Origin of the sequence: Rhodoferax sp. BLA1, from assembly GCF_013416775.1 — a bacterium.
Classification (GTDB): domain Bacteria; phylum Pseudomonadota; class Gammaproteobacteria; order Burkholderiales; family Burkholderiaceae_C; genus Rhodoferax.
The window spans coordinates 963876-1077474 of sequence record NZ_SZVI01000013.1 but is presented as its reverse complement, the minus strand read 5'-3'; the positions used below and the strand labels follow the sequence as shown (position 1 = coordinate 1077474).

The following is a 113599-nucleotide window of genomic DNA, read 5'->3' as shown; positions in this document are numbered from 1 at the left end:
GCTAGGTGGCTGCGGCTGTCTTCGAGCTTGGCCTCCAGCGCCTGGTTGCGCTGCTGAATGATCTTTTGCACCTGCACCGCCACGGCCGCATTAACACCAGCCAGCTCTCGAAAGCTTTGCGCCAACTCGCGCTCCCGGTCCAGCGCGGTCTCGGGCGGGCCGGTCAGCAGCTCGTTGACAGTCTGCACATGCGCGCGCCATTGCTGCGCGCGTTCGTTCGACAGGCCTGCGGTGCTCAGACTGTCCAACAGCGTGGTTGCTTCGCGCGCCTGCTCGGCTACACGGGTGCGCAGCACGCGGTCATCCAGCACCACCGACTGGCGCGAGGTGCGCTCCATCGACACACTCAGCTCACTGAGTGACTGGGCCAGCTGGCCCAGTTCCAGCGAACGCGCCGCACCGTCACGGCTTTGCAGCGTGAGCTCTTCCAGCGTGAACAGGGCGCGCAGTGAGGCGGCACCCAGCAACGCGGCAATCAGCAAAAACGCGATCACCAGGAGTTGCCGGAACGAGAATTTCTGAAGCATGAGGTTGATGGGCTGAAGGCGGGTGGAAAACTACTGTTTGTATAGCGATTAGCCCTTTATGAATAAGGGCTGGAGGCTATTTCCTTATATGAATCAGGGTGGCTGTGATCATGGCTGCTGCTCCGCAAATTCCTGGGTCTTGCCGCCATCGGTGGGTGGGCTGGCTGGTGTTCGTTGCGAAGGGGACATGGAACAAAAGGCAGGGCACACAACCGGATGGGTCGAAGTATGGCATGGCTTGAAAAAGCCCCAACGGGAACGGTTGTGGTTGGCAGGAGATGGGTTGGGGCGGCGGCCTCATACTGTCAAAGGCCCAGAAATCGGCCGCCACCCCAACCCATCCCCTGCTGGCGAGCGTCGTTGGAAATCGAAAGAGATAGCCTGAAGTCAAGGAGTGACAGATGTCAGGCGGCAGCGCGAGCTGTCGGTCAGATGGAAAATATGCGCGCCTGGCTTGGGCAAGACGTGGACACCTGAAGATCTCGTTCAAGATTGCCGGATTCCGGCTACCGCGTTTGTTTACTACCAAGGACTTGCCAAAGAAAGTACGCAGGGCTTTCTTTCGCGGAAATTCGGTACTCCTCAAAGGTTTTGTAACCAGCGAATGCCGCATACATTGTGGCAATGAGGCTGACGCCGGAGGTTGCTGTTGCTGCTGCAAGGCTGGCGACAGCGCCCACCCCTGTCAACACGCCCTTGCGCTTGAGTCGGCGGATGGCACTGTTAACTTCGGTTAGCTGAATCTCCACCAACTCGTGCATGGCGTTCTCGGTCTTTAGGTGCCGTTTTACCGGGTCGGTCTCCAACCTTAGTTCTCGAAAATGTTTCTCAATCTGCAAGCGAAACCGGCGGAAGGCCTCTTCGTCCGCCCGAGCACCCATCAACCGCTCCATTGAAACACTGTCAAAGATAGGCAAATTGAGATTCAGCAAGCCGCTTGACGTTGCCGACGAGATGCTGCTGGACGATATGTTCTCAGCACTGTCAAGTATTGAAGCTGCGAACCGAGACCGAGTCATGTACTGCGATCCGAAACGTGCTGACCAACGGATGTCGCGTTGGAGCATCTCGAAGTGCATTCGTGCTGAGCTATTGACTGACTGGGACACCCACGCGTCAAAGATTTCCTTTGACGGCATCGTCTTGGGCATATGCATTGCAACTTGCATTCGCCCAGAAACTCGATCAGATGAAACAACCTCTTGCTGAAAGAGGTTGTAGCCGAAGGCTCTTCCGCTCTCCCTACCATCGAAGTCGATGCTGATCATGCGGCCGAGCTTCAGATCTCGCAAAACCAGCAAGCCTTGAGGGCTTGAGATGACCGACCTGATGTCTGCGGTCTCCTTGTATAGCCTTAGCAGGTGCGGCGGCAGGACGCTTTCGAAGCCATCGCTGGGGGCGTAGAGTGGGAGTTCAGCTGGCGCCTCGTTTTCAAGCGTGGTAGGAAAGAAACGAACGTAACCATTCGCGACCAGAGATCGGCAGGAAAGTAACGTTTTTACTGCTTTGACGACCTTTTTTCGATCGAGATCTTTCGACGGTGGCATGTCGAGCGCCCTGGACATTGCCAAGGTCATCTCATGGTCCGGCTGGGCCAACTCAAATAGCGGGTCAGCCATGATCACCGTGTCTAGATATAAAGCGCCTTGTTTTAAGACTTTCTCGTCGGCGTTTTCGCCAACAAAGAGACGGAGTTTCCCTGCCTCAGGAGAGACTTCCTCAAGCAGTTCGTCGAAATTGGCGATACAGAATTCGCGGTATTGCTTCAGTGCGTTTTTTAGCTCAGCGTCCGAAACCCCCTGAAATTGAGCGGCGATCAGACTCTTGTCCAGCAACAGACTCTCGTTCAAGTGGCTATAGAGGATTGAGCCCATGAACGCGATTATCAGTTGGGCGGTTCAGTTCGCAGCAAGTCCTATTCAGTTGATGGCGTTAAAGAAAACCTCTTGGCTAGAGTCTCTGCACGGTGGCAACGGGACGGTTGTGTTCTTGAGCGTGGCTCCGACACTCTCCAATATCCGTTTCCAGAACATCCTGCGCTGCCGTGACCCGCTAGAGTTTTGGGTTCACGCCGGGCAATTGTTGGGACTCGGCCAAATCACGGTCCAACAAACAATCGATGAAAGCACTCAAAGGCGGTGAGGGGTGGCGTCGGTTTGAGTAATACAAAAACAGCCCTGGCCGTGTGATGGACCAGTCGGCAAGCACCTGCACCAACTGTCCTTGGGCGAGAAGCTCATCGACTCTCGTGCGCTCGAAGGCATAGGCAATGCCCAGCCGTTGCAGCGCTGCGGCAACACCGATGTCCGAGTTGTTGGTGACCAGTGGCCCTTCTGCGGCGATGTCGAGCCGCGTGCCTTTTTTCTCGAACTCCCAGCGAGAGGCTCGGCCATCCATCTGAAGGCGCCAGTTGATGCAGGCGTGGTTATGCAGGTCAGCGGGGGACTGCGGTGTGCCACGGCGCGCCAGGTAGTCCGGTGACGCCACGGCGATCATCTTCACGTCGGGGGTCAGGCGCACGGCGATCATGTCCTTCTCAAGCCGTCGGCCCACGCGGATGCCCGCGTCGAAGCGGCCAGCAACGATATCGCTGAGCCCATCGTCCACCACGATGTCCAGCAGCACCTCAGGGTGTGCCTGGTGAAAGCGACCCAGGCGCGGCGCAATGATCTGGCGGGCAGCCATTCCCAGCGTGTTGATGCGCAGTGTGCCGTTCATGCTGCCCGCCGACGCGCTGGCCTCGGCCACCGCGTCGGCCATGTCCTGAAACAGCGGGGCGATGCGTTCGTATAGCTGCTGCCCGGTAACCGTTGGCGCCACGCTGCGTGTGGTGCGGTTCAGCAGCCGCGCGCCAAGCCGCTCTTCGAGCTGGCGGATCGTCTGGCTCAGCGCTGAGGGCGACAGCCCCAAATGCTCCGCTGCGCGGGCAAAGCTCGCGCGCTCGACCACGGCGGCAAAAGCCCTCAGTTCCGCAAAGTCCGATCCACGCATTCTGTATAACTTTCTACATAACTCATTCAAATTCTAGGCTATTCACTTATTTGTGTGGCAGGCGCATCCTCACCACTTCACCAACCCAGGAGTTCGTCACCATGACCACTTTGAGCCTTCCCGACCCAATAACCGCCTACTTTGCGGCAGACCAACAAACCCCTGAAGTGCTGGCCCGATGCTTCACAACACACGCTGTGGTGAAGGATGAGGGCCATACCTATTGCGGTCTCGACGCCATAAAGGCGTGGAAGGCGGCGGCATCGGCCAAGTACACCTACACCAACGAACCCACCGCGTTGGAGCAGGGTGAGGGCTGCCACACCGTCACCAGCCGGGTTGTGGGCAACTTCCCTGGCAGCCCGGTTGATCTGCGCTACCACTTTCGCTTGGAGCGCGGCCTGATCTCTGCGCTGGAGATCAGCGTATGAGCTTCGATCTTTATTTGCAGGGCAAGCGGGCGCTGGTCACCGGTGGTACCAAAGGTGTGGGCGCTGCGGTGGTGCAAGCTTTGTGGGATGCGGGTGTGCAGGTGATGGCCACGGCGCGCTCTGCGCCAATACATCCGGTTGACGGCGTGTTGTATGTGGCGGCTGACGTATCGACCGCCGAGGGCGCAGCCGAAGTCGCGCAAGCCGTGCTCAGCCAATGGGGCGGGGTGGACATCCTGGTCAACGTGGTGGGTGGCTCCAGCGCGCCGGGCGGCGGCTTTGCGGCTTTGGACGACGCGCAATGGTTCAAAGAGCTCAATCAGAACCTGATGCCTGCCGTGCGTCTGGACCGCGCGTTGCTGCCCGCCATGCTGGCCCAGGGCTCGGGCGTGATCGTGCACGTCAGCTCCATCCAGCGGCTGCTGCCGCTGCCAGAGTCCACCACTGCCTACGCAGCGGCCAAGGCGGCCTTGTCCACCTACAGCAAGGCGCTGTCGAAAGAGGTGACACCGAAGGGCGTTCGTGTGCTGAGCGTCGCGCCCGGCTGGATCGAGACCGATGCCGCCATCGCACTGGTCGAGCGCGTGGCTGCCCAAGCCGGTACGGATGCCGATGGGGGCAAGCGGATCATCATGCAGTCGCTGGGGGGTATCCCGCTGGGTCGGCCAGCCAAACCCCAGGAAGTGGCGGACCTGATCAGCTTTTTGGTGTCACCCTGCGCGGGTTCGATGTCTGGCGCGGAGGTCGTGATTGACGGGGGCACGGTGCCGACGATCTAGCGGCACCCGCTGCCCGCCTGGTGTTTACCCAGTTCACAAGCCTTTTGGCCTTCTAGCCCTTATTCAATAAGGGCTGGTAGCTATTGTTTTAAAACAAACAGCTTGTCGACAAACTATCGCCCGTGGGCGGCTTTGAACTTGTCCCAGCGCTCGGTCTCGCTAGGGCGCAGCGTCAGGATCTCGAATCCCGTGTTGGTGACCAGCACCGTGTGTTCCCACTGGGCCGACAGGCTGTGGTCCTTGGTGACCACCGTCCAATCGTCCGACAGCACATGCACATCGGGCCGACCGGCGTTGAGCATGGGCTCAATGGTGAAGGTCATGCCCGGCAACATCATGTCACCGGTGCCACGTTTGCCGAAGTGCCGCACCTCGGGTTCTTCATGCATGGCCGCGCCAATGCCGTGGCCACAAAAGTCGCGCACCACGCTGTAGCCGTTTTTGCCCGCGTGGGCCTGGATCGTTGCGCCAATGTTGCCCAAGGGCGCGCCGGGTTTCACTTCCAAAATGCCAAGGTAGAGGCTGTCCTGGGTGATGGTGGCGAGCCGTTTGGCAGCGATGCTGGGTTTGCCTGCGAAGTACATAGCGCTGCTGTCGGCGTGCCAGCCGTCGCGCGCGGCCACCACGTCAATGTTGAGCAGGTCGCCGTCTTTCAAGGTTTTGTCGCCCGGAATGCCGTGGCACACCACATGGTTCACCGAGATGCAGGTGGCATGTTGATACCCTTCGTAACCCACACAGGACGGGACGCAGCCGTGGTCAACGATGTAGTCGTGGCAGAGTTTGTCGAGAAAAGCGGTGCTGACGCCGGGCTTCACATAGGCGCCAACCATCTCCAGCGCACCGACCAAAACGTTGGCCGCGTCGCGCATCTTTGCCAGATTCTCCAGACTCTTTGTGTGGCTCATCATCAGCATCTCAACCGTCCTATCCATCCAAAATACAGGGGGTGATAGCTTACCGTGCGTGCTGCACCGCAGGTGCCCGACGCTTTTTTGGCCATCTTTTTGGCCGGGCTATGATTTGAAACAGCCCCACACCAAGATTGTTGGCGTTTCACTCAGCCCACCACCAACCACATGGCACCCCGCTCGAAAATTTTTGTTCGTTCTCTGGCGGTCGTGCGTGCGCGCCAGACGCTGCAGGCCAAGTCCTACCCCCGGCTGCAGATGACCCTGATCACCGGCTTGACGGGGGCGTTTGGCCTGGTCTCGTCGTATGTGCTGTTGCACCTGGGTCGTGTTGAGAGCATGACGCTGCGGTACCCGCTGGCGCTGGTTTGCGCTTATGGCATGTTTTTGTTCCTGATCTGGCTGTGGCTCAGGACCCAGGCGCAGGACTACCTGGATCTGCCGAAAATGTCGGGGTCCTCATCCAACAGTGGCTCAGGCTGCAGCAGCGAACCCCTGCACAGCGGCGGCGGTGGGGATTTTGGTGGCGGTGGTGCCAGCGCCTCGTTCGACGGGCCCGGTGTGGCCCCGGTTGATCCCATAGAGGCTGACTTCGACGTGGGCGAGTCGGTCAGTTCGGTGGCAGATGCCGATGAGCTGGCCCTGCCGCTGATGGCGCTGGTGTTGGCGCTTGGGCTGGCCTTGGCCTCTTTGTATGTGATCTACATCGCGCCAGCACTGTTGGCCGAGGTGCTGGTGGATGGTGCGTTTTCGTATGCGCTGTACCGCTATGTGCGTGGGGACGATCCTGCCCACTGGCTGGCCACGGCGGTGCGCCGCACGGTGCTGCCCTTTGTTGCCACCGGTGTTTTCCTGATGGTGCTGGGGGCGGCCCTGTCGGCCTATGCACCGGGCGCCCATTCAATGGGGGACCTGCTCATGCCCTCGCGTGGCTGCGGTGGCTTGGAAAGGTGTTTATGATGGCAAGCGGCATCTGACTTGCCCCTCTCCGGTTGAGCCGGAAGCAGGAGACACCCGGGCCCATCGGGCCAAAACAACCGTTTGGCAAGCAAGCCAACAAGGGAGCACCAGAACATGGCGTCAGCTTCAACGTATTCCTTGGCAAGATGAAGGCGCAGCTTTGGGCGGAAGCCATATTGCGTTCCCATCCTGATGGCATTGCCCTCATGGACGCGTGTTATGAGCTGCTGTTTGCCAATACGCAGTACCTGCGGATCTGGGGGTTTTCAGAGCAAAGTGCGTTTTGCATGACCAGCAGCGAGCGTTTTGAACACCAGGTCAAGCTGCTGGCCTACCCTGAAAAAGATGCTTTTGCGCTGCGTCTGATCGAGCAAGATGCACTGTCGCATCAGCCGAGTTATTTCCATTTGAAAGATGGCCGCTGGCTCGAACGCATCGCCTACCGGCACATCGTGGGAGCGGAAGAGCTGGGCATCGTGTCGCAATGGCGCGATGTCACCGGCAGCCACTTGGAGAACCTGTCGGCCCAGCATGAGCGTGACCTGATGCACTCGATGATGGACAGTGTGCCCGACCAGATTTTTTTCAAAGACCGCCACAGCCGTTTTATCCGCATCAACACCAGCCTGGCCAAACGCTATGGCCTGGACGACCCAGCCCAGGCGGTTGGCAAGTCGGATGCCGACTTTTACACCGCCGAACATGCGGCCCAGACGCTGCGCGAGGAGCTGGAGATCATGCGCACCGGTGCCCCGGTGTTCAACCAGCTGCACCACGAGGTCTGGCACGATGGCCGCGAAGCCTGGAACGTCTCGATGAAAATGCCCTTGCGTGACGCCAACGGGGACATCATTGGCACCTATGGCATCGCGCACGACATCACCGAGCACAAAAAAGCCGAGGCGCTGATCTGGCGACAAGCCAACTTTGACGCGCTCACCGGTCTGCCCAACCGCCGCATGTTGCGTGACCGCTGGGAGCAGGTGCTCAATACCCACAAACGCCATGGCCACGGGCTGGGGCTGCTGATCATCGATCTGGACCAGTTCAAGGAGGTCAACGACAGCCTGGGCCATGCTTTTGGCGACCAGTTGCTGGTGCAGGTGTCACGGCGTGTGGAAGCCTGTCTGCGCAACACCGACACACTGGCGCGCATGGGTGGCGACGAGTTCGCGGTGATTCTGACGGACTTGCTGCCCAGCGCCGACGTGGGCGACATTGCGCAAAAAATTGTCACCAGTTTTGACGACGCCTTTGATCTGGACGGCCACCGGGTGTTTGTGTCTGCCAGCATTGGTGTGGCGCTCTACCCGCAAAATGGGGAGAGCTTCGACGAGTTGCTGAAACTGGCCGACCAGGCCATGTACGAAGCCAAAGCCCATGGCCGCAACGGCTTTTGCTTCTTCACCAGCGCGCTGCAGGAACGCGCCCACAAACGGCTGCGCATGGCCAGTGATTTGCATGTGGCCCTGGAGCAGCAGCAGTTTCACCTGGTGTACCAGCCGGTGGTAAACCTCAGAGATGGCAGCATCCACAAGGCCGAGGCGCTGATCCGCTGGCAACACCCGCAGCGCGGGCTGATTCCGCCGTGTGAGTTCATCCCGCTGGCGGAGTCGATGGGCCTGATCAACGAGATCGGAGACTGGGTCTTTCAAACCGCAGCGCAGCAGGTGCGCCTGTGGCGCAGCGAGTTACACCCCGACATGCAGATTGCCGTCAACAAGTCGCCGCTGCAGTTTCAGAGCAAAAACGGGCCAACCTCCACCTGGGCCGACCACCTGAAGGCCGACAACATCGCGCCCGAAGCCATCGTGGTCGAGATCACCGAAGGCCTGCTGCTGGATGCGTCCGAGTCAGTCCAACGCCAGTTGGTAAGCCTGCGCCAGGAAGGCATGCGGGTTTCGCTGGACGACTTTGGCACCGGTTACTCCTCACTGGCCTACCTGCACCGCTTTGACATTGACTTTCTCAAGATCGACCAGTCCTTCATGCGGGATTTGGCGCCAGGCAGCAAAAACCTGACGCTGTGCAAAGCCATCATCCAGATGGCGCACGAGCTGGGCATACAGGTGGTGGCCGAGGGCATCGAAACCCAGCTGCAAAAAGACTTGCTGCAGGAAGCAGGTTGTGACTTTGGCCAGGGCTACTTCTTTGCCAAACCGCTGTTGCCCGAGGATTTTTTGGTGTTTGCCCGCAGCGGGCAGACACCTGCGCCCTGAGCTGCCAGTCGGCTTTACCCGGGGTTTGGATGAGTTTTGGGCCTCTAGCCCTTTTTTAATAAGGGCTGATAGCTATTTTTTTTTGAGTCAACCAGCCAGCCACAGGCCAGCTGGTTAACCGCCACCCATCAGCCCGTGTTGCGCAGGCCCGCCGCGATCCCGTTGATCGAGATGTGGATGCCGCGTTTGACACGTTCATCACTCAGGCCAGCACGGTGGCGGCGCACCAGCTCCACTTGCAAATGGTGCAGCGGGTCGATGTACGGGAAGCGGTGGCGGATCGAGCGTTGTAACGCCGCGTTGTGCGCCAGACGCTGTTTGTCGCCGGTGATCAGCTCCAGCGCATGGGTGGTGCGCTGCCATTCCTGCTCGATCGCGGTGAAGATTTTCTTGCGCAGTTTCTTGTCGGTCACCAGTTCGGCGTAACGACCGGCCAGGGCCAGGTCACTCTTGGCCAGCACCATGTCCATGTTGGACAGCAGGGTTTTGAAAAACGGCCACTGGTGTTCCATGGTTTGCAGCAGCGCCAGCTGTTTCTTTTGCTGCTTGGCCGGTGTTTTGTCGCCCAGGGGTTTGAGGAACTGTTCCACCGCCGAACCAAAGCCGTACCAACCCGGCAGGGTCAGACGGCATTGGCCCCAGCTGAAACCCCAGGGAATCGCGCGCAGGTCTTCGATCTTTTGCGTGGCTTTGCGTGAGGCCGGGCGCGAGCCGATGTTGAGTTCGGCAATTTCGCGGATCGGTGTCGCGCCAAAAAAGTAGTCGGTGAAGCCCGGGGTCTCGTACACCAGCGCGCGGTAGGCGGCCATGCTGGCCAGCGACAACTCGGCTGCGGCTTCCAGAAACGCTGGCTCAGCCGCCTGGGTCGGGTGCAACAGGGTGGCTTCCAGCGTGGCAGCGACCAGGGTTTCCAGGTTGCGACGGCCGATTTCGGGGTTGGCGTATTTGGAACCAATCACCTCGCCTTGTTCGGTCAGGCGGATCTGGCCACGCACGGTGCCCGGGGGCTGTGCCAGGATCGCCTCGAAGCTGGGGCCGCCGCCGCGCCCGACCGTGCCGCCCCGGCCGTGGAACATGCGCAGCTGGATGAATTCCTTGTCATCAGGCGTTGGGTGGGTGCGGTTGATCTCGTCAAACACTTCCACCAGCGCCAGTTCACCACGGTACAGCTCCCAGTTGCTGGTGAAGATGCCACCGTCCTTGTTGCTGTCGGAGTAACCCAGCATGATGTCCTGCTCGCCATACTGGTCACCATGGCCGCGCTGCACCATGGCCAGGATGCCGGGCAGGGCGTAGAAGGTTTTCATGATCGGCGCGGCGTGGCGCAGGTCGTCGATGGTCTCGAACAGCGGCACCACAATCAGGTCGCAGCTGGCGTTGTCACAGTCGAGCGTGCCGCGCATCAGGCCCACTTCTTTTTGCAGCAGCATCACTTCCAGCAAGTCACTCACGGTTTCGGTGTGGCTGATGATGTAGTGGCGAATGGCCTGGGCGCCGTAGCGCTCGCGCATGGTTTTGGCGGCCTCGAAAATCGCGATTTCGCTCAGCGTGTGTTCGCTATAGGGCGCACCCACCACGCGCAAGGGTCGAGTTTCGTTGAGTAGTTTCAGCAGCAGCTGGCATTTGGGTTCTTCGTCCAGCTCGGCGTAGTTGGGGCAAACGCGGGCCTGGGCCAGCAGCTCGGTCAGTACCGCTTCATGCTGGTCGGAACTTTGGCGCAGGTCGACCGTGGCCAGGTGGAAACCAAACACCTGGATGGCGCGCATCAGTGGCTGCAGGTGCTGGGTCACCAGCGCCTGGGCGTGCTGCGCCAGCAGCGAGGCTTCGATCACTTTCAGGTCGGCCAGCAGCTCTTGTGCGCTGGCGTAGGGGTTTTGGGGTGGCACCGCGTAGTGCGGCGCCTCGGTGCCGGTCAGCGCCTTGAGCGTGGCCGCCAGCCGGGCGTACACACCAATCAACGCGCGGCGGTAGGGTTCGTCCTTGCGGTGTTCGCTGGTGTCGGCGGAGCACTCGGCCAGAGCCTGCATCTCGGGCGAAAACGCCATCAGCATGGCCGACTGCGACAGGTCACCGCCCAGCAGGTGGATCTCGGTCAGGTAGTGGCGGATCGCCACATCGGCCTGGCGGCTCAGGGCGTGCTCCAGGGTGTGGGCGTTGACATTCGGGTTGCCGTCGCGGTCACCCCCAATCCACTGGCCCATGCGCAGGAAGTTGGCAATCGGCTGCTGGCCCAGGGCCTGCTCCAGGTGGGCGTAGATACGCGGGATTTCGCGCAGAAAGGTCGATTCGTAATAACTCAGCGCGTTGTCCACCTCGTTGGCCACGGTGAGTTTGGAAAAACGCAGCAGCCGGGTTTGCCACAGCTGCAGCACCCGGGCGTGCAATTGGGCCTCGTTGTCGGCCAGTTGTTGGGGCGTCAGTGCATCGTCGGGCACCTGGTAGGCCAGGGCCTGGGCCAGGATGTCGTCACGCTGGGCCAGCAGTTTGGCGATGTCGCGCTCGGCATCCAGAATACTTTTGCGCTGCACTTCGGTCGGGTGGGCGGTCAGCACCGGCGAGACATAACTGTGCGCCAGCATCGCGCTGATGGCCTGGGGTGTGATGCCGCCGTCGGCCAGGCGCTGCAGTGTTTTGCCGATGCTGCCTTCACGCACCGCGCCCATGCGCTGGTGGATGGCGCGGCGGCGGATGTGGTGGCGGTCCTCGGCCAGGTTGGCCAGGTGGCTGAAATAGGTGAAGGCACGCACCACACTCACGGTTTTGTCCCCGCTGAGCGACTTGAGCAGCTTGCTCAACGCCTTGTCGGCCTCGTGGTCGGCATCACGGCGAAACGCCACGGACAACTGGCGGATTTTCTCGACCAGTTCAAAGGCGGCCTCGCCCTCTTGCTCGCGAATCACGTCACCCAGAATGCGACCCAGCAGGCGGATGTCGTCGATCAAGGGTTGCTCGGTGCTGATGGGGCTGGTTTTGGGGCGTGGGGAGCTGGTTTTTGTCATGGCAGTTCTGTGGTTGAGCATGCTATTTTCAAGCAAGACTCATGCTAGCATTCTCGACTGCTTCGCTATTACAAAAAGGTTACGGCTACGCGCCACACACTTATGAGCACATTCACGATTGCCACCAGAGAAAGTCGCTTGGCCATGTGGCAGGCTGAGCATGTACAGGCCATTTTGGCGGGTATGGGTCATACGGTCAGCATTCTGGGTATGACCACCCTGGGTGACCAGATTCTGGACCGCGCCTTGAGCCAGGTCGGTGGCAAGGGCCTGTTTGTGAAAGAGCTGGAAGTGGCGCTGGAGGCTGGCAGCGCCGACCTGGCGGTGCATTCACTCAAGGATGTGCCGATGGAACTGCCCACCGGTTTTGCCCTGGCCTGTGTGATGGAGCGCGAAGACCCGCGCGACGCCTTTGTTTCACCCCGCTACGCCAATCTGGCCGCGCTGCCGCAAGGTGCGGTGGTTGGTACTTCCAGCCTGCGCCGTGTCGCACTGCTGCGCGCGCTGCGCCCGGACCTCAAGATCGAACCACTGCGTGGCAATCTCGACACCCGCCTGCGCAAGCTCGACGAAGGCCAGTACGACGCGATTGTGCTGGCCGCCGCCGGCCTCAAGCGCTTGAAGCTTCAAGACCGCATCCGCGACATTTTTGAGCCCGAAGTGATGCTGCCCGCCGCTGGCCAAGGCGCGCTGGGCATCGAGGTACGTACCGACGGTGCTGAGATTACCGTCGCACTCACCCCGCTGATCCACCAGCCGACCTGGCTCGCAGTGGCGGCTGAGCGTGCGGTGAGCCGCGCGATGGGGGGCAGCTGCTCGATGCCGCTGGCCGCCTTTGCCACGCTGCAAGGCGATGTGCTGACCATCAACGCCGCCTGGGGTGACACCGAGAACAAGCTGCCGCTGGTGCGCGCAAATGCCACCGGCCCGGTGACGGACCAGGCCAGCGCTGCGGCCTTGGGCCAGCGTGTGGCTGACGCGTTGAAGGCCGGTGTGTTGGCCCAGGGTGGCCGCCTCGACCATCTGGACAAGGCCCTGATCGGGCAATAAGCCATGCGTGTGATCGTGACCCGGGTGCAGCCACAGGCTGCGCGGTGGGTCAAGTTGCTCTCTCCGCACTGTGAGGCGTTGGCCCTGCCGCTGTTGGAAACCGCTGCGCTGGCCGATACATCGGCGCTGCAGGCCGTCGGACGGCATTGGCCTGACTACAACGCCGTGATGTTTGTCAGCAGCCACGCGGTCAATCATTTTTTTTCGTCCAATCAGGATGCAGCCCTTTTATACAAAGGGCATATAGCTCCTGAAACAAGAGCGTGGTGCACCGGCCCCGGCACCCACACCGCCTTGCTCGCGCAGGGCCTGCCCGCGCAGAAGGTCGATGCGCCGCCCGTCGACGGCGGCCAGTTTGACTCCGAGGCGCTGTGGCAACAGGTGCAGGGCCAGGTGGGTCCTGGCGCCCGGGTGTTGATCGTGCGTGGTGACACCCGTGACGACGACAGCGACAAGCCTGACAGCGCCGATCAGCCCGCCGCCACACCGGGGGTGGGCCGTGACTGGCTGGCGCAAACCCTGCGCCAGGCCGGTGCCGAGGTGGATTTTGTCGTGGCTTACCAACGCGGCGCACCAGTGTGGGGACCGGCTGAACGTGCCCTGGCAACACAAGCCGCCAGCGATGGTTCCCTCTGGTTGTTCAGCAGCGCCGAGGCGGTGGGCCATTTGTCCAGCCTGCTGCCCGGGCAGAGCTGGGCGCAGGCGCGTGCCCTGGCCACCCATGCCCGGATTGCACAAGCGGCGCGTGATCTGGGCTTTGCCACCGTGTGTGAGTCACGCCCGACCTTGGCCCATGTTCTTGCCTCGATAGAATCATTGGCATGACCCATGTCAATCCAACAGATGCCAACAGCGTGACCATGCCCCCGGAACCGGCAGCGGCCGAGGCTGCGCCGCAGCCCGCCAGCCCCGCCCAAGCCGCTGCGGCGCCAAGCCGCAACCCTCTGCTGTGGCTGGGTGCCTTGCTGGTGATTTGTGTGCTGGCGACGGTGCTGCTGTGGCAGAAGGTCAGCAACATCCAAGAGCAACTGGCGATGCAAAGCGCCGATGCTCAGGACAAGTCGCAAGAGGCGCAGGCCCTGTCCAAACAGGCTTTGGCCATGGCACAGGAGACCGTGACCCGGGTCGCGGTGCTCGATGCGCGCCTGAGTGAGGTGGCCCTGCAGCGCAGCCAGCTCGATGAACTGATGCAGAGCCTGTCGCGCTCGCGTGACGAAAACCTGGTGGTGGATATCGAGGCGGCCCTGCGTCTGGCGCAGCAGCAGGCGGAGTTGACCGGCACGGTCGAGCCGCTGCTGGCGGCGCTCAAAAGTGCCGATCAGCGGGTGGCACGTGCCGCCCAGCCGCGCCTGGCACTGCTGCAGCGTGCGCTGGCGCGTGACATCGAACGTGTGAAGTCGGCGGCGGTGAGTGACACCCCGAGCATGCTGGTCAAGCTCGACGATCTGGTGCGTCTGGCCGACGAGCTGCCGCTGGCCAATGCGGTGATGCCTTTGCACAAGATGGCCGACAAGCCGCAGGCGGCGGCCTCCAAACCACTGGACCAGTGGCAACAGGTCTTGCAGCAGGTGCTGGGCGAGGCACGCAACCTGGTGCGGGTGAGCCGCATCGAAGCCCCCGAAGCCGCCCTGTTGTCGCCGGAACAGTCGTTTTTTGTGCGCGAGAACCTCAAGCTCAAGCTGCTCAACGCCCGCCTGGGCCTGTTGTCGCGCCAGGTCGATGCTGCCCGCGCCGATCTGGAGGTGGCGCAGGACAGCCTGAGCAAGTATTTTGATGAACGTGCGCGCAGCACCCGCGTGGCGGTCACCCTGTTGCAGCAGGTGCAGTTGCAGATGCGCCAGCTCAAGATTCCCCGCGTGGACGACACCCTGGCGGTGTTGGCCACAGCGGCAGCGGGGCGCTAAGCCATGCGGCTCACCTTGTGGTTCCTGGGGCTGTTTGGGGTGGCGGTGGCGCTGGCGCTGTTTGCCAGCACCAACCCCGGCACCATCACCGTGTTCTGGCCACCGCACCGGGTGGATGTGTCGCTGAATCTGGCGATTCTGACCCTGCTGCTGGTGTTTGGTCTGCTGCATGTGGCGCTCAAGGCGCTGTCGGCGCTCTTTGCCATGCCGGGGCAAGCCCGTTCCTGGCGGCTGCGTTATCAGGAGCGCATCATGCATTCGGCCTTGCTCGATGCCTTGTCGCATCTGGTGGCCGGGCGTTTTATCCGCGCCCGCAAGGCTGCCGAGCTGGTGCTGGCGCGCGAAGCGGTCATGACACGCAGTGGTGAACTGTGGCCCGATGCACCCCGGCTGCGGGTCATGGCGCATTTGCTGGCGGCCGAAAGCTCCCAGGCACTGCAAGACAAAGCGGCGCGCGAGATGCATTTTCAGCAGGCGCTGGCCCAGTCGGCCAGTGCCGAAGCGAGTGGCACCCGCGATGGCCTGCAGCTGCGCGCACTGCGCTGGTCGCTGGAAGAGCGAGACCCCGCCGCCGCGTTGGACTGGCTGGCACAGCTGCCCGCTGGTGTGGCGCGCCGCACGGTGGCGTTGCGTTTGCGGCTGAAGGTGGCGCGCCTGGCCGGGCAGAACGACCTGGCGTTGGAAACCGCGCGTCTGCTGGTGAAACACAAGGCGTTTTCTGGCAATGCGGCGCTGAGCCTGCAGCGGGCGCTGGCGCTGGAGTACATCCAGACCACCCAGGAGCCCGAGCAGCTTGCGGCGGTCTGGGCGCAGCTGGACCCGCTGGAGCAGAACGTGCCCGAGGTGGCCTTGTCGGCAGCCGGACGCCTGCTTCGGATGGGTGGTGCGGTGGACCAGGCATTTGCCTGGTTGCTACCGGTTTGGGATCGTATGACCCAATCACAACAAGGGCTGGAGCCTGATCAGAAGGTTTTCCTGATCCGGGTGATGGAAAACGGCTTTTCTGCCGCTGGGGAAGACATCGACAAACAGTGGTTGTCACGCATCGAACAAGCCCAGCTGGCCGCACCCGGGGATGCCGACCTGCAGTACTTGGCCGGTGTAGCCTGCCTGCACCTGCAGCTCTGGGGCAAAGCGCAGCAGCTGATCCGTCAGGCCCTGCCTCGGCTCAACGATGCCGGTTTGTTGACCCGCGCCTGGCAGGTTCAGGCCGAACTGGCGCAACGCCAGGGTGACGAGGCGCAGGCGTTGCTGGCTTGGCGTAATGCGGCCCAGGTCACCTTGCGCCGCAAGATCTGAGCCCCTGAGGGTCCGTCAGGCCCGTTAAACGTGTGCGGCAACGCATTTGCGTGACTTGAACGGCGTTCGAGTCTATGATTTGTTCATGAGTACATTCATCGAACACATTGTCAAGCTGACCAGTCACCGTGACCGTGATCTCCTGGAGCTCACGCTGTCCAAAGCGCTGATTGATCTGTTGCCCCTGGAACGCATCGTCATCGCCCGTGTGGTGCGCGAGGAGGGTGTCAGCCGCTGGCTCGACGTGGCCCGACTCGACGCCAAGGGTGGCGGCCGTGTGATTGACCCACAACGGGTCGATTTCCAGACCCTGATCAAGCTCGAAGACGCCTCTGACCGGTTACGTTGCCTGGAAACCCGTGAGCGGGTCGAGGTGGCTTGGGCCGGGCCGGAAGGTCCGCGCATCACGCTGCTGCCTTTGTTCTCGGATTCACGGCAAGAAGATGCCGGTGTGCTGGAGTTGCATTCGGACGCGGCCCTGGACGCAGACAGTCTGGCCCTGGTGGATGCCCTGCGCCAGATTTACCGCAACATGTACAGCCTGCTGGAATACAGTGACCGCGACCCGCTGACCGGGCTGCTCAACCGCAAATCGCTGGACGACGCGTTTTACAGCGCGGTTCTCGAAGATCTGGACGGCATCACACCGGGCATGGACAACGCGGGTGAGCAGGAGCGCCGTCACCGTGTGCCCGCCAACTACTGGCTCGGTTCGGTGTCAATCGACAACTATGGCCTGATCAGCGACAAACACGGTTATGCAGCGATGCAAGACGTGTTGCAACAGGTCGCGCGTGTGATGAGCAGCACCTTCAGAACCTATGACCGGCTCTACCACTTTGGTGGTGACAGTTATGGGGTGTTGTTGCATTGCCCCGACGAGGCCCTGGTGCTGGCGGCGTTTGAGCGGCTGCGTGCCAGTGTGGAAAAAACCCGTTTTCCGCTGGTGGGCCGTGTCACCGTGAGCAGTGGCTTCACCACCGTGCGGGCCGACGATTCACCCGCGAGTGCGCTTGAGAACACCGCGCGTGCGGTGGACTTTGCACGCCGTGGTGGTGGCAACAAAGCCTGCAGCCATCTGGGTCTGGTGCGGCGTGGGTTTTTTGGGCCTGTGCCGGTTCTGACAGAGGATGCGACGGCCGCTTGAGCGCCAACACGCAACAAAAAAGGGCACCTCAGGTGCCCTTTTTTTATAGCAAACATCCCTTTCGGGATGTGGGTTTAGAGCGTTTCTGACTGCTCAAATGGCAGGGTCGTGTTGCGCAGGTCACGCCGGGTTTCCACCAGCACCAGCGGGCGCTCGTCCATCACCACGGGGGCCGGACGTTCACGCACCACCCGCACGGGTTCGGGCTGGGCAGCAATGGCGGCCTGGGCGGCAGCCACTTTCTCGGCGTCGGAAGCGACCCAGCTCAAACCACTGTTCTGCGCCAACTGTGCCAGTTCTTCGAGCGGCAAGCTGTAAGGCACCACCTTGGGCATGCCAGTACTCGCAGCAGCGCTGGTCGCTGGCACGGGTGCGGCAGCAACCGGCTTCGGCAACACCGGCGCTGGGGTCGCCACTGGCTGAGGTGCCACGGCTACTGTGGGTGCCAACACTTCGGCGACAGCGGCTACGGCGACTGGCTCGGTTGCCACGGGGGCTGCTGCGGCCACAGCGGGTGCACTGGTCACGGCTGGTGTGTTGAAGTACGACTTGCGAGGTGCATCTTGCACCTCGGTTTCAGACTCCGTGGTTACGGGCTGTACGTTTGGCGCGTCGTTGCCCTCAGCGTTGTCAGCTGCTGGGCGCTCAGCGCGTTCACCACGTGGTTTGCGTTCACGGCCATAACGGTCACGTGAGCGTTTTTCCCGGGGTGCAGACTCGCCCCGGTCGGCCTGGTCCACCATCGGCTGGTTGTCATCCGTGTTGTTGGGCTCGTTGTCCACATTCACCGGGCTGCTGGATTCGGCCTGGTCGGTCATTGGCCGACCGTCCGCTTCAGTGCGTGGGCCACGCGGTGGACGACGGTCACTGCGCTGGTTGCGGCCATTGCGCTCCTGGCGTGGTTCGTTGCGGTTGGCTTCACCGCCCTCGGTGTTCATCTGGGCGGTGACGTCCAAACGGCCTGCCTCGGGGGCGAGGGCATTGACCTGGCTGTCCGGGCGCTCGTTGCGTGGGCCGCGCTCGTTGCGCTCACCCCGTTCCCGTTCCGGGCGTTCACCGCGCTCGGGGCGGTTACCACGTTCATTGCGGTTGCCACGGTTGTCCTGGCGGCCATCGGCACGGCCTTCCGGGCGAGCTTCGGTTCGGCCTTCTGCGCTGGGGCGGCCATTGCGTCCCTCTCCACGCGGACCCCGTCCACCTTCAGGGCGGTCACCGCGGGCTTCGTTGCGACGGTTACCGTCGCGGCCCGAGCGGCCACCGGCTTGTGGACCCCGACCGTCTGTTTTGTCGTTGGCAGGGGCTGCAGCTGCCTTGGGCGCAGGGGTGGTCACTGGTGCCGGGGCAAACAGGTTTTTGATCCAGCCAAAGAAGCCTTTTTCCACCACGACCGGTGCGGCGACCGGGGTTTTAGGGGGCTGTTGTGCCGCAGCGGGTGCCGGGCTGACCGGTGCCGGTTTGGGCGGTGCCACCGGTGCGGGCGCATCGGGCAACACACCTTTGATGATCGGGGTTTGCCGGTTGGTGGGCTCTTGGGCGCGGCGTGTCACAGCGGTGGCGTCTTCGACTTCTTCGGCCATCGAGTAGCTGGCGGTGATGTTGTCCAGGCGTGGGTCGTCGTGCTTCAGGCGTTCCAACTTGTAGTTGGGCGTTTCCATTGACTTGTTGGGCACCATCAGCACGTTGATGCGCTGTTTGAGCTCGATCTTGGCGATTTCGCCGCGTTTTTCGTTCAAGAGGAAAGATGCCACTTCGACGGGCACTTGGCACAGCACCGAGGCGGTGTTGTCCTTCAAGGACTCTTCCTGGATGATGCGCAGAATCTGCAGCGCCGAGCTTTCGGTGTCGCGGATGTGGCCGGAGCCGCCGCAGCGCGGGCAGGGGATGGAGGCGCCTTCACTGAGGGCCGGGCGCAGGCGCTGGCGGCTCATTTCCATCAGACCAAACTTGCTGATGGAGGCAAACTGCACCCGTGCACGGTCTTGGCGCAGCGCGTCGCGCAGGCGGTTTTCGACCTCGCGGCGGTTGCGGCTTTCTTCCATGTCGATGAAGTCGATCACGATCAGGCCACCCAAGTCACGCAGCCGTGCCTGGCGTGCCACTTCGTCAGCGGCTTCGAGGTTGGTGCGGGTCGCGGTTTCTTCGATGTCGCCACCCTTGATGGCGCGTGCCGAGTTCACGTCCACCGACACCAGCGCTTCGGTATGGTCGATCACGATGGCGCCGCCAGACGGCAGGGTCACGGTGCGGGCGTAGGCGGTTTCGATCTGGTGTTCGATCTGGAAGCGGCTGAACAGCGGCGCGTCGTCGCGGTAACGTTTGACGCGGGCAGCGTGTTCCGGCATCACATGCGCCATGAACTGCTGGGCCTGTTCATACACGTCGTCGGTGTCGATCAGGATGTCGCCGATGTCGTTGTTGAAGTAGTCGCGGATGGCGCGGATCACCAAAGACGATTCCTGATAGATCAGGAACGCGCCCTTACCACCCTTGGCGGCGCCGTCAATGGCGGTCCAGAGTTTGAGCAGGTAGTTCAAGTCCCACTGCAGCTCAGGCGCACTGCGGCCGATGCCAGCGGTGCGGGCAATGATGCTCATGCCGTTGGGGTATTCGAGCTGGTCCAGTGCTTCTTTGAGTTCGGCGCGGTCTTCACCCTCGATGCGGCGGCTGACACCACCCCCACGTGGGTTGTTGGGCATCAGTACCACATAACGGCCAGCGAGTGACACGAAGGTGGTCAGCGCCGCGCCTTTGTTGCCGCGTTCTTCTTTTTCGACCTGGATCAGCAGTTCCTGGCCTTCGCGGATCACATCCTGGATGCGCGCTTGGCTGACCGAGACGTTTTGCTGGAAGTAGGTTTTGGAGATTTCCTTGAACGGCAAGAAGCCGTGGCGTTCTTCACCGTAGTCGACAAAGCAGGCTTCCAGAGAAGGCTCGACGCGGGTGACCACCGCTTTGTAAATGTTGCCCTTGCGCTGTTCGCGCCCTTCAATTTCGATTTCGTAGTCGAGCAGTTTTTGCCCGTCCACCACGGCCAGGCGGCGTTCTTCCGCTTGGGTGGCGTTGATCAGCATCCGTTTCATGGGTAGCGTTCCTTCAATTCAAATATCAATACACAAGCTCATGCCGAGCTTTTGATACACAAACTGACGCTTTGAAATGCGGAGGAAACTGCCGTAGACCCTCAACTCACTGGGTGAGCGGGGGCGGGGGCGCGTGGAGAGGAGTCATTGGGTTTGTGGGGATTTTTGCTATCTGTTTGATAGCTTTGTGCGCCGATTTGACGGGCGCTGGTGCCAGACGTGCGCCAACAAACAGCACGTTCACGCGCCGCAGGCAAAAACACATCAAGGACATCAACACAAACATATCACTTCATTCCGCTCACAGTCAAAGACTGTGAGTTTTTGGTTATTCCGTATCAGGATTTCAAGGCGTCGTTTTAACCCTTCAGCACGGCTGCCACACGGGACATGGGGTCACCTGTTTGCAGCCTGGATGTCAGGCGGTACCGACTTTTCTGGCGAGGCAGGAGGTGTGTGAACTAAACTTCACCATCCAACGAATTAACTTTCTGTTAAATCAACCACTTACAGCACATCGCCAGTGAAAGTCATTATAGGGGGCAAACCTGCTCCGCCCGCCCCCAAAGTAGAAACCCTTTGTATCGACGAAGATGCATCGGGCCAACGGGTCGACAACTTCCTGATCCGCCATCTCAAGGGCGTGCCCAAGACCCACATCTACCGCCTGATCCGCAGTGGTGAGGTGCGGGTCAACAAAGGCCGGGTCGGTGCCGATACCCGGCTACAGACCGGCGATCTGCTGCGGGTGCCGCCTGTACGGATCTCCGAACGGGTGGCTGAAAAAGAACAGGCCATGGCTGAGCATGTGGCGCATGGTGCACCGGCGCGCGATTTTCCAGTGCTGCTTGAAGACGATCACCTGATCGCCATCAACAAACCCGCCGGTGTGGCGGTACATGGCGGCTCCGGGGTGAGTTTTGGGGTGATCGAGCAGTTGCGCATGGCTCGCCCGCAGGCCAAATTCCTGGAGCTGGTGCACCGGCTAGACCGCGAAACCAGCGGCATCTTGCTGGTGGCCAAAAAACGCAGCGCCCTCAAACAGCTGCAAGACCAGTTCCGCACGCGCCAGACCGGCAAGACCTACCTGGCTATGGTGCGTGGTCAGTGGCCCGCCAAGTTGAAGGTGCTGGACAAACCCTTGCACAAATACCTGCTCGACGGCAACGAGGCGCAAGCGGGTGAGCGACGTGTCAAAGTGGTGTCGCGCGATGACCCGGACGGTATGCCCTCTGTCACGCTGGTGAAAATACGTGCGAGCAGCGCCGACTATTCACTGCTCGAAGTGACGATCAAGACCGGACGCACCCACCAGATCCGGGTGCATCTGGCCAGCGAAGGTTTCCCGATCCTGGGTGATGACAAATACGGCGACTTTGACCACAACAAGCTGTTGGCCCGCGCCAGTGCACAACACCAGCTCAAACGCATGTTTTTACACGCCTGGCGTTTGCAGTTACATCATCCCGCCAGCGGTGAACCGATCGAATTGCTGGCAGACTTGCCCCCCGAACTCGCCCATTTTTCCGCCGCTGTACTGGCGCCGCGCCCTGATTGACCCCTCATGACCCCACGCAACTTTGATCTGATCGCCTTCGACTGGGATGGCACCCTGTTTGACTCCACCGCCATCATTGCCCGCTGCATCCAGGCGGCGGTGCGTGATGTGGGGGGCAAGGAGCCGACGTATGAAGAAGCTTCGTACGTGATTGGCATGGGCCTGATGCAGGCGCTGGCGCACGCTGCGCCCGATGTGCCCGAGGCGCTTTACCCCAAGCTGGGAGACCGCTACCGCCACCATTACTTTGCCATCCAGCATGAAATCAGTCTGTTTGAAGGGGTGTTGCCGCTGCTGGCCGAGCTCAAGGCGCGCGGCCACCTGCTGGTGGTGGCTACAGGCAAAAGCCGCCGAGGTCTGGACGAGGCCCTGGGCAGCGCTGACCTGGCGGGGGTGTTTGATGCCTCACGCACCGCCGACCAGACGGCAGGTAAGCCCGACCCCCTGATGCTCAACGAACTGATGGCGGAATTTGATGTGCCCCCCGAGCGCACCCTGATGGTGGGCGACACCACACACGACTTACAAATGGCGCTCAACGCCGGTTGCCCGAGTCTGGCGGTGAGTTATGGTGCGCATGACCATGCGGTGTTTGGCGCACTCAAGCCTTTACATGTTGCCCACAGCGTGCCCCAGATGCGTGACTGGCTGTTGGCCCATGGCTGAGATGGCGCGTGCCTTGATTGCATGAGCCCGATGTCTGAGTCGGTGTTTTTGTGCCCATCGTCCGATCTTGTGGACAGCGGTGAGGCGGTGCCGTTTGAGGTGCGTTATTACTCGGAAAGCGTCGCGGCATTTGCCGTGCGTTACGCTGGCACGGTTTACGCTTACATAAACCGTTGTACCCATGTGCCGATGGAGATGGATTACCAGCCCAACCAGTTTTTTGACAGCACCGGCCACTGGCTGATGTGTGCCACCCACGGGGCCATGTATTCGCCCCAGACCGGCCAGTGCCTGATGGGCCGTTGCCGTGGTGGCCTGGTCAAAATTGCGGTCAGCGAAGAAGCGGGCATGGTGCACTGGCATACTTCCGACAAACTACAACGCAAGCAAGCTTTATGACAGAACCCCTTGATACGGACAAGCCAGGTGCCTCGCCCGTGCCGGAATATACGCCAAATGCGGCCCAAGCCCATATAGATAAAGGGCTAGGTGCTACACAAAACAAAGTGTCTGGCGAGCCCGCTGCCCTTGGCTGGGAGCGGGCCACGCTGGAGAAGCTGGCGTTTGCGTCGCTGCACGAGCAACGCTTGGCACGGCGTTGGCGCAATTTTGTGCGTCTGGCCTGGCTGGTGTTTCTGATCGCTGTGGCCTGGTTCGGGTTTGACCAAAGCAACACCACCAAAAATGTGACCACCCCCCACACCGCCGTGGTGGACATCAAGGGTGAAATTGCCTCAGGCAATGAGGCCAGCGCTGAGCTGATCCTGTCGTCGGTGCGCGCCGCTTTTGAGGATGCCGGGGCGCAGGCGGTGGTGCTTTTGATCAACTCCCCGGGTGGTAGCCCGGTGCAGGCAGGCATCGTGAACGATGAAATCCGCCGTCTCAAGGTCTTGCACAACAAGCCCGTGTACGCGGTGGTGGAGGAGTCTTGTGCCTCGGCGGCGTATTACATCGCGGTGGCGGCGGACAAGATCTACGTGGACAAGGCCAGCATCGTTGGCAGCATTGGTGTGCTGATGGACGGTTTTGGTTTCACCGGCCTGATGGAGAAGCTCGGTGTGGAGCGGCGCCTGATGACGGCGGGGGAGAACAAAGGTTTTCTGGACCCGTTCAGCCCGCAGACCGAGCGCCAGCGCGAATACGCCCAGGCCATGCTCAACCAGATCCACCAGCAGTTCATCACCGCCGTCAAAACCGGGCGCGGCACCCGGCTCAAGGAAGACGCCGACACCTTCAGCGGCCTGTTCTGGAGCGGCCAGCAAGCCATCGAGCTGGGTCTGGCTGACCAGCTGGGCAGCATTGACTATGTGGCGCGTGAGGTGGTGAAGGCTGAGGAGATCATCGACTACACCCGCCGTGACAACGTCGCCGAGCGCCTGGTCAAGCGCTTTGGCGCGGCGCTGGGTGCTGCGGTGGTGCAGGCCACCCAGTCCTCGGCTGTGCTGCGTTAATCCTCGTTGTCGCTGAGCTGGCGGCAGCGGGACTTGCCCGCTTGCGCTGGTTGGCGCTGGTTAACGACCAATCGCAAACACTGCCGGTGTGCTGTTGTTGAGCGGGCTGCTTTTCTTCTTCCAGCCTTTGATGCTGTCACTCACCAGTTGGGCACGTGGCAAAGTCAGCCCAGACCCAATTGCCAGGCGGGTGTTGTGCTGCAAAGTTTGCAGCAAGGACTGCAGCATGGCTTGGTTGCGGTAGGGGGTCTCGATGAACAGCTGGGTCTGCCCGCTGCGCAAGGCCAGGGCTTCAAGTTCACGGATGCGTGTGGCGCGCTGGGACGGATCCTGCGGCAAATAACCCACAAATGCAAAACTCTGGCCGTTGAGCCCGCTGGCTGCCAGGGCCAGCAGCAGCGACACCGGCCCGACCAGTGGCACCACCGCGATGCCGAGGTCGTGCGCGGCACGTACCACAGACGAGCCCGGATCTGCCACGGCGGGCATACCGGCCTCACTGATCAGACCCACAGCGTGGCCATCCAGCGCGGGCTGTAACAGGCCGCGTGCGTCGAAATTGCCGTGGTGGTCACCTTTTTTGTGCACCTCACGCGGCAGCTCCACCAGTTGCATGTCCTGGATGCTGCAGCACAGCGGCGTGATCTCGTGGATGCGTTTGAGGTAGGCGCGCGCCGATTTGGCGTTTTCACACACCCAGTGGCGCAGGCTGGCCGCTGTTTGCAGGGTGCCCAGCGGCAGGCTGGCTTGTAAATCGGTGCTGTCGTCACAGCCAAAGTCGAGCGGTGCGGGCACCAGATACAAGGAGCCAGGGGTGTTGCTTGTGCTCATGCTCACACCACCTGGATGCCGGCAGCTTCGATCAGCTGGCAGGTGCGAATCAGCGGTAGGCCAATCAGTGCGGTCGGGTCGTCGTTGTCGATGCGTTCCAGCAAGGCAATGCCCAAGCCCTCGCTTTTGGCGCTGCCAGCACAGTCGTAGGGGGTTTCCGCCAGCAAATAGGCTTCAATCTGTGCGTCCGTCAGCGCGCGAAAGCGCACCTTGACCTGTGCCAGTTCGGTTTGGGCAAAGCCTGTTTCCAGGCAGACCACCGCCACGGCAGTCTGAAACACCACGGTCTTGCCGCGCATGGTCTGCAGTTGGGCGACAGCGCGCACGTGGTTGCCGGGTTTGCCCAGCGCTTGACCAGCCAGGTCGGCCACCTGGTCGGAGCCGATCACCACCGCCGTTGGGTGGTCTTGTGCAACAGATTGCGCCTTGGTCAGCGCCAGGCGGCAGGCGATGTCAGGCGGGGTCTCGCCGGGCAGCGGGGTTTCATCGACCTGAGAGGCAATCACGCTGAACGGCAGGCGCAAACGTTCGAGCAACTGGCGGCGGTAGACCGAGGTGGAGGCAAGGATGAGGGGGCGTGGGGGTAAAGAACTCATGCGGCGATTCTCTTACACTGCCTCCCATGATGGAACACAAGCACCCCCCCAAATTTGACGTCCGGCACGCCGCAGCCTCCCAACTGCTCATGGAAGGCCATGACGTGTTATCAAGTTATGAGCGCCTGATGCAGGAAACACAAGGGCTAGCAGGCGAAAATGCCCTGCATTGGACGGCGCAGGTCGAGGTGCGCCCCGATCCTGCCGGGCAGCCGACCAACTGTCTGCACCTGACGGTGGCCACCGCGATGCCCCAGATTTGTCAGCGTTGCCTGGGCCCGGTGGATGTGGCGTTGCAGGTGAATCGTGAGTTCCGTTTTGTCGAGAGCGAGGCCGTGGCCGAGCAGCAGGACGACGAGAGTGAAGAAGACCTGCTCGTGATCAGCCGTGAGTTTGACCTGGCAACGCTGGTGGAAGACGAGGTGCTGATGGCTTTGCCCTTGGTGCCGCGCCACGAGACCTGCCCGGTCAACGTCAAGATGCTCGCGGTGGATGACGACTTTGAGGTACCCGTTGAGAAGCCCAACCCGTTTGCGGTGCTGGCACAGCTCAAAGGCAAGGCATAAACACTGGGCTAGCCGAACGGTTTGTGATCGGTTATACTCTACAGCTTTTGCGCAGATGAACTGCGTGTATCTCAATAACCCGAAGTTGCCTTTTTTGAGGGCGGCTTACAGTCTTTAGGAGCGGAACATGGCCGTCCAACAAAACAAGAAGTCACCTTCCAAGCGCGGTATGCACCGTTCACACAACGCCCTCGTGGTGCCCGGCATTGCTGTCGAGTCCACCACTGGCGAAATTCACCTGCGTCACCACATCAGCCCCACCGGTTTTTACCGTGGTCGCAAGGTGCTCAAGACCAAGTCTGAAGCCTAAACCCGATTCAAACGCATCCAGGCCCGAGGCTACCTTTGTGTGTAGCCTCGGGCCTTTGCATTTGTGATTTGGTTTTGCGACTTATTTTTCGCTGTTTTTTGAAGTTTGCTGGTGTTAGCTATCCATGATCACTATTGCTGTTGACTGCATGGGGGGTGACCACGGCCCCCGTGTCACTTTGCCCGCCTGTAGCCGTTTTCTGGATACGCATCCTGATGCGGCCTTGATCATGGTGGGTTTGTCTGAGAGTATGCGTGGCTACAGCCATCCGCGTGCCACCGTGGTGCTGGCCAGCGAGGTGGTCACCATGGACGACCCGTTGGAAGTGGCGCTGCGCCGCAAAAAAGACTCGTCCATGCGGGTGGCGATCACTCAGGTGAAAGACGGCGCTGCACAGGCGGTGGTATCGGCGGGCAATACCGGCGCCTTGATGGCGATCTCGCGTTATGTTCTGAAAACCCTGGATGGCATTGATCGACCGGCCATTGCCGGTCAGATTCCCAATGCCAAGGGCTTGGGTACCACGGTGCTGGACATGGGGGCCAATGTGGATTGCACCGCTGAGCACTTGGTGCAGTTTGCGGTGATGGGTTCGGCCCTGGTGTCGGTGCTCAGTGGCAACGAAAACCCGACTGTGGGTTTGCTCAATATTGGTGAGGAAGCCATCAAGGGCAACGAAGTCATCAAAAAAACCGGGGAATTGCTGCGCACCGCCTCCCAGACCGGTGACCTCAATTTCTATGGCAATGTCGAAGGCAATGATATTTTCAAGGGCACGGCCGACATTGTGGTGTGTGACGGTTTTGTGGGCAATGTGGCCCTCAAGGCCAGCGAAGGCCTGGCTGGGATGATTGTGGACTTTTTGCGCAAAGAGTTTTCTCGCAATATCTTCACAAAAGCAGCGGCGTTGATTGCTTATCCGGTGATATCGGCGCTTAAAAAGCGCATGGACCATCGTCGTTACAACGGCGGCGCCTTGTTGGGTTTGCGTGGCCTGGTGTTCAAGAGCCATGGTTCAGCCGACGATCTGGCGTTTGGTTATGCCCTGACGCGGGCGTATGATGCGGCCCGCAACGATTTGTTGGAACGGGTCCGGGTGCGCATTGCGCACGCTGCACCTCTGTTGGCGCCAGTTGAAACACGTTTACCGACTGAAGCCGCTGTCTTGGTTTGATTTATGAACACTTACGCACGTATTACCGGCACCGGCAGTTATCTGCCACCGAATCGCCTGACCAATGCCGACCTGGTCGCGCAATTGGCCACACAGGGAATCGAATCCAGTGATGAGTGGATTGTCGAGCGCACCGGCATCCGTGCCCGACACTTTGTTGACCCTGAGATGAGCTGCAGCGACATGGCCTTGTTGGCCTGTCAGCGAGCGCTTGAGGCGGCAGGCCGTCAGGCGCAAGACATCGACCTGATCATCGTGGCGACCTCAACGCCGGACATGGTGTTTCCGTCGACCGCGACCATCCTGCAGGGCAAACTGGGTGCCCACGGTGGCGCCGCGTTTGATGTGCAGGCGGTGTGCAGTGGTTTTATTTATGCGATGACGGTGGCGGACGCTTTGATCAAGTCGGGCACGGCGACCAAGGCGTTGGTGGTGGGTTCCGAAATATTTTCTCGGATTCTGGATTTCAAGGACCGCACCACCTGTGTCTTGTTTGGCGACGGCGCCGGTGCGGTGGTGTTGGAGGCCTCCAACGAGGAGGGCATTCTGGCCACCGATATCCATGCTGACGGCAAATACACCGACATTTTGTGTGTGCCAGGGCATGTCTCGGGTGGGCAAATACAGGGCTTGCCCTTGTTGCGCATGGATGGCCAGGCGGTTTTTAAACTGGCTGTGAGTGTGTTGGATCAGACCGCCCGCGCGGTGCTGGCCAAGGCTGGCAAGACCGAGGTCGACATTGACTGGTTGGTGCCACACCAGGCCAATATCCGCATCATGCAGAGCACTGCACGCAAGCTCAAATTGTCGCTGGACAAGGTGGTGGTCACGGTGGACCAGCATGGCAACACCTCGGCCGCATCGATCCCGCTGGCACTCGATACCGCCGTGCGCGCGGGGCAGATCAAGCCCGGTCAGACGGTACTGCTCGAAGGGGTGGGCGGTGGCTTCACCTGGGGTTCGGTGCTTTTAAAGTTGTAGCTATCGGTCCTTATTCAATAAGGGCTTAAGGCAGATTTGTCATATATCTCTGAAACTTTTCCGTGACATTTATGAAACCATTTGCTTTTGTATTTCCGGGTCAGGGTTCGCAGTCGGTCGGCATGCTGGACGGCTGGGCTGATCATCCGCAGGTGCGGGTTGCCGTGGCCGAGGCCTCGGACGCCCTGCATGAAGATGTTGGCCAGTTGATCAAGGAAGGCCCCAAGGAGGCGCTGGCGCTCACCACCAACACCCAGCCGGTGATGCTGGTGGCGGGTGTGGCTGCCTACCGCGTCTGGATGGCGGAAGTGGGCGTGGCGCCTGCTGCAGTGGCTGGGCATTCACTCGGCGAGTATTCGGCGTTGGTGGCTTCGGGGGTGCTGACGCTGTCCCAGGCTGCACCGCTGGTACGTTTTCGGGCCCAGGCGATGCAGGAAGCGGTGCCGGTAGGGGTGGGCGCCATGGCTGCCATTCTGGGTATGGATGCTTCCAAAGTGATCGCTATCTGTGCAGAGGTGACGGGGTCTTTTGGCCAGAATGCCACAGAAGTTGTGGAGGCTGTCAATTTCAACGACCCGGGCCAGACCGTGATTGCTGGTTCCAAGGCCGCGGTGGACCAGGCCTGTGTGGTGCTCAAGGCCCAGGGTGCCAAGCGTGCCTTGCCCCTGCCGGTGTCGGCGCCTTTCCACTCCAGCCTGATGCAGCCAGCGGCGTTGAAACTCAAGGACCAACTCGACACCGTTGCATTTGCGGCGCCGCAAATCCCGGTCATCAACAACATCGACGTGGCAGTGGAGTCCGACCCACAACGTATCCGCGATGCACTGGTGCGTCAGGCGTTTGGCCCGGTGCGCTGGGTCGAAGTGGTGCAGGCCCTGCAAGCCCGTGGTTTGTCCACCTTGGTCGAATGTGGTCCCGGCAAGGTTTTGGCTGGTATGGCCAAACGTATTGCGCCCGACCTGTCGGGTCTGGCGTTGTTCGATGTCGCCTCGCTGGCGGACGTCAAAACAAGTCTTTTGGAAGCCTGAATTCATGAGTGAACCCACATTTCAAGGCCAGGTGGCCCTGGTCACCGGCGCTTCGCGCGGCATTGGCGCGGCGATTGCGTTGCAACTGGCACACCAAGGCCTCAAGGTGATTGGCACCGCCACCACCGACGACGGCGCCGCCAAAATCAGCCAGGCCCTGGCTGCGTTTGACGGCTGTAGCGGCAAAACCCTCAATGTCAATGATGCGGCTGGTGTCGACGCCCTGATTGACGAAATCGTCAAGACCCACGGCGGCCTGCAGATTCTGGTCAACAACGCCGGCATCACCCGCGACAACCTGACCATGCGCATGAAAGACGAGGAATGGGATGCGGTGCTGGACACCAATCTCAAAGCGGTGTTCAGGATGAGCCGTGCTGTCATGCGCACCATGATGAAGCAGCGTTATGGCCGCATCATCAGCATCACCTCGGTGGTGGGGGCGTCCGGCAACCCGGGTCAGGCCAATTACGCGGCTGCCAAGGCGGGTGTGGCGGGCATGACGCGTGCACTGGCGCGTGAGTTGGGTTCGCGCAACATCACCGTCAACTGCATTGCCCCGGGGTTCATTGAAACCGACATGACCGCCGGTCTGCCCGAGGAGCAGCACAAAGCCTTGATGGGCCAGATCCCCTTGGGCCACCTGGGCAAACCAGCCGACATCGCCCATGCGGTGGCTTATCTGGCGTCTCCCCAGGCAGCGTATGTCACCGGCCAGGAATTGCATGTCAATGGTGGCATGTTCATGGCGTGATCGGTGTATAAACAGAAGCCATCCAGCCGACATATCCGTCCGGTTAAAATGACGGATCTTTTTACAACCCTTTGAGGGAACTCATGAGCGATATTGAAGCACGCGTTAAAAAAATCATTGCCGAACAACTCGGTGTGGAAGAGTCACAAGTGACCAATGAAAAAGCCTTTGTGGCTGATCTGGGTGCCGACTCGCTCGACACCGTGGAGTTGGTGATGGCGCTCGAAGACGAGTTCGGCATTGAAATCCCTGACGAAGATGCTGAAAAGATCACCACGGTGCAAAACGCTGTGGATTACGCCACAACGCACAAAAAAGCGTAATGAATCCAAGCGCGGCGCCCAAGGGTGCCGCTTCGCTGCAGGGGTGTTTGACACCACCGGGCAGCGTCACCATTTCACAGCCTGATGCCTGCGCAAGGCATCAGGCTTTTTACAGACGAACCACTGACTGCTTATTCTTATGTCCCGTCGTCGCGTAGTTGTCACCGGTCTCGGTTGTGTCAGTCCCGTTGGAAACACGGTCGACACCACTTGGGCGAATCTGCTGGCTGGTCAATCGGGCGTGGGCCTGATCACCAAGTTTGACGCTTCCACTTTCAGCTGCAAGATCGCAGCCGAAGTCAAAGGGTTTGACATTGAAGCCTACATGAGCGCCAAGGAAGCGCGCACCATGGACACCTTCATCCACTTTGGTATTGCCGCCGCCGAGCAAGCCGTCGCTGACGCGGGCCTGCCCCGGGGTGATGCCTTGAGTGAAGAACTCGCCACGCGCATTGGCTGCGTCATTGGTTCGGGCATTGGTGGTCTGCCGATGATCGAGAGCATGCACGCCGAGTACATGCAGCGCGGTGCGCGTCGTATCTCGCCGTTTTTTGTGCCTTCCACCATCGTCAACATGATCGCCGGTCATGTGTCGATCCGCTGCGGCTTCAAAGGCCCGAATCTGGCCATCGTGACAGCTTGCACCACCGGTTTGCACTGCATTGGTCAGGCCGGGCGCATGATCGAATACGGTGACGCCGATGTGGTGGTCGCCGGTGGTGCTGAGGCCACCATTTCCCCGTTGGGTGTGGGTGGTTTTGCCGCGATGCGTGCCCTGAGCACCCGCAACGATGACCCGGCCACCGCCTCGCGCCCCTGGGATCGTGACCGTGACGGTTTTGTGCTGGGCGAGGGTGCCGGTGTGATGGTGCTCGAAGAGTACGAACACGCCAAGGCCCGTGGCGCCAAGATTTACGCCGAACTCGCCGGTTTTGGTATGAGTGGGGATGCCGGTCACATGACCGCGCCCAACATGGACGGCCCACGTCGCGCCATGCTGATGGCCATGCAGAATGCCGGTGTCAACGCCGACCAGGTGAATTACGTCAATGCTCACGGCACCTCGACCCCGCTGGGTGACACCAACGAGTCCAACGCCATCAAGGCCGCCCTGGGTGATCACGCCAAGAAGGTGGTGGTCAATTCCACCAAGTCGATGACTGGCCATTTGTTGGGAGGCGCGGGTGGTCTGGAGTCGGTGGTGACCGTGCTGGCGCTGCACCACCAGAAGAGCCCGCCGACCATGAACATCTTCAACCAGGACCCAGACTGCGACCTGGACTACTGCGCCAACACGGCGCGTGACATGAAGATCGACGTGGCCATCAAGAACAATTTTGGTTTTGGTGGCACCAACGGCTCGTTGGTGTTCAAGCGCTCTGCTTGATCCCACTGACTGCGGGATTCGCCTCTTTCAGCCATTTTTTCTGATGCACAGCGCCCCAGCGGTCAGCTACCCGGTGGGGCGTTCGTCTTTCTACGGCGCTGTGCTGGCTGGGCTTTATGGCTTGGGTGCCTGCGTGCTGCTGGCCTGGGCGGTGAATACCGACACACCCAGGCTGGGGCATCTGCTGGGCGGCTTGCTCTGGTTGATCAGCGCGGTGCTGGCCCTGTGGTCCTGGCGGCACACGCCAAACGGCACACTCACCTGGGACGGCCAGCACTGGATCTGGGCGCTTGGGGATCTGTCGCGCCCCGTGACCCTGCGGGTGACACTGGACCTGCAGCATCTGATGCTGATGCAATTGCGCGCCCAGGACGCGCCCACGCAGTGGGTCTGTCTGGCGCGCTCGGCCGCACCTGCGCGCTGGCGAGCCTGTCGGCGTGCCGTGTTTGCGCGCCAGCCAGCACAGCCGACTGCTGATGCCGACTGGGTGGCACCATGACCGTCAACACACCGACGCCAGACACTGCCATGCCACGCGAGCCCGACAGCGATGCGGTGCTGGTTGAGCGCGCGCAGGCTGGTGACCAGCGGGCGTTTGAGTTGCTGGTCATCAAATACCAACGCCGAGTGGAGCGGCTGATTGGCCGCATGGTGCGTGATGTGGACCTGGTCGAAGACATTGCCCAGGAAACCTTCATCCGTGCTTACCGGGCCTTGCACCAGTTTCGTGGTGACGCCCAGTTCTACACCTGGCTCTATCGCATTGCGGTCAACACGGCCAAGAAATTTCTGCTCGAATTGAAGCGGGACCCCACCGTCTCGGACAGCGCGCTGGCGCCCAAAGACGATGAGGATGAAACTTTCCGGCCCAAAAACGAACCAAGCACAGACGAGACACCGGAGTCGGTGTTGGCGGCCAAGGAAATTGGCCAGGCGGTGAGCCAGGCGCTGGCCGAGTTGCCGGACGATTTGCGTCAGGCCATCAGTTTGCGAGAGATGGATGGTTTGACTTACGAAGACATTGCCCAACTGATGGCGTGTCCGATTGGCACCGTGCGTTCGCGGATTTTCCGGGCGCGTGAGGCCATTTCTGCCAAGGTGCGTCCGCTGCTTGAGCGGCAGACCGGTAAACGTTGGTAAGGGGTGTGAACATGAAGCAGTTGGAACGGTTTGAACAAAACAGGGGCGAGGTACCTCATGTCTGATCACACGCAACACAACAGCGAAAGGCTGTCCGCCCTGATGGATGGGGCGCTGGAGGGTGAAGATGTGGCGCGCGCGCTGGATGCATTCGCCAACGATGTCTCGGTGGATGACACCTGGGATACCTACCATCTCGTGGGTCAGGCGATGCGCGCCTCTGGCGAGCCTTTGCAAGCGCACGACCCGGCTTTTCTGGCGCGCTTGCGCTCGCGGCTGGTCGAAGAAACTCCTGAATCAGTAGCTGTCAGCCCTTTACCCATAAGGGCTGAAGGCCAAAAAGTCTTTAAAGAAGCGGCCAACGATCCCTGGTGGCGGCGTGTTGCCGGTTTGGCATCAGTGGCCGTCGTGGGGCTGCTGGCCTGGCAGGGACTGGTTTGGATGGGGCCGGGTCAACCAACCGAGGCGACGCTGGCGCAGCAATCTGCTGCACCAGCGACCCGGGGTATACCGCAGGCGCTGGTCAGTGCCGATGGTGGCTCGCCGCTCATGATCCGCGATCCGCAGCTCGACGCCTTGTTGGCTGCACATCGCCAGGTCGGCGGTGCCACCGCCTTGCAGATGCCTGCTGGTTTTCTGCGCAATGCCACCTTCAGCGAGGACAAACGTTGAGACCTTGGCGCGAGGCTGCTGTTGGCTTGCTGGTGGCGCTGACCCAGTTCGGGCTGGCCGCACAACCCGCAACGCCTGCACCACCGGCCGAGGCCCCTGGCGCGGACATCGAGCGCTGGCTGGTACGCCTGCATGAGGCGCCGCGCAACCGCACCTATGTCGGCACCTTTGTGGTCACCGCTGGCAGCGACATGTCGAGCGCACGCATCTGGCACGTTGGGGAGGGTGGGCGCCAGATGGAGCGTGTGGAGTCGCTCACCGGCACCGCGCGCACCACCTTTCGGCGCAACGATGAGGTAGTCACCTTTTTGCCCGCAAACCGCACCGTGGTGCATGAAACGCGCGAGGCGTTGGGCCTGTTTCCCAACCTGCTGAAAAAAGCCGATGCCTCGGTGTCCCGTTATTACCGGCTGCGCAGCGTCGGCCAGGGCCGGGTGGCCGGACTGGAGGCGGACATTGTGCAGCTGCTGCCGGTGGATGTGCTGCGTTTTGGTTACCAGATCTGGACCGAGCAAAAAACTGGCCTGATGCTCAAGTTGCAAACCCTGGACCCCAGTGGCAAGGTGCTGGAACAGGCGGCTTTTTCAGAGCTGCAGCTCGAGGCGCCGGTCAGCATGGCCAAGCTCAAGGCCTTGATGGACAACACCCAGGGTTACCAGGTGGTCAGCCCGCATCTGCGCAAAACCACGGCGCAAGAGGAGGGCTGGGAGCTTGGCTCTGCCGTTCCCGGTTTTGCGCCGATGCGTTGTTACCGGCGTGGTGAGGGGGCTGCTGCGCCTGGGCGCAGTGCCTTGCAATGTGTTTATTCCGACGGTCTGGCCTCGGTGTCCCTGTTTGTGGAGCCGTTTGAGTCCAACCGCCATGCGCGCATGTTGTTGGCCCATCCGCTGTCGCTGGGGGCCACCAGCCTGCGTGTGCGCCAGGTCGGGCCGTGGTGTATGACGGCGGTGGGCGAGGTGCCGACGCAGACCTTGGACCTCTTGATGCAAGCCTTTGAAAAAAAACGCTGAACCCCCAGATATGTTGTTTTGTTCTCAGAAAAGGTCAGACATGATGCACTTGAATTGGAAACGCTTGTATGCCTGTGTCCTCAGCGGCGCGTTGATGGCCACGGCCCTCACCGCCCTGGTGCCAACCACGTCAGCCTGGGCGCAGGCCGCCAGCCTGCCGGATTTTGCCGATCTGGTGGAGCGCACCAGTCCCTCGGTGGTGAACATCCGCACGCTGGAGAAAGTCAGCGCCGCCACAGACCAGGCGCCGCAGATGGACGAAGACATGCTTGAGTTTTTCCGTCGTTTTGGCATCCCGATTCCCAACATGCCGCGCCAGGCGCCCCCGCGCAACCAGCAGCAGCAACCGCGTGACGAAGAGCAGCCGCGTGGTGTGGGTTCGGGCTTTATCCTGACTGCCGACGGCATGATCATGACCAACGCCCATGTGGTCGAAGGCGCCGACGAGGTGGTCGTGACCCTGACCGACAAGCGTGAGTTCAAGGCCAAGATCATTGGTTCCGACAAACGCAGCGATGTGGCGGTGGTCAAGATCGAAGCCACCGGTCTGCCGGCCGTCAAGGTCGGTGACGTGGGGCGCTTGCGCGTGGGGGAATGGGTGGTGGCGATTGGCTCCCCCTTTGGTCTGGAAAACACCGTGACCGCGGGCATTGTGAGTGCCAAGCAGCGCGATACCGGTGACTACCTGCCCTTCATCCAGACCGATGTGGCCATCAACCCGGGCAACTCAGGCGGGCCACTGATCAACATGCGGGGCGAGGTGGTGGGCATCAACAGCCAGATTTATTCGCGCTCGGGTGGCTCGATGGGCATCTCGTTCTCGATCCCGATCGACGAGGCGGTGCGTGTCAGTGAACAGTTGCGCGCCACCGGCAAGGTGACACGGGGCCGCATTGGGGTGCAGATTGACCAGGTGTCCAAAGAGGTGGCCGAATCGATTGGTCTGGGCAAACCCCAGGGCGCCCTGGTGCGTGCGGTGGAAGCCGGTGCGCCAGCGGACAAGGCGGGTATCGAGGCCGGTGACATCATCATCAAGTTTGATGGCAAAGCGGTCGAGAAGTCCTCCGACTTGCCACGCATGGTGGGCAACACCAAGCCGGGCACCAAAAGCACACTCACGGTGTTCCGCCGGGGTGCCACCAAGGACATTGCGGTGACGATTGCCGAGATCGAGGCGGACAAACCCGCTGTCAAGGCCTCTTCCAAATCGGCCAAGCCGCCCAAAACCTCTGCGGCACAAAGCTTGGGGCTGGTGGTGTCCGATCTGAGCGACGCAGCCCGCAAGGAGCTCGGTGGCAAAGGGGGGGTGCGTGTTGAAAGTGCCACCGACGCTGCGGCACGTGCCGGTTTGCGTGAGGGCGACATCATTGTGGCGCTGGCCAATGTGACGGTGAGCAACATGCAGGAGTTTGAGTCGGTGTTGGCTAAGCTCGACAAAACCAAGCCGCTCAGTGTGTTGTTCCGCCGTGGTGAATGGTCGCAGTACACCGTGATCCGGCCACAGAAATGATGTGCACAGCCGGTGCACAAGCTTGGGATAAGCTGTGACCAAGCCCTGGCACCGGTCGCGCATCTGGCGCCGCCAGGCCACTTGCGGGTGGTGACGCGCTTTTTCCTTACAATACAGCCCCGGCTCTCTTTGAGGCCGTCAGAAGCTTGGACCAGGGCGCGTCGTTTATGACCGCGCCCTTTTTTCTGTTCCCACGGTTTTCACACACTTTGTCGGTTTGCCCGAATGAATCACATCAGAAACTTTTCGATCATTGCCCATATTGACCACGGCAAGTCAACGCTGGCTGATCGCCTGATCCAGCGCTGCGGTGGCCTGCAGGAGCGCGAGATGGAAGCCCAGGTGCTGGACTCGATGGACATCGAGAAAGAGCGCGGCATCACCATCAAGGCGCAGACCGCTGCCCTGCAGTACAAGGCCAAAGACGGCAAGACCTACAACCTGAACCTGATCGACACCCCCGGCCACGTGGACTTTTCCTACGAGGTGAGCCGTTCGCTGTCGGCCTGTGAAGGCGCCCTGCTGGTGGTCGATGCCAGCCAGGGGGTGGAGGCGCAAACCGTGGCCAACTGCTACACCGCGCTCGACCTCGGTGTGGAAGTGGTGCCGGTGCTCAACAAGATCGACTTACCCAATGCCGATCCGGACAACGCCCGCTCGGAAATTGAAGATGTGATTGGCATTGACGCTGCAGATGCAATCGTCTGCTCGGCCAAAACCGGTCTGGGCATCGACGACATCCTGGAGGCGGTGGTGGCGCGTGTGCCCGCACCCAAAGGTAATCCTGACGCCGCTTTGCGTGCCATGATCATCGACAGCTGGTTTGACAGTTATGTCGGTGTGGTGATGCTGGTGCGAGTGGTTGATGGCCGTCTGGCCAAGGGCGAGCGCATCAAGATGATGGCCACCGGCACCACCTACAACGCCGATAGCCTGGGTGTGTTCACCCCAGCCAACCAGCCCCGTGAGGCGCTCGAAGCCGGTGAGGTGGGTTACATCATTGCTGGTATTCGCGAGTTGCAAGCGGCTAAGGTGGGTGACACCATCACCCTGATCCGCCCTGGTACCGGTGGTGCGGCGGCGACTGCTGCCGAGCCTTTGCCCGGTTTCAAGGAAATCCAGCCCCAGGTGTTTGCTGGTCTGTACCCGACCGAAGCGAACCAGTACGAAGGCCTGCGCGATAGCCTGGAGAAACTCAAACTCAACGACGCGTCACTGCATTACGAACCCGAGGTGTCACAAGCACTCGGTTTTGGCTTCCGCTGCGGCTTTTTGGGTCTGTTGCACATGGAAATTGTGCAAGAGCGCCTGGAGCGTGAGTTTGACCAGGACCTGATCACCACCGCGCCCAGCGTGGTCTACCAGGTGGTGCAGGCCGATGGCACCGTCAAGATGGTGGAGAACCCGTCCAAGATGCCCGATCAGGGCCGCCTGGAGGAAATCCGCGAACCCATCGTCACCGTGCACCTGTACATGCCGCAGGAGTACGTGGGCCCGGTCATGACCCTGGCCAACCAGAAGCGTGGTGTGCAGATGAACATGGCCTACAAAGGCCGCCAGGTGGTCTTGACTTACGAAATGCCGCTCGGTGAGATCGTGATGGACTTCTTTGACAAGCTCAAGAGTGTCTCGCGCGGTTACGCGTCGATGGACTATGAGTTCAAGGAGTACCGCACTGCCGACGTGGTCAAGGTTGATATCTTGCTCAACGGTGAAAAGGTCGATGCACTGTCGATCATCGTGCACCGTTCACAGTCGGTCTACCGGGGCCGTGCGGTGGTGGGCAAGATGCGTGAGGTGATCTCGCGCCAGATGTACGACGTGGCGATCCAGGCCGCCATCGGGGCCAACGTGATTGCCCGTGAGACAATCAAAGCGCTGCGCAAGAACGTGATCGCCAAGTGTTATGGCGGAGATATTTCGCGCAAACGCAAGCTGCTTGAGAAACAAAAAGAAGGCAAAAAACGCATGAAGCAAATTGGCTCGGTCGAGGTGCCCCAAGAGGCATTCCTGGCCATTTTGAAGGTGGATGCGTGATGCAAGCCCTGACTTCCCTGGTTCTGGCGACCTTTGTCGCCTACATTGGCGCCTGGTATGTGGGTTTGGTCGAAGGCAACTTTGCCCTGTTGCTGTTTTTGGCCACGCTGGTTACCGGTGTCTACTGGCTGGCCGAGCGTTTTTACTTTTTGCCACAGCGCCAACACGCCGCCGCCGAGCTGGAGGTGCAAACCCTCAAGCGCAACGAAGAGCTCAGCAAACTGGGCATCAGCCAGGTCGATGGCAATGTGACCGAAGCCAAGGCCAAGTTGCTGGCCCAGCCCTGGTGGCTGGATTGGACCGCGGGGCTGTTCCCAGTGATCATTGCGGTGTTTGTGCTGCGCTCGTTCCTGTTTGAGCCCTTCAAGATTCCGTCGGGTTCGATGATTCCGACCTTGCTGGTGGGTGATCTGATCCTGGTCAACAAGTTTGAATACGGTTTGCGCCTGCCGGTGCTCAACACCAAAATCACCGAGGGCACTGCCCCCAAACGCGGTGATGTGATGGTGTTTCGTTACCCGCCCAAACCGAGCCTGGACTACATCAAACGTGTGGTGGGTGTGCCGGGTGACGAAGTGGCTTACCTGAACAAACGCCTGACCATCAATGGCAAAGTTCTAGAAACCAACGCGGTGCCCGAGTTTTTTGACGAAGACAGCATGCGTTACTTCAAGCAGTTTGAGGAAAACCTGGGCAGCGTCAAACACCGTGTGCTCAACGACGACAGTCGCCCGGCCTTTGTGCCCGGCGCTGATGAATTCCAGTTCAAGCAGAACTGCCAATACAGCGTCGAAGGTGTGGTGTGCAAGGTGCCTGAGGGCCACTACTTCATGATGGGTGACAACCGCGACAACTCGCTCGATTCGCGTTATTGGGGGTTCGTTCCTGACAAGAACATTGTTGGCAAGGCATTTTTTGTCTGGATGAACTTTGGTAACCTCAAACGTATTGGTTCCTTCAATTGATCAGGAGACATCCATGACGCGTTTCGTCACATCAGGTCAACGGGGTTTCTCGTTCATCGGCTTTCTGTTTGTGGCTGCGGTGCTGGCTGTGACCGGTGTGGTGGTGGCGCAGATCATTCCCACGGCGATTGAATACCAGGCGGTGCTCAAGGCTGCACAAAAGGCGGCTGAAGGTAACACGGTGGTCGAAGTGCGCAGCATTTTTGACAAGGCCGCAGCCATTGACAACATCAGTTCGGTCAGCGGCAAGGACATCGATGTCACCAAAGAAAACGACAAGGTGGTGGTGAGTTTTGCCTACCAGCGTGAAATCCACCTGGCTGGCCCGGCCTATCTGACGATGAAGTATGCGGGTCGATCCAAGTAGTCTAGGCAACGGGGATCGAGTTTGAGCGCCGCCGATCTGGCAGCGTTGCAACAGCGCCTGCAGTACACCTTCTCTGACCTCAGCCTGCTCAAACTGGCCACGACACACCGCAGTTATTCTGCAGACCACAACGAGCGCCTGGAGTTTTTGGGGGACTCGGTGTTAGGCATGTGTGTGGCGGACCTCTTGTACCAGCGCCTGAGTGCGCTGCCCGAAGGCGATTTGTCACGCGTACGGGCCGGTTTGGTGCGCCAGGAAGCCCTGCACCCGCTGGCGGTGAAGCTGGGTTTGCCTGAGGTGTTGTTGTTGGGTGAGGGCGAATTGCGCTCCGGCGGGCAAAAGCGCCCATCCATTCTGGCGGATGCGCTGGAAGCGGTGATTGGTGCGGTGTATCTGGATGGTGGTTTTGCGGCAGCACAAGCCTTGGTCAAGCGGCTCTATGCATCGCATGAGATCAGCCCGGCCATGGCCGCTATGGGCAAAGACCCCAAAACCGAATTGCAGGAATGGCTGCAAGCCCGGCGGATGAAGGTGCCCGGCTACAAGGTGCTGAGCACCCTGGGCGCGGCCCACAAGCAGACCTTTGAAGTCGAATGCGAAATTGCTGAAATGCATCTGAGCGCGCGGGGTTCTGGCGGTACCCGTCGCGCGGGTGAACAAGCCGCCGCCACCGCCATGTTGCACACACTCAAAACCAAAGGCGCCCAATGAGTACTACAAAAAACAAAGCTACTGAGCCAGACGACACGGGGGCTACAACCTCAAATGATGTGGAAGCGATGCTGGCTGGCCTGCACCGCGACATGCGCCCGGCCGGACCGCAACAAGCGCCGGTTGAGGGCCAGCGCTGTGGCCTGATCGCCATCGTCGGCAAGCCCAATGTGGGCAAGTCGACCCTGCTCAACGCGCTGGTGGGGCAGAAGATCAGCATCACCTCGCGCAAGGCACAAACCACACGCCACCGCATCACCGGCATGCACACCGTGGGGCCAACGCAGTTTGTGTTTGTCGACACCCCCGGTTTTCAGACCATCCACGGCAATGCACTCAACAAATCACTCAACAAAACGGTGGTGGGTGCGGTGGCCGATGTGGACCTGATTTTGTTTGTGGTGGAGGCGGGCAGCTTCACCCCGGCCGATGCACGGGTGCTGGCGCTGTTGGGCAAGAACATTCCCACACTCTTGATCGCCAACAAACTCGATAACGTGCACCGCCGTGGTGACATCGCGCCCTGGCTGCAGGAGATGCAGGCCAAACACGCCTTCACCGAGTTTGTGCCGATGTCGGCCAAAAACAGCAAGGACATCGAGCGCCTGCTCGACATCTGTGCCAAGTATCTGCCCGAGCAAGCTTGGTGGTACGCCGCTGACGAGCTGACCGACCGCAGCGAACGTTTCATGGCCAGTGAAATGGTGCGCGAGAAGTTGTTCCGCCTGACCGGTGACGAGTTGCCCTACACCTCGACTGTGATCATCGACAAATTTGACGAAGAACCACCGGCCAAGAAAGGTCAGAAACGCCTGTTACGTATCGCCGCCACCATCGTGGTGGAGCGTGATGGCCACAAGGCCATGGTGATTGGTGACAAGGGGGAACGTATCAAACGCATTGGCATGGAAACCCGGGTCGAGCTGGAGAAACTGCTGGATTGCAAGGTGTTCATCGAGATGTGGGTCAAGGTGCGCTCTGGCTGGGCCGACGACGAAGCGCGGGTGCGCTCGTTTGGTTACGAATAAGCCAGGGATCTGGCATGTGTGGGCTCCAAAAGCAACAAGGCGGCTTGCGCCGCCTTGTCCTGCTCTCAAGCACTTTGCGGTTCAGCCGATCAAACCGCTCAAGGCGTAAGGCACAAGTGGGACCAGGCTGATGGCCGCAACGGCCCACAAAGCAGCACGATCCAGATTACGAAGTGTGGCTTCATTCATGATGTACTCTCCTGGTTAAAAATTGAACTACACAGTCACAAATGTACCTAGTGTTTATTTTAATAATCACTGGGATGCATTTATACCCATGATTCTGTTGGGGGTTTGCGCCGGTGGCCACCAAACGCATCTCTGACGAACCCGCCTTTGTGCTGCACCGCTACGACTGGAGCGAAACCAGTCTGATCCTGGAGGTGTTCACGCGCCACCATGGGCGTCTGGCGCTGGTGGCCAAAGGAGTGAAACGGCCGAGTTCGAGCTTTCGCCCGATCCTGTTGCCGCTGCAACCGCTGCACCTGGCCTTTGGGGGGGATGCCGAGATCAAGACCCTCAAAGCCGCCGAGTGGCAGGGCGGCCACGTCATGCCCACCGGTGACGCGCTGATGTCGGGTTATTACCTCAACGAGCTGCTGCTGAACCTGCTGGCGCGCGAAGACCCACATCCGGCGCTGTTTGACCTGTATGCCAGCGTGGTGGCGGTGATTGCCAGCGAACACGGCGAGGTGCTGGAATCGGCCCTGCGTGCGTTCGAATTGCTGTTGCTGCGCGAGGTAGGCTTGTTGCCGCTGCTCGATGCCCAAACCATGACACTGCTGGCGCTGCACCCCGACGAGTCCTACAGCCTGGTCCCCGAAGGTGGCCTGCGCCAGGCCGGGGAGGGTGACCGCACCAGTTTGACCGGCGCGCAGTGGGCCACGTTGCAGCAGGTGTTGGGTGCGCGCGTGGCCTTTACCACCGTGTTGCGCGCCTGTGCCGAGGTCGCCTCAGCGCTCAAGCCGCAGCTGCGCACCCTGCTCAATTACCATTGCGGGGTCAGTGCCCTGCGCACCCGCCAAGTGATGATCGATCTGCAAAACCTATGAAAACCACGGTCCTGTCTGTCAACCTCAACAAAGTCGCCACCGTGCGCAACACCCGTCACCTGGGGATTCCCAGCCTGACCCGCGCTGCCACCCTGTGTTTACAAGCCGGTGCCCACGGCATCACCGTGCACCCGCGCCCGGATGAGCGCCACATCCGCGGTACCGATGTGACCGAGTTGGGCACCTTGTTGCAAGCCTGGCCCGACCGCGAATACAACATCGAAGGCAACCCTTTGCACAACCTGATGGACGTGGTGGGAAATCTGGTGGCGCTCAAGCTGCCGGTGCACCAGGTGACCTTTGTGCCCGATGGCGAGGGCCAGTTCACCAGCGACCACGGCTGGAGTTTCCCGCAGGATGCGGCGCGCCTCAAGCCATTGATCGACCAGGCCCATGCCTGGGGTGTGCGCGTGAGCCTGTTCATGGACGCTGAGCCTGCGGCCATGGCCGCCGCCAAAGCGGTGGGCGCGGACCGGGTGGAGCTCTACACCGAGCCTTATGCCGCCGCCTGGGGCACAGCGCAGCAAGCCACACAGCTGGCGCGTTTTGCCCGCGCCGCCCAAGCCGCGCTGGACGCTGGCCTGGGTGTCAACGCCGGCCATGACCTCAGCCGCGACAACCTCAGCGCCTTTGTGAGCCAGGTGCCTGGCATCAGCGAGGTGTCGATTGGCCATGCGTTGATTGCCGATGCGCTGGAGCTGGGTTATGACGCCACCATCAAGGACTACTTGCGCTGCATTGCGCAGGCGGATCCGCTGCATCGCGTGGGCTGAGCCTCACCCCACCCAAGACGCGCCCCATGATCTACGGCATTGGCACCGACATCTGCGACGTGCGGCGCATCCAGGCCAGTCTGGCGCGCCATGGCGAGCGTTTTGCCAAGCGGGTGCTCTCAGAGGCTGAATATGCCACCTGGCAGGCGCGCAGCCAGCGCTGGCCCGAGCGCGGTGTGCGTTACCTGGCCACCCGCTTCAGCGCCAAGGAATCGTTTTCCAAAGCCATTGGGCTGGGCATGGTGATGCCGATGACCTGGCGCAGCTGTGAAGTTGCCAATCTGCCCAGTGGCCAGCCGATGATTGTGTTGCACGGTGCGTTGAGAGACTGGTTTGACAGCCGGGGTTTAAGTGCGCACATTACCGTGACCGACGAGACCGAATACGCCGCCAGCTTCTGCGTTGTGGAAGTGAAGGGTTAAATTGGCCTCTAGCCCCTATTCCATAAGGGCTAGTAGCTATCAAAAATAAGGAGAATTCCATGAGCTTTCACGCCCCCCTGATCATCGACATCGCCGGAACCGAACTCTCCAAAGTCGACAAAAAACGTCTGAAACACCCGCTGGTGGGTGGGCTGATTTTGTTCACCCGCAACTGGGAGAGCCGTGCGCAGCTCACCGAGTTGTGCAGCAGCATCAAAAAAATCCGCAAAGACCTGCTGATTTGTGTTGACCACGAAGGGGGTCGGGTGCAGCGCTTCAAGACCGACGGCTTCACCCATTTGCCGCCGATGTCGACGTTGGGGGCCTTGTGGCGTCACCCCAGCAAGGCACAAGAGGGCGCTGCGGCGATGTACGCCACCGCCGCCGCCACCGCCTGTGGGTATGTGCTGGGCGCCGAATTGCGCGCATGTGGCATCGACCTGAGCTTCACCCCGGTGTTGGATCTGGACCACGGGACCAGCGGTGTCATTGGTGACCGCGCCTTTGATGCCGATGCACGGGTGGTCAGCCTGCTGGCCAAGAGCCTGATGTATGGCCTGCTGCAAGCGGGCATGGCCAACTGTGGCAAACATTTCCCCGGCCATGGTTATGTCCAAGCCGATTCCCACACCGACATCCCGGTCGACACCCGCAGCCTGCAGGCCATCCTCAAGGACGACGCCGCGCCCTACCGCTGGCTGGGCAACAGCCTGTCCAGCGTCATGCCCGCGCATGTGGTCTACCCCAAGGTGGACAACCTGCCGGCCGGGTTCTCTGGCAAATGGCTCAACGACATCTTGCGCGGCCAGATTGGCTTCACCGGTGCAGTGTTCAGTGACGACCTCTCCATGGCCGGCGCCCGCGTGATCAACGGCCTGCCAGTCAACACCACCCAGGCGGCGCTGGCTGCGTTGAATGCAGGCTGTGACCTGGTGCTGCTGTGCAACCAGTCATTGGGTGATGGCGCTGAGGTGGACGCCCTGATCGACGGCATGACCAAGGCCCACTACCGAGGCCACTGGCAGCCTCTGGACGCCAGCGAAGAGCGCCGTCTGGCGCTGCTGCCGCGCGGCCCGACCGTCGCTTGGGACGAGCTGATGGTGCAGCCTGCCTACATGCAGGCGCTGGATCTGCTGCCCTGAAGCTCAGGGCGAGCGGTGCAGCCGTGGCGCCGACAACAAGGCGATCATGTCGGTGGTGGCGGCATCCACATTCGGGTGGGCTTTGAGCAGCCCGCCGCTGGCCAGCAGCTTGCGCAAGTCCTGCAGGTCTTTCACGGTGGGGGCGACCTTGATCTGGGCAATCGCCGCAGTGCTGTTGCCGCCCTTGATCAGAGCCAGAACCTTGGGTGCCCAGATGCTTTGACGTGACATGCAGAATCTTTCTATTGGTTTGAAAAAATAAGCGTGATTTTGGCATCCAGCCCTTATTCTGATTGGGTCAGTCACTACACTTAACGAAGCATCTGACACGCCAGAGCGGTGCCACGCTGGCACCTGTGTTGGACAATCACGGCTTCCCATTTTCACTCACCCGCTTTCATGATCTCCAAATCCTCCAGCGGTGGCCTGGTGTACAGCACCGACAGTGGCCGCATGTGCCCGGCCTGCCGTCACCCAGTGGCCTCTTGTGTGTGTACCAGCGCCAAAGCCCGGCCAGCGGGCGACGGCATCGTGCGTGTCTCGCGTGAGACCAAAGGCCGCGCCGGCAAAGGCGTCACCCTGGTCAAAGGGCTGGCGCTGGACGATGCGGCACTGGTGGCTTTGGGCAAACAGCTCAAAACCGCCTGTGGCTCGGGCGGCACCGTCAAAGACGGTGTGATCGAAGTGCAGGGTGACCACTGTGAACGTGTGATGGCGTTGCTGCAGGCGCAGGGCCACAAGGTCAAACGCGCGGGCGGCTGAACAACCAGCATCAACCCGATGAACCCCGAAGACCTGCAACTGCTGGTGACCCGCACCATGCCTTTTGGCAAACACAAGGGCCGCTTGATCGCCGACCTGCCGGGCGATTACCTGCGCTGGTTTGTCAACCAGGGCACGCCCAAGGGCGAGATTGGCCGCCTGCTGGCCCTCATGCACGAGATCGACCACAACGGTTTGTCTGATCTGCTCAAGCCGCTGCGCCAGGTTTGACCGCTGGCTTGGCCGGTGCGGGCGTCGAAATTGCTTGAACAGGGGGGCGGCGCTCTGCTACTCTTGGTCTGTGCCTGCGGTCCAAGGCTTTGGGCCACGGCGGGCACGGCAAGAGAGCGCAAAAATGAACACAGGTTCAACGTTGGTTTGGCAGTTTGGTGGTGATGGCTTCATCACGCCAGTGTCGCCCGTTTTTGAGTGGGGTGAACTGTGATATCCCTGCGCAAAACCTCGGCTTGGTGGTGGGCTGCTGGTATTTTGCTGGCTGGGCTGGCGCTCACCGGTGTCTTCTGGCACCAGGCCCAAACCACGGCCACCGCCGACATTCGCTCTGGCTTGCAGGCCGAGGCCAGTGATCTGAGCAACCGCATCGAGCGTAACCTGCGCGCCAATGCCTTGATGCTGATGGGTTTTGTTGGCTTGTTTGATGCCTCGGACCAGGTGACCCGCAGTGATTTTCAGCACTACTTTCAGGTGCTGCGCTCCGTCTCCAGCACCCAGAGTTTTGCCGGTGTGGCCTATGTGGAACGGGTCAATGCCAAAGACCTGAACGCACATCTGAACCGTTTGCGCCAGGACGGCCTGCCCGACTACCGCATCCAACCGCCAGGAGTGCGTGCGGTTTACACCCCCATCGTTTACATCCAGCCGCTCAACGAGGGCAACCGCCGAGCCCTGGGTTTTGACATCAGCACCGTGCCAGCGGCCCAGGTGGCGCTGATGCTGGCGCGCGACACCGGTCAGTTGGTGATGTCGGGCAAGCTCATCCTCAAGCAAGACGAGGGTCAGCCGCAGCCTGGTTTTGTGTTGTATGCGCCGGTTTACCGCGGCGCCACGGACCCCGGCACGGTGGCGGCCCGCCAGGCCAGTGTGGTGGGCTGGGTAGAGTCGCCGTTTCGCATGGTGGATCTGATGACCGCCGTGTTGCCGCAGGGGCTGACCGAGCTGAGGTTACAAATTCACGATGGCCTGGACCTCTCGCCCGAGAGTGTGTTGTTTGACAGCGAAACCACGCCGGGCAAACCCTGGAAGGTGACCGAACCTTTGGTACAGCCTTTGTCGTTTGGCGGGCGGCAATGGACGCTGGTTTTTCAAGCCCAGCCTGGTTATGGGCCACTGGCCGTTCGGCAACGCCCGGCGTTTGTGGCCATGACGGGGACGCTGCTGAGCCTGTTGGCCAGCCTGCTGACCGTGGTGTTGGTGCGGGCGCTGTTTCGGCGCGAACAAGCTGTCTTGAGCCAGGTCCATGAGAGCGAGCGGCAGGCGCGTGAAGCGCTGCGGGCCGAGAACGAGCGCAAGCTGCAGGACAGTGTCTGGGCCATGAGTGAAGCCCAGCGTATTGGACAGGTCGGCACCTATGTGCTTGACCTGCAGCGTGGCACCTGGCAGGGCTCCAGCGTGCTCGATGCCATTTTGGGCATTGATGACGGTTTCGAGAAAACCATGCCCAACTGGACTCGTCTGATTGCACCGCCGTATCGGCAAGAGCTGGTGGACTACTACGAGCGCGTGACCCGAGGCAGTGGCAGCTTTGACAAAGAGTACGAGGTGATTCGCCCGGTGGACCAGCAGCTGCGCTGGGTGGCGGCGCGGGGTGAGTTGTCTCTGGATGCGCAGGGCCAGCCGCGTTGGTTGCGCGGCACCATCCACGACATCACCGAACGCAAACGTATTGAACTGGAGCTGCAAAACCACCGCGATCTGCTGGAAGAGCGGGTGCAGCAAAAAACGCAGCATCTGCAACAGGCCTTGCTGGCGCTCAAGCAGCAAAAGTTCATTCTGGACGAACACGCCATCGTCACCATCACCGATATCGACGGCAACATCACCTACGGCAACACCAAGTTCTCCGGTATCAGCGGCTACACCCCGCAAGAGTTTCTGGGCAAGAACCACAGCCTGCTCTCCTCGGGGGTGCACCCACCTGGCTTTTTCAAGAGCATGTTTGACGCCATCAACCGTGGCCAACCCTGGCATGTGGAGGTGTGTGACCGCGCCAAGGATGGCCATCTGTATTGGACCGACACGACTTTTTTTGCCTTTTGCGACGAAAAAGGGCAGCCAGAAAGCTACATCGCGGTGTCCACCGAGATCACCCAGCGCAAAGTGGCTGAACAGGCGCAGAAGTTGGCGATGTCGATGCTCACGGCCACGCTGGAGTCCACCGGCGACGGCATTCTGGTGGTTGATCTCCAGCGCCGGGTTGCCTTGTTCAACCAGCGTTTTCTCGAGCTTTGGCGGGTCCCCCCGGAGCTGCAGGTGATGCAGGACAAAGACCCCTTTCTTCCCTATGTGGTCACCCAGACGAAACACCCTGACATATTTCTGGACAAGGTTCTTGCCTTGTACGACTCGCCAGAGGCTTCCAGCGACGACATCATCGACCTCGCTGATGGGCGCGTTTTCAGACGGGTGTCTCACCCGCAACGCATCGGTCAGGAGGTGGTGGGCCGGGTCTGGTCGTTCACAGACATTTCGGAGTTCAAACGCGCCGAGATGGCTGCCAACGCTGCCAACCAGGCCAAGTCGAAGTTCCTGGCCAACATGAGCCACGAAATTCGCACCCCCATGAACGGGGTCATTGGCATGGTCGACATCCTGCAGCAGACGCCCTTGTTGCCGGACCAAAAGCGCATGCTCGATACCGTGGCCCATTCCTCCCAGACTCTGCTACACATCCTCAACGACATCCTGGACTACTCCAAGATCGAGGCCGGGCAACTGGCGCTGGAGCACATCGCCACCCCGCTGCGCGAGGTGGCCGACAGTGTGCTGCAGCTGATGCACAGTGCGGCCAGCGCACAGGGTGTGGTGCTGACGATGGCCGTCGCGCCAGAGCTGCCGCCAGCCATCTACGCCGACCCGAACCGCTTGCGCCAGGTCTTGCTCAACCTGATTGGCAACGCCATCAAGTTTTCACCCAAAACGACCAACTGCCCGGCCAGCGTGGTGCTGCAGCTGATGTCTGGCACCCTGGACGACGGTCAGCCTGCCGTCCTGCTCCGGGTGGTGGATCACGGCATCGGCATCCGGCCGGAGGTGCTGGCCAAGTTGTTCACCCCGTTCACCCAGGCCGATGCCAGCACCGCGCGCCAGTTTGGTGGCACGGGTTTGGGGCTGTCGATTTGCCAGCGCCTGGTGGCGCTGATGGGCGGCCAGATCACGGTACACAGCGCGCCAGACATCGGCTCGGAATTCACCGTGGCCTTGCCCTTGTTAGAGGCACCGTATGACCCCCCGTTGGCTCCGGTCCCGCAGCAGCCCATGCCGTCCGCGCCCTTTGCCTCCAACGCGGACGAAGCGGCCGCCAGCGGGCGCCTGATCCTGCTGGCCGAAGACAACGAAACCAACCGCGAGGTGTTGCGCGAGCAATTGCGTCTGCTGGGTTACGCCGCCGACGTGGCGGTGGACGGCCTGGCGGCGCTGGCGCTCTGGCGCAGCGGCCGTTATGCCTTGCTGCTGACCGATTGCCACATGCCGCAGATGGACGGTTTTGCCCTGACCGCTGCCATCCGCGCGGAGGAACCCGCTGGCCAGCACCGTCCCATCATCGCGGTAACCGCCAATGCCATGGAAGGGGAAGCGCAGCATTGCCTGGCCAGTGGCATGGACGACTACCTGAGCAAACCCCTGCGTCTGCAGGAGCTGGGTGCCATGCTGGCCAAATGGCTGCCGCAGGCGCTGACACCGGTTGCCGCCGATGGGTTTACCGTTGTGCCACCGCACGGCGGCCCCCAATCCGAGGCCTCGCAGCTACACCAGCTGCCGATCTGGGACGCCACCATGTTGAGTCAGCTGGTGGGCAACGCACCGGAGCTGCACCAGCGCCTGCTCGACAAGTTTTTGCACCATGCGAACGAACATGCCCGGGTGATTGACCAGGCCACGCAGGCAGGAGATACCCAACAAGCCGCTTTTGCGGCCCACACCTTCAAATCCTCGGCCCGCACGGTGGGAGCGATGCAGCTGGGGGAGGTGTGTGAACAGATCGAGGTGGCAGGGCAGGCCAACAATGTAGCCGTCTGCCGGGCGCTGGTGCCGGTGCTGCAGGACTGCCTGGCACAAGCCCGATCACGCATTCTGGCGCGTGATCAGGGGCTGTAGGCGGGTGAGCCTGGCGCCACCCAATGGTCGGGAGGCCGTTGACGCCTCAGGTGCCGCGGCTTTCCTTGGTCACCAAAAAGATGCCGGAACACACCAGCACCAGGGCCAGCATGTTTTTCCACTCCAGAATGCTCTCGCCCAGAAAAGCGGCCGACAGCAGGGCGCCAAACACCGGGATCAGGAAGTTGAAGATGGTCACCAAACCGACCCGGTTGTACTTGAGCAAAATGGTCCACAGACCAAACGCGACCGAAGACATCAGCGCCAGGTAAAACAGCAGCGCCGAGGCTTTCCAGGTGAAGCCACTCAAGACCCCGCCAAACAGATAACCCCCCAGCACCAGCACCACACCGCCAATGGCCAGCTGGTAACCGGTCAGCACAATCGAATCCATGTCTTGCGAGACTTTTTTACCGTAAATCGAAGCCGCCGACAGGATGAAGGCAGCAATCACCACAAAACCTTCACCCAGCAGCGTGAACTGGAAGTCCAGCAGGCTCTTGTCGAAATTGACCACCATCACGCCCACAAAACCCACCAGGCAGCCAATCACCTTGTTCCAGCTCAGGCGGTCGTTTTTGTAGATGAAATGGGCCAGCAGCACGCTGAAAAAGGTGCCGGTGGCATTCATGATCGAGCCCTTGACGCCGGTGGTGTAGGCCAGGCCAATGTAGAAAAACACGTACTGCACCGCCGTCTGGGTCAGGCCCAGCGTGGTGATCTGGCGCAGCTTGTGCCAGCTCAGGTCAAAGATCGGGCGGCGGGTGGCCAGCGCCATGAGCAGCAGCAACACACCAGCAATCACAAACCGGTAGCCGGCAAACACCATCTTGGTGGGAATGTCGTCGGCGGCAATGGCAAACAGCGCGTAGCCATTTTTGATGGCCGGGTAGGCACTGCCCCACAACATGCAACAAAAACACGCCAGCGCAATCACCACGTTGCGCCGGGAAAAATACGGATGCGTTTCCAAAAGGCTACCTAACTGGTTCGAGATGAACAACCGACGAGTGTAATTGCTGACACGAAGCTTTCATTTGTCGGCACGGGGTATCCCCCGTCCCTTTGCGGCAGGTCAAGCCCGGGGCCGGTTTCTGGCACCGGGTCAGTGGCGCTGTCCAAACCATCCCTCTCTAAAATCAGGGGCCATGACGCTGCCCTTTGAGTACCAAAACCCCACACTGCAGTTCGAACGGTTCATGGCTGATGCCCGTGACTGTGCAGGCCTGCCCACCACCAACATGGCCTGGAACATGGTGGTCGGGGTGTTGCACACTTTTCGGTGGCGACTGGCGGTGCCTCAAGCGCTGTCTTTTTCGGCTGTCCTGCCGCCCATGGTTCGTGCGCTGTTCATTGAGGACTGGGACCTGGAACAAGCTGTGCGACCTTTTGGTGACGCGGCTGACTGGCTGGCCGATGTGCGCTCCGTGCGTCACCGGCACAATTTTTCGCCGCCAGATGCGGTGGCCTCGGTGGCCACCGCCCTACGCAGGCATGTGGATGCGCTGGCTTTTGAACGTGTTCTGGCCAATTTGCCACCGCAGGCCAGCCGTTATTGGCAACCCAAGGCGGTGTCAGCCGAGCCGCTTGGCCTGCAGTTGCTGTGACGCCAGCGTCTGCTTTTTAGGTGTGTGATTTACTATATTTATAGTAGCTTCTAGCCCTTTATCTATAAGGTCTGGAAGCTATTTTCATTAAAATTTCAGGTGCAGTGCCGGGTGGCAGATCTCTGCCCTGACCCGGCTGTGGCTCAGCCGCCCGACTCAGAAACTCTCCCAGTCCTGTGAACCACCTGCCTTGGCGCCGCTGTCATGCGTCAAGGATGCCGCTTGCGGTGCTGCCTTGGCGACGGGTTGGCGGCTGCTGGCCAACTGCTTGGGGGCGTTGTGGCTGACCGGGGTGGCCAGACTGGGTGTTGGTGTTAGTGTTGGCGTTGCGGTTGCGTACCCGCTGTCCTGCCCCGCCGCCAGTTTGAACACCGCCACGGTACCCACCAGCTCTTGTGCCTGGCTCTTGAGGCTGCTGGCAGCGGCGGCCATTTCTTCGACCAGAGCAGCGTTTTGCTGGGTGGCCTGGTCCATCTGCTGGATGGCTTCACCCACCTGGCCCACACCCTGGCTTTGTTCGACGCTGGCGGCGCTGATTTCACCCATGATGTCGTTGACGCGTTTGATTGAGCTCACCACTTCGGTCATGGTGGCACCAGCCTGGTCGACCAGGCTGGTGCCTTGTTCAACACGTTCCACACTGGCGCTGATCAAAGATTTGATTTCTTTGGCTGCTTCAGCTGAACGTCCGGCCAAGCTGCGCACTTCGCTGGCCACCACCGCAAAACCACGCCCCTGTTCACCGGCACGGGCGGCTTCCACCGCAGCATTCAGGGCCAGGATGTTGGTCTGGAAGGCGATGCCGTCAATCACACTGATGATGTCGCTGATCTTGCGGCTCGATTCATTGATGCCTTTCATGGTGTTAACCACCTGAGCAACCACTTCACCCCCTTTGATCGCCACACTGCTGGCGTTTTGAGCCAGTTGGTTGGCTTGGCGGGCGTTGTCGGCGTTTTGTTTGACGGTGGAGCCGAGTTCTTCCATGGAGGCGGCGGTTTGTTCCAGGGCGCTGGCCTGGGACTCGGTGCGTGAGGACAGGTCATGGTTGCCCTGGGCGATTTCGGCGCTGGCGGTGGAGACCGATTCGGAGCCCTGGCGCACGGTGCTGACAACCTTGACCAAAGCCGCTTGCATACGTGCCAGATCGGCCATGACGCTGCTGCTGTCGCCGCTGCGCAAGGGCAGACGCACGCTGAGGTCGCCATCAGCCACACGGGTCGCCACCTCGGACAGAGCGCGGGGCTCGGCACCCAAGGCGCGTGACAGGTCGCGGGTGATCAACCAGGCCACCGCGCTGCCAATCAGCAGCATCAGCGTGGCGCAGACCACCATCAGGAGGGCGTCGGCGGCGGCAGAGGCCATGGCCTCTTTGGCCAGATTGCCAGCCAGTTCGTCTTGCAGTACGCGTGAATCGTCCAGGGCTTTGAAGATCAGGTTTTGCAGCGGCAGCACATCACCCGTGAGCACGACCCCCGCCCCGGTTTTTTGATCCAGTCCAGCCATGTCAACCACCATGTCGATGCCGGCGTTGTAGGCGTCCCGGTTGTTTTTGACAATGTTCATGAGTTCAACCGCTTGCGGAAGAACCATGCTTTTTTCGAGTTTGCCGAAAATCTCGGCATTGACCACACGCAAGTCGGCGATTTTTTTCTTTTCACCTTGCTGGAAGTCAGGGTCGCTGATGATGACGGTGTTGCGGGCGTACAGCGCTGCAGCGTTGTAGTTGTCTTTTAAGGTGCTGAATTGCGACACCTTGACCATGCGGTCATTGGCCACGAGGTCCAACTGCGAGGCCAAGTAGCGCATCTCCCACGCTGAAAAAGCGGCGATCACGATACCGATCAGAAGCACCAAACCAAAGCCCAAGGTCAGTCGGGTGGCGATTTTTATATTGCGTAAACTTGACAAGAAACTACTCCAAAAAAGCGAAATATCAGACGTTGGCTTCAGCCACCAGCCCCATGTCGGCACTGGACATGAGTTTTTCGATGTCCAGCAGCACCAGCATGCGTTGCTGTTCGGCCTGCTCCACGGTGGCGATGCCAATGATGTGTTGGGTGTTGACCGCGCCGTTGAAATCCGGCGCTGGTTTGACCTCAGCCGCCTGGATCGCCACCACGTCTTGCACCGCGTCCACCACCATGCCCACCACCCGGTTGGCCACGTTGAGCACAATCGTCACGGTCTGGCTGTTGTAGGCCACTTCCGCCATCTCGAACTTCAGGCGCATGTCCAGAATCGGCACGATGACACCGCGCATATTGAGCACCCCCAGGACATAGGGTGGTGCGTTGAACATGCGGGTCGAGGTCTCGAAACCGCGGATCTCCTGCACCTTGAGGATGTCAATGCCGTATTCCACTGAGCCGAGCTGAAAGCTCAGGTACTCACGCGGGGGTGTGGCGAGGTGTGTTGGGCTGGCTGAGCCCATGTTGTTGATCGCGGTGTTTTCCATGTTGACTTAGTCCTTGTTGTTGACACCATCCACACGCCAAGGCGTCTTTTGACAGGCCCCGACGCTGTGACAGCGCTGGCAAACAAAAAGGAAAAGCGTGGGGAAGACAAACAGCCACCTGAACAGTGACCGTGCGAAGAGGTGTTGTGCCAGCGTGGCTGGTGTGCAACCTGTTCGGCAGCCCCGCTGTCTTTTCTGCCAGTGGCAGGTGTCAGACCGGAGGCTTTGCGACCTTGGCTTTCGCTCAAGTGTGCCAAAAAAGCCACATTTTACGAGGGTTTTCCCTAGTTGGTCAGTTGTTGGCGCCTCAGCGGAGCCCGGTCGCCTGCTGGTTCAACCGAGACGAGCCAGTCGACACTCTTTGTTCGGTCAATCGGGCCCGGCGGCGCCTTGGTAGCTGGTCTGCTGATGGATATGCTGCCCAAGCAACTGAGTGTGCCATTGGGTGTCTGGCTCATTCCATCCCGCCGCGCCATCACGGTGTTTTTAGCAATAGTCAGAACAGGCAAGACACGTTAGTGTCAAGCCATGAGCCAATTTCCACCAGAAGAACCCCCGCCACCTTATGTGCCGCCGCCTTCAGAGGCACCACCAAAGGAAGTGGTAACCCTTGCGTGGGGGGCACCGTTTTATTGGCTGAGGCTGGGCTGGCGCGACCTGATGGCTTACCCCGCTATCAGTCTGTTTTATGGCGTGGCGTTCTGGGGCATGGCCTTATCACTGGGCGCGGTGTTTCGCGCCAAACCGGAATACACCATGACGATGGCCTCGGGCTGCCTGCTGGTGGGGCCGTTTTTGGCCTTGGGGCTGTATGACGTGAGCCGCCGCCGGGAGCAGGGTTTACATCCCAGTTTTGCGGCCTCCATGACCTGCTGGCGCAACCACCTGCGCAGCATGGGCATGCTGGTCGGGGTGTTGATCGTGCTGGAGTTGTTGTGGGGCCGCGCATCACTCGTGGTGATTGCGGTGTTCTTCAACACGGGTATGCCGTCATCCGTGGGGGTGATGCAAGCGGTGTTCAACCCAAACAACCTGGACTTTGTGCTGGCCTATACGGTTGTTGGTGGGGCCTTTGCCACATTGGTGTTTGGCGTGTCGGTGGTGTCGATCCCGATGATTCTGGACCGTGATACCGATGCCATCACGGCTGCCATCACCAGCCTGGAGGTGGTGGTCAACAACACCGCCGTCATGCTGCTGTGGGGCGCACTGATTGTGCTGCTGAGCGCGTTGTCGCTGCTGATGCCTTGGGCACTGGGGTTGCTGGTGGCTGGGCCGCTGATGGGGCATGCCAGCTGGCATGCCTACCGGGGGGCGGTGCGCTGGCTTTAACGTGCTGAGGCCACTACAGCCTTCCCCCTCAACCCAGGCCCAGCGCCTTGTGCGCCAGCGCCAAGAAAACGTCACGTTCAGCGGGTGACAGAGGCGCCAGAATGTCGGCCTGCAAGGCCTTCACCACAGGACGACAAGCCGCCAGCAATTGCACACCCTCGGGTGTGATGTGAAGTTGGCGCGCCCGGCGGTCTTGCGCGCTGACCACACGCTGCACCAGACCCTTGCGCTCCAGCCGGTCGATCACGCCGCCAATCGTGGCACGGTCAAAGCTGATGGCCGTGGCCAGGCTGGCCTGGTCAATGCCGGGTTGCAGGGCAATGGCATTGAGCGCGGCAAACTGCACTGAAGTGAGGTCGAAACCTGCCGCCTGCGTCTGTGTCTGGAAGACCAACATCGACTGCTGATGCAGCCGCCGTATCAAGTGCCCAGCCATCTTGGTTCCGTCCATGTGTGCCTCCGTTTATCGCCAACCACGCTCCCAACCAAACCCCATTCGTACGGATTTTATGGTCCGCTTGACGATTTTAGTATGTATGCATATTATATGTTTGCATTCTTTTATCAAAGCAACAAACGACCAGAAGGAGACAGCATGCAATTTCACCTCAACGGCTTCCAACCCGGCGATCCCGATGTTCTCGCGGCAGCTCCTGACCATCGGCGCGCGGGCGACCCATTGCCAGACACGGTGGACGTGTTAATCGCCGGTGCCGGCCCTGCTGGCCTGTGCCTGGCCGCCCAGCTGGCTCGGGTACCGCAGATCCGCACCCTGTTGGTTGAACCCAAGCTTGGGCCGATGGAAAAAGGCCAGGCCGATGGCATCAGCGTTCGCTCTATGGAAATGTTCCAGGCCTTTGGTTTTGGTGAGAAGGTTTTGCGCGAATCGGTCTGGATCAACGAGACCACCTTCTGGGCACCCGGCGCGGAAATACCCCTGCAGCGTGTTGCCCGTGTGCAAGATGTGCCCGACGGCACCTCCGAGATGCCTCACGTGTTGATCAACCAGGCGCGGGTGCACGACATGTTCCTTGACGTCATGCGCCGCGCGCCGACCCGACTGGAACCCGACTACGGCCTCAAAGTGGTTGACTTGGTGATTGACCCCAACGCAGCCGAATACCCCGTCACCGTTACGCTGGCGCACACTGTCCCAGGCCGCGAGGGCCAAACCACCCAGATACGCGCCAACTACGTCATTGGTTGTGATGGCGCCCGCTCCAGCGTACGCACCGCCATTGGCGGGGCCTTGCACGGTGACGCGGCGCACCACGCCTGGGGTGTGATGGATGTGCTGGCCGTCACCGATTTCCCCGACTGGCGCATGAAGTCTTTTGTGCGTTCACACGACGAGGGCATCCTGATGGTGCTGCCGCGTGAGGGCGGGTACCTGGTGCGCCTGTATGTCGAGCTCGACCGCCTGGGCGAAGACGAGCGTGTTGCCGACCGCGGCATGGGTGCCCAAGACATCATCGCCAAGGCGCAGCGCATTTTGCGGCCGTTCGAGCTGGACGTGAAGGAGGTGGTCTGGTGGTCGATCTACGAGATTGGACACCGCCTGACCGACAAATTCGACGACGTACCTGGTGACCAGATCGCCACACGCGCGCCACGCGTGATGCTGGCCGGTGACGCCTGCCACACCCACAGTCCCAAAGCCGGGCAGGGCATGAACGTGTCGATGGGCGACACCTTCAACCTGGGCTGGAAACTGATCTCTGTGCTGACTGGCCGTGCCGAGCCCTCCCTGCTGCATAGCTATTCTGATGAACGCCGCGCCGCCGCCAAGGGTCTGGTGGAGTTCGATCACAAGTGGGCGCGTGTTGTGGGTGCCCGAGGCGAGGACGACAGCACGGACGGTTTGCCCCGTGTGGCGCGTGAGTTTGTTACCAACCTGCCTTTCACCTGCGGCCTGACCATTCAGTACGAACCCAGCGCCTTGACCGGCGCACCCACCTACCAGCACCTTGCGACGGGTTCCGACATCGGCAAACGTTTCCATTCCGCCCCCGTCATTCGTTTGGCAGATGCCAAACCCATGCATCTGGGCCATTGCGTGGAGGCCGACGCCCGCTTTCGCCTGTTCATTTTTGCCCCCGCAGGTGACGCGGGCGAACCGGGCGGCAGCGTTGCACTGTTGTGCGACTGGCTCGAACACGACCCAGCATCACCCGTGCGCCGCCACATCGCGCCGGGTGAAGACGTGGATGCCGTGATCGACACCCGGGCCGTCTTCCAGCAGGGCTTTCGTGCGCTTGACTACGCAGTCATGCCCACGCTGCTGCGACCCCACGTGGGCCGCTACGGCTTGTGTGACTATGAAAAGGTTTTCTGTGCCGACCTGAAGCGCGGCGAGGACATCTTTGCGATGCGTGGTATCGACCGGGCCGCAGGCTGCATGGTCGTTGTGCGCCCTGACCAGTACGTGGGCCAGATCCTGCCTCTACATGCGCGTGATGCGCTGGCAGCCTATTTCGCTGCTTTCCTGCGTCTGCGCGGATAAGAGGCCAACACAAACTGGGGGTGGCGCGGCGCTTTGTTGTGACACAAGCGGCAAAACACCGTGTTGTGTTCGACTTTGGTTTGCTATGGTAGGCATAGTGGCTAGTCCTTTAGGAATAAGGGTTAGAGGCCAATTCTATTGAATGTCTGTCAGTGATGATGTCTGCACCAGCTTCAGGCCCTTGCCGGTCGTAGCAATATGCGATCTGCCTCCTCCAAACCGGCTGTAGGCTTCCATGACTGGGCGGTCGACTATGTCGCAGACGATTCGTCAAAGTGGGCACCTCCCATCGACCAGATGCTGATACTGGGACCCGTTGCCCGCTTGCAGTCACGGTCCGCAGAGAACCTTTGTGACGTGAGCAATCGTTGATTCTTCCGGGGTGGCGCTGAGATATCGCCCCCAACTGCGCCCCGAATGGGCAAAGCATTCGATAACCCAGACACAGCCGATGATCTTGGAGAGGCGAAACACCTTGTTGCTGCCGACCTTTGTCTGTGCCTTCTTTCACCTGACCACTTCGACCATGCGAACGTCTGATTCGTTCAGATCCAAGCTGGCGCGGGTGATCAGATCGCCTTGTTTATCCATCTTCTGAGCACGGGGATTGATGAAATTGTTGGCGTTTTTTGCCTTGTATGATCCAATAGATTCATCTAATATGAATCTATTAAATGTGCATCAATGTCAAACGATAGTTCGTCGTTGATGTCGTGCACTTCGATAGCCCCATCTCATGAACATCGACAAATTTAAACGTCAACACGACGACATCATCGACTGTATTGCCGCACTCAGACAAGCCAGCCAGACTGGCGTCAGCGAGAACGCCGACGAAATCGCCCGACTCATCATTGCCATGAGTTCCATCATCAAGCTGCACCTTGCAGTGGAGGACCAGGTGCTGTATCCGGCTTTGCGCAACAGCAACAACGCCGTCCTGGCGCGCATGGGAACAAAATTTCAAGACGATATGGGCGCCATTGCGGCCGCTTACATGGGGTTTGCCGAACGATGGAACCAGGCTAGCAACGTCTCCCGTGACCCGGAGGGGTTTCGCAAGGATGCCAACTCGGTCCTCAAGACCGTGCATGCCCGGATGCACAAGGAAGACACCGTGTTTTATCCGGCCATTGAAGCCCTTTGACGCGTCAGACCGTTGGCATGACCCATGCCGGGGTGATGTCGCTGCGTCTGGCACAGTGTGCAAGTGTTGACGTTGCGGCCACTGGCTTGCATCAGGGTGTGGGTCTAAAGCGGCCTGTCCAGATGCCTGGCCATGCCAGATGTACGTCAGGCAGCCGAAGGCCGGGTCAAATGCAGGGACTCCAGCGCTTCCCGGGGCAGCGGTTTGCTGAACAGATAACCTTGCATCTCGTCGCAGCTGAGCAACTGCAGCAGGCGCGCCTGCTCTTCGGTTTCGACACCCTCGGCCACCACCTTGAGCTTGAGTGCATGCGCCAGGCTGATGATGGTGGACACCAAGGCGAGCCCCTGGGGTCCGGCGGTCATATCGATCACAAACGAGCGGTCGATCTTCAGGGTGTCCACGGGCAGTTTGGCCAGGTAACCGAGCGAAGAGAAGCCGGTGCCGAAGTCATCAATGGCAATGGTGATGCCCATGGCGCGGATTTCACGCAGACAGGCAATGCTGTGATTGACGTCCTCCATGATCACGCTCTCCGTGATTTCCAGCTCCAGCTCCACCGAGGCAAGCGGGTCCGTTCCCATCACTTTGCGCACCTCGTCAACGAAGCCGCCGTGGCGCAATTGCAGCGGCGACACATTGACTGCCACACGCACCGGGGCCAGTCCGGCCAAGCGCCAACGCAGACTGTCTTCTTGCACCTGGCGCAGCGCCCATCGCCCTACGTCGTAAATCAGACCGGTTTCTTCCAGAATCGAAATGAACTGCGCCGGTGCGACCAAGCCAGACTCGGGATCATTCCAACGGATCAGAGCCTCGACACCGGTTAACTTTCTGCTCGAAAGGTCTACTTTGGGTTGGTAATGCAGCACAAACTGGTCCAGCTCCAGTGCGGTGCGCAAGCGGCTCTCCAGGTTAAGCGTCTCGGTGACGCGGGTGTTCATTGCCGGGGCATAAAACATCAGTGATTCAGCCGACCCTTTGGCCCGTTTGAGCGCGGCTTCGGCGTTGCGAAACAACGTCTCGGCCTCGTCGCCGTCTGCGGGGCACAAGGCGATGCCGACCTTGCCAGCAATGCGCAGATCGGAACCCCGCAACTGAAACGGCTTGGCAAAGCAGTCGCGCAATAGCTGTTCCACGCTGCGTGCCACGCTGCCAGCATCGCGCGGATCGTGCAGGGCAACGCCGAAGCAGTTGATCCCCACGCGCGCCACCGTGTCAAACCCGACCTGGCTCTGCTGCATGCGCTGCGCGACCAGTTTCAACAACTCATCACCCGCCCGGCGGTCCAGCGTGTCATTGATGATGCGAAAGCGGGCGATATCGACCAGGGCCAGTGCCGTGCTGCTTTTTTCACCATTGCGCACACGCAGCAACTGGCCGACCCGCTCCAGAAACAGGGTGCGATTGGGCAAGCCGGTGATCTCGTCGTAGTAGGCGAGATAGTTCAACCGCTCTTCCTTGTCCAGATGGTCCAGCGCGAAACCGATGTCGCCGGCCAACTCGGTCAACAGCCTCATGCCTTCGTCATCAAAAAAAACCGCCTCATCGGCATAAAGCGCCAACACACCCACAGCGGTGTCTTGCACCAATAGCGGCAGAAAGGCCATCGACAAGATGCCGCGTTCAAGACGGTCTTTTGCCAAGACCATGGTGGGCTCGGTGCGCAAGTCGTTGAAGAGAATGGCCTGCTTTTCCCGCACTGCGCGCACGCTCATATTGCTTTCGGCTGAGGCATCGTCGTGTAACGAGAACCGGTCTTTGAGGACGTCCATGAAGGCGGTATCCGCCCCAGCGGACGCCATCGGCTCAATCTTCATGGCATCCGGATCCACGACGCCGATCCACGCTGTCCTGAACAAGCCGTGTTTGACCGCTATCTGGCAAGCTTCGCGAAACAACTCGTCGCGACTGCGCACGCGCACGATCAGCGTGTTGATGCCACTGAGCACGGCATAAACGCGGTTCAGCCGCCTGATCTTTTTTTCGGCTTCCTTGTAGTCGGTGATGTCCTCGCCAATGCTGGCTGTTCCCGTAACCTCCCCCGCCGCCGAATACAGGACGGTATTGCTCCAGCGAATGAGCCGGCGCTGTCCGGTGCGGGTCACGATCTCGTTCTCGAAATGCCCCGTCGACTTTCCCTTGGCGAGCAACTCGAGAAACGGCACTTTGACGCGGTCGGGCTCAGACACAACAAACAGCGTAAACCAGTCCCGCCCCAATAACTCATCGCGCTCCCATCCGGTCAGCCGCAACAGGTAGTCGTTGCAATAGGTGATGTGCCCATCCTGGTCCAACATCAGAGAAACCAGTTCCACGTTGTCCAGCATGTCGCTGAACCTGCGCTCGCTTTCACGCAGCGCGTCGGTGGCGCGAATGCGCACCTCCATTTCCAACTGCAAAAGCTCGGCATGCTGTCGTACCTCGTCATACAGACTGCCGTTCTCATAAATACGCCCCGCTTGGGCGGCAAGAATGGACAAGATCTGTTCGTCCTCCAAACTGAATTCCGCCTCACCCAACTTGTTGACCAGCAAAATCCAGCCATAGGCGTGCGACAGGGACACCACGGGTGCGATCAATCCGGAATACATGGCTGGATAACCAGACGGCAATCCAGCCACCGTGGCATCGCCCTGGGTGCTGGTGATGCGGCAGGCACGGCGATCAGCACGAGCCTGACCGAGCGGACCTCGGTCAAGATCCGGGGTCTGCAGATGCGTGGCGCGCTCGACATCAATGCCGCTGGTGGCGAAGAACCTTGCTCCAGCGCCTTTGCTTTTGCCATTGGCGCAGACCACGGCGTATTGCGCACCGATCAGGTCGCGCGCACCACGGCAGACCTTTTCCAGCAGCAAGGTTGAACTCTGCTCGGAAGCCAGTTGCAGGTTGAGATCGCTCAGGGCCGCCATGCGCCGACTGGCGGCTTCCAGCTCCGCCACTTTTTCTGACAGGGTGTCAGTCATCAGGCGCAGGTGCTGGCTGCCAAATATCTGTGCGTCTGGTGACGTCGTTGGCTGCGCAACATGTGTCAGGGCCTGATTGATCGCGAGCAGGATGTCTTGCGGCTCGCAGGGTTTGACCAGCACACGCGATACGCCGCAGGCTTTGGCCAGATTGCGGGCTTCGCGTTCACGGTAATGCGCACTGTAAAAAATCACTTCAGTAGCGGCCAGGGTTGGATCTTCGCGCAACTGGCGGACAAATTCGTAACCGTCCATGGTCGGCATCAAAATGTCCGAAATCACCAGATCGGGGTGCTCGGCGCGCACCAGTGCCAGGGCCTCAACACCGTCAGAGGCCTCCAGAGCCTGGTACCCCAGGCTATCAATCAGGGTGACGACCAAGAGTCGGTTCTCGATCTGATCGTCAACGACGAGTATCTTGGCCATGATGTGATCCTGTCAGTGCCTCGCTCGCAGTGTGTTCGGTAAAAAGGCTTCGATCTGCCCGACGAAGGTCTCTGGCGTGATGGGTTTGGTAATGTGTTCATCGAAACCGGCGGCCAGCGCGGTTTCGCGGTCGCCCGCCATCGAAAACGCAGTCACGGCAATCAATGGAACTCGGTGCCAGTCAGATTGCTCCCGCAATGCGCGCACCAGTTCATAGCCATTCATCTGCGGCATTTGCAAATCACAAATGATGAGGTCCGGCTGTGCCTGCAGCGCCATGCGTAGGCCAATGCTGCCGTCTTCGGCCTCCAGCGTGGCGTAACCAGAAGCCTCCAGCAGGTAGCCCACCAATGCGCGGCTGGCGCTGTCGTCCTCGATGATCAGAATGCGTGCGTGCATGGTCTAGTCTTCCCACAACGCCAGCGTGAATGTGCTGCCTTGACCTATCGCCCCGTGATAGGTGATCTTGCCACCCAGCTGTTCGGCCAGCTTGCTGCTCAGATGTAAGCCCAGCCCGCTGCCTTCGAGTTTGCGCCGGCTCGCCGCCTCAATTCTGGAGAACGCCTCGAACAGGCGGCTCTGGTCCTGCTCTGCAATGCCTGGCCCGGTATCTTCCACACTGAAGGACAGCAGATGTCGACCAGCAACCGTCAGCCGTTGCAGGCGCAAATGCACGCTTCCCCGTTCGGTGAATTTGATGGCATTGCCGGTCAGGTTGATGATGATCTGGCTCAGGGCTCGGCGATCTGTTTGCAGTGTGACTGCGGGATCAGGAAGGTCCACCGTAAACAGCAGGTCTTTTCTTTCCGCCTCGGGGCGCAGCGATGCCGCCACGTCCTCCACAACGCTATTGCAATCGGTGGTTTCAATATCGAAATCAAGCTTGTTGGCGTCCAGCTTGGCCAGATCCAGCATGTCGTTGATCAGCGACAACAGGTGCCTGGCGCCCTTCTGAACGATTTGCAACTGTTTGTCCTGTTCCGCAGTGAGCGGGCCAGGGAGTTTCATCAGCAGGGTGCCGGTGAAGCCGATGATGGCGTTCAGTGGTGTGCGCAATTCGTGTGACATGCTGGCAAAAAAGCGGTCCTTGGCTAAGGCGGCGTTTTCAAGCTCAAGGTTCTTGTCGCGCAAGGTCTGCTCGAAACGTTTGCGCTCGGTAACGTCCCTGATGGCACTGGAAACGAACAGGCCTTCCTCTGTCTCCAGTGGGCTCAGGCTGATTTCGACCGGAAATTCGCTCCCGTCTTTGCGCAGTCCAAACAGTTCCAGACCGGCCCCCATGGCGCGCGCCCGGGGTTGTGAGAAAAACCCCGCTCGGTGTCCCGGGTGTTTGCTGCGCAAGCGTTCCGGGACGATGATTTCGATCATCTGTCCCAGCAGTTCCTCCCTGGTCCAGCCAAACAGCCGCACCGCTTGGGAGTTGACCAGCACCATCCTGCCATCGCGGTTGACAATGACCATGGCGTCAGGCGCCGACTCCAGAAGATCCTTGAATTTTTGATCGGCCTTCTTGCGATCCGTGATGTCGCGAATGGCGCTCATGACCATGGTGCCTTCTTCGGTTTTGAGCGGGCTCAGGCTGATTTCCACGGGAAACTCGGCGCCGTCTTTGCGCAGTCCGTAAAGCTCCAAACCTGCACCCATGGTGCGTGTGCGCGGTTGCTCAAAGTAGCCGCCACGGTGTGCGAGGTGGGCGGAGCGAAAGCGGATTGGCAGCAGTATTTCTACCGGCTGCCCCAGCAGGTCCGCGCGCTGATGGCCAAACATTTTTTCTGCCTGCGAGTTGATGAGCACGATGCGGCCGGTGACGTTGACCATCACGATGGCATCTGGCGTGGACTCCAGCAGGTCGTGAAAACGCGCATTCACGAGCTTGGCGTCGCGCAGGACCCTCAGGTGCGTGATGTCCTTTTTGTTCGACAGAAAGTATTTCAGTTGACCGTTCGCATGCAACACGGCCTTGGTTGACACGCTGACATGCACCAAAGTGCCGTTCTTGCACCGGCGTACCGACTCATAGACGGTGAGCCCCCGGTGCAAGGCCTCGGCCTGGATGTGCAATTCCTCGTCGAAGCAGTCCTTCGGCACGATCAGTTCCAGAATAGGCTGGCCGATGGCCTCGTCAACGCCATAACCAAAAATCGCTGCTGCCGCCAAGTTCCAGTGCAGGATGGTTCCATCAGGCGCGATGGCGATCAAGGCGTCAGGGTTTTGTTCCCACAACTGTTCGGTCAAATCCGGACTCATGGCTTCCTCGCATTCGTTGATCCTTTGTCCGCCGTGCGAACCGGGGAATTCACTCAACTGATACGTAAGCGTGCCAGCAGATGCCAAGCTGGTACAACGGGTTTCAGCACCTGATCCTGAAATTTGAGCATAAAGTGCAGGCCCGAACCGGGGCTTGGCACAAGCCATTACCGTGCGTATGGCCTTGGTTGACGACGCATAAATCCGTTCAACATGGCGATGAAGCAGCGCAAGTCGATGTCTGTTTTGTCACCTGCACCTTCGATGCAGGCGTGACTTTTATACGTTTTGGGTGGTTTCTGCCGTAGCCGATTGGGCTACGCCGAAACTTCGCTATCGGGGGCTTTTGCAGGTTGAGGAGGCCGCCTCAAGCTTCCCACTGCCCTCCGCTGCAAAGTTATTTCACTCAGCTACCGAGCCCCACAACCTCGCCCCCGACACCTCCAGGTGGGTCAGATACACCCGCACCTCAAATTCGAGCTGGTGGTAACGCGGCTCCATGTAGCTGCACAGTTGGTAAAACGCCTTGTCGTGCTGGCGCTCTTTGAGGTGGGCGAGTTCATGCACGCTGATCATTTTCAAAAACTCGTCGGGCGCCTGTTTGAACAGGCTGGCCACGCGGATTTCGCGTTTGGCCTTGAGTTTGTTGCCCTGCACCCGGCTGATGCTGGTGTGGGTGCCCAGCGCGTGTTGCACCACCTGCAATTTGGCGTCAAACGCCACCTTGGCCAGGGGTTCGGCGCCGCGCAGGTGCTCGGACTTGAGTGCCTGCACATAGTCAAACAGCGCCTTGTCGGTACGCACCGTGTGGCCTTGCGGGTATTTTTTGAGCAGCCAGTCGGCCACCCGGTCTTGCTGCAGCATCTGCTCGACCTGCGCCAGGGTGTCCGCAGGGTAGCCCTGAAGGTAGCGCAGGGGCCGTGCGCTACCTGGGTTCACTATCGTAGGCATAGCTATCAGCCCTTTATTCATAAGGGCTAGAGGCCAATTTTCCTTAAACTTCTCGGCGCAAAGCCGGGAACAGAATCACATCGCGGATGCTGCTGCTGTCGGTCAGCAACATCATCAGCCGGTCCAGCCCGACGCCGCAGCCGCCGGTGGGTGGCATGCCGTATTCCAGCGCACGGATGAAGTCGTGGTCGTAATACATGGCTTCGTCGTCGCCGCTGTCTTTGGCGGCCACCTGAGCCTGGAAGCGCGCGGCTTGTTCTTCGGCGTCGTTCAACTCGCTGAAACCGTTGCCGAACTCGCGCCCGGTGATGTAGAGCTCAAAACGCTCGGTCACTTCGGGGCGGCTGTCGTTGGCGCGGGCCAGCGGGCTGATTTCGGTCGGGTGCTCCATGATGAATGTGGGTTGCCAGAGCTTTTCTTCCACGGTTTCTTCAAAATACAGCACTTGCAAGCTGGGCAGGCTGCGCGTCGAGATGTGGTGTTTGGCTTCGGTGATGCCGAGTTTGGGCAAGACCGAGCGCAACCACTCGGCGCTGTCGACCTTCAGGCCCGAGCCGTCGGCGAGTTGTTCGCCAGCTTCGGTGTATTTGCAAATCGCTTCATGGATGGTCAGGCGTTCAAACGGCTGTTCCAGATCCACCGGTTTGCCCGCGTAGCTCAGTTGCAGCGTGCCCAGGGCGCGTTGGGCGGCGTCGCGGATCAGTGCTTCGGTGAAAGTCATCAGGTCCTGGTAGTCCCAGTACGCCGCGTAGAACTCCATCATGGTGAACTCGGGGTTGTGGCGCACGCTGATGCCTTCGTTGCGGAAGCTGCGGTTGATCTCGAACACGCGATCAAAACCACCCACGATCAGGCGCTTGAGGTAGAGCTCGGGCGCAATGCGCAGGAACATCTGCTGGTCCAGCGCGTTGTGGTGCGTGGCAAAAGGTTTGGCGTTGGCACCGCCTGGGATCGGGTGCAGCATCGGGGTTTCGACTTCCAGAAAGTCGTGCGCCACCATGAACTCACGGATGCCGCTGACCGCCTTGCTGCGCGCCACAAAACGTTTGCGCGTGTCTTCGTCGGTCATCAGGTCGACGTAACGCTGGCGGTACTTGACCTCTTGGTCGGCCATGCCGTGGAACTTGTCGGGCATCGGGCGCAGGCTCTTGGTCAACAGACGGATGCTGCTGGCGTGGATCGATAACTCGCCGGTCTTGGTTTTGAACACGATGCCTTCGGCGGCCACGATGTCGCCCAGGTCCCAGTGTTTGAAGGCGGCGTAAATTTCTTCACCCACGTCGTCACGTTTGATGTAGACCTGGATGCGCCCTGTGCTGTCTTGCAGGGTGGCAAAACTGGCTTTGCCCATGACGCGTTTGAGCATCATGCGCCCGGCGATTTTGGCTTGGGCGCCTTGTTCCAACAGGCCTTCCGGCGTTTGCCCGGCGTGTGCGGCAAACAGGTCGGCGGCGTGGTCGGCCGGTTTGAAGTCGTTCGGGAAGGCCACGCCTTTGCCCTCAGTCTGCGCCTGACGCAGTGCCTTGAGCTTGTCGCGCCGCTCGGCCATGAGCTGGTTCTCGTCCTGGGGGGCTGGGCTGGGTGCGGCGGTGATGGGTTCAGACATGTGCGTCAATCAAGAGTGGGTGGCGGCCAGGTGGGCAAAAGCCCGCACGCGGGTTGGAGACAAGGCAAAGCTGCGTATTTTAAAGTGCCGCGCTGTCGCTATGATGCAGCGCACCTGACTTGCTTTGTTTTGACACCATGCTGTACCAAATTTTTACCCTGCTGCTTGAGGTTGTTGTTGGTTTGCTCAGCGGCGCCTGCCTGCTGCGTCTGTACATGCAGTACCTGCGGATTCCGATGTCGACGCGCTCGGGCAACCCGCTCGGACGTTTTGTGTTTGCACTGACCGACTGGATCGTGCTGCCGCTGCGCAAGGTGATTCCGTCGATGGGTGCACTCGACACCGCCAGCCTGGTGGCGGCTTTCCTGCTGCAGTTGGCTGAATTTGGCCTGTTGTGGCTGCTGGCGGGTGCGGCCGGTGGTTTGTTTGCGGTGCCGATCCTGGCGCTGTTTGGTTTGCTGCGGATGACGGTGTCGGCGATGACCGGCGCGGTGATTGTGTATGCGGTCTTGTCCTGGGTGCAGACCAATTCAGTGATCGCCGATGTGCTGGAGCGCTTGGTGAGCCCCTTGCTGGTGCCAATCCGGCGCGTTTTGCCGCTGATTGGTGGTGTGGATCTGTCGCCGCTGGCGCTGCTGGTGATTTTGCAGATTTTGGCCATTGTGCTGGGCAACCTGCAGGCAGCGGCTTTACTGGCGTTTTGACGGGGCGCTGCCCTTGGCTTTTTTTGCAGCTTTGGGTTTGGGGGCCGGTGTCTCCAACTCGGTCAGACGGATCAGCTGGGTGATCCAGGGGCGGTCGTCCAACGCATCCTCAATGAGAAACCAGGGTTTGGCACCGGGAAAGGGGTGAGCCTCCACCGGGTTGCCAATCCACACCCGCCCGGCCTCGGTGGGTTTGACAAACAGCTGGTTGTCACACACCAGCGCCACCACCTTGCCACAGCAGTAGATGGCGTATTCACCAAACATCTTGCGAGAGGACACCGGCCCGGCGCCGCTGACCTGGTCACAGACGTAGTCCGCGAAGGATGCGTCTGAGGCCATGTTTGCCGGGGTGAAAGAGGGCTGGTTTAACCGACCGCGTCGGCGCTTTGGCGGGTCAGCATGGCCAGCGTGTTGGCAATGGTGGCGCGCAGCTCTCGGCGGTCACAGATCAGGTCCACTGCGCCCTTGGTCTGCAGGAACTCGGCGCGTTGGAAGCCTTCGGGCAGCTTCACCCGCACGGTGGATTCAATCACTCGCGGCCCGGCAAAACCGATCAGCGCCTTGGGTTCGGCGATCACCACGTCGCCCAAAAAGGCAAACCCGGCGCTCACGCCACCCATGGTCGGGTCGGTCAAGACACTGATGTAGGGCAGGCCTTTTTTGGCCAGATGGGTCAGCGACGCATTGGTCTTGGCCATCTGCATCAGCGAAAGCAAACCCTCTTGCATGCGCGCGCCACCAGTGGCGGTGAAACACACAAACGGCACCTTCTGGTCGATGGCGGTCTGGACACCGCGGGCAAAACGCTCACCCACTACGCTGCCCATGCTGCCGCCCATGAACTCGAACTCAAAACACGCTGCCACCAGGCCAATGCCCAGCACGCTGCCACCCATGACAATCAGCGCATCAGTCTCACCGGTGTTTTCCAGCGCTTCTTTGAGGCGCTCGGGGTATTTGCGGCTGTCCTTGAACTTGAGCGCGTCCACCGGCAGCACTTCCTGGCCAATCTCGTAACGACCTTCGTTGTCCAGGAAGAAGTTGAGCCGGGCGCGTGCGCCAATGCGGTGGTGGTGGCTGCAGGTCGGGCAGACGTTCTGGTTTTGTTCCAGATCGGTCTTGTAGAGCACGGTTTCACACGACGGGCATTTGATCCACAGGCCCTCGGGCACGGCACGCCGGTCTTTTGGATCGGTTTGCTGGATTTTGGGGGGAAGCAGTTTTTCAAGCCAACTCATGCTTTTTTCCTTCTGGATCAGGGACCCGGTGCGCCACAGGGCGCTCACCGGTCCGGTAAAAGTGTCAGGGGCGGATTATGAATCCAACGCGGTGCGAATACCACGCAGGAAGTTTTGTGCGGTGCTGGCCACCTGATCACGCGGCTGATTGTCGATCAGCTGGATGATCTTGCTGCCGATCACCACCGCGTCGGCCACCTTGCCGATCGCCTGCGCGGTGGCCGCGTCGCGGATGCCAAAACCCACGCCCACCGGCACGTTCACAAACTGGCGGATGCGCGGCAACATGGCCTCGACCGCAGCGGTATCGAGCGTGCCCGAGCCGGTGACCCCCTTGAGCGACACGTAATACACATACCCGCTGGCGATGCGCGCCACCTGGGCCATGCGCTCGTTCGTGCTGGTGGGCGCCAGCAAAAAGATCAGGTCCATGTTGTGTGCTTTGAGTTCGGCCGCGAACTCCTCACACTCTTCGGGCGGGTAGTCGACGATCAACACACCGTCGACTCCGGCGGCGCTGGCGTCCTGCACAAAGGCGCCGTGTTTCTGGTTGTAGCGCTCCACCGGGTTGGCGTAACCCATCAACACCACCGGCGTGGTCTGATTCTGAGCGCGGAAAACCCGCACCATGTCGAGCACCTGGGTAAGGCCGATGCCAAAGGCCAGGGCTTTGTCGCCCGCTTTCTGGATCACCGGGCCGTCGGCGCTGGGGTCGGAAAAGGGCACACCGAGTTCGATCACATCGGCGCCGCCTGCGACCATCGCATGCATGAGTTCGGGTGTGACATCGGCATACGGGAAACCGGCGGTGACAAAGGGGATCAGCGCCTTGCGGCCTTGTGCCTGGAGTTGGCTGAAGGTGGCGGCGATGCGGCTCATTTCGAAACTCCTGAATCTGTAGCTGTTTGCCCTTTGCCAATAAGGGCTACCGGCACATTTGACGTATTTCCTTTGACCGACTGGCCTTGGCAGCTGGGGCGGCAGAAGAAGTCGGCGCCCGACAGATCGGCCACGGTGCCGATGTCCTTGTCACCACGGCCAGAGAGGTTCACCAGAATGGACTGGTCCGGCCGCATGGTTTTGGCGAGTTTCATCGCGTAGGCCACCGCGTGGCTGGATTCGAGCGCGGGGATGATGCCCTCGGTGCGGCACAGGTAGTGGAAAGCCTCCAGCGCCTCGGCATCGGTGATGCCGACATATTCAGCGCGGCCAATGTCGTTCAAAAACGCGTGTTCGGGGCCAACGCCAGGGTAGTCCAGCCCGGCGCTGATGCTGTGGGTTTCGGTCACCTGGCCGTTGTCGTCTTGCAGCACATAGGTGCGGTTGCCGTGCAACACGCCGGGGCTGCCGCGCTGGATGCTGGCTGAATGGCGGCCAGAGTCCATGCCAGCACCGGCCGCTTCCACACCGATGAGACGGGTTTTTTCAAACTCGATGTACGGGTAGAAGATGCCCATGGCGTTGCTGCCGCCGCCGACGCAGGCCACCACCACATCGGGCTGGGCGCTGCTGCAGCCAGCGGTCTTCAGCATCTCGGGCATCTGCACCAGGCATTCCTGGCCAATCACACTCTGGAAATCGCGCACCATCATGGGGTAGGGGTGCGGCCCGGCCACGGTGCCGATGATGTAGAAGGTGTTGTCCACATTGGCGACCCAGTCGCGCATGGCCTCATTGAGCGCGTCTTTGAGCGTCTTGCTGCCGCTTTCCACTGGCACCACGGTGGCACCGAGCAGCTTCATGCGGTAGACGTTGGGGCTTTGGCGTTTGACGTCTTCACTGCCCATGTAAACCACACATTCCAGGCCGTAACGGGCGCAGATGGTGGCGGTGGCCACACCGTGCTGGCCGGCGCCAGTTTCGGCAATCACGCGTGGTTTGCCCATGCGTTTGGCCAACATGGCCTGGCCGATGGTGTTGTTGATCTTGTGGGCGCCGGTGTGGTTGAGGTCTTCGCGCTTGAGGAAGATCTGCGCGCCACCGACTTCACGGCTCATGCGTGCGGCGTGGTAGATCGGGGAGGGGCGGCCCACAAAGTGAGCCAGTTCGGACTCAAATTCAGCGATAAAGGCCGGGTCGCGTTGGTATTTGGCGTAAGCCTCTTTGAGCTCGTTGACCGCGTGGGTCAGGGTCTCGGAGATGAAACTGCCGCCGTAAATGCCAAAGTGGCCCCGGGCGTCGGGTTGTTGGTAGTCAGACATGATGATGGTATAGATTCGATAGCCATCAGCCCTTGATCTATAAGGGCAGAAGGCTTATTTGTTACACAGAAGCTGGTCGGCTCGGCGAACCGCAGCTACAAACTCGGACATGCGGTCAGCGTCCTTGATGCCTTTGTGCCCGGGGACCTCGATGCTCGAGCTGACATCCACCGCCAGCGATTTACAACGCGGGCGCAGTGCTCTGATGCCATCGATCACGTTGGCAGCGTTCAGCCCACCACTCAAGACGAGGTGAGCGTCGACGTTTGGAGGAAGCAGTGACCAATTGAATGTTTGCCCGCCACCGCCGAACCCGTCTATGTGCGCGTCCAGCAAAATGGCTTGAGCCTGTGAATAATCTTGGGCGAATTTTAGAAGATCAAAGCCACGCCCGGCTTCACCCAGTGGAATACGTGCCGCACGCAGGTAGGGACGCTGCTCGGGGCTACAGGCGGCCTGGCAATCTTGGGGCGACTCATCACCATGAAATTGGGCGATAGCCCCCGCTACAGAAGCACAAGCTGCTCTGATTTTTGAGGTGTCTTCGTTGACAAACAGCAGCACCGGCGTGACAAAGGGGGGCAGGCGGCGCGCCAACTCGGCAGCGCGCTCCAGCGGCACATAACGCGGGCTTTTGGCGTACAGCACAAAACCAATCGCATCGGCACCCGCTGCCATGGCCGCGTCCACATCCCGCTCCCGGGTGAAACCACACATCTTGATGCGGGTGCGATTGGCGGGGGAGACAAGCTGAGCTGAAGGTGATGTGCTGATCATCAAAGTGCTCCTGGCAGGCCGTCTAGCAGGGTGGGGTGTTCTGGCAGGCCCCAGCGTGCCTCGTAGCGTGGGCCCACAAAATACAGGCCATAGGGGGAAAAGGTGGGGGCGGCGGCGTCGCGGTCCCGCGCGGCCAGCACCTCCAAGATCCAATCAGGGTTTTTGCGGCCATCGCCGATCAAAATCAAACAGCCCATCAGGTTGCGGATCATGTGGTGCAAAAAGGCATTGGCCTCAAACTCAAAACGCCAGTAGGCACCACGGCGGCTGATGTCGATACGCATCAGGGTTTTGACCGGTGACAGGGCCTGGCAGGCGCTGGCGCGAAACGAGCTGAAGTCGTGTTCACCCAGCAGGTGTTGGGCGGCTTGTTGCATACGCTCCAGGTTCAAGGGGCGGTAGACCCAACCAACGCGGCCCTGGTCGATGCTGGGACGCACGGGCGAATCGAGCACCACATAGGCGTAACGCCTTGAGGTCGCGCTGGCACGGCAATGGAATTCTGGTGGCACCTCCTTGGCCCATTGCACCGCAATATCGTGGGGTAACAAGGCGTTGGGGCCGCGCACCCAGTTGGATGCGGGGCGTTGGGCAGGGGTGTCAAAGTGGATGACTTGCATCAGACCGTGCACACCGGCATCGGTGCGGCCAGCACACAGGATCGATACCCGCTGCTGGCCGGTGAACTCTCCGAGCGCCTTTTCCAGCTTGTCTTGCACCGTCTGGCCGGAAGACTGGCTTTGCCAGCCCTGGTAGGCCAGCCCGTTGTAGCTGATGCCCAGCGCTAGCCGCATCAAGCCACCCCTGGGTGTGCACCGGTCGGCAAAACCCCCGGGTTCACAGTTTGGCGAGCGCGTTTTGGGCTTTGGACCGCAAATCGCCAGCGGCTTCGGCAATCACCTCTTCGATCAGGGCGCGGGCGCCGTCGTCGTCCCCAATGGCGCGGAATTCGTCGGCCAGGGCCAGTTTGGTTTCCAGCGGGTCCATCGCTTCGTCGACAAACTCGCCGGGCACGGTGACTTTGTCCTCACCCAGGTCAAGCGACAGCGAGCCCAGGTCAAAGGACATCAGCTCGTTGCTGGCCTGGGTGGCCGCGTCGTTTGAGGCGGCGGATGCTGCGGTCTCGTCAGCCGTGGGTGGCAAGTCCAGCTGTAGCTCGGGGGTGTCCAGCGAGAAGTCCAGGTCGTCGGCCAGCGGGTCACGCACCGTGCTCGGGCCGCTTGGCTCTTCCAGCGGCGCTTCAAAAGCGGGCGCTTCAAAAGAGGGCGCTTCAAAAGAGGGTTCGTCCACTGCGGGTTCATCCACAGCCGACGGCTCTTCGGGCAGCGTGGGCAAGGGCGTTTCTTCAAACGCGCTCAAGCCGGAAAACGCGGTGGGAATGGCATCGCTGTGGGGTGGCGGCTCGGTCGGCTCGGGAACCGCTGGGCCGGGCAGATCGGCCGGCTCGTCCAGGGAGAAATCCAGATCCAGATCGAGGTCGCCTGGCCCGGTGGCAATGGGTGGGGGCGGCACGTCGTCTTGTGCCTTGGCCGCCGTGAGTGGGTTACCCATGGTGACGGTGGCGGGCGCAGAGACTTGGAAGTCAGGCAGCTGCGAGGGCAGGGGTTGGCCGCCTGGCAGGTAAAGCGCGTTGTCCGGGTCGATGGCCAGACCCTTCTCGCAAATCTGTTCCCATTCGGGGCCAGTGCCGTCGGTCAAGTTGAAGGCGAGGGCGGCAATGGCTTCAAAGGCCTTGAGGTCGCGGCGTTTGGCGTAAATGTCCAGCAGCTTCTGGTGGATCGCCACACGCTGTGGCTGGGTGCGCAGGGCGTCCTTCAAGATTTCTTCGGCCTGCAGGTCACGGCCATAAGCCAGGTACACATCGGCCTCGGCCACCGGGTCCACATCGTCCACCGCGTCGAGCTGGCTCGGTGAGTAAACCATTGACGAGCCGGTGGTCAGGCTGTCACCGGTGTCCACATTCTGGCCACCACTGCCGCCTGAGAAAGCCAGGTCGCTGTTGGCAAAGGTGCTGTCGAGTTGTTCCGCTTGTTTGCGCTGGCGTCGTTTGTACAGCCCCAGGCCCGCCAACAAAGCCACCAGTGCGGCTGCACCAGGCAGCAGCATCGGGTTGTCCAGCAGGTCGTCGAAGAAACTGGTTTCGGGCGCGGGTTCGGGTTGTACTGGTGGTACTGGTTTCTTGGGCGGGGTGACTGCCGGTGCCGATGCGGGTTCCGAGGCTTTGACCTCGGCTTGGGGCGCTGGCACGGCCTCTGGGGCACTGGCCACCGGTTCTGGCGTGGAGGCTGCCGCGCTGGCAGGCGCACTGGAGGCCTTGGCCAGTTGGTCCAGCTCCTGGATGTTTTTGGCCAGCTCGGCCGAGCGTTGTGCCGCAGCTTCGGCATTACGCTCTTTGGCCAGGGCCTCTTCGCCAGATTTGGTTTGCACACTGCCTTTGGACAAGGTCAGCTTGTCGGGGGTGGTGGCGGCTGGTTTTTTGTCGTCGACGGTGGCCTCAATCTTGCCACTGACGTCCCGGCTGGCGGGTGACAGCTTGGCGGCGGGCACATTGCTGGCAAATTTCCGGCGGAAATCGTTGAAATCCTGGCTTTGGGCGCTGATGATTTGTGTTGCCTCGGCGCGGCTTGTGGCACTGGCTTGTTCCTGGTTCGGCAGGGTCACAATCGCGCCCGCTTTGATGCGGTTGACGTTGTCCTGGATGAAAGCTTCCGGGTTGGCGCGCAACAGGGCCACCAGCATTTGATCCAGCGACACATTGGCGTTTTTGTGGGCAGCCGCAATGGCGCTGGCGGTGTCACCTGGCTTGACCTTGACAGTGGCCTCGGCAGCGGTGGCTTTCTGCGCCGGTGGTGCCGCAGGTGCTGGCTCCATTGCGACAGGTTTGGTGGCTGTGGTCGCCGGTCTGGGTGGGGTTGGCTGGCTTGGCGCTGCGTTTGGCCGGGACACTGCGGGTGCGGCCACAGCCGCCGCTGCAGCGGCTCGGGTGGCAGGCGATATACGCACTGGCGCCGGTGCTGGTGCTGGCAGTTGTGCGCCCACTGGTGCAGCTGCGGTCTGCTTGCGCAGGGCTGGCGGGTCAAACAGCATGGTGTAGTCGCGCACAATGCGACCCGAGTTCCAGCTGGTCTCCAGGATCATGTCGACAAACGGCTCACCGATGGGCCGGTCGCTGCTCAGGCGCAGGTAGGCCCGGCCATCCGGGCGGCGTTGCAGGGAGGCGCGCAAACTGCTCAGTGCCGGGTTGTATTCCAAACCAGCCGCCAAAAAAGCATCTGTCGGTGCCACTTTGGTGACCAGGCTGGCGGCTTCTTCGGGATTGATGTCCAGCACATCAATTTCGGCTCTGAGGGGTTCGCCCAGGGCGGACTGCACGGTGATGCGCCCCAGTGACAAAGCCAACGCCTGGGTGCTGCATAAACCCATCAGCGCAGCGATTGCCAAAGCAGTGAGTTGGCAGGGGTGGGACTTCGCAATCAATTGTGCTCTCCGGTATTACAGCCAGTCGCAGGTGGTCTGGTCAGGGCTGTTGGCCCAAGGACTCGAAACAATAAAAAAGCACCATAACATCAATATGTTAGCCTGACAAGTTAAGTCAGCTTGTGAACATGAGGCCTGTCAATTGAGACCACCGGGAGCGCAATTCTATGTTGTAGCGTGGCAACGGCCCGACACCCACGGTTTGGCAGGTGTCAGGCCGTCAAAGCCAAGTATGGCGGATCAAGCTTGCAACAAAATCCGCAGCATACGACGCAGCGGCTCAGCGGCACCCCACAGCAGTTGGTCACCCACGGTAAAAGCGCCTACATATTCCGGCCCCATAGCCAGTTTGCGGATACGGCCCACGGGGATGGTCATGGTGCCGGTGACCGCAACGGGTGTCAAATCGCGGATGGTGGCCTCACGGGTGTTGGGCACCACTTTGACCCAGGGGTTGTCGGCGGCGATCATCGCTTCGATGTCGGCGCTGGGCACGTTCTTTTTGAGCTTGAAGGTCAAAGCCTGGCTGTGGCAGCGCATGGCGCCCACACGCACACAGAAGCCGTCGACCGGAATCGCGGCAGAACCAAAACCCTCGCCCTGGCCCAGAATCTTGTTGGTCTCAGCCATGCCTTTCCACTCTTCCTTGGATTGACCCCAGCCCGCTTCATCATGACTCTTGCCGATACCGAGGTCCTTGTCGATCCAAGGGATCAGCGAACCGCCCAGTGGTACGCCAAAGTTGGCGGTTTCAGACGCACTCAAGCTGCGCTGTTTGGCGATGACCAAACGGTCAATTTCCAGGATGGCACTCTTGGGGTCGTCCAGCAGGGCCTTGACCTCGGCATTGAGGGTGCCATATTGGGTCAACAACTCACGCATGTGTTGCGCGCCACCGCCGCTGGCGGCCTGGTAGGTCTGCGTGCTCATCCACTCCACCAGACCCGCCTTGTAGAGGGCACCCACACCCATCAGCATACAGCTCACGGTGCAGTTGCCACCCACCCAGTTCTTGCCACCCTGACTCAGCGCGGTTTGGATCACCGGCATGTTGACCGGGTCCAGGATGATCACCGCGTCTTTTTCCATGCGCAGGGTGGATGCGGCGTCAATCCAGTGGCCGTTCCAGCCCGCGGCACGTAACTTGGGAAACACCGCAGTGGTGTAGTCACCGCCCTGGGCACTGATGATGATGTCGCAGCGTTTCAGGGCGTCGATGTTGTACGCGTCCTGCAGCGTGGTTTCGTTCTTGGCCAGGGCCGGTGCTTGGCCACCCGCGTTGGAGGTGGAAAAAAACAGGGGTTCGATCAGGTCGAAGTCACCTTCGGCCTGCATGCGGTCGATCAGGACCGAACCCACCATGCCACGCCAGCCCACCAGGCCGACCAGATTACCGATTGTCATGAGATTGCCCTTTCAGATTGTCGAAATACTCGGATTTCATCTGCCCGGCTCGTCTGGCCGGGAGGGGCGCGACGAACCAGGCTGAGTCAGCCAGTAATGGTTGTCGTTTTGGTCACAGCGGACCCTGTCAGTGCAACACCAACCAATGCAGCTTCTGTAGCGCCAGCGGCGCCATCAGAAGGCAGGATGCGAATGTGTTGCATGGCACGATTGTAATTGCAAGGGCTACAGCGCTTTGACGACCGCGTTGCCCATCTCGATGGTGGAGACACGGGTGGTGCCTTCACTGTAGATGTCGGGGGTGCGCAGGCCTTGGGCGAGCACAGATTTCACTGCGTTTTCGATGCGCTGGGCGGCTTCTTCCTGGTTCAGGCTGAAGCGCAGCATCATGGCCGCACTCAGGATGGTGGCCAGCGGGTTGGCAATGCCTTGGCCAGCGATGTCGGGTGCGCTGCCGTGGCTGGGTTCGTACAGGCCCTGGTTGCTGGCGTTCAGGCTGGCTGAGGGCAACATGCCGATTGAGCCGGTGAGCATCGAGGCTTCGTCCGAGAGGATGTCGCCAAACATGTTGCCGGTGACGATCACGTCAAACTTCTTGGGCGCCTTGACCAGTTGCATGGCGGCGTTGTCCACGTACATGTGGTCCAGTGCCACGTCGGGGTACTGCTGGCCGACTTCGGTGACCACCTCTTTCCAGAACTGGAAGGTTTCCAGCACATTGGCCTTGTCAATGCTGGTGACACGTTTGCTGCGTTTGCGTGCGGCCTGGAACGCCACATGGGCAATGCGCTCGATCTCGGGGCGGCTGTAGCGCATGGTGTCGAAGGCTTCTTCAGCCTCGGGGAAGTTGCCGTCGGTTGCGATGCGGCGGCCACGTGGTTGGCCAAAATAGATGTCGCCGGTGAGTTCGCGGATGATTAGGATGTCAAGCCCGGCCACCAGTTCGGGCTTGAGGCTGGAGGCGCCCACCAGCTCCGGGTAACAAATGGCTGGGCGGAAGTTGGCGAACAGGCCCAGGTTTTTGCGCAGGCCCAGAATGGCTTGTTCGGGGCGCAGGTGGCGCTCCAGGTTGTCGTATTTCCAGTCACCCACGGCGCCAAACAGGATGGCATCAGCGTCCTTGGCCAGTTTCAGGGTGGAGGCGGGCAGCGGGTGACCGAGCGCCGCGTAGGCGGCACCACCCACCGGGGCGGTTTCCAGTTCAAAACTCAGGTCCAGTGCATGCAACACCTTGACCGCTTCCACCACAATTTCCGGACCAATGCCATCACCTGGCAAAACTGCAATTTTCATGATGTATCTGACTTTCTAAAGGGGAAGGAAACCCGGGGCGGAGACCGTCATGGGATGTCAAGAAGAGGGTTCAATACTGCGGCGTGTTGGTGTGTGACTGCGCTGGCTTCAGCCGCTGCCAGCGCGTCATCGCTACACCATCAATCCAAAAAATATAAAAACAATAGCTACTTACCCAATCATGGTGCGGGCTAACCAGGGTTTTTGTGCTAAACGCTCAGCTTCAAAGGCCTTGATCTTGTCGGCATGGCGCAGTGTCAGGCCAATGTCGTCCAGGCCATTGAGCAGACAGTATTTGCGAAACGCCTGAACCTCGAACGGCAATTCATCACCATTGGGCTTGACCACCACCTGGCGTTCCAGGTCCACCGTCAGGGTGTAACCGGGGAAGGCCGCCACCTCGTCAAACAGTTGGCTGACTTGGGCTTCGCTCAAGACGATGGGTAACAAGCCGTTCTTGAAGCTGTTGTTGAAGAAGATGTCGGCGTAACTGGGTGCAATGATGGCGCGAAAGCCAAACTGGTCAAGCGCCCAGGGCGCGTGTTCACGGGAGGAGCCACAACCAAAATTCTTGCGTGCCAACAGGATCGAAGCGCCCTGAAAACGCAGTTGGTTCAGCACAAAGTCGGGGTTGGGGCGGCGGCTGGCCGGGTCTTGACCGGGGAAACCGGCATCCAGATAACGCCATTCGTCAAACAAGTTTTGTCCAAAACCGGTTTTGCGGATGGATTTGAGAAACTGCTTGGGGATGATGGCATCGGTGTCGACATTTTCCCGATCCATCGGGGCCACCAGGCCTTTGAGTAAGGTGAATTTTTGCATGGCTGGTTATTTTTTGGCAGCGCCTTCGATGGCTGAACCGGCTTTTTGCAGGTCCTGACCCACACCTTTGACGGTGTTACAGGCGCTCAGCGCCAACAGGCTGCTGATCAAGACGAAGAGTGTGAGACGTTGCATGATGGGCTCCTTGGAGAACGTCAGACAAATCGCCTGACATCGACAAAATGGCCGTGGATCGCTGCGGCAGCGGCCATGGCCGGGCTGACCAGGTGGGTGCGGCCCCCGGCGCCTTGGCGGCCTTCGAAGTTGCGATTGCTGGTAGACGCGCAGCGTTCGCCGGGCTCCAGCCGGTCGGCGTTCATCGCCAGGCACATCGAGCAGCCGGGTTCGCGCCAGTCAAAACCGGCCGCTTTGAAGATCTCGTGCAAACCTTCGCGTTCGGCCTGTTCTTTGACCAGACCCGAGCCGGGTACCACCATCGCCAGACGGATATTGGGGGCGACTTTGCGCCCCAGGGTCTTCACAACGGCAGCTGCCTCGCGCATGTCTTCAATGCGGCTGTTGGTGCAGGAGCCAATGAACACCTTGTCGACATACACATCGTCCAGAGCCTTGCCGGGTTCCAGGCCCATGTAGGCCAGGGCGCGCTCAATCGCACCGCGTTTGTTGGCGTCTTTTTCCTTGTCGGGGTCGGGCACGCGCTCGTTGATGCCGAGCACCATCTCGGGCGAGGTACCCCAGGTGACTTGTGGCACCAAGCTTGACGCATCGATGTGCACCGTGGTGTCAAAGTGGGCTCCGGGGTCGGATTGCAGCGTCTTCCAGTAGGCCACGGCCTGGTCCCAAGCCACGGCAGCGGCTGCATCGTTAGCCGCGTTGGCACCGGGGGCCATCGGCCGGCCCTTGACGTATTGGATGGTTTTGTCATCCACCGCCACCAGGCCAGCGCGGGCACCGGCTTCAATCGCCATGTTGCACACTGTCATGCGGCCTTCCATGCTCAGCGCACGGATGGCCGAGCCGCCAAATTCGATGGTGTAACCGGTACCGCCCGCTGTGCCGATTTTGCCGATGATGGCCAGAACGATGTCTTTGCCACCACAGCCATGCGGCAGCACACCATCGACCTGCACCAGCATGTTTTTAGCCTTTTTAGCCAGCAAGGTCTGGGTGGCCATCACGTGCTCGACCTCGCTGGTGCCAATGCCGTGGGCCAACGCGCCAAACGCACCGTGGGTGGAGGTGTGTGAGTCGCCGCAGACCACCGTCATACCAGGCAGGGTGGCGCCGTTTTCCGGGCCAATCACGTGAACAATGCCCTGGCGCCGGGACAAAAACGGGAAATAGGCCGCCGCGCCGTATTCCTGGATGTTGGCGTCCAGCGTCATCACCTGTTCTTTGCTGGTCGGGTCGGTGATGCCGTCGTAGCCGCGCTCCCAGCCGTTGGTCGGGGTGTTGTGATCGGCGGTAGCCACAATCGAACTCACCCGCCAGAGAGGGCGGTGCGCCTGGCGCAGGCCTTCAAAGGCTTGCGGGCTGGTGACCTCATGCACCAGATGGCGGTCGATGTACAGCAGTGCCGTGCCATCCTCCTCGGTGTGGACAACATGCTCGTCCCAGAGCTTGTCATACAGGGTACGTGCGTGTGAATGTGATTCCATGCGTGCGGTGGTGTTGGTGGGCAATCGGAAGATTTTAAACGGCGCGTGTCTTCAGGGGCTGCCAATGAAAAAGCCCGCCGACGTGTGTAGTCGGCGGGCTTCTTTAAAGGCTGCTTCAGCGTTCGGACACAGGCTTGACGTCGCGTGCAACGTAACCGGTGAACAGTTGGCGTGGACGACCGATCTTGTACTCAGGGTCGGCCAGCATTTCGTTGAGCTGGGCAATCCAGCCGACGGTGCGGGCCAGGGCGAAGATCCCGGTGAACAGGCTGACCGGGATGCCGATGGCGCGCTGCACGATGCCGGAGTAGAAGTCGACGTTCGGGTACAGCTTGCGCTGCACAAAGTAGTCGTCTTCGAGCGCGATTTTTTCCAGTTCTTTGGCCAGTTTGAACAGTGGGTCGTTTTCCAGACCCAGTTCGGCCAGCACCTCGTTGCAGGTTTCCTGCATCAGCTTGGCGCGTGGGTCGTAGTTTTTGTAAACGCGGTGACCAAAACCCATCAGCTTGACGCCGGAGTTCTTGTCCTTGACCTGCTCCATGAACTGACCAACTTTGGCCACGCCACCTTGGCGCTGGATATCTTCGAGCATGTTCAGGCAGGCTTCGTTGGCGCCACCATGTGCAGGGCCCCACAGGCAGGCGACACCAGCTGCAATCGCCGCAAACGGGTTGGTGCCCGACGAGCCACACAGCCGCACGGTGGAGGTGGAGGCGTTTTGCTCGTGGTCGGCGTGCAGGATAAAGATCCGGTCCATGGCCCGTTCGATCACCGGGTTGACCTTGTAGTCTTCACACGGTGTGCCGAACATCATGCGCAGGAAGTTGCCCGCGTAGCTGAGTTCATTGCGCGGGTACATGTAGGGCTGGCCGACGCCGTATTTGTAAGCCATAGCCACCAGGGTGGGCATCTTGGCAATCAGGCGAATCGCGGCCACATGGCGGTGTTCGGGGTTGTTGATGTCCGTGCTGTCATGGTAGAACGCGGACAGGGCGCCGATCAGCCCGGTCAACACCGCCATCGGGTGCGCGTCGCGGCGGAAACCACGCAGGAAAAACTGCATCTGCTCATTGACCATGGTGTGGCTGAGGACCAGTTTGTGGAATTCGCTGCGCTCCTCTTGTTTGGGCAATTCACCTTTGAGCAGCAGATAACAGGTGTCCAGGTAGTCGCACTGGGTGGCGAGTTGTTCAATCGGGTAACCGCGGTACAACAACTCACCTTTGTCGCCATCGATATAGGTGATGGCCGATTGGCAGGAAGCGGTCGACAGGAAACCCGGGTCATAGGTGAACATGCCGGTTTGGCCATACAGTTTGCGAATGTCGATAACGTCCGGGCCTACGCTGCCTTGGTACACAGGCAAATCAACGCTGGGGCTGCCATTGGAAAACGACAGGGTGGCTTTGTTTTCAGCTAGCTTCATTTTGACCTTTCGGGTTTGCTCTCAACATATTCAACACTTCAGATACATCGTCACGTTCCAGATCAGGTTGGACTTGTGCCAGGGTCTTGCGACCCAGGTGCAGATCCAGCAGATCGTTGTCACTGATCTCCATTAAAGCCATCAGACCTTGCGCTTGCTTGACAGTCAACACGGATTCAAACCGTTTGAAAAACCGATCTACAAAAATATCGTTTTCCAGCAAGCCACGGCGACTGCGCCACTTGAGCTTGCTCAGCATTCTTTCATCGACGAGATCGTCCGGCAAAGCTGCCGCAGGTTGCTCCATGGGGGTCAACCAGATCAGATGATGCGGCGCACCATCAGCTCTTTGATCTTGCCAATGGCAGCGGTGGGGTTCAAGCCTTTGGGACAGACGTCAACACAGTTCATGATGGTGGTACAGCGGAACAAGCGGTAGGGGTCTTCCAGGTTGTCGAGCCGCTCGCTGGTGGCTTCATCACGGCTGTCCGCGATAAAGCGGTACGCCTGCAGCAGACCTGCCGGACCCACAAACTTGTCTGGATTCCACCAGTACACCGGGCAGCTGGTGGAGCAGCTGGCACACAAAATACATTCGTACAGGCCGTTCAGCACCTCGCGCTCTTCCGGGCTTTGCAGGCGTTCTTTTTCTGGCGGACGGGTGTCATTGATCAAGTAGGGCTTGATCGAGTGGTACTGCTGGAAAAACAGGGTCATGTCCACGATCAGGTCACGGATCACTGGCAGGCCTGGCAGCGGCTTGAGGGTGATGGTGTCGGGCAGGGTGCGCAGGTTGATCAGACAGGCCAGGCCGTTTTTGCCGTTGATGTTCATCGCATCGGAGCCGCAAATGCCTTCACGACAGGAACGACGGTAAGACAGCGTGGGATCAATCTCCTTGAGTTTGACCAGCGCGTCAAGCAGCATGCGTTCAGAGCCGTCAAGCTCCACCTCGATGGTCTGCATGTAGGGCTTGGCGTCGGTGTCTGGGTTGTAGCGGTAAATGTTGAAAGTGCGTTTTGCCATGATGTGCTTTCTTGTTCGGTGAGGGGCAAGATCAGAACGTGCGGACCTTGGGCGGCACAGAGGCCACCGTCAAAGGCTTGAGGTTCACAGGCTTGTAACTCAGGCTATTGGTGTCCCGGTCCCACAAGGTGTGCTTGAGCCAGTTGGCATCATCGCGCCCCAGTGGGCAGGTGGCGTCGTCGGCAGGACGGTCGTAGTCCAGCACGGTGTGGGCACCACGGCACTCGCGGCGGGCCGCAGCGGACACCATGGTGGCCTGAGCGGCTTCGATCATGTTGTCCACTTCCAGAGCCTCAATACGCGCGGTGTTGAAGATTTTGGATTTGTCGGCCAAAGTGATGTTCTTGACACGCTCACGCATCGCTGCAATCTTGACCACCCCCTCGTCCATGCTGGCCTGGGTGCGGAACACACTGGCGTGGGTCTGCATGGTGTTGCGCATGTCATCCGCCACGACTTGGGCGTATTCACCCGAAGTCGAGTTATCCAGACGATTCAGACGCTCCAGTGAAATGTCTGCCCCATTCTCTGGCAGGGGTTTGTGGGTGTCGTTCTCATTGTTGAACTGGACGATGTGTTTGCCAGCGGCCCTGCCAAACACCACGATGTCGAGCAGCGAGTTGGTGCCCAGGCGGTTGGCGCCGTGCACGCTGACGCAGGCGCATTCACCCACGGCATAGAGCCCCTTAACAACTTTTTGCGAACCACTGCCATCGGGGGTGACGACCTGACCGTAGATGTTGGTTGGGATACCACCCATCTGGTAGTGGATGGTTGGCACCACGGGAATGGATTCCTTGGTGATATCGACGTTGGCAAAATTGTGTCCAATTTCGAACACGCTGGGCAAACGCTTGGCAATGGTTTCTGCGCCCAGGTGGGTCATGTCCAGGTTGATGTAGTTCTTGTTCGGGCCACAGCCGCGGCCTTCCTTGATCTCCTGGTCCATACAACGCGACACAAAGTCACGCGGCGCCAAGTCCTTCAAGGTGGGTGCATAACGCTCCATAAAGCGCTCGCCTGCGCTGTTGCGCAAAATGGCGCCTTCTCCGCGGCAGCCTTCGGTCAACAACACACCGGCACCAGCCACGCCGGTGGGGTGGAATTGCCAGAACTCCATGTCTTGCAATGGGATGCCGGCACGCGCCGCGATGCCCAATCCGTCGCCGGTGTTGATGAATGCATTGGTGGATGCGGCAAAAATGCGGCCTGCACCACCGGTGGCCAGCAACACGGACTTGGCGCGCAGCACGTGAATTTCACCGGTTTCCATCTCTAGCGCGGTTACTCCTACCACATCACCTTCGGCATCACGGATCAAATCCAGCGCCATCCACTCTACGAAGAAGTTGGTGCGGGCCTTGACGTTTTGCTGGTACAGGGTATGCAACATGGCATGGCCAGTACGGTCAGCCGCAGCGCAGGCGCGTTGCACCGGCTTTTCGCCATAGTTGGCGGTGTGGCCACCAAAGGGGCGTTGGTAAATGGTGCCATCGGCATTGCGGTCAAACGGCATGCCAAAGTGTTCCAGCTCGTACACCACTTGGTTGGCCTCGCGGCACATGAACTCAATGGCGTCCTGGTCGCCCAGCCAGTCGGAGCCCTTGATGGTGTCGTAGAAATGGTAGTGCCAGTTGTCTTCTGCCATGTTGCCCAAGCTCGCACCAATGCCGCCCTGGGCGGCGACGGTGTGTGAGCGGGTGGGGAACACTTTGGTCAACACGGCCACGTTCAGGCCAGCGTTGGACAGGCGCAAAGAGGCGCTCATGCCGGAGCCACCGGCTCCGACGATGACAACATCAAATTTGCGCGTGGTGAGTTTGGAGGTAGCAGTCATGATGATTCTTGTGATTTGTTGATGGATAGCCCGCTTCGGCGCGTCTGTTTGGCCGTTTAGGCTGATGCCTTCTGATCAATGAAGAAGGCTTACAGGCGCCACAGAACTTGAATGGCCCATCCCACGCAGCCAGCCAGCCAGACGATGGCAAACACGTGCAGCACAAAACGCACCGCATAAGGTTTGACATAGTCCATGAAAATGTTGCGCATGCCAACCCACACGTGATAGAACAAAGACAGAAAAACGACGAAGGTCAAGGTCTTCATCCATTGCGCGGCAAAAATGCCGGCCCACAGCTCGTAGCTGATTGGCCCTTTGCTGAAGATGACCTGAGCCAGCAGCAAGACGGTGAAAAGGGCCAGAATGACCGCAGTCACCCGTTGCGACAACCAGTCGCGTACGCCGTAATGTGCACCAACAACTGTGCGGTGAGAGCCGTAATTGACGGACATGGGTAACTCCTGAATTAATAAAGACCGAACAGCTTGGCGCCCAGCACAGCCGTCAGGCTGAGTGTCAAACCGAGCACCACTGCGGCGGTTTGGCGACCGAAGTCCTTGGTGACATGGTGATGATGGGTGTCCATCCACAAGTGCCGTATGCCGGCGATGAAGTGGTGCAACATGGCCCAGATCAGACCCAGGGCCACCAGTTTCCAGAGAAACCCGGGAATGCCCAACATGCCGATGTTGAAGGCTGCTTTGAAGCCCGCAAACGAAACCTCAGACGAAATGGAGGTGTCGAACATCCAGATCACAAACGGCATCAGGAAGAACATGATGGCGCCACTGACACGGTGCATGCCCGACGCCAGCGACGCCAACGGCCAGCGGTACGTGATCAAACTGGGGAATTCGATGTTGTTGAACTGGGGGCGTTTTTTTGAATGGCTCGTCGCTGTTTCAGACATAACTGGCTTTCTGTGTTTGATGTGACTGCTTGGTCATCAGGGATGACCAACCGATGAAAATTTTATCGAAACGCACCATCATACCCCCGGCGTGACATGGTTCTTGACGCCTGTCGAAGGTCTATTGGATGGCTCTCAACAAGCCAGCAAAGACCTCCGGTCTGTGTCTGTGGTGCACGGAAATGCCTCGCTATTTAATTCATATCATTTTGATAGTGATGGGTGTCGGTTCGGTAATAACCCCGACGCAACTCCATGGGCTCGCTTTGGTAGGTGTAGGCAATGCGCTCCACACTCAGAAGAGGTGTGCCCAAAGCCACGCCCAGCAGTTCCGCGTGGATGTCTGCGGCCGAGATGGCCCGAATTTTTTCTTCTGCGCGAACCATCCGGACATTAAATTCTGTCTCGAACAGGGCGTAGGTCGGACCTTTGTAACTGGCCATCCGCTCGGCGGTGAGGCCTTTGAAGGGCGTGGCAGGCAGCCAGATGTCTTCCAAGATGACCGGCACGCCGCCAAAACCCAGCACCCGGCGGATTTGCAGCACGGTGTCGCCGGAGCGCAGCGCCAGGGCCTTGGCCACGTCGGTGCTGGCCCGGGTCCGGCGGCATTCGACGATGTCGCGCTGTGCTGGCCCCTCGCTGCCGCGTGCGCCGCTGTTGGGTACCAGCCGGAGAAACCTGAATTGCACTTGCTGCTCGGCGTGAGTGGCAACAAAAGTGCCTTTGCCCTGGCGACGCAGCAACAAGTTTTCGGCAGCCAGTTCGTCGATGGCCTTTCTAACGGTGCCCTGGCTGACCCGAAAACGCGCTGCGAGTTCGATTTCGCTGGGAATGACCTCTCCCGGCTTCCATTCTCCAGAGCGCAAGCTGCCCAGAATCAGGCCCTTGATTTGCTGGTACAGCGGGCTGAACGCGGGCGTGGCATTGCTGCTGGTTGACACGGCGTCAACCACCGGAGTCAGTTCGCGTTCAGGGCTGGTTTCGGGCGGGGTTGGCATGGCAGGAAGCGGTTGAATTCTCAGGAATAGCTTGGTGAATCATATCTTATATAAGACATAAGACAAGTTGACGATTTTTGATTTTCGGAGGTACACTCGTTTGGCTTGGCGCAGATGGATGTGGATCATCCGCCCCGACACCCACTGAATTTACTACCTCAATCTCTGGAGTTTTACTATGAGCAAGAAGCCTGTTCGCGTTGCTGTTACTGGTGCAGCTGGTCAAATTGGGTACGCCATTCTGTTTCGCATAGCCTCCGGTGAGATGTTGGGCAAGGATCAGCCGGTGGTGTTGAGCCTGTTGGAAGTGCCGGTTGAAAAAGCACAACAAGCGCTGCAGGGTGTGATCATGGAATTGCAGGACTGCGCTTTCCCGCTGCTGGTCGGTATCGAGGCGCACAGCGACCCGCTGGCCGCGTTCAAGGATGTGGACTACGCCCTGTTGATTGGTTCTCGCCCGCGTGGCCCGGGCATGGAGCGTGCTGAATTGTTGGCCGTGAATGCTGAAATTTTCACCGCCCAAGGCAAGGCGCTTAATGCGGTGGCCTCGCGCAACGTCAAGGTGCTGGTGGTTGGCAACCCGGCCAATACCAATGCCTACATCGCCATGAAGAGTGCACCGGATCTGCCGCGCAAGAACTTCACCGCCATGCTGCGTCTGGACCACAACCGCGCTTTGAGCCAATTGGCGGCCAAGACCGGCAAGGCTGTGGCAGACATCGAAAAAATGGCCGTGTGGGGCAACCACTCACCCACCATGTACGCCGACTACCGTTTCGCCACGGTCAACGGTGACAGCGTGAAAGACATGATCAACGACCATGACTGGAACGCCAACACCTTCCTGCCGACCGTGGGTAAGCGTGGTGCAGCCATCATCGCCGCACGTGGCGTGTCTTCGGCAGCTTCTGCAGCCAACGCCGCCATCGACCACATGCATGACTGGGCATTGGGCACCAACGGCAAGTGGGTCACCATGGGTATCCCGTCCAATGGCGAATACGGCATTCCCAAGGACACCATGTTTGGTTTCCCTGTCACCTGTGTTGACGGCGAGTACAAAATTGTGGAAGGCTTGGCCATTGATGCCTTCAGCCAAGAATGCATCAACAAGACGCTCAAAGAGTTGCAAGACGAACAGGCTGGCGTGGCCCATCTGCTCTGATCGCGGCTAGCTGATTCACTCCAACGTGACCCATCCTCGCCATGTGCTGCTGGGCGCTGCGGTTGCAGCGCCCTTGCCGGTGTGTGACCACTACTGTGGTGTGGAGTCGCGGATGCTCAAGGCGCTGGCCCTGCAGGCCGAGATGACCGAGGAGTTCGGCACCTGTGTGTTTGACGTCACGCTGGATTGTGAGGATGGCGCCCCGGTGGGTGGTGAAAAAGACCATGCATTTATGGTCTCAGCCCTTGTCAATAAAGGGCTGGTAGCTACAAAAAACACAGTAATCAATGGCGCCCGACGGGTCGCGGTGCGGGTGCATCCGGTGGACCACCCTGCGTTTGAGCAGGACGTTCAGATTGTCCTCGGTGAAGCCGGGGCGGCCTGGAGCCATCTGATGCTGCCCAAAGTGGATGGTGTTGCGGATGTGGCCCGGGCAGCTCGGGTCATTGATGCGGCGCTGGCAAGCTCGAACCGTGCCCAGGCGTTGCCGTTGCATGTGTTGATCGAGTCGCCGCTGGCGGTGCAGCAGGTTGCCGCCATCGCGGCGCACCCCCGGGTGCAATCCCTGAGTTTTGGGTTGATGGACTTTGTCTCGGCGCACGGTGGCGCCATTCCGGCCTCTGCAATGGCGGTGGCTGAGCCCGGTGCCCAGACCACCTATGACCAGTTCAGCCATCCGCTGGTGGTGCGCGCCAAACTCGAGGTCAGCGCCGCTTGCCATGCCTTTGGCAAAGTACCCTCGCACTGCGTGGTGACTGAATTCAAGCGGCCAGATGTGGTGCAAGCGGCGGCATTGCGGGCCAGCCGTGAGCTGGGGTACACCCGCATGTGGAGCATCCATCCCGACCAGATTCGCCCGATTCTGGCTGCTTTTACCCCTGCGCAGAGCGAGGTCGAGCAAGCCAGTCATATCATTTGTGCTGCGCATGCGGCCGACTGGGCCCCTATTTCGGTCGCCGGTAAATTACATGACCGTGCCAGCTACCGCTATTACTGGCAGGTGCTTGAAAAAGCGTACCAAACGGCCCGCCTGGATCACCAGGACCCGGCCTTCCCTTATTTTGTGTTGTGAGTTCGGTCCATGTGGACGACAGGAGATGTGATGAAGAATGTAAATTCGACGCCTAAGACGCTTGGTTGGTGCAAACCGTTGTTGACTCTGATGGTGTTGGGCATGGCTGCCGCTTTGACAACGGTGCATGCCCAGCCGCCTAGCCCAACCCCGGTCAAAAAGAAATTGGTCACGGCAAAGTCGAAAAGCCGGGTTGAACTCAAGACACAAGCCACGCAAATGGCCTCGGGCATGCGTGCTGCGGATGCCGCTCTGAGCCCGCAAGAATTGGCCATTGCCGAGCGCGTTGAAGTGGGCCGGATGCCCTGTGAGTTGGGTGTGGTTGTCAATGTGGCGTCTGAGGCCGCTGCGCCAGGCTACTTTGATGTCTGGGGCAAGAATTTCAAATTCAAGATGGCACCCGTGGTGAGCAGCACCGGCGCAATTCGGCTGGAGGATCCGGTGGCCGGCGCCGTCTGGTTGCAGCTGTCCAACAAATCGATGTTGATGAACCACAAAACCGGTTCTCGTCTGGCCGACGCCTGCATGACCCCTCTGCAAGTGGCAGTGGCAGATGCCATGACGAAAAATCCGCAGCCCAATTTGCTTGAACCCTTGCCCGTGGCGACTGAACAGACAGCGCCAACACCGGCCGCTACTGTTGCTCCAGTGAGCACGGTTCAATAAGCCGATCCGCTGCTTCCCCTCACCGTCTGTATTGCCGATTCAAAAAGGAGATTGAACTATGTTGCCAGCCTATCGCGCCCACGTTGCCGAACGTGCCTCTCTGGGTATCCCTGCCTTGCCACTGACGGCGCAACAAACGGCTGACTTGATTGAGCTGCTGAAGAATCCCCCAGCGGGTGAGGAGGCCTTTTTGCTGGACCTGATCACTCACCGTGTGCCAGCCGGTGTCGATGACGCGGCCAAGGTCAAGGCCAGCTACCTAGCCGCTGTGGCCCATGGCACCGAGGTCTGTTCACTCATCAGCCGTGCCAAGGCCACCGAGCTGCTGGGCACCATGCTGGGTGGTTACAACCTGACGCCGCTGATTGACCTGCTGGACGATGCCGCAGTAGCGGCTGTGGCAGCCGAGGGTTTGAAAAAGACCCTGCTGATGTTTGACCAGTTCCACGACGTCAAAGACAAGGCCGACAAAGGCAACGCCTACGCCAAGGCGGTGTTGCAGAGCTGGGCCGATGCCGAGTGGTTCACCAGCCGCCCGGAAGTGCCGCAAAGCATCACGCTGACGGTGCTCAAAGTGACTGGCGAAACCAATACCGACGACCTGAGCCCAGCGCCCGATGCCTGGAGCCGCCCGGACATCCCCTTGCATGCGCTGGCCATGCTGAAAAACAAGCGTGATGGCATCACCCCCGAGGAAGACGGCAAACGCGGCCCGGTGAAGTTCATCGAAGACCTGCGCGCGCGTGGCAACCTGGTCGCCTACGTGGGTGACGTGGTCGGCACCGGTTCGAGCCGCAAGTCCGCGACCAACAGTGTGTTGTGGTTCACCGGTGAAGACATTCCGTTTGTGCCCAACAAGCGTTTTGGTGGTGTTTGCCTGGGCTCCAAAATTGCCCCGATTTTCTACAACACCATGGAAGATGCGGGTGCCTTGCCGATTGAGTTGGATGTCAGCCAGATGGCCATGGGTGACACCATCGAGCTGCGTCCTTATGAAGGAAAAGCGCTCAAAGGCGGCGTAGTGATTGCGGAGTTCACTCTCAAAAGTGAAGTGTTGTTTGACGAGGTGCGTGCCGGTGGCCGTATTCCCTTGATCATTGGCCGTGGCCTGACGGCCAAGGCGCGTGAAGCGCTGGGCCTGCCGGTGTCGACCCTGTTCCGTCTGCCACAAAACCCAAAAGCCACCGGCAAGGGTTTCACGCTAGCGCAAAAAATGGTCGGCCGTGCCTGCGGTCTGCCTGAAGGTCAGGGCGTTTTGCCCGGTACCTACTGCGAACCTAAGATGACCAGTGTGGGTTCCCAGGACACCACGGGACCGATGACCCGTGACGAACTCAAAGACCTGGCTTGCCTGGGCTTCAGCGCCGATCTGGTGATGCAGTCCTTCTGCCACACGGCGGCTTACCCCAAGCCGATCGACGTCAAGATGCACCACGAGTTGCCGGAGTTCATCAGCAACCGCGGCGGTATCCCGTTGCGTCCGGGCGACGGCATCATCCACAGCTGGCTCAACCGCATGTTGCTGCCAGACACCGTGGGCACCGGCGGGGACAGCCACACCCGTTTCCCGATTGGCATCAGCTTCCCGGCCGGTTCGGGCCTGGTGGCCTTTGGTGCTGCCACCGGTGTCATGCCGCTGGACATGCCTGAGAGTGTGCTGGTGCGTTTCAAAGGCACCATGCAGCCCGGCGTCACGTTGCGCGATCTGGTCAACGCCATTCCGCTGTACGCCATCAAATCCGGTGAACTGACCGTGGCCAAACAGGGCAAGAAAAATGTGTTCTCAGGGCGCATCCTGGAGATTGAAGGCCTGCCTGACCTCAAGGTGGAGCAGGCGTTTGAACTCAGCGACGCATCGGCCGAACGCAGTGCGGCGGGTTGCACCGTGCACCTGAACAAAGAGCCGATCATTGAATACATCAACAGCAACATCGTGATGCTCAAGTGGATGATTGCCAATGGTTATTCGGATGTGCGCACCATCAACCGCCGTATCAAAGCCATGGAAGCCTGGTTGGCCAACCCGCAGCTGCTCAAGGCTGACGCCGATGCCGAGTACGCCAGTGTGATCGAGATTGACCTGGCAGACATCCACGAGCCCATCGTGGCTTGCCCGAACGATCCGGACGACGTCAAAACCCTGTCCGACGTGGCCGGTGCCAAGATCGACGAGGTGTTCATTGGCTCTTGCATGACCAACATCGGCCATTTCCGCGCCGCCTCCAAATTGCTGGAAAACAAACGTGACATCCCAGTCAAGCTGTGGATGGCGCCACCCACCAAGATGGACGCCAAACAACTGACCGAAGAGGGCCATTACGGTGTGTTGGGCAGCGCCGGTGCACGCATGGAAATGCCGGGCTGTAGCCTGTGTATGGGCAACCAAGCGCAGGTGAAAGAGGGCGCCACAGTGTTCTCCACCTCGACCCGCAATTTCCCGAACCGTTTGGGTAAAAACAGCTATGTCTACCTGGGCAGTGCCGAATTGGCTGCGATCTGCTCCAAACTGGGTCGTATCCCGACCAAAGAAGAGTACATGGCCGACATGGGGGTGCTTACCGCGTCCAGTGGCAAGATCTACCAGTACCTGAACTTTGACAAGGTGAAGGACTACACCGATGCTGCCAACGGTGTCAAAGACGCTGCTTGCGCTTGAGCGTCATGTAGCCCTCAACCTGTTTTACCTCTGACAGGTGCAGTGCCCCGCAATCCAGGTTGCGGGGCATTTTTTTTGTTGCGGTGCAGCAAATTGCCAAGGTTAAACTCCTGCTGTTAACAGTTTGTTCATCAAACTGACTTATTCCCCAAGGAGATACCGTGTTTTTTGGCAAGCTGCTTCCGCGAGATACCAATTTTTTCAACATGTTCAACCAGCATGCCGACCACATCGTGGTGGCGGCCAAGGCCTTTTCGAACCTGGTGGCCAACTACAGCGACGTTGAGCTGCGTGAGAAGTACCACCGCGAAGTCAACCATGCCGAAGGCGCGGCAGACCGTGTCACCCATGAGGTCAACAAAGCCATTCACAAGACCTTCATCACACCGATTGACCGTGAGCAGATTCATGGCTTGATCAACACCATGGACGACGTGGCCGATTTGATTCAGGACTCGGCAGAAACCATGGCCTTGTACGACATCCACCACATGACGGACGAGATCAAGCGGTTGACGGACTTGAGTGTTAAATGTTGTGAGCGTTTGCGTGATGCGGTGTATTTGCTGAGCAAGATCGCCGAAGCGACCACTGCTGACGCCGCTTTGAAGACCTGTGACGAGATCGACAAACTGGAGAGCGATGCGGACCGTGTCCTGCGCACCGCCATGAGCAAGTTGTTCCGCGAAGAGCCTGATGTGCGTGAGCTGATCAAGCTCAAGGCCATTTATGAGCTGCTGGAAACCATCACCGATCGCTGTGAGGACGTGGCCAATCTGATCGAGGGCATCATCCTCGAAAATTCCTGATCAACGGTGCGCTTTAGTTATGGAAACTGTGCAAACCGCTGCGTGGGTGGTCGTTGTCCTGGTCTTGATGGCAGTGGTGTTCGACTTCATGAACGGGTTTCATGATGCCGCCAACTCCATTGCCACGGTGGTCTCCACCGGTGTGCTCAAGCCTGGTCAGGCCGTTGTTTTTGCGGCATTTTTTAATGTCATCGCCATCTTCATCTTTCACTTGAGTGTGGCTGCTACCGTTGGCAAGGGCACGGTCCTGCCGGGCATTGTGGACACCCATGTGGTGTTTGGGGCGCTGGTAGGGGCCATCACCTGGAACTTCATCACCTGGTATTACGGCATTCCGAGCAGTTCTTCCCATGCGTTGATTGGTGGGATTGCCGGGGCCGCGATTGCCAAGGCCGGTGTGGCGTCCCTGATCATCTCGGGCATCATGAAGACCGTGATCTTCATCTTTGTGTCGCCGCTGTTGGGCTTTCTGCTGGGCTCCATCATGATGGTGGTGGTGTCCTGGTTGTGCCGAGACATGCGCCCCTTGAAGGTCGACAAATGGTTTCGCCGACTGCAGCTGGTGTCCGCCGGTGCCTACAGCCTCGGACATGGCGGCAATGACGCACAGAAGACCATTGGCATCATCTGGATGCTGCTGATCGCCACGGGTTACGCCCAGGCCGGTGACAGTGCCCCCCCCAACTGGGTCGTGATCATTTGTTATTCGGCGATTGGCCTGGGTACCATGTTGGGTGGTTGGCGCATTGTGAAGACCATGGGTCAGAAAATCACCAAACTCAAACCGGTGGGCGGGTTCTGCGCGGAGACCGGGGGTGCCATCACGCTGTTTCTGGCAACGGCCATGGGAGTTCCGGTGTCCACCACCCACACCATCACTGGCGCCATTGTGGGCGTCGGCTCCACCCGCCGCGCCAGCGCGGTGCGCTGGGGCGTCGCTGGCAACATCATCTGGGCCTGGATCCTGACCATTCCGGCCAGCGCCTTTGTGGCGGCAGTGGCCTATTGGATCAGTTTGCAGGTGTTCTGAAGTTTCTGGCCCGGGTGTTACTCGGGTGCGGTGGTGTTGCCCAGGCCCAGGGCTCTGTCCATCAGCACCACATCGAGCCAGCGCTCAAACTTCCAGCCGCAGGCCTCCAGGATGCCCGCATGGCGGAAGCCCGCGCTGCGATGTACACCGATGGAGCCTGCATTGGCTGAATCGCCGATCACCGCAATCATTTTGCGCACACCCGCTTGCTCGGCCTGGCGCAAAAGTTCAGCCAGCAAGGCGCGGCCCAAACCGCTGCCAGCAGCCTCGGGTGCGATGTAAATCGAATCCTCTGCCGAAAATCGGTAGGCTGGCCGTGGTTTGAACCAGTTGCAATAGGCATAACCCAGCACCCGCTCACCCTCGGCGGCGACCAGGTAGGGCAGGCCTTTGTTGACCACGTCGGCACGGCGCTGCGCCATGTCGTTTTCGCTCGGTGGATCGACCTCAAAGGTGCCGGTGCCGTGCAACACATGGTGTGCATAAATGGCGGTGATGTGGGGGACGTCGTTGTGGGTGCTGGCGCGGATGATTGGCATGGTGTCTGAACAGATATAATATTGGGTTGTCTGACGTGTCGCTGGCCGGGTGGTCAAGTCGCGTGTCTCAAACGTCGGGCTCGGTGCCAATTTTCGTGGAATTCAAAAGCCACTTCCCAAAGGATCAATTATGGTCGTCATTCGACTCGCCCGTGGCGGTGCTAAAGCTCGCCCGTTTTTCAATATCGTTGTTGCTGACAAGCGTACCCGTCGTGATGGTCGCTTCATTGAACGCATCGGTTTTTACAACCCGATCGCTACTGCCAATGAAGAAAGCATCCGTATCGCTCAGGATCGCCTGACCTACTGGCGCAGTGTGGGTGCACAAGCGTCTCCTACCGTGGAACGTCTGGTGAACCAGGCTGCCAAAAAAGCTGCCTGAGTGTGAGTATGCTGCCCGGCCTTGAGCCTGCCGAATTGCCGGCAGACGCCATTGAAGTCGGGCGCGTCACAGACGCCTGGGGCGTCAAGGGTTGGTTCAAGGTCCTGCCCTACAGCGCCGACCCTGAGGCGCTTTTTTCTTCCAAGCGCTGGTATTTGTTGCCCACTGAGAAAGGTGTCAAAACCTTTGAAGGTGTTGGGCAGCTCAAGATCAAAGAAGCCAAGATCCATTCGGACACCGTGGTGGCGTCTGCACATGGGGTCGATGACCGCACCGCTGCTGATGCGCTACGTGGTGCACGTATTTTTATCGCCAAATCGAGCTTTCCAACCCCCCAGAAAGATGAGTACTACTGGGTGGATCTGATTGGGCTGGAGGTGGTGAACCGCGAGGGTCTGGTGCTGGGTCAGGTGTCGGAGCTGCTCTCCACCGGCCCGCAAACCGTGCTGGTGATCCAGGATCAGCTTGATGGCCAGACTTTGCAGCGCATGATTCCTTTTGTCGCGGCCTACGTCGATGATGTGGATCTGGCGGCCCGACGTATCCTGGTGGACTGGCAACCCGACTACTGAGGGACACATCATGCAATTTGATGTGGTCACTCTTTTTCCTGAACTGTTTGCGCCGTTTTTGACGACCGGCATCACGCGCCGCGCGTTTGAGTCGGGCCAGGTCCAAGTCAAGCTGAGCAACCCGCGTGATTTTGCCGAGGGCAACTACCGTCGGGTGGATGATCGGCCGTTTGGCGGTGGTCCCGGCATGGTCATGATGGCCGAGCCCCTGTCGCACTGCGTGAGCCGTCTTTGTGAAGAGCGAGGTGATGGCGCTCCGGTGGTTTTGTTCTCACCCATCGGCCAGCCTTTGACCCATGCCGCCGTGACTCGCTGGGCTAGCAGTGAGGGCGCGGTTCTGTTGTGTGGGCGCTACGAGGGCCTGGACCAACGCTTCATCGATACCCATGTCACCGAACAGATCAGCCTGGGGGATTTTGTGCTCTCGGGTGGCGAGATTGCGGCCATGGCGCTGCTCGATGCGGTGGCGCGTTTGCAGCCGGGTGTGTTGAGCGACTCGGACAGCCATGCCCAGGACAGCTTCAACCCGGCGCTGGACGGTTTGCTGGATTGCCCACACTACACCCGCCCCGAAGTCTGGCAGGGCAAGGCCGTGCCCGAGGTGCTGCTGTCTGGTCACCATCTGCGCATTGAGCGCTGGCGGCGAGATCAGCGTTTGATGTTGACCGCCAGACTGCGTCCGGACCTGATTGCCCAAGCCCGACAAGCAGGTTTGTTGGGTGGGGAAGATGAGGCTGTGCTTGCCAGGCTATAATAGCTGGCTAACCGATCCTCTGCGGGGCCGCTCAAGCGCTTAGTGCCTTGGGCCTGTGTCAATCCTGATGCTGGCGCTTGCAAGATCATTTGAGGTCTTTTATGAATCTGATTCAAATCCTTGAGCAAGAAGAAATTGCTCGTCTGAACAAGACAGTGCCTGATTTTGGCCCTGGTGACACCGTGGTGGTCAGCCTGAACGTGGTTGAAGGCACCCGCAAACGTGTCCAGGCCTACGAAGGTGTCGTGATTGCCAAGCGCAACCGCGGTCTCAACAGCGGTTTCACCGTTCGCAAAATTTCCAGCGGTGAAGGTGTTGAACGTACGTTCCAAACCTACAGCCCGCTGATCGCCAGCATCGAAGTCAAGCGCCGTGGTGATGTGCGCCGCGCCAAGCTGTACTACCTGCGTGATCGCAGCGGCAAGTCGGCACGTATCAAGGAAAAACTGCCGGCCCGCAGGGTCGCGGTTGTGGCCGCATAAGGCAGCCTATGCCTCCGAAAAAACCGCCTGCTGGTGACAGTGGCGGTTTTTTTACGTCCGCAGTTGATCGATCATGACGCAGTCTCTTTCACCGGTGATGGACCCACGCCTGGTACCGGTTCGCCATGTTGATCATGATCTGCCCGCCGTGCCAGCGGCAGAGCTGTTGCCCGACGCATTGCGCCACCGCTTCCTGGCTCCCCCGATGTGGCAGCCGGAGTTGGTGGCTGAAAAAAAATTTATGGACCGTGCGCCGATGCACGCAGCAGTGCTGATTCCCATCGTGATGCACAGCACACCCACGGTGCTGCTGACCCAGCGCACCGCGCACATGTCGACCCATGCTGGGCAGATCGCCTTTCCGGGTGGCAAGCTCGACGCAGAGGATGTCGATGCCGCCGCCGCTGCCCGGCGCGAGGCGTATGAAGAGGTGGGTCTGGAGCCGGGCTGGCTTGAGGTGCTGGGTCAGTTGCCGATCTACACCACCGGCTCCGCATTTCTGGTGACGCCGGTGGTGGCGCTGGTACACCCTGGCTTCAGGGTGTTGCCCAATGCCGAAGAGGTCTCGGATGTGTTTGAGGTGCCGCTTTCCTTTCTGATGAATCCAGCCAACCACCGTCACCATCAACTGCTGTGGCAAGGTGTGGAGCGTCAGTGGTTGTCGATGCCTTACCACGATGGCTTGCAGGAGCGTTTCATCTGGGGTGCCACGGCTGGCATGCTGCGTAACTTTTACCGGTTTTTGAGCGCCTGAGGCCAGAGCCAGCAGGGTGCAGCCGCTATGATCATTGCATGAGCTTCATCTCGGTGCTTTTTGCCTTGCTGCTGGAACAAGCGCGGCCCTTGGGTCGTGGTAATCCGATCCACATGGCCATGCGGTCCTGGGTGCGCTGGTGCGCCCGCATGCTCGATGCCGGCAAACCGGTGCATGGCTGGCTGGTCTGGGTCCTCGCGGTCGGTGGGCCCGCGTTGGCCGCCCTGCTGATCTATTGGCTGTTGGGCTTTTTTGTCAGCTGGGCGCTGGCGGTGTTGTGGAGTGCTCTGGTGCTCTACACCTCGCTCGGGTTTCGCCAGTTCAGTTTCCATTTCACCCAGATCCGTGACGCCCTGGCTGAGGGGGACGACGCCTTGGCCCGGCGTCTGCTGGCCGATTGGCAACACATGGATGTCAGCAACCTGCCGCGCAGCGACATCATTGGCCGGGTGATTGAGGTCTCGGTACTGGCCGCACACCGCCATGTGTTTGGTGTGTTGGCCTGGTTTTCGGTGTTGGCGGTGTTGGGGTTGGGGCCGACCGGGGCGGTGTTGTACCGCCTGGCCGAGTTTGTAGCCCGCTACTGGCAGCACCAGAGCCAAGCCCACTTTCAACCCGTCAGCAGCGCCGCGCAAGACCACGCCCACCGGGCTTGGGCGCTGATGGACTGGGTGCCTGCACGCATCACCGCCATCAGTTTTGCGGTGGTCGGCAATTTTGAGGAAGCCATCGACAGTTGGCGACGTTACGCCCAACAGGGCCGCCCCAGCAACGATGGCCTGGTGCTGGCGGCCATGTCGGGCGCGGTCAACATCGCTTTGCGTGGCAGCAGCTTGCGTGCTGAGCTGTCCAGCCCAAGCGCCGTCATGCCGCTGGACGAGGATGTCTCGGTGGGTCGCCCCGCTCCTGAGCTGCAGCATCTGGCCGTGGTGGTGGGGCTGGTGTGGCGCACCGTGGTCATGTGGGTGCTGATGCTGGCCTTGTTGACCCTGGCCCGGCTGCTGGGCTAGTTTGTAAGAGTAATTGGCCTCTAGCCCTTATGGAAAAAGGGTAGGTAGCTCTCTATTTTGAAGTAAGTCCTGATGTCTTCGTCCTTCTACAGTCCGGTGTTGGCACAGCTGGTGCCGTATTTGCCCGGTGAGCAGCCCAAGATCGAGCGTCTGGTCAAACTCAATACCAACGAGAACCCGTATCCGCCGTCAACCCGCGTGGTGGCAGCCATCACGCAGGCGGCGCAGCAGGGCCTGCAGCTTTACCCTGACCCCGAATCCAGCGCCTTGCGCCAGGCCATCGCCTCGCACCTGGGGTTGGCCGAGCAGCATGTGTTTGTCGGCAACGGCTCGGACGAGGTGCTGGCGCATGCATTTTTTGCCTTCTTCCAGCAGGCGCGCCCGCTGCTGATGCCCGACATCAGCTACAGCTTCTACCAGGTCTACTGTCGGCTCTACGGCATCAGCGCCCAGACCGTGCCCTTGCGTGAGGGTTTGCGCCTGGCCGAGGCCGACTACGCGCTGGCGCCGGGCCAGTTGGTGGCCGGTGTGGTCGTCGCCAACCCGAATGCACCCACAGGCATTGGTTTGCCGCTGGCCGACATCGAGCAGCTGCTGCAGTTACACCCCACCTCGGTGGTGCTGGTGGATGAGGCCTATGTCGACTTTGGCGGCCAGAGTGCGGTGCCTTTGATTGCGCGTTATCCGAACCTGTTGGTGGTGCATACCCTGTCCAAATCACGTTCGCTGGCGGGTTTGCGCATTGGGTATGCCTGTGGCCAGGCGCACCTGATCGAGGCGCTGACGCGCGTCAAAAACAGCTTTAACTCCTACCCGCTAGACCGACTGGCGATCGCTGGTGGGGTGGCGGCGTTTGAAGACACGGCGTATTTTGAGCACACCCGCCAGCAGGTGATGAGCAGCCGCGAGGGCCTGGTGCTGGCGTTGGAAGACCTCGGTTTTGAGGTTTTGCCCTCGCAGGCCAATTTTGTGTTTGCTCGGCATCCGTTGTTTGACGCGGCTACTTTGGCGGTTGGTCTGCGCACCCACGGGGTGCTGGTGCGCCACTTCAAGCAGCCACGCATCGAGCAGTACCTGCGCATCAGTGTCGGCACACCGCAGCAGTGTGATGCGCTGCTGCAGGCGCTGGCGCAGCTGCTATCGCCGGGCGCCGCGTCTCAGTAACGCCGGATCTGTTTTAACTCGGCGTATAACTCGCTGTAGATTTTGTAGCGGTTTGCGCTTATTTCACCAGGGCTTGAGGCCGATTCGACTGCAGTCATCACCCCGCAGCCGGGTTCGTGCAAATGGCTGCAGTTGTAGAACTTGCAGTGCGCCACATGTGGTTTGAGGTCGGGCATGTAGGCCGCCAATTGTGCCGGGTCGATGTGGTTCAGGCCAAATTCCTGAAAACCCGGCGAGTCCAGCAGCGCGCTGGTTTTGTCGCCATCGAGCCAATACCAGGTGGTGCTGGTGGTGGTGTGTTTGCCCGAGTTCAACGCTTGTGACAGTTCACCGGTTTGCGCTAATGCGCCCGGAATCAGGCTGTTGATCAACGTGCTCTTGCCTGCACCCGAGGGGCCCAGCACCAGCGTGGTTTTGCCGGTCAGGCGTTGCAGCAGCGCATCCCGGTCGGTTTCGGTTTTGTGCACCATGGCCAGCGGCAACACGTCATAACCCATCTGCCGGTAGGGCGCGAGCCAGGCCCAGGCGCGGGCAAAGGGCTCGGTCAAATCACTTTTGTTGAGCGCAATGATCGGCGTGATGTGTTGCTCTTCGGCGGCAATCAGTGCACGCGAGAGTTGGCTGCTGGAGAACTCCGGCTCGGCCGCAATCAGGATCAGCACCTGGTCCAGGTTGGCGGCAAAGGACTTGGTGCGCACCTCGTCCTGGCGGTAAAACAGGTTGCGCCGGGGCTCGATTTTCTCGATGGTGCCTTCGTCTTGCGAGGCTTGCCACAACACCCGGTCACCCACCACGCCCTGGCTTTTTTTGCCGCGTGAGTGACAGATGCGCCGCTCCCCTGAGGCGCTTTCGACCAGGAAATGGCGGCCATAGTTGGCCACAATCAGGCCGCTTTGCAGGTTGGGTGCCGCCATCAGCTGGCGACGGTCTCGGGCTGCAGATCATCCACCCGTTTGGCGCAGGCAAAGTCGGCGGGCGAGATGCCGTGCACGTCGTGGCTGCGCCAGCGCACCAGGCATTGACGTGCATTCACGATCAGCTCGGGGTGGTGGTCCTCGGCGTGGGCGATGAAGGCCACTGCGTTTACAAAGGCCACGGTCTGGTAGTAATTGGCAAAACCAAAGGGCTTTTCGATGGCCAGGCTGTCGCCGTCACCCGAGAGGGTCCAGCCTTCCAGTTTGGCCAGGTTTGCTACTATCTCTGTAGCTTTAAGAGCTCGTATCGTATGGGTTACACGCATATTTCCTCACTAAGTTGGCGAGAGTTGGGTCGTCTTTGGCAGCATGCGTGCCAGCCGCTCCGAGGCACCTGGGTGCGAGTAATAAAACGCCACGTACACCGGATCGGGCGTCAGGGTAGAGGCATTGTCCTCGTAAAGCTTGAGCAGTGCGGTGGACAAATCCTGCCCGCTGGTCTGCTGCACGGCGTAGGCGTCGGCCTCAAACTCGTGTTTGCGCGACAACTGGGCCAGTAGCGGCGAGACAAAAAAGCTGAACACCGGCATCACCAGCAGAAACAGCAGCAGCGCCAGCGCGTCATTGGGTGCGGCCAGGTTGGGCATCACGCCCAGGCCGGTGTAGAACCAGCTTTGACCCGCCAGCCAGCCCAGCAGGGCAAACCCGGCCAGGCTCATCGCAAACATCGACACAATGCGTTTGATGATGTGTTTGTGTTTGAAGTGGCCCAACTCATGCGCCAACACCGCGTCCACCTCGGCCGGGCTCAGCTTGGAGAGCAGGGTGTCAAAAAAAACCACCCGTTTGGCGGCGCCAAAACCGGTGAAGTAGGCGTTGGCATGGGCGCTGCGTTTGCTGCCATCCATCACAAACAGGCCCTTGGCTGAAAAACCGCAGCGCTGCATCAAGGCAGTGACCCGCGCCTTGACGGCGTCGTCCTGCAGCGGGGTGAATTTATTGAACATCGGTGCAATCAGGGTGGGGTAGATCACCAGCAACAGCAGGTTAAAACCCATCCACACACACCAGGCCCACAGCCACCACAGGCCGCCGCTGGCGCCCATCATCCACAAAATCAGTGCCGCAATCGGCAGGCCAATCAGCGCGCCGATCAGGCTGCCTTTGACCATGTCCTGCAGCCAGAGTTTGAATGTTGTTTTGTTGAAGCCGAACTGCTCTTCCAGCACAAAGGTCTGGTAGAGCGACAGTGGCAGGTCGATCAGGCCGCTGATCAGCGCAAAACACACCAACACCGCTAGCTGCTGCAGTAAACCTGCGCCCAGCCAGGGCGCCAGCGCTTGGTTCAGCGCAGACAGGCTGCCCAGCAGCGTCCAGCCTAGCAACACTACCGCACCCAGCGCCATCTCCACCAAGCCAACACGTGCTTTCGCTACGGTGTAGTCAGCCGCTTTCTGGTGCGCGGCCAGGGTGATGGTCTGGGCAAAAGCGGCGGGCACCTGGTCTCGGTGCTGTGCCACATGGCGGATCTGGCGTGAACTTAGCCAGAATTTGAGCAATAGACCCAGCGTCAGCACCACAGCAAAAGCCAGAGTTAAACGCAGGGAAGGGTCAGAAAACAAGTTTGTGTCGTACATGGCGTCGAAGTTTAGGTGATGGGCGACAATTTGCCCCATGTCTACCTCCCACGTCCCCACCTCTTCGCCGGTTGCCGAGTCAGCCACCCCCCTGCCCAAATCGGATCAGAACCTGGTCTGGCTCGACTGCGAGATGACCGGGCTTGACCCCGAGACCGATCGCATCATAGAGATTGCCGTCATCGTCACCGGCCCCAAGCTGGAAAACCGCACCGAAGGCCCGGTGCTGGTGGTGCATCAAAGTGACGCGCTGCTGGACGGCATGGACAAATGGAACAAAAGCACCCACGGCAAAAGCGGCCTGATCGACAAGGTGCGGGCCTCGACCCTGACCGAAGAAGAAGCCCAGGCGCAGATCATTGCGTTCTTGAGCCACTATGTGCCCAAAGCCACCTCACCCATGTGTGGCAACAGCATCGGGCAGGACCGGCGTTTTCTGGCCAAGTACATGCCCAAGCTGGAGGCGTTTTTCCACTACCGCAACTTGGATGTCAGCACCCTCAAGGAGCTGTCCAAACGCTGGGCGCCCGAGGTCTACAAAAGCTTCAAAAAGAAGCAGCGTCACACCGCTTTGGCCGATGTGCATGAGTCGATTGACGAGCTGGAACACTACCGCGAGCACTTCCTCAAAGCCCCGGTTTGAGTCGTCGCTAGGTAAAAACCCGAAGCTGTGCCATAATCACGGGCTGCGCTGCAAAGGCAGTGCAATTTGTACATCTCCCAACATTCACCGGGCCCCATGCCAACCTGCTAGCAGGCGGCGTTAATAAGGGCCCCTGGCGCTGAAGTTACTCAAACACTTGAGTCAGAGCTGGTTCCGTTTGATGGTTGATGTTTTTTAACCATAAACGGAGCTACCGCACAACCTGCGGTGCTCGCGCATGAAAGAAATCCATGACTGACGCTACCTTAGCGACAGGCGACTTGTCGTCTGCCGAAAATTTGTCCACCGACCTGCATTTGATCGCCCATGACACCCCTGACGCCGCTGCGGCTGATGACGTGTTGACCGAAGAAGTCTTGGTTGAAGAACCCGAAGTGCCTAACGGCTTTGTCACGCTGGGCCTGGCGCCCGAGCTGATTTTGGCGGTGAAAGACCTGGGTTTCACCCAGCCCACCACCGTGCAGCTCAAGACCATTCCGCTGGCACTGCAAGGCCACAGCGAAGGTGCCAAAGAGGCTCGTTTTATCGACCTGATGGTCTCCAGCCAAACCGGCAGTGGCAAAACCGCCGCCTTTTTGCTGCCGGTGTTGCACACCTTGCTGACCCAAATGGCCGAGGCTGAAACCAAAGAACGCGAAGATTACCAACGCGCCGTGGCAGAAGCCGCTGCCAAGGGTGAAGCACCGCCGAAGCGCGCCAAGCGCAAAGACCCGACCAACCCGCGCCACTTCTCCGCCCCGACCCCAGGCGCGCTGATCGTTTGCCCGACCCGCGAACTGGCCCAGCAAGTGGCCCACGACGCGATCGACCTGGTGCAGCATTGCCGTGGCCTGCGTGTGGCCAACATCGTGGGTGGCATGCCTTACCAATTGCAGATTGCCAAGTTGCAGAACGCCAACCTGGTAGTGGCCACTCCGGGCCGTTTGCTGGACTTGCAACGCTCGATGCAGATCAAGCTAGACCAGGTGCAGTTTTTGGTGGTGGACGAGGCCGACCGCATGCTCGACCTGGGCTTCTCGGACGACCTGGCCGAGATCAACCAGCTGACCATTGGCCGCAAACAGACCATGATGTTCAGCGCCACCTTTGCGCCGCGCATCCAGCAACTGGCCGCCCGTGTCATGCGCGAACCCCAGCGCATCACCATCGACAGCCCGCAAGAAAAACACGCCAACATCAAGCAGGTGCTGTTCTGGGCCGACAACGCCCAACACAAACGCAAGCTGCTGGACCACTGGCTGCGCGACACCACCATCAACCAGGCCATTGTGTTTGCCAGCACCCAGATCGAGTGTGATGGCTTGGCCAATGACTTGCAGCAAGACGGCTTTGACGCTGTCGCCCTGCACGGTGCCCTGAGCCAGGGCCTGCGCAACCGCCGTCTGATGGCGCTGCGCCAAGGCCATGTCCAGATCCTGGTGGCCACCGACGTGGCGGCGCGCGGTATTGACGTGCCCACCATCACCCACGTGTTCAACTTTGGTCTGCCGATGAAGGCCGAGGATTACACCCACCGTATTGGCCGCACTGGCCGTGCTGGCCGTGATGGCCTGGCCATCACTTTTGCCGAGTTCCGCGACCGCCGCAAGATTTTTGACATCGAAGCCTACAGCCGTCAGCCGATCAAGGCCGAAGTGGTGCCAGGCCTGGAGCCGCAGCAGCGCATGCCTGATTCGCGTCCCAGTTTTGGTGGCCGTGACAACCGGGGCGGTAATGACCGCAAGTTTGGCGGCGGTGGCCGTCCGGCCGGTGGTGGTTTTGGTGGCAACCGTGGCGGCTTCGGTGGCGACCGCGGTGGTTTCAACGACAACCGTGGCGGCTTTAATGACAGAAATGCCTCTGGCCCTCGTGTAGTGGGTGCAGATAGCTATCAAAACAATAGAGCCGGTGGTTTTGCCCAGCGTGACGAACGCCCGGCAGCTGCACCGCGTGAAGGTTTCAGCTACGAACGCAAGGGTGGTTTCAATGACCGCTTTGCTGGTGGCAACCGCGGCGCTGGTGCACCCGCACCGCGGGGTGACTTCGCCCCACGCGCTGACTTTGGCGACCGCAAACCGGCGTTTGGCAAACCCGCCTTCAGCAAGCCCGCATTTGCCAAACCGGCAGGTGGTGGCAAGGTGTTTGTGCCGCGTGATGCGCAGAAGCGTTTCTCCAAGAACGACCGCTGATCAGCCAAGCTGACCGGAACCCAAAAAGCCCGCAGCCTCACCCGCTGCGGGTTTTTTTGTGTCTGCGTTTCAGCCAAATGGCTCCAAATTCCCCGCTGACGGCAGTTTGGCGGCTGTTTGGCGTGCCGCTGTCGTTATGCTGTCGTTGTTTTTGGCAGGCCTTGGCTGGACACTGAGGGCCCCGCAGCACAGAGGAATCCGGACATGTCAGTTCAAAAACTTCGTTTGAAACACGGTTGGTCACAACAACAGCTCGCTGATGCCAGTGGCCTGAGTGTGCGCACCGTGCAACGCATCGAGGCGGGTGAGCCTGCCAGCACCGAATCGCTCAAATCACTGGCTGCGGTTTTCGAGGTGGACTTTTTAACCCTGAACCCGGAGCCAGCCATGAACACAACAAGCCTGAACCCAGCCGAGCAACAAGAAAAAGACGCTTTTGACCAGGTCCGCAAACTGCGTGGCTTCTACCTGCATCTGATGAAGTATGTGGTGATGAACCTGGGTCTGCTGGCCATCAACCTGATTTTCTCGCCGCACACCCTGTGGTTCTATTGGGTCATGCTGGGCTGGGGTTTGGGCTTGCTGTCGCATGCCTTTCGGGTTTTCCAGCCAGCCCGGGTGCTGGGACCGGACTGGGAAAAACGCGAAGTTGAGAAGCGTTTGGGCCGGCCCTTGTGACCCGCTGGCAGACGCTTATTCGACGCTTGCCTGAATGTAGTTGGCCAGCTTGATGTCCGAGGTGGCAATGTGGTTGAGCAGCCAGTCAGTCAAGAAGGCCTCCAGCACCTGGTGGTCCAGCGTGCCGTTGGCGATGCGGGCAGACACCTCGTTCAGGCGGGAGATCAGACTCTCGTGCTGGGTTAGGTGCGTGGCCATCGCCGGATAGTCCAGGCGCTTCATCAGGGCTTCCTCGTGGGCAAAGTGCTCACGGGTGTATTGGAACAGGGCCATGGCGCAGGCCGTCAGCGTCACTTTGTCTTTGGCCGCCAACACCGTGTTGACCAATTTAAACAGTTGCTGATGCTGTGCATCTATTTCGTCATGGCCGATTTTGTAGCCATCTTTCCATTCCAATGACATATGCCGCCCATGTATGTTGGATTTCAACGCTGACCAGAATAAGTTTAGGCGCTGTTTTGCCCACCGTATTGACAATGGTCAAGGGAGTTTGATGCGCCGATCAGGGGGCAGGTCAGGCAAGTTAAGCCGCTAGTTCAGCAGTCGGCGACCTTTCCAGCGTCCCCCTGCGAGCCGCGCCAGATACAAGCCGCTGCGCACCAGCCAATCGGTGAACATCCCCAGCCAGACACCTACCACGCCCCAGCCCAGAAGCACACCGAAGGCATAACCCAGACAGAGCCGAAACAGGCACAAGCCGATCAGCGTGGTGAACATCGCGTAACGCGCGTCACCCGCGCCTTTGAGACCGTTGGGCAGCACAAAGGTCGTGGGGTAAGCGATCAGGAACAGGCAGTTCAGTTGCACCAGCGTGGCGCCCAGGGCAATCACCTCCGCATCGCGTGAATACAGCCCCACGATCCACTCCGCTAGCGGTGCACAGACCATGCCGATAACCAACATGGCGATACCCGCGAGTTTCAACACGTACCACATGTCCCGCTCGGCATCCGCCTCATCACCGCGCCCGACGGCCTGGCCCACCAGCGTGGTCAGCGCCACGGCCAGGGCATTGCCCGGAATGTTGAGCAGCAGAGCGACCGAGAAAGCGATGAAATTGGCGGCAATCGCTACCGTGCCCATGCCCACCACCATCACCTGCACCAGCAGCTTGCCGCCGTTGAACACCAGCGACTCCACACTGGCGGGAATGCCGATGGCAAACAGGGCACGCAGTAACTTGCCGTCGAAGTGGAAGCTGCGTAGTTGCAGCGGCAGCAGGTGCTGGTAACGACGCACCATGGCCAACAGGTACACCGTGCCGCCCAGTCGCGCCAGACTGATGGCAACCGCAGCACCGGTCACACCATAGCTGGAGATGTCGATGGTGAACCATTCCGTGCGCAAATGCATGCCGTAGATCAGCACGTAACTCAGGATCACGTTGAGCACGTTCATGAGCACGTTGGCCTGCATGGCCAATCGGGTCTCACCGGCACCGCGCAGCGCACCACTGGTGACCAGCATCAGCGCGGTGAGTGGGTAACTCAAGGCGGTGATCAGCAGGTACTGCTCCATGTAGTTTTGTACGGTGGCCGTGGGTGCCCCATACAACCAGGCCAGCATCGGCGCCCGAAACACCGCACACAGGCCGCCCAGCAGCAGTGCGAGCAAGCCACAGATCACCAGCGACTGACTGGCTGCAGCACCGGCACGGCTGCGTTCACGCCGTCCGATGCATTGGGCCACCACCACCGTTGACCCGATCGCCAGCGCAGAGAACAGAGAGGACACAATCAGGTTGATGGCATCCACCATGCCAATGGCAGAGACCGCATCGCGTCCGATGCGGGCAGCCATGATGGTGTTGACCGTGCCAAGCAGTGTGACGAAAAACTGCTCAAAAAAGACAGGAGTAGCCAGTGCGAGAACGTCGCGACGGATATGCATGCAGGTGTGTGACGTTTCTAAGCGAGCGCGAATTTTACGCCCACGCACCCTGCCATTTTTCAGCTCAAAAAAGTTGAATCTTTGGATAGAAAGCTATTCAAAAAATAGCGAGTTACCCTTATTCAATAAGGGCTAGAGGTCATTTTGACATGAAGGAAAGATCGCTGGCCGACGTGGCCGTGGGTGGATCAAGCTCTGGCTTTGCGTGCCCGCAGCTTGAGCCCGATGCGCAGCCGCCAGATCAGCTTGACCCCGCCGTAACCCAAGGCCGCACCACCCACGGCGAACAGGCCCATGCCCAGCAGGGTGGGCCAGCCAAACGCTGCGATCCAGGAGGTTGCGTCACCATCAGCTGCCAACTTGATCGGTGCACCCAAGATGTTTTCACCCAGCTGGTAGGCCAGCCACAGCCAAAATCCGATGGTGAGCGGGTTGGTGACCATGGTCATGGCCGCTGCCGCAGGGATGTTGGCGCGCCACCACGTGCAATGGGCAATGGCCACCAAGGTTTGGGCAAACGGGATGGTAAAGGCCCAAAAAACCCCCACCGCGACCCCGCGCGCCACCGCTTCATGTTGGAGTCGCCACAGTTGGGGGTCAAGCATGTGCCTGGCCACGGGTTTGAGCCAGGGGTGGGCTGCCAGCGTGTCTCGCTTGGGCAGCGACTGGCGAAACTGATCGAGCCAAGCGGGTCTGGCTAGTTTCATCGGTGTGTTGCCCTGCGCATCGACGCGATCAAGGCGTGCAGCGCGCCGCCACACGCAAGCAGAACCACAGCACCGACGCCCCACAAACTCCAAGTCAGCGGGCCGAACCAGTGCGCCACAGCCGGCAGGTCGGACAGGACAGACTGAAACCATGGCAGCACAACCGCAGTGCTGGCCCTGATCGCGTCCATCCATTCAGACGGCAACCAAACCGCTACCCAGGCGGGCAGCACCACCTGTTCCCAAGCCTGGGCCTGATCCACCAGCTGACCGATGCCCGTTGTTGACCATGCTGCCACAGCATGCAGTGCCCAAGCCGCCAGGGACCAGATGGCCAGGAGCATCAGAACCAGAAACCAGGATATTGCATAAGGCATGGGCAGTCCGATAGGGCATTGTTTGAACGGGGTGATGTTGCCGTCTCCAGGGCTTTTGGAGAAGCAGGCAAATGCGTTGAAACACTCCTGTTTTTGCGAACTGTTATGGCGGTTTATTCAGAACAAACATGGTGATAAACGACTAGACTTTGACTACTGCAGCGCTGCCGCCTGGGTCGGTAGCATCCGCAAAGCCCTTTGACGGGGAGTCAATCACCAACTTGGAAGGTATGTATGCAAACCATTGCTCCGCTCTGGCTATGGGTCACCTTCGGCGCCATTGTGCTGGTGTCGTTGTTCATTGACTTTGTGGTGCTCAAGAAGCAAGGCTCACACGACATTGGTGTCAAAGAGGCCTTGAACTGGTCACTGGTCTGGGTGGCTTTGAGCTTTGTGTTCAATGGCCTGTTCTGGTGGGCGGTCAAAGACAGCACCGGGTCGACCGAGCTGGCCAACACCAAGTCGCTGGAGTTTCTGACGGGTTATCTGATTGAAAAGTCGCTGGCGGTGGACAACATCTTTGTCTTCCTCATGATCTTTACCTACTTTGCCGTCCCCACGCCGTTTCAAAAACGGGTGCTGATGATTGGCATCATCGGTGCGATTGTGTTGCGCACCATCATGATCCTCGTGGGGGGCTGGCTGCTGGCCGAGTTTCACTGGATCTTGTATGTGTTCGGCGCGTTTCTGATCCTGACCGGCGTGAAGATGTGGTGGGCGGCTGGCAAGGAGCCGGACCTCAATGACAACCCGGCGCTGAAACTGTTGCGCAAGCTGCTGCCAGTGAGCAAAAACTACGATGGTGAGAACTTCTGGACGGTAGAAAACGGCAAGAAGATCGCCACCCCCTTGTTCATGGTGATCTGCCTGATTGCGCTCACTGACGTGATTTTTGCGGTGGACTCGATCCCGGCGATTTTTGCCATCACCAGTGACCCGTTTATTGTGCTGACCAGCAATGTGTTTGCCATCCTGGGTTTGCGCGCCATGTATTTCCTGTTGGCGGCGGTGGCCAACAAGTTCCATTTGCTCAACTATGGCTTGGCGGTGATTCTGGTGTTTATTGGCACCAAGATGTGTTTGATTGACATCTACAAAATTCCGGTGGGTGTGTCTTTGGGGGTGGTGGTTGGCATTTTGGCGCTGACCATGCTGCTGAGTGTGCGCAGTGCGCCGACCCAGCCCAAAGCCTGAGCCCACACCACGCCGCAGGCCACGCAGCCCGTTACAGCACGGGTTGCAGCAGCCTTTGCACCAGCGGGTGCTGCACTTTCTTTTCTGTGCCAATCGCAAAAAAGTGCTCGGTCACCCCTTCACACGGGCCCAGGCGTTGCACGGCGTAACGGGCCAGCAAATCGTCGTGCACCCAAGCAGCCGCTGGAAACACACCCATCCCGCTGGCCCCAAATGTCTTTAGCAAGGCGCCATCGGCAAATTCACCCACAATGCGGGGGCGAATGGCACGTTGCTCAAACCACAGGTCCAGGCGGTCGCGCACGGCGGTGTGGGTGGTGGGCAGCAGCAGGGGGACATCGGCCAGGCTTTGCGGAAAGTTGTGGTGGGTGGCCTCCAGCCATTTTGAGCTGCCGTACCAGGCGATGGGGGATGAGCCCATGTCGTGGCTGTAGAGCTTGATGTTGGGGTTGTTGGGGGCGGGCCGGTCAGATAACACCACGTCCAGCCGGTGCAGCGCCAGGTCGCCCAACAGGTCATCGAGCTTGCCCTCCTGGCACAGCAGGCGCAAGTTGGGTTCGGCCATCACCGGCTGCAGCAGCCGGTGCACCACCAGTTTGGGCAGACCATCGCAAACACCGACGGCCAGGCGCACGGTGGGTGAGCTCACCGCGTCACGCACCTTGGACGGCAGCTCCTCACCCAGTTGAAAAATCAGGTCGGCCTGTTGCAAAGCGGCCTGACCGGCTTCGGTCAGCACCAGTCCACGCCCGGCGGGTTTGAGCAGCGCATAACCCAGGGACCGCTCCAATTCGCGCACCTGTGCGCTCACCGTTTGTATCGCCATGTCCAGCTTGTCAGCTGCCCGTGAGATGCCACCTTCTTTGGCGACCACCCAGAAGTAGTACAGATGTTTGTAATTGAAAGAGGTGCTCATAGTCAGTTTTTTTGGGATTATCGTTAAGAATTTATCTACTTTTTAAGAATTAACTTGCTCGTTATCGTCAAGCCCTCTTTCACCAACTGGAGAATCAGCTTGCAGATCATTTTTGAATCCCGTGACGCCGACGGCGCTCAGATGCGCGATCTGTCCTTGGCGCGTGTGCGTTTTGCCCTGCGGCGGCTGGCGACCTCTGTGTCACAGGTCAAGCTGCAATTCTCTGACGTGAACGGCCCACGTGGTGGTGTCGACAAACGTTGCCAGGTCGAACTCACCACCGCCCATGTCAGCACCGTGGTCATCGCCTCACTGGCGCGGGACTGGCGTACCGCACTGGATCGCTCCCTCATCCGTGCCACCCGGGTGGTGGCGCGCAAGCTGCAGCGCGCCCAAAAGCCCGTGCGTGGCCGCACTGCAAAACTTGCACTCGAACGCTGAACTTGTCTGCCCCTCAGGGCAACACACGCTCAAAAGGCAGCTGCCTGCATCAACACACCACAAGGAAAGAACGCCATGAAATGTCCCAGTTGCCCAGACACCACCCTGGTGATGACCGATCGACAAGGGGTCGAAATTGACTACTGTCCTGCCTGCCGTGGCATCTGGCTTGACCGTGGGGAGCTCGACAAACTGCTGGATCGGGCCGCCGCTGTTGCCGCACCCGTGGCCGCAGTGTCTGCACCCGCGGCAGGTCGCCAGCACCAGCCTGACTTTGAAGACTCAGACTACCGCAACGGCCAGCGTTACCGCAAAGAGCGCAAAAAGTCGTGGTTGAACGAGATTTTTGACTGAAACCTTAAGAACACCGATGCAGAGCTTCTTCGATCCTGCCATTTTGTTCTTTGTGTTTGGCATCTTGGCCGGCTCGCTGAAGTCCAACTTGGAAATCCCGCCGCAGATATCGCGGTTTTTGTCCCTGTACCTGCTGATGGCTTTGGGCCTCAAGGGTGGTTTTGCCCTGGCCCACTCGGGGCTGACGGCTGATGTGCTGGTCAGCCTGGGCGCGGCCTTGGCCATGGCCATCTTGGTGCCCCTGCTGGGTTACCTGAGCTTGCGCCGATTCCTCAATGGGTTTGATGCGGCGGCCATTGCCGCCACCTACGGCTCGGTGAGTGCCGTCACCTTCATCACGACGGTGCAATACCTCGATACCCAAGGCATCAGCTTTGGGGGGCACATGGCAGCTGCCATGGCGCTGATGGAGTCGCCCGCTATTGTGCTGGCGGTGGTGTTGGCCAACCATGCGCGCCAAAAGGCAAAAGCCCAGGGGATTGGTGCCGCTGCAGGCGGCAACACACCTTTGCGGCGCATCTTGCACGAGGCCCTGACCGATGGGGCACAGCTGCTACTTCTGGGCGCAATGCTGATTGGCATTCTGACCGGTGAGGCTGGTCAAGCCGCCATGAAGCCGTTCTCTGTGGATTTGTTCAAAGGCATGCTGGCCTTCTTTCTGTTGGACATGGGTTTGCTGGCGGCCCGCAACATGGGCAAGCTCAAAGGCCAGTCCCTTGGCCTGCTGGTGTATGCCTTTGTCGGTCCGCTTGTCCATGCCAGCCTGGCGCTTGGGATGGCGTGGGTGCTGGGCATGTCGGTTGGCAACACTGCCTTGTTGATGGTGTTGGCGGCCAGTGCGTCTTACATCGCTGTGCCAGCGGTCATCCGCCATGCGATCCCGGAGGCCAACCCCTCGCTCTACTTCGGCATGTCCTTGGGGCTGACTTTTCCGTTCAACATCTTGGTGGGTATACCGCTGTATGTGCATGCGGCACAACATTGGCTTTGACCCGTTGACAAGGCTTGATGGCACGGGTTTTCCAGGCCACAAGGCGTCTGGGCGGCAAGCACCCTCCTGCTAACAGCGCCTTGGCGGCAAAGTAATCGGGCAAAAGGTCGTCAAGCATTGGGTATATTCCACGGGCCAAGGTCAACGCTCGTTGGCCACTTGCACAAAAAAACAAGCCCCGCTTTCACGTCAACCCCACAGTGACCAAGACATCCGGGGCAATTCAACTTAACACCCCACCCAGTAGGAAAAAAATGATTTACGGACACGTCAAAGACCTGGCGTCCAGCTTTGCCTGGCTGCCAACACCGCTCAAAACGGCGGTTGAACACCTCAAAACAACGGATTTTGCGGCGTTGCCAGCCGGCAACTATGAGTTGCAAGGCAATGACATCCGTGTCCAAGTGATTGACATGTTGACCCGTCCCCAGGCCGATGCGCGGCCAGAGGTTCATCGCCAGTTCATTGACGTGCAGTTTCTGGTTCAAGGCGCTGAAAAGATTGGTGTTGCCGCAGACACCGGCCACAACCTCGTGTTCAGCGACCAGCTGGCCGAGCGTGATCTGCTGCTCTACACCGACGTGGAAAACGAATCCACCTTGACCATGACCCCCGGCAGTTTTGCCGTGTTTTTTCCGACGGATGTACACCGCCCGGGCTGCGTTGTTGACCAGCCGCAGGCCATTCGCAAGGTGGTGATCAAAGTGCGTGCCTCCCTGCTGGCTTGAGGCTCACCATGACAACCATCCGTTGGGGAATGATCGGGTGTGGGTCCGTGGCCGAG

Annotated in this window: 112 protein-coding genes and 1 riboswitch (2 of these 113 only partly in view); of the genes, 65 read left to right on the top strand and 47 right to left on the bottom strand. The window is 60.0% G+C overall.

All coding sequences use genetic code 11. The features are described from left to right. The 3 genes from FDG13_RS20500 to FDG13_RS20490 all read right to left on the bottom strand — a co-directional run. Positions 1 to 527 carry the 5' end (the start) of a sensor histidine kinase KdpD gene (locus FDG13_RS20500; RefSeq protein WP_180132494.1) on the bottom strand. Its footprint begins 895 nt before the window's first position, so only the first 527 of its 1422 coding nucleotides appear in the window; the start codon lies at positions 525 to 527; its stop codon lies off the left edge, out of view. 506 nt (positions 528 to 1033) lie between these two features. After that, positions 1034 to 2401, bottom strand: a complete 1368-nt coding sequence (locus tag FDG13_RS20495; RefSeq protein ID WP_180132493.1) for a hypothetical protein — start codon at positions 2399 to 2401, stop codon at positions 1034 to 1036. 178 nt (positions 2402 to 2579) lie between these two features. Then, positions 2580 to 3518: a LysR family transcriptional regulator gene (locus tag FDG13_RS20490; RefSeq protein WP_180132492.1), complete on the bottom strand. Its 939-nt coding sequence runs from the start codon at positions 3516 to 3518 to the stop codon at positions 2580 to 2582. A 101-nt stretch (positions 3519 to 3619) separates the two neighbouring features. Here FDG13_RS20490 and FDG13_RS20485 point away from each other — a divergent pair, with 101 nt between their 5' ends. Together FDG13_RS20485 and FDG13_RS20480 are read left to right on the top strand one after the other, a co-directional pair. Beyond that, positions 3620 to 3949, top strand: coding sequence for a nuclear transport factor 2 family protein (locus FDG13_RS20485; protein WP_180132491.1), 330 nt, complete (start codon positions 3620 to 3622; stop codon positions 3947 to 3949). After that, a complete protein-coding gene (locus tag FDG13_RS20480) occupies positions 3946 to 4728 on the top strand; it encodes an SDR family oxidoreductase (protein WP_180132490.1) in 783 nt (260 codons plus the stop codon). Before FDG13_RS20485 ends, FDG13_RS20480 begins: the two co-directional genes overlap by 4 nt. Before the next feature lie 113 nt (positions 4729 to 4841). Here the strand turns inward: FDG13_RS20480 and map are convergent, their stop codons facing one another. Then, complete coding sequence (gene map / locus FDG13_RS20475) at positions 4842 to 5636, bottom strand: type I methionyl aminopeptidase (RefSeq protein ID WP_218942798.1); 795 nt, start codon at positions 5634 to 5636, stop codon at positions 4842 to 4844. Positions 5637 to 5807: 171 nt separating this feature from the next. Between map and FDG13_RS20470 the strand changes: the two genes are divergently transcribed. Together FDG13_RS20470 and FDG13_RS20465 are read left to right on the top strand one after the other, a co-directional pair. Continuing rightward, entirely contained in the window at positions 5808 to 6599 is a 792-nt protein-coding gene (locus tag FDG13_RS20470) for a hypothetical protein (RefSeq protein WP_255435344.1), read from the top strand. A gap of 146 nt (positions 6600 to 6745) precedes the next feature. Next, positions 6746 to 8818, top strand: a complete 2073-nt coding sequence (locus tag FDG13_RS20465; protein WP_255435343.1) for a bifunctional diguanylate cyclase/phosphodiesterase — start codon at positions 6746 to 6748, stop codon at positions 8816 to 8818. A gap of 128 nt (positions 8819 to 8946) precedes the next feature. Here the strand turns inward: FDG13_RS20465 and ppc are convergent, their stop codons facing one another. Beyond that, positions 8947 to 11817, bottom strand: a complete 2871-nt coding sequence (ppc, locus tag FDG13_RS20460; RefSeq protein ID WP_180132487.1) for a phosphoenolpyruvate carboxylase — start codon at positions 11815 to 11817, stop codon at positions 8947 to 8949. 102 nt (positions 11818 to 11919) lie between these two features. Here ppc and hemC point away from each other — a divergent pair, with 102 nt between their 5' ends. The 5 genes from hemC to FDG13_RS20435 all read left to right on the top strand — a co-directional run bounded on the left by hemC (position 11920) and on the right by FDG13_RS20435 (position 17217). Continuing rightward, positions 11920 to 12867, top strand: a complete 948-nt coding sequence (gene hemC / locus FDG13_RS20455; protein WP_180132486.1) for a hydroxymethylbilane synthase — start codon at positions 11920 to 11922, stop codon at positions 12865 to 12867. Positions 12868 to 12870: 3 nt separating this feature from the next. After that, positions 12871 to 13692 (top strand): uroporphyrinogen-III synthase, encoded by an 822-nt coding sequence (locus FDG13_RS20450; RefSeq protein ID WP_180132485.1) that lies wholly within the window; start codon positions 12871 to 12873, stop codon positions 13690 to 13692. Continuing rightward, positions 13689 to 14771, top strand: a complete 1083-nt coding sequence (locus FDG13_RS20445; protein WP_370528265.1) for a uroporphyrinogen-III C-methyltransferase — start codon at positions 13689 to 13691, stop codon at positions 14769 to 14771. The genes FDG13_RS20450 and FDG13_RS20445 overlap by 4 nt, the downstream gene beginning before the upstream one ends. 3 nt (positions 14772 to 14774) lie before the next feature. Next, a complete protein-coding gene (locus tag FDG13_RS20440) occupies positions 14775 to 16070 on the top strand; it encodes a heme biosynthesis protein HemY (protein ID WP_180132484.1) in 1296 nt (431 codons plus the stop codon). An 85-nt stretch (positions 16071 to 16155) separates the two neighbouring features. Continuing rightward, the gene (locus tag FDG13_RS20435) at positions 16156 to 17217 is read left to right on the top strand and encodes a GGDEF domain-containing protein (protein ID WP_180132483.1); all 1062 of its coding nucleotides are present in this window, start codon (positions 16156 to 16158) and stop codon (positions 17215 to 17217) included. A gap of 74 nt (positions 17218 to 17291) precedes the next feature. On the opposite strand, the gene FDG13_RS20430 is transcribed toward FDG13_RS20435, so the two are convergent. After that, positions 17292 to 20297, bottom strand: a complete 3006-nt coding sequence (locus tag FDG13_RS20430) for an Rne/Rng family ribonuclease (protein ID WP_180132482.1) — start codon at positions 20295 to 20297, stop codon at positions 17292 to 17294. A gap of 523 nt (positions 20298 to 20820) precedes the next feature. Between FDG13_RS20430 and FDG13_RS20425 the strand changes: the two genes are divergently transcribed. From FDG13_RS20425 to FDG13_RS20410, 4 genes are read left to right on the top strand one after another with little or no spacing between them, the layout of a single operon-like run. Next, on the top strand, positions 20821 to 21855 hold the full coding sequence (locus tag FDG13_RS20425) for an RluA family pseudouridine synthase (RefSeq protein ID WP_180132481.1): 1035 nt from the start codon (positions 20821 to 20823) through the stop codon (positions 21853 to 21855). Between the two features lie 6 nt (positions 21856 to 21861). Further along, the gene (locus tag FDG13_RS20420) at positions 21862 to 22521 is read left to right on the top strand and encodes an HAD family hydrolase (RefSeq protein WP_180132480.1); all 660 of its coding nucleotides are present in this window, start codon (positions 21862 to 21864) and stop codon (positions 22519 to 22521) included. Positions 22522 to 22551: 30 nt separating this feature from the next. Next, on the top strand, positions 22552 to 22920 hold the full coding sequence (locus FDG13_RS20415; RefSeq protein ID WP_180132602.1) for a Rieske 2Fe-2S domain-containing protein: 369 nt from the start codon (positions 22552 to 22554) through the stop codon (positions 22918 to 22920). Then, the gene (locus tag FDG13_RS20410) at positions 22917 to 23972 is read left to right on the top strand and encodes a S49 family peptidase (RefSeq protein ID WP_180132479.1); all 1056 of its coding nucleotides are present in this window, start codon (positions 22917 to 22919) and stop codon (positions 23970 to 23972) included. Before FDG13_RS20415 ends, FDG13_RS20410 begins: the two co-directional genes overlap by 4 nt. Positions 23973 to 24032: 60 nt before the next feature. Here FDG13_RS20410 and FDG13_RS20405 read toward each other — a convergent pair whose 3' ends face one another. Together FDG13_RS20405 and FDG13_RS20400 are read right to left on the bottom strand one after the other, a co-directional pair. Next, the gene (locus FDG13_RS20405) at positions 24033 to 24803 is read right to left on the bottom strand and encodes an SAM-dependent methyltransferase (RefSeq protein ID WP_180132478.1); all 771 of its coding nucleotides are present in this window, start codon (positions 24801 to 24803) and stop codon (positions 24033 to 24035) included. 2 nt (positions 24804 to 24805) lie between these two features. Next, on the bottom strand, positions 24806 to 25399 hold the full coding sequence (locus FDG13_RS20400) for a Maf family nucleotide pyrophosphatase (RefSeq protein WP_180132477.1): 594 nt from the start codon (positions 25397 to 25399) through the stop codon (positions 24806 to 24808). 29 nt (positions 25400 to 25428) lie between these two features. Between FDG13_RS20400 and FDG13_RS20395 the strand changes: the two genes are divergently transcribed. The 22 genes from FDG13_RS20395 to nagZ all read left to right on the top strand — a co-directional run bounded on the left by FDG13_RS20395 (position 25429) and on the right by nagZ (position 44751). After that, the gene (locus FDG13_RS20395) at positions 25429 to 25965 is read left to right on the top strand and encodes a DUF177 domain-containing protein (RefSeq protein WP_255435342.1); all 537 of its coding nucleotides are present in this window, start codon (positions 25429 to 25431) and stop codon (positions 25963 to 25965) included. Positions 25966 to 26092: 127 nt separating this feature from the next. Continuing rightward, complete coding sequence (gene rpmF, locus FDG13_RS20390; protein ID WP_078364078.1) at positions 26093 to 26275, top strand: 50S ribosomal protein L32; 183 nt, start codon at positions 26093 to 26095, stop codon at positions 26273 to 26275. 124 nt (positions 26276 to 26399) lie between these two features. Next, positions 26400 to 27449, top strand: coding sequence for a phosphate acyltransferase PlsX (gene plsX / locus FDG13_RS20385; protein WP_180132475.1), 1050 nt, complete (start codon positions 26400 to 26402; stop codon positions 27447 to 27449). Between the two features lie 3 nt (positions 27450 to 27452). Then, the gene (locus FDG13_RS20380; RefSeq protein ID WP_180132474.1) at positions 27453 to 28430 is read left to right on the top strand and encodes a beta-ketoacyl-ACP synthase III; all 978 of its coding nucleotides are present in this window, start codon (positions 27453 to 27455) and stop codon (positions 28428 to 28430) included. A 71-nt stretch (positions 28431 to 28501) separates the two neighbouring features. Next, on the top strand, positions 28502 to 29458 hold the full coding sequence (fabD, locus tag FDG13_RS20375) for an ACP S-malonyltransferase (RefSeq protein ID WP_180132473.1): 957 nt from the start codon (positions 28502 to 28504) through the stop codon (positions 29456 to 29458). A 4-nt stretch (positions 29459 to 29462) separates the two neighbouring features. After that, on the top strand, positions 29463 to 30212 hold the full coding sequence (fabG, locus tag FDG13_RS20370) for a 3-oxoacyl-ACP reductase FabG (protein WP_180132472.1): 750 nt from the start codon (positions 29463 to 29465) through the stop codon (positions 30210 to 30212). Between the two features lie 83 nt (positions 30213 to 30295). Continuing rightward, on the top strand, positions 30296 to 30535 hold the full coding sequence (gene acpP / locus FDG13_RS20365; RefSeq protein WP_078364073.1) for an acyl carrier protein: 240 nt from the start codon (positions 30296 to 30298) through the stop codon (positions 30533 to 30535). A gap of 139 nt (positions 30536 to 30674) precedes the next feature. Further along, positions 30675 to 31922, top strand: coding sequence for a beta-ketoacyl-ACP synthase II (gene fabF / locus FDG13_RS20360; protein WP_180132471.1), 1248 nt, complete (start codon positions 30675 to 30677; stop codon positions 31920 to 31922). 43 nt (positions 31923 to 31965) lie between these two features. Further along, entirely contained in the window at positions 31966 to 32421 is a 456-nt protein-coding gene (locus tag FDG13_RS20355) for a hypothetical protein (RefSeq protein ID WP_180132470.1), read from the top strand. Beyond that, positions 32418 to 33062, top strand: coding sequence for an RNA polymerase sigma factor RpoE (gene rpoE, locus FDG13_RS20350; RefSeq protein ID WP_180132469.1), 645 nt, complete (start codon positions 32418 to 32420; stop codon positions 33060 to 33062). Before FDG13_RS20355 ends, rpoE begins: the two co-directional genes overlap by 4 nt. Positions 33063 to 33119: 57 nt before the next feature. Further along, positions 33120 to 33734, top strand: coding sequence for a sigma-E factor negative regulatory protein (locus FDG13_RS20345; protein WP_180132468.1), 615 nt, complete (start codon positions 33120 to 33122; stop codon positions 33732 to 33734). Beyond that, positions 33731 to 34744, top strand: a complete 1014-nt coding sequence (locus FDG13_RS20340) for a MucB/RseB C-terminal domain-containing protein (protein ID WP_255435341.1) — start codon at positions 33731 to 33733, stop codon at positions 34742 to 34744. The genes FDG13_RS20345 and FDG13_RS20340 overlap by 4 nt, the downstream gene beginning before the upstream one ends. Before the next feature lie 40 nt (positions 34745 to 34784). After that, on the top strand, positions 34785 to 36254 hold the full coding sequence (locus tag FDG13_RS20335) for a DegQ family serine endoprotease (RefSeq protein ID WP_180132467.1): 1470 nt from the start codon (positions 34785 to 34787) through the stop codon (positions 36252 to 36254). 225 nt (positions 36255 to 36479) lie between these two features. Further along, positions 36480 to 38291 (top strand): translation elongation factor 4, encoded by a 1812-nt coding sequence (gene lepA / locus FDG13_RS20330; RefSeq protein ID WP_180132466.1) that lies wholly within the window; start codon positions 36480 to 36482, stop codon positions 38289 to 38291. After that, entirely contained in the window at positions 38291 to 39256 is a 966-nt protein-coding gene (lepB, locus tag FDG13_RS20325) for a signal peptidase I (protein WP_180132465.1), read from the top strand. The genes lepA and lepB overlap by 1 nt, the downstream gene beginning before the upstream one ends. A gap of 13 nt (positions 39257 to 39269) precedes the next feature. Then, complete coding sequence (locus FDG13_RS20320) at positions 39270 to 39623, top strand: DUF4845 domain-containing protein (protein ID WP_078364066.1); 354 nt, start codon at positions 39270 to 39272, stop codon at positions 39621 to 39623. 21 nt (positions 39624 to 39644) lie between these two features. Next, the gene (rnc, locus tag FDG13_RS20315) at positions 39645 to 40334 is read left to right on the top strand and encodes a ribonuclease III (RefSeq protein ID WP_180132464.1); all 690 of its coding nucleotides are present in this window, start codon (positions 39645 to 39647) and stop codon (positions 40332 to 40334) included. A 92-nt stretch (positions 40335 to 40426) separates the two neighbouring features. After that, a complete protein-coding gene (era, locus tag FDG13_RS20310; protein WP_255435382.1) occupies positions 40427 to 41362 on the top strand; it encodes a GTPase Era in 936 nt (311 codons plus the stop codon). Positions 41363 to 41664: 302 nt separating this feature from the next. Then, entirely contained in the window at positions 41665 to 42414 is a 750-nt protein-coding gene (gene recO / locus FDG13_RS20305; RefSeq protein WP_180132462.1) for a DNA repair protein RecO, read from the top strand. Continuing rightward, complete coding sequence (locus FDG13_RS20300) at positions 42411 to 43187, top strand: pyridoxine 5'-phosphate synthase (RefSeq protein ID WP_180132461.1); 777 nt, start codon at positions 42411 to 42413, stop codon at positions 43185 to 43187. The genes recO and FDG13_RS20300 overlap by 4 nt, the downstream gene beginning before the upstream one ends. Before the next feature lie 26 nt (positions 43188 to 43213). Continuing rightward, on the top strand, positions 43214 to 43609 hold the full coding sequence (gene acpS, locus FDG13_RS20295) for a holo-ACP synthase (RefSeq protein ID WP_180132460.1): 396 nt from the start codon (positions 43214 to 43216) through the stop codon (positions 43607 to 43609). Between the two features lie 59 nt (positions 43610 to 43668). After that, positions 43669 to 44751 (top strand): beta-N-acetylhexosaminidase, encoded by a 1083-nt coding sequence (gene nagZ / locus FDG13_RS20290; RefSeq protein ID WP_180132459.1) that lies wholly within the window; start codon positions 43669 to 43671, stop codon positions 44749 to 44751. A 3-nt stretch (positions 44752 to 44754) separates the two neighbouring features. Here the strand turns inward: nagZ and FDG13_RS20285 are convergent, their stop codons facing one another. Further along, positions 44755 to 44982, bottom strand: coding sequence for a hypothetical protein (locus FDG13_RS20285; protein WP_078364059.1), 228 nt, complete (start codon positions 44980 to 44982; stop codon positions 44755 to 44757). A gap of 168 nt (positions 44983 to 45150) precedes the next feature. Between FDG13_RS20285 and FDG13_RS20280 the strand changes: the two genes are divergently transcribed. The 3 genes from FDG13_RS20280 (at position 45151) to FDG13_RS20270 (ending at position 49848) form a co-directional block, all read left to right on the top strand. Continuing rightward, positions 45151 to 45513, top strand: coding sequence for a translation initiation factor Sui1 (locus FDG13_RS20280; RefSeq protein ID WP_180132458.1), 363 nt, complete (start codon positions 45151 to 45153; stop codon positions 45511 to 45513). Positions 45514 to 45531: 18 nt separating this feature from the next. Next, positions 45532 to 45744, top strand: a complete 213-nt coding sequence (locus tag FDG13_RS20275) for a DUF3820 family protein (protein WP_180132457.1) — start codon at positions 45532 to 45534, stop codon at positions 45742 to 45744. 210 nt (positions 45745 to 45954) lie between these two features. After that, positions 45955 to 49848, top strand: coding sequence for a CHASE domain-containing protein (locus tag FDG13_RS20270; RefSeq protein WP_180132456.1), 3894 nt, complete (start codon positions 45955 to 45957; stop codon positions 49846 to 49848). A gap of 46 nt (positions 49849 to 49894) precedes the next feature. Here the strand turns inward: FDG13_RS20270 and FDG13_RS20265 are convergent, their stop codons facing one another. Next, entirely contained in the window at positions 49895 to 50758 is an 864-nt protein-coding gene (locus tag FDG13_RS20265; protein ID WP_370528269.1) for a DMT family transporter, read from the bottom strand. Positions 50759 to 50996: 238 nt separating this feature from the next. Between FDG13_RS20265 and FDG13_RS20260 the strand changes: the two genes are divergently transcribed. Beyond that, the gene (locus FDG13_RS20260; protein WP_180132455.1) at positions 50997 to 51455 is read left to right on the top strand and encodes a DUF2267 domain-containing protein; all 459 of its coding nucleotides are present in this window, start codon (positions 50997 to 50999) and stop codon (positions 51453 to 51455) included. A gap of 156 nt (positions 51456 to 51611) precedes the next feature. On the opposite strand, the gene FDG13_RS21325 is transcribed toward FDG13_RS20260, so the two are convergent. Both FDG13_RS21325 and FDG13_RS20250 read right to left on the bottom strand, forming a co-directional pair. Further along, positions 51612 to 53366, bottom strand: a complete 1755-nt coding sequence (locus FDG13_RS21325) for a methyl-accepting chemotaxis protein (RefSeq protein WP_180132454.1) — start codon at positions 53364 to 53366, stop codon at positions 51612 to 51614. A gap of 25 nt (positions 53367 to 53391) precedes the next feature. Next, a complete protein-coding gene (locus FDG13_RS20250; RefSeq protein WP_370528264.1) occupies positions 53392 to 53913 on the bottom strand; it encodes a chemotaxis protein CheW in 522 nt (173 codons plus the stop codon). Positions 53914 to 54086: 173 nt separating this feature from the next. Further along, positions 54087 to 54178: riboswitch (cyclic di-GMP riboswitch) on the bottom strand. Positions 54179 to 54441: 263 nt separating this feature from the next. On the opposite strand from FDG13_RS20250, the gene FDG13_RS20245 reads away from it, so the two are divergent. Further along, entirely contained in the window at positions 54442 to 55245 is an 804-nt protein-coding gene (locus FDG13_RS20245) for a DUF2189 domain-containing protein (protein ID WP_180132453.1), read from the top strand. Between the two features lie 28 nt (positions 55246 to 55273). Here FDG13_RS20245 and FDG13_RS20240 read toward each other — a convergent pair whose 3' ends face one another. Further along, positions 55274 to 55696 (bottom strand): MarR family winged helix-turn-helix transcriptional regulator, encoded by a 423-nt coding sequence (locus tag FDG13_RS20240; protein WP_180132452.1) that lies wholly within the window; start codon positions 55694 to 55696, stop codon positions 55274 to 55276. Between the two features lie 144 nt (positions 55697 to 55840). Between FDG13_RS20240 and FDG13_RS20235 the strand changes: the two genes are divergently transcribed. Continuing rightward, complete coding sequence (locus FDG13_RS20235; RefSeq protein WP_180132451.1) at positions 55841 to 57748, top strand: FAD-dependent monooxygenase; 1908 nt, start codon at positions 55841 to 55843, stop codon at positions 57746 to 57748. A 736-nt stretch (positions 57749 to 58484) separates the two neighbouring features. Then, complete coding sequence (locus FDG13_RS20230) at positions 58485 to 58895, top strand: hemerythrin domain-containing protein (RefSeq protein WP_180132450.1); 411 nt, start codon at positions 58485 to 58487, stop codon at positions 58893 to 58895. Between the two features lie 146 nt (positions 58896 to 59041). Here the strand turns inward: FDG13_RS20230 and FDG13_RS20225 are convergent, their stop codons facing one another. The 5 genes from FDG13_RS20225 to lysS form a co-directional block, all read right to left on the bottom strand. After that, a complete protein-coding gene (locus tag FDG13_RS20225; RefSeq protein ID WP_180132449.1) occupies positions 59042 to 62287 on the bottom strand; it encodes an EAL domain-containing protein in 3246 nt (1081 codons plus the stop codon). Positions 62288 to 62299: 12 nt separating this feature from the next. Continuing rightward, entirely contained in the window at positions 62300 to 62686 is a 387-nt protein-coding gene (locus FDG13_RS20220) for a response regulator (protein WP_180132448.1), read from the bottom strand. Positions 62687 to 62689: 3 nt separating this feature from the next. Further along, complete coding sequence (locus FDG13_RS20215) at positions 62690 to 64621, bottom strand: PAS domain S-box protein (RefSeq protein WP_255435340.1); 1932 nt, start codon at positions 64619 to 64621, stop codon at positions 62690 to 62692. Positions 64622 to 64936: 315 nt separating this feature from the next. Next, on the bottom strand, positions 64937 to 65485 hold the full coding sequence (locus tag FDG13_RS20210) for a YgjP-like metallopeptidase domain-containing protein (RefSeq protein WP_180132447.1): 549 nt from the start codon (positions 65483 to 65485) through the stop codon (positions 64937 to 64939). Between the two features lie 43 nt (positions 65486 to 65528). Beyond that, positions 65529 to 67091 carry a lysine--tRNA ligase gene (gene lysS, locus FDG13_RS20205; protein WP_180132446.1) on the bottom strand — a complete coding sequence of 521 codons (1563 nt, stop codon included), beginning with the start codon at positions 67089 to 67091 and terminating at the stop codon, positions 65529 to 65531. A gap of 137 nt (positions 67092 to 67228) precedes the next feature. Between lysS and FDG13_RS20200 the strand changes: the two genes are divergently transcribed. Beyond that, positions 67229 to 67795 (top strand): YggT family protein, encoded by a 567-nt coding sequence (locus FDG13_RS20200; protein ID WP_180132445.1) that lies wholly within the window; start codon positions 67229 to 67231, stop codon positions 67793 to 67795. Here the strand turns inward: FDG13_RS20200 and FDG13_RS20195 are convergent. The 19 genes from FDG13_RS20195 to FDG13_RS20105 form a co-directional block, all read right to left on the bottom strand. Then, positions 67781 to 68137, bottom strand: coding sequence for a TfoX/Sxy family protein (locus tag FDG13_RS20195; protein ID WP_180132444.1), 357 nt, complete (start codon positions 68135 to 68137; stop codon positions 67781 to 67783). The two genes, FDG13_RS20200 and FDG13_RS20195, sit on opposite strands and share 15 nt — an antisense overlap. Positions 68138 to 68163: 26 nt before the next feature. After that, positions 68164 to 69036, bottom strand: coding sequence for an acetyl-CoA carboxylase, carboxyltransferase subunit beta (gene accD, locus FDG13_RS20190; RefSeq protein WP_180132443.1), 873 nt, complete (start codon positions 69034 to 69036; stop codon positions 68164 to 68166). A 75-nt stretch (positions 69037 to 69111) separates the two neighbouring features. Beyond that, positions 69112 to 69915, bottom strand: a complete 804-nt coding sequence (trpA, locus tag FDG13_RS20185; protein ID WP_180132442.1) for a tryptophan synthase subunit alpha — start codon at positions 69913 to 69915, stop codon at positions 69112 to 69114. Continuing rightward, positions 69912 to 71237 carry a tryptophan synthase subunit beta gene (gene trpB / locus FDG13_RS20180; protein ID WP_255435339.1) on the bottom strand — a complete coding sequence of 442 codons (1326 nt, stop codon included), beginning with the start codon at positions 71235 to 71237 and terminating at the stop codon, positions 69912 to 69914. Before trpB ends, trpA begins: the two co-directional genes overlap by 4 nt. 54 nt (positions 71238 to 71291) lie before the next feature. Continuing rightward, the gene (locus tag FDG13_RS20175; RefSeq protein WP_180132441.1) at positions 71292 to 72014 is read right to left on the bottom strand and encodes a phosphoribosylanthranilate isomerase; all 723 of its coding nucleotides are present in this window, start codon (positions 72012 to 72014) and stop codon (positions 71292 to 71294) included. Then, positions 72014 to 72808 (bottom strand): tRNA pseudouridine(38-40) synthase TruA, encoded by a 795-nt coding sequence (truA, locus tag FDG13_RS20170; RefSeq protein ID WP_180132440.1) that lies wholly within the window; start codon positions 72806 to 72808, stop codon positions 72014 to 72016. The genes FDG13_RS20175 and truA overlap by 1 nt, the downstream gene beginning before the upstream one ends. Positions 72809 to 72851: 43 nt before the next feature. Continuing rightward, positions 72852 to 75491, bottom strand: coding sequence for a FimV/HubP family polar landmark protein (locus tag FDG13_RS20165; RefSeq protein ID WP_370528263.1), 2640 nt, complete (start codon positions 75489 to 75491; stop codon positions 72852 to 72854). A gap of 240 nt (positions 75492 to 75731) precedes the next feature. Next, positions 75732 to 76889 carry an aspartate-semialdehyde dehydrogenase gene (gene asd, locus FDG13_RS20160; protein ID WP_180132597.1) on the bottom strand — a complete coding sequence of 386 codons (1158 nt, stop codon included), beginning with the start codon at positions 76887 to 76889 and terminating at the stop codon, positions 75732 to 75734. Positions 76890 to 77120: 231 nt separating this feature from the next. Beyond that, positions 77121 to 78188, bottom strand: a complete 1068-nt coding sequence (leuB, locus tag FDG13_RS20155; RefSeq protein WP_180132439.1) for a 3-isopropylmalate dehydrogenase — start codon at positions 78186 to 78188, stop codon at positions 77121 to 77123. Between the two features lie 171 nt (positions 78189 to 78359). Then, a complete protein-coding gene (gene leuD, locus FDG13_RS20150) occupies positions 78360 to 79010 on the bottom strand; it encodes a 3-isopropylmalate dehydratase small subunit (protein WP_180132438.1) in 651 nt (216 codons plus the stop codon). Positions 79011 to 79016: 6 nt separating this feature from the next. Further along, complete coding sequence (locus FDG13_RS20145; RefSeq protein WP_180132437.1) at positions 79017 to 79145, bottom strand: entericidin A/B family lipoprotein; 129 nt, start codon at positions 79143 to 79145, stop codon at positions 79017 to 79019. 20 nt (positions 79146 to 79165) lie between these two features. Then, positions 79166 to 80629, bottom strand: a complete 1464-nt coding sequence (gene leuC / locus FDG13_RS20140; RefSeq protein ID WP_180132436.1) for a 3-isopropylmalate dehydratase large subunit — start codon at positions 80627 to 80629, stop codon at positions 79166 to 79168. Positions 80630 to 80744: 115 nt separating this feature from the next. After that, on the bottom strand, positions 80745 to 82055 hold the full coding sequence (locus FDG13_RS20135) for a citrate synthase (protein WP_180132435.1): 1311 nt from the start codon (positions 82053 to 82055) through the stop codon (positions 80745 to 80747). Next, positions 82042 to 82362 (bottom strand): succinate dehydrogenase assembly factor 2, encoded by a 321-nt coding sequence (locus FDG13_RS20130; protein WP_180132434.1) that lies wholly within the window; start codon positions 82360 to 82362, stop codon positions 82042 to 82044. The genes FDG13_RS20135 and FDG13_RS20130 overlap by 14 nt, the downstream gene beginning before the upstream one ends. 14 nt (positions 82363 to 82376) lie before the next feature. Further along, positions 82377 to 83081: a succinate dehydrogenase iron-sulfur subunit gene (locus FDG13_RS20125; protein ID WP_078364037.1), complete on the bottom strand. Its 705-nt coding sequence runs from the start codon at positions 83079 to 83081 to the stop codon at positions 82377 to 82379. Positions 83082 to 83112: 31 nt separating this feature from the next. Next, on the bottom strand, positions 83113 to 84918 hold the full coding sequence (gene sdhA / locus FDG13_RS20120) for a succinate dehydrogenase flavoprotein subunit (protein ID WP_180132433.1): 1806 nt from the start codon (positions 84916 to 84918) through the stop codon (positions 83113 to 83115). Between the two features lie 89 nt (positions 84919 to 85007). Beyond that, the gene (gene sdhD, locus FDG13_RS20115; protein ID WP_078364035.1) at positions 85008 to 85373 is read right to left on the bottom strand and encodes a succinate dehydrogenase, hydrophobic membrane anchor protein; all 366 of its coding nucleotides are present in this window, start codon (positions 85371 to 85373) and stop codon (positions 85008 to 85010) included. 14 nt (positions 85374 to 85387) lie between these two features. Next, a complete protein-coding gene (gene sdhC / locus FDG13_RS20110) occupies positions 85388 to 85831 on the bottom strand; it encodes a succinate dehydrogenase, cytochrome b556 subunit (protein ID WP_180132432.1) in 444 nt (147 codons plus the stop codon). Positions 85832 to 86025: 194 nt separating this feature from the next. Further along, the gene (locus FDG13_RS20105) at positions 86026 to 86829 is read right to left on the bottom strand and encodes a GntR family transcriptional regulator (protein WP_180132431.1); all 804 of its coding nucleotides are present in this window, start codon (positions 86827 to 86829) and stop codon (positions 86026 to 86028) included. Between the two features lie 178 nt (positions 86830 to 87007). Here FDG13_RS20105 and FDG13_RS20100 point away from each other — a divergent pair, with 178 nt between their 5' ends. From FDG13_RS20100 to acnB, 4 genes are read left to right on the top strand one after another with little or no spacing between them, the layout of a single operon-like run. Beyond that, positions 87008 to 87994 carry a malate dehydrogenase gene (locus tag FDG13_RS20100; RefSeq protein ID WP_180132430.1) on the top strand — a complete coding sequence of 329 codons (987 nt, stop codon included), beginning with the start codon at positions 87008 to 87010 and terminating at the stop codon, positions 87992 to 87994. A 25-nt stretch (positions 87995 to 88019) separates the two neighbouring features. Continuing rightward, complete coding sequence (locus tag FDG13_RS20095) at positions 88020 to 89066, top strand: CoA ester lyase (RefSeq protein WP_370528262.1); 1047 nt, start codon at positions 88020 to 88022, stop codon at positions 89064 to 89066. 30 nt (positions 89067 to 89096) lie between these two features. After that, positions 89097 to 89732: a hypothetical protein gene (locus FDG13_RS20090; RefSeq protein WP_180132429.1), complete on the top strand. Its 636-nt coding sequence runs from the start codon at positions 89097 to 89099 to the stop codon at positions 89730 to 89732. Positions 89733 to 89790: 58 nt separating this feature from the next. Further along, a complete protein-coding gene (acnB, locus tag FDG13_RS20085; protein WP_180132428.1) occupies positions 89791 to 92388 on the top strand; it encodes a bifunctional aconitate hydratase 2/2-methylisocitrate dehydratase in 2598 nt (865 codons plus the stop codon). On the opposite strand, the gene FDG13_RS20080 is transcribed toward acnB, so the two are convergent. Continuing rightward, positions 92366 to 92596, bottom strand: coding sequence for a hypothetical protein (locus FDG13_RS20080; protein ID WP_180129613.1), 231 nt, complete (start codon positions 92594 to 92596; stop codon positions 92366 to 92368). The genes acnB and FDG13_RS20080 overlap by 23 nt on opposite strands. Between FDG13_RS20080 and FDG13_RS20075 the strand changes: the two genes are divergently transcribed. Together FDG13_RS20075 and FDG13_RS20070 are read left to right on the top strand one after the other, a co-directional pair. Beyond that, positions 92550 to 93197 (top strand): DUF47 domain-containing protein, encoded by a 648-nt coding sequence (locus FDG13_RS20075; protein ID WP_180132427.1) that lies wholly within the window; start codon positions 92550 to 92552, stop codon positions 93195 to 93197. The genes FDG13_RS20080 and FDG13_RS20075 overlap by 47 nt on opposite strands. A 19-nt stretch (positions 93198 to 93216) precedes the next feature. Beyond that, positions 93217 to 94227, top strand: a complete 1011-nt coding sequence (locus FDG13_RS20070; RefSeq protein ID WP_180132426.1) for an inorganic phosphate transporter — start codon at positions 93217 to 93219, stop codon at positions 94225 to 94227. A 17-nt stretch (positions 94228 to 94244) separates the two neighbouring features. Here FDG13_RS20070 and FDG13_RS20065 read toward each other — a convergent pair whose 3' ends face one another. Beyond that, positions 94245 to 94766, bottom strand: coding sequence for a GNAT family N-acetyltransferase (locus FDG13_RS20065; protein ID WP_180132425.1), 522 nt, complete (start codon positions 94764 to 94766; stop codon positions 94245 to 94247). Positions 94767 to 94896: 130 nt separating this feature from the next. Between FDG13_RS20065 and rpsP the strand changes: the two genes are divergently transcribed. The 7 genes from rpsP to hisC all read left to right on the top strand — a co-directional run bounded on the left by rpsP (position 94897) and on the right by hisC (position 99884). Continuing rightward, positions 94897 to 95148 carry a 30S ribosomal protein S16 gene (gene rpsP / locus FDG13_RS20060; RefSeq protein WP_078364027.1) on the top strand — a complete coding sequence of 84 codons (252 nt, stop codon included), beginning with the start codon at positions 94897 to 94899 and terminating at the stop codon, positions 95146 to 95148. Positions 95149 to 95156: 8 nt separating this feature from the next. Further along, the gene (gene rimM / locus FDG13_RS20055) at positions 95157 to 95720 is read left to right on the top strand and encodes a ribosome maturation factor RimM (protein ID WP_180132424.1); all 564 of its coding nucleotides are present in this window, start codon (positions 95157 to 95159) and stop codon (positions 95718 to 95720) included. A 10-nt stretch (positions 95721 to 95730) separates the two neighbouring features. Beyond that, positions 95731 to 96474, top strand: coding sequence for a tRNA (guanosine(37)-N1)-methyltransferase TrmD (gene trmD, locus FDG13_RS20050; protein WP_180132423.1), 744 nt, complete (start codon positions 95731 to 95733; stop codon positions 96472 to 96474). Positions 96475 to 96575: 101 nt separating this feature from the next. Further along, on the top strand, positions 96576 to 96956 hold the full coding sequence (gene rplS / locus FDG13_RS20045; protein WP_180132422.1) for a 50S ribosomal protein L19: 381 nt from the start codon (positions 96576 to 96578) through the stop codon (positions 96954 to 96956). Between the two features lie 73 nt (positions 96957 to 97029). After that, positions 97030 to 97710: a CoA pyrophosphatase gene (locus tag FDG13_RS20040; RefSeq protein WP_180132421.1), complete on the top strand. Its 681-nt coding sequence runs from the start codon at positions 97030 to 97032 to the stop codon at positions 97708 to 97710. Between the two features lie 38 nt (positions 97711 to 97748). Further along, positions 97749 to 98720: a CobD/CbiB family protein gene (locus FDG13_RS20035; RefSeq protein WP_180132420.1), complete on the top strand. Its 972-nt coding sequence runs from the start codon at positions 97749 to 97751 to the stop codon at positions 98718 to 98720. 72 nt (positions 98721 to 98792) lie between these two features. Then, the gene (gene hisC, locus FDG13_RS20030) at positions 98793 to 99884 is read left to right on the top strand and encodes a histidinol-phosphate transaminase (RefSeq protein ID WP_180132419.1); all 1092 of its coding nucleotides are present in this window, start codon (positions 98793 to 98795) and stop codon (positions 99882 to 99884) included. Here the strand turns inward: hisC and rsgA are convergent. Genes rsgA through FDG13_RS20015 form a run of 3 tightly spaced genes read right to left on the bottom strand, consistent with a single transcriptional unit; the run spans position 99878 to position 102435 of the window. Continuing rightward, complete coding sequence (rsgA, locus tag FDG13_RS20025) at positions 99878 to 100798, bottom strand: ribosome small subunit-dependent GTPase A (protein ID WP_180132418.1); 921 nt, start codon at positions 100796 to 100798, stop codon at positions 99878 to 99880. The two genes, hisC and rsgA, sit on opposite strands and share 7 nt — an antisense overlap. Next, the gene (locus FDG13_RS20020; RefSeq protein ID WP_180132417.1) at positions 100798 to 101124 is read right to left on the bottom strand and encodes a 4a-hydroxytetrahydrobiopterin dehydratase; all 327 of its coding nucleotides are present in this window, start codon (positions 101122 to 101124) and stop codon (positions 100798 to 100800) included. The genes rsgA and FDG13_RS20020 overlap by 1 nt, the downstream gene beginning before the upstream one ends. A 9-nt stretch (positions 101125 to 101133) precedes the next feature. After that, positions 101134 to 102435, bottom strand: coding sequence for a M48 family metallopeptidase (locus FDG13_RS20015; RefSeq protein ID WP_255435337.1), 1302 nt, complete (start codon positions 102433 to 102435; stop codon positions 101134 to 101136). Between the two features lie 37 nt (positions 102436 to 102472). Here FDG13_RS20015 and orn point away from each other — a divergent pair, with 37 nt between their 5' ends. The 3 genes from orn to FDG13_RS20000 all read left to right on the top strand — a co-directional run bounded on the left by orn (position 102473) and on the right by FDG13_RS20000 (position 105945). Then, positions 102473 to 103078 (top strand): oligoribonuclease, encoded by a 606-nt coding sequence (gene orn / locus FDG13_RS20010; protein ID WP_180132415.1) that lies wholly within the window; start codon positions 102473 to 102475, stop codon positions 103076 to 103078. A gap of 251 nt (positions 103079 to 103329) precedes the next feature. Then, positions 103330 to 105267 carry a DEAD/DEAH box helicase gene (locus FDG13_RS20005; RefSeq protein WP_180132414.1) on the top strand — a complete coding sequence of 646 codons (1938 nt, stop codon included), beginning with the start codon at positions 103330 to 103332 and terminating at the stop codon, positions 105265 to 105267. 204 nt (positions 105268 to 105471) lie between these two features. After that, entirely contained in the window at positions 105472 to 105945 is a 474-nt protein-coding gene (locus FDG13_RS20000) for a helix-turn-helix domain-containing protein (protein ID WP_180132413.1), read from the top strand. Between the two features lie 15 nt (positions 105946 to 105960). On the opposite strand, the gene FDG13_RS19995 is transcribed toward FDG13_RS20000, so the two are convergent. The 4 genes from FDG13_RS19995 to FDG13_RS19980 form a co-directional block, all read right to left on the bottom strand. Next, a complete protein-coding gene (locus FDG13_RS19995) occupies positions 105961 to 106347 on the bottom strand; it encodes a bacteriohemerythrin (protein ID WP_180132412.1) in 387 nt (128 codons plus the stop codon). Between the two features lie 129 nt (positions 106348 to 106476). After that, positions 106477 to 107835 (bottom strand): MATE family efflux transporter, encoded by a 1359-nt coding sequence (locus tag FDG13_RS19990; protein ID WP_180132411.1) that lies wholly within the window; start codon positions 107833 to 107835, stop codon positions 106477 to 106479. Between the two features lie 188 nt (positions 107836 to 108023). After that, positions 108024 to 108542, bottom strand: coding sequence for a DUF2062 domain-containing protein (locus FDG13_RS19985; protein ID WP_180132410.1), 519 nt, complete (start codon positions 108540 to 108542; stop codon positions 108024 to 108026). Continuing rightward, positions 108539 to 108919 carry a hypothetical protein gene (locus FDG13_RS19980; protein WP_180132409.1) on the bottom strand — a complete coding sequence of 127 codons (381 nt, stop codon included), beginning with the start codon at positions 108917 to 108919 and terminating at the stop codon, positions 108539 to 108541. Before FDG13_RS19980 ends, FDG13_RS19985 begins: the two co-directional genes overlap by 4 nt. Before the next feature lie 234 nt (positions 108920 to 109153). On the opposite strand from FDG13_RS19980, the gene FDG13_RS19975 reads away from it, so the two are divergent. Then, complete coding sequence (locus tag FDG13_RS19975) at positions 109154 to 110113, top strand: TerC family protein (RefSeq protein ID WP_180132408.1); 960 nt, start codon at positions 109154 to 109156, stop codon at positions 110111 to 110113. A gap of 31 nt (positions 110114 to 110144) precedes the next feature. On the opposite strand, the gene FDG13_RS19970 is transcribed toward FDG13_RS19975, so the two are convergent. Beyond that, positions 110145 to 111029: a LysR family transcriptional regulator gene (locus FDG13_RS19970; protein WP_180132407.1), complete on the bottom strand. Its 885-nt coding sequence runs from the start codon at positions 111027 to 111029 to the stop codon at positions 110145 to 110147. Between the two features lie 99 nt (positions 111030 to 111128). Between FDG13_RS19970 and FDG13_RS19965 the strand changes: the two genes are divergently transcribed. From FDG13_RS19965 to FDG13_RS19945, 5 genes are all read left to right on the top strand, one after another. Next, on the top strand, positions 111129 to 111470 hold the full coding sequence (locus tag FDG13_RS19965) for an HPF/RaiA family ribosome-associated protein (RefSeq protein WP_180132406.1): 342 nt from the start codon (positions 111129 to 111131) through the stop codon (positions 111468 to 111470). A gap of 75 nt (positions 111471 to 111545) precedes the next feature. After that, the gene (locus FDG13_RS19960) at positions 111546 to 111824 is read left to right on the top strand and encodes a zf-TFIIB domain-containing protein (RefSeq protein WP_180132405.1); all 279 of its coding nucleotides are present in this window, start codon (positions 111546 to 111548) and stop codon (positions 111822 to 111824) included. A 16-nt stretch (positions 111825 to 111840) separates the two neighbouring features. Further along, positions 111841 to 112815 (top strand): sodium-dependent bicarbonate transport family permease, encoded by a 975-nt coding sequence (locus FDG13_RS19955; RefSeq protein WP_180132404.1) that lies wholly within the window; start codon positions 111841 to 111843, stop codon positions 112813 to 112815. A gap of 254 nt (positions 112816 to 113069) precedes the next feature. Continuing rightward, complete coding sequence (locus tag FDG13_RS19950; RefSeq protein ID WP_180132403.1) at positions 113070 to 113543, top strand: YhcH/YjgK/YiaL family protein; 474 nt, start codon at positions 113070 to 113072, stop codon at positions 113541 to 113543. A gap of 8 nt (positions 113544 to 113551) precedes the next feature. Further along, on the top strand, positions 113552 to 113599 hold the start of the coding sequence (locus FDG13_RS19945; RefSeq protein WP_180132402.1) for a Gfo/Idh/MocA family protein. Its footprint extends 945 nt past the window's final position; the window shows 48 of its 993 coding nt (coding positions 1–48); it begins with the start codon at positions 113552 to 113554; the stop codon falls past the right edge of the window.

Coding starts and splice junctions, on each gene's coding strand:
- FDG13_RS20405 (WP_180132478.1), bottom strand. CDS start 24,803: ATGAGCACAAGCAACACCCCTGGCTCCTTGTATCTGGTGCCCGCACCG.
- FDG13_RS19990 (WP_180132411.1), bottom strand. CDS start 107,835: ATGCATATCCGTCGCGACGTTCTCGCACTGGCTACTCCTGTCTTTTTT.
- fabG (WP_180132472.1), top strand. CDS start 29,463: ATGAGTGAACCCACATTTCAAGGCCAGGTGGCCCTGGTCACCGGCGCT.
- FDG13_RS20070 (WP_180132426.1), top strand. CDS start 93,217: ATGGAAACTGTGCAAACCGCTGCGTGGGTGGTCGTTGTCCTGGTCTTG.
- FDG13_RS19970 (WP_180132407.1), bottom strand. CDS start 111,029: ATGAGCACCTCTTTCAATTACAAACATCTGTACTACTTCTGGGTGGTC.
- rsgA (WP_180132418.1), bottom strand. CDS start 100,798: ATGGCGGCACCCAACCTGCAAAGCGGCCTGATTGTGGCCAACTATGGC.
- FDG13_RS20015 (WP_255435337.1), bottom strand. CDS start 102,435: ATGTACGACACAAACTTGTTTTCTGACCCTTCCCTGCGTTTAACTCTG.
- FDG13_RS20135 (WP_180132435.1), bottom strand. CDS start 82,055: ATGAAGCTAGCTGAAAACAAAGCCACCCTGTCGTTTTCCAATGGCAGC.
- map (WP_218942798.1), bottom strand. CDS start 5,636: ATGAGCCACACAAAGAGTCTGGAGAATCTGGCAAAGATGCGCGACGCG.
- rplS (WP_180132422.1), top strand. CDS start 96,576: ATGAATCTGATTCAAATCCTTGAGCAAGAAGAAATTGCTCGTCTGAAC.
- acnB (WP_180132428.1), top strand. CDS start 89,791: ATGTTGCCAGCCTATCGCGCCCACGTTGCCGAACGTGCCTCTCTGGGT.
- acpP (WP_078364073.1), top strand. CDS start 30,296: ATGAGCGATATTGAAGCACGCGTTAAAAAAATCATTGCCGAACAACTC.
- FDG13_RS20345 (WP_180132468.1), top strand. CDS start 33,120: ATGTCTGATCACACGCAACACAACAGCGAAAGGCTGTCCGCCCTGATG.
- FDG13_RS19985 (WP_180132410.1), bottom strand. CDS start 108,542: ATGAAACTAGCCAGACCCGCTTGGCTCGATCAGTTTCGCCAGTCGCTG.
- FDG13_RS20195 (WP_180132444.1), bottom strand. CDS start 68,137: ATGGCCTCAGACGCATCCTTCGCGGACTACGTCTGTGACCAGGTCAGC.
- FDG13_RS20495 (WP_180132493.1), bottom strand. CDS start 2,401: ATGGGCTCAATCCTCTATAGCCACTTGAACGAGAGTCTGTTGCTGGAC.
- rpoE (WP_180132469.1), top strand. CDS start 32,418: ATGACCGTCAACACACCGACGCCAGACACTGCCATGCCACGCGAGCCC.
- FDG13_RS20355 (WP_180132470.1), top strand. CDS start 31,966: ATGCACAGCGCCCCAGCGGTCAGCTACCCGGTGGGGCGTTCGTCTTTC.
- FDG13_RS20265 (WP_370528269.1), bottom strand. CDS start 50,758: ATGTTGTGGGGCAGTGCCTACCCGGCCATCAAAAATGGCTACGCGCTG.
- FDG13_RS20020 (WP_180132417.1), bottom strand. CDS start 101,124: ATGCGTGTAACCCATACGATACGAGCTCTTAAAGCTACAGAGATAGTA.
- leuC (WP_180132436.1), bottom strand. CDS start 80,629: ATGGAATCACATTCACACGCACGTACCCTGTATGACAAGCTCTGGGAC.
- acpS (WP_180132460.1), top strand. CDS start 43,214: ATGATCTACGGCATTGGCACCGACATCTGCGACGTGCGGCGCATCCAG.
- leuB (WP_180132439.1), bottom strand. CDS start 78,188: ATGAAAATTGCAGTTTTGCCAGGTGATGGCATTGGTCCGGAAATTGTG.
- FDG13_RS20035 (WP_180132420.1), top strand. CDS start 97,749: ATGAGCTTCATCTCGGTGCTTTTTGCCTTGCTGCTGGAACAAGCGCGG.
- FDG13_RS20000 (WP_180132413.1), top strand. CDS start 105,472: ATGTCAGTTCAAAAACTTCGTTTGAAACACGGTTGGTCACAACAACAG.
- trpA (WP_180132442.1), bottom strand. CDS start 69,915: ATGAGCCGCATCGCCGCCACCTTCAGCCAACTCCAGGCACAAGGCCGC.
- FDG13_RS20285 (WP_078364059.1), bottom strand. CDS start 44,982: ATGTCACGTCAAAGCATCTGGGCACCCAAGGTTCTGGCTCTGATCAAG.
- sdhC (WP_180132432.1), bottom strand. CDS start 85,831: ATGTCTGAAACAGCGACGAGCCATTCAAAAAAACGCCCCCAGTTCAAC.
- hisC (WP_180132419.1), top strand. CDS start 98,793: ATGTCTTCGTCCTTCTACAGTCCGGTGTTGGCACAGCTGGTGCCGTAT.
- FDG13_RS19980 (WP_180132409.1), bottom strand. CDS start 108,919: ATGCCTTATGCAATATCCTGGTTTCTGGTTCTGATGCTCCTGGCCATC.
- FDG13_RS19955 (WP_180132404.1), top strand. CDS start 111,841: ATGCAGAGCTTCTTCGATCCTGCCATTTTGTTCTTTGTGTTTGGCATC.
- lepA (WP_180132466.1), top strand. CDS start 36,480: ATGAATCACATCAGAAACTTTTCGATCATTGCCCATATTGACCACGGC.
- FDG13_RS20225 (WP_180132449.1), bottom strand. CDS start 62,287: ATGGCCAAGATACTCGTCGTTGACGATCAGATCGAGAACCGACTCTTG.
- FDG13_RS20420 (WP_180132480.1), top strand. CDS start 21,862: ATGACCCCACGCAACTTTGATCTGATCGCCTTCGACTGGGATGGCACC.
- trmD (WP_180132423.1), top strand. CDS start 95,731: ATGCAATTTGATGTGGTCACTCTTTTTCCTGAACTGTTTGCGCCGTTT.
- FDG13_RS20065 (WP_180132425.1), bottom strand. CDS start 94,766: ATGCCAATCATCCGCGCCAGCACCCACAACGACGTCCCCCACATCACC.
- FDG13_RS20410 (WP_180132479.1), top strand. CDS start 22,917: ATGACAGAACCCCTTGATACGGACAAGCCAGGTGCCTCGCCCGTGCCG.
- FDG13_RS20080 (WP_180129613.1), bottom strand. CDS start 92,596: ATGTTGAAAAAATTGGTATCTCGCGGAAGCAGCTTGCCAAAAAACACG.
- FDG13_RS20440 (WP_180132484.1), top strand. CDS start 14,775: ATGCGGCTCACCTTGTGGTTCCTGGGGCTGTTTGGGGTGGCGGTGGCG.
- FDG13_RS20470 (WP_255435344.1), top strand. CDS start 5,808: ATGGCACCCCGCTCGAAAATTTTTGTTCGTTCTCTGGCGGTCGTGCGT.
- leuD (WP_180132438.1), bottom strand. CDS start 79,010: ATGCAAAAATTCACCTTACTCAAAGGCCTGGTGGCCCCGATGGATCGG.
- truA (WP_180132440.1), bottom strand. CDS start 72,808: ATGCGGCTAGCGCTGGGCATCAGCTACAACGGGCTGGCCTACCAGGGC.
- rpsP (WP_078364027.1), top strand. CDS start 94,897: ATGGTCGTCATTCGACTCGCCCGTGGCGGTGCTAAAGCTCGCCCGTTT.
- fabD (WP_180132473.1), top strand. CDS start 28,502: ATGAAACCATTTGCTTTTGTATTTCCGGGTCAGGGTTCGCAGTCGGTC.
- FDG13_RS19995 (WP_180132412.1), bottom strand. CDS start 106,347: ATGTCATTGGAATGGAAAGATGGCTACAAAATCGGCCATGACGAAATA.
- FDG13_RS20230 (WP_180132450.1), top strand. CDS start 58,485: ATGAACATCGACAAATTTAAACGTCAACACGACGACATCATCGACTGT.
- FDG13_RS20490 (WP_180132492.1), bottom strand. CDS start 3,518: ATGCGTGGATCGGACTTTGCGGAACTGAGGGCTTTTGCCGCCGTGGTC.
- FDG13_RS20480 (WP_180132490.1), top strand. CDS start 3,946: ATGAGCTTCGATCTTTATTTGCAGGGCAAGCGGGCGCTGGTCACCGGT.
- FDG13_RS19975 (WP_180132408.1), top strand. CDS start 109,154: ATGCAAACCATTGCTCCGCTCTGGCTATGGGTCACCTTCGGCGCCATT.
- accD (WP_180132443.1), bottom strand. CDS start 69,036: ATGAGTTGGCTTGAAAAACTGCTTCCCCCCAAAATCCAGCAAACCGAT.
- FDG13_RS20445 (WP_370528265.1), top strand. CDS start 13,689: ATGACCCATGTCAATCCAACAGATGCCAACAGCGTGACCATGCCCCCG.
- FDG13_RS20280 (WP_180132458.1), top strand. CDS start 45,151: ATGATCTCCAAATCCTCCAGCGGTGGCCTGGTGTACAGCACCGACAGT.
- FDG13_RS20260 (WP_180132455.1), top strand. CDS start 50,997: ATGACGCTGCCCTTTGAGTACCAAAACCCCACACTGCAGTTCGAACGG.
- FDG13_RS20395 (WP_255435342.1), top strand. CDS start 25,429: ATGGAACACAAGCACCCCCCCAAATTTGACGTCCGGCACGCCGCAGCC.
- FDG13_RS20200 (WP_180132445.1), top strand. CDS start 67,229: ATGCTGTACCAAATTTTTACCCTGCTGCTTGAGGTTGTTGTTGGTTTG.
- lysS (WP_180132446.1), bottom strand. CDS start 67,091: ATGTCTGAACCCATCACCGCCGCACCCAGCCCAGCCCCCCAGGACGAG.
- sdhA (WP_180132433.1), bottom strand. CDS start 84,918: ATGACTGCTACCTCCAAACTCACCACGCGCAAATTTGATGTTGTCATC.
- trpB (WP_255435339.1), bottom strand. CDS start 71,237: ATGTCTGACTACCAACAACCCGACGCCCGGGGCCACTTTGGCATTTAC.
- FDG13_RS20435 (WP_180132483.1), top strand. CDS start 16,156: ATGAGTACATTCATCGAACACATTGTCAAGCTGACCAGTCACCGTGAC.
- FDG13_RS20450 (WP_180132485.1), top strand. CDS start 12,871: ATGCGTGTGATCGTGACCCGGGTGCAGCCACAGGCTGCGCGGTGGGTC.
- FDG13_RS20240 (WP_180132452.1), bottom strand. CDS start 55,696: ATGGACGGAACCAAGATGGCTGGGCACTTGATACGGCGGCTGCATCAG.
- FDG13_RS20100 (WP_180132430.1), top strand. CDS start 87,008: ATGAGCAAGAAGCCTGTTCGCGTTGCTGTTACTGGTGCAGCTGGTCAA.
- orn (WP_180132415.1), top strand. CDS start 102,473: ATGTCTACCTCCCACGTCCCCACCTCTTCGCCGGTTGCCGAGTCAGCC.
- FDG13_RS20250 (WP_370528264.1), bottom strand. CDS start 53,913: ATGGAAAACACCGCGATCAACAACATGGGCTCAGCCAGCCCAACACAC.
- fabF (WP_180132471.1), top strand. CDS start 30,675: ATGTCCCGTCGTCGCGTAGTTGTCACCGGTCTCGGTTGTGTCAGTCCC.
- FDG13_RS20090 (WP_180132429.1), top strand. CDS start 89,097: ATGAAGAATGTAAATTCGACGCCTAAGACGCTTGGTTGGTGCAAACCG.
- FDG13_RS19960 (WP_180132405.1), top strand. CDS start 111,546: ATGAAATGTCCCAGTTGCCCAGACACCACCCTGGTGATGACCGATCGA.
- FDG13_RS19950 (WP_180132403.1), top strand. CDS start 113,070: ATGATTTACGGACACGTCAAAGACCTGGCGTCCAGCTTTGCCTGGCTG.
- FDG13_RS20210 (WP_180132447.1), bottom strand. CDS start 65,485: ATGCCTACGATAGTGAACCCAGGTAGCGCACGGCCCCTGCGCTACCTT.
- FDG13_RS20335 (WP_180132467.1), top strand. CDS start 34,785: ATGATGCACTTGAATTGGAAACGCTTGTATGCCTGTGTCCTCAGCGGC.
- FDG13_RS20040 (WP_180132421.1), top strand. CDS start 97,030: ATGACGCAGTCTCTTTCACCGGTGATGGACCCACGCCTGGTACCGGTT.
- FDG13_RS20320 (WP_078364066.1), top strand. CDS start 39,270: ATGACGCGTTTCGTCACATCAGGTCAACGGGGTTTCTCGTTCATCGGC.
- FDG13_RS20300 (WP_180132461.1), top strand. CDS start 42,411: ATGAAAACCACGGTCCTGTCTGTCAACCTCAACAAAGTCGCCACCGTG.
- FDG13_RS20485 (WP_180132491.1), top strand. CDS start 3,620: ATGACCACTTTGAGCCTTCCCGACCCAATAACCGCCTACTTTGCGGCA.
- FDG13_RS20125 (WP_078364037.1), bottom strand. CDS start 83,081: ATGGCAAAACGCACTTTCAACATTTACCGCTACAACCCAGACACCGAC.
- FDG13_RS20105 (WP_180132431.1), bottom strand. CDS start 86,829: ATGCCAACCCCGCCCGAAACCAGCCCTGAACGCGAACTGACTCCGGTG.
- ppc (WP_180132487.1), bottom strand. CDS start 11,817: ATGACAAAAACCAGCTCCCCACGCCCCAAAACCAGCCCCATCAGCACC.
- FDG13_RS20130 (WP_180132434.1), bottom strand. CDS start 82,362: ATGGAGCAACCTGCGGCAGCTTTGCCGGACGATCTCGTCGATGAAAGA.
- hemC (WP_180132486.1), top strand. CDS start 11,920: ATGAGCACATTCACGATTGCCACCAGAGAAAGTCGCTTGGCCATGTGG.
- rimM (WP_180132424.1), top strand. CDS start 95,157: ATGCTGCCCGGCCTTGAGCCTGCCGAATTGCCGGCAGACGCCATTGAA.
- lepB (WP_180132465.1), top strand. CDS start 38,291: ATGCAAGCCCTGACTTCCCTGGTTCTGGCGACCTTTGTCGCCTACATT.
- FDG13_RS20005 (WP_180132414.1), top strand. CDS start 103,330: ATGACTGACGCTACCTTAGCGACAGGCGACTTGTCGTCTGCCGAAAAT.
- FDG13_RS20380 (WP_180132474.1), top strand. CDS start 27,453: ATGAACACTTACGCACGTATTACCGGCACCGGCAGTTATCTGCCACCG.
- FDG13_RS20430 (WP_180132482.1), bottom strand. CDS start 20,297: ATGAAACGGATGCTGATCAACGCCACCCAAGCGGAAGAACGCCGCCTG.
- FDG13_RS20415 (WP_180132602.1), top strand. CDS start 22,552: ATGTCTGAGTCGGTGTTTTTGTGCCCATCGTCCGATCTTGTGGACAGC.
- FDG13_RS20400 (WP_180132477.1), bottom strand. CDS start 25,399: ATGAGTTCTTTACCCCCACGCCCCCTCATCCTTGCCTCCACCTCGGTC.
- era (WP_255435382.1), top strand. CDS start 40,427: ATGCGCCCGGCCGGACCGCAACAAGCGCCGGTTGAGGGCCAGCGCTGT.
- FDG13_RS20235 (WP_180132451.1), top strand. CDS start 55,841: ATGCAATTTCACCTCAACGGCTTCCAACCCGGCGATCCCGATGTTCTC.
- plsX (WP_180132475.1), top strand. CDS start 26,400: ATGATCACTATTGCTGTTGACTGCATGGGGGGTGACCACGGCCCCCGT.
- FDG13_RS20145 (WP_180132437.1), bottom strand. CDS start 79,145: ATGCAACGTCTCACACTCTTCGTCTTGATCAGCAGCCTGTTGGCGCTG.
- sdhD (WP_078364035.1), bottom strand. CDS start 85,373: ATGTCCGTCAATTACGGCTCTCACCGCACAGTTGTTGGTGCACATTAC.
- FDG13_RS20465 (WP_255435343.1), top strand. CDS start 6,746: ATGAAGGCGCAGCTTTGGGCGGAAGCCATATTGCGTTCCCATCCTGAT.
- nagZ (WP_180132459.1), top strand. CDS start 43,669: ATGAGCTTTCACGCCCCCCTGATCATCGACATCGCCGGAACCGAACTC.
- FDG13_RS20245 (WP_180132453.1), top strand. CDS start 54,442: ATGAGCCAATTTCCACCAGAAGAACCCCCGCCACCTTATGTGCCGCCG.
- FDG13_RS20175 (WP_180132441.1), bottom strand. CDS start 72,014: ATGATCAGCACATCACCTTCAGCTCAGCTTGTCTCCCCCGCCAATCGC.
- FDG13_RS20275 (WP_180132457.1), top strand. CDS start 45,532: ATGAACCCCGAAGACCTGCAACTGCTGGTGACCCGCACCATGCCTTTT.
- rpmF (WP_078364078.1), top strand. CDS start 26,093: ATGGCCGTCCAACAAAACAAGAAGTCACCTTCCAAGCGCGGTATGCAC.
- FDG13_RS20220 (WP_180132448.1), bottom strand. CDS start 62,686: ATGCACGCACGCATTCTGATCATCGAGGACGACAGCGCCAGCCGCGCA.